At 40.6% G+C, this 115343-nt stretch carries 113 protein-coding genes and 3 pseudogenes (2 of these 116 only partly in view); 28 read left to right on the top strand and 88 right to left on the bottom strand.

What is annotated here, in order from left to right:
* Window positions 1–770: the 3' portion of a replication-associated recombination protein A gene (locus G4D54_22275; protein ID QJA04968.1), read on the top strand. Its footprint begins 496 nt before the window's first position; the window shows 770 of its 1266 coding nt (coding positions 497–1266); its start codon lies off the left edge, out of view; the stop codon is at window positions 768–770.
* A gap of 325 nt (window positions 771–1095) precedes the next feature.
* Here G4D54_22275 and G4D54_22280 read toward each other — a convergent pair whose 3' ends face one another.
* Complete coding sequence (locus G4D54_22280) at window positions 1096–1524, bottom strand: GNAT family N-acetyltransferase (GenBank protein ID QJA04969.1); 429 nt, start codon at window positions 1522–1524, stop codon at window positions 1096–1098.
* Window positions 1525–1729: 205 nt separating this feature from the next.
* On the opposite strand from G4D54_22280, the gene msrB reads away from it, so the two are divergent.
* Complete coding sequence (gene msrB / locus G4D54_22285; GenBank protein QJA04970.1) at window positions 1730–2815, top strand: peptide-methionine (R)-S-oxide reductase MsrB; 1086 nt, start codon at window positions 1730–1732, stop codon at window positions 2813–2815.
* 346 nt (window positions 2816–3161) lie between these two features.
* Here msrB and G4D54_22290 read toward each other — a convergent pair whose 3' ends face one another.
* The 3 genes from G4D54_22290 to G4D54_22300 are packed head-to-tail and all read right to left on the bottom strand — an operon-like array spanning window position 3162 to window position 5263.
* Complete coding sequence (locus tag G4D54_22290; protein ID QJA04971.1) at window positions 3162–3965, bottom strand: PTS system mannose/fructose/sorbose family transporter subunit IID; 804 nt, start codon at window positions 3963–3965, stop codon at window positions 3162–3164.
* Window positions 3965–4759: a PTS sugar transporter subunit IIC gene (locus G4D54_22295; GenBank protein QJA04972.1), complete on the bottom strand. Its 795-nt coding sequence runs from the start codon at window positions 4757–4759 to the stop codon at window positions 3965–3967. Before G4D54_22295 ends, G4D54_22290 begins: the two co-directional genes overlap by 1 nt.
* Before the next feature lie 24 nt (window positions 4760–4783).
* Window positions 4784–5263, bottom strand: a complete 480-nt coding sequence (locus tag G4D54_22300) for a PTS sugar transporter subunit IIB (GenBank protein QJA04973.1) — start codon at window positions 5261–5263, stop codon at window positions 4784–4786.
* A gap of 337 nt (window positions 5264–5600) precedes the next feature.
* Here G4D54_22300 and G4D54_22305 point away from each other — a divergent pair, with 337 nt between their 5' ends.
* The gene (locus G4D54_22305) at window positions 5601–6353 is read left to right on the top strand and encodes a glucose-6-phosphate isomerase (GenBank protein QJA04974.1); all 753 of its coding nucleotides are present in this window, start codon (window positions 5601–5603) and stop codon (window positions 6351–6353) included.
* A 188-nt stretch (window positions 6354–6541) separates the two neighbouring features.
* On the opposite strand, the gene G4D54_22310 is transcribed toward G4D54_22305, so the two are convergent.
* Together G4D54_22310 and G4D54_22315 are read right to left on the bottom strand one after the other, a co-directional pair.
* Window positions 6542–7456, bottom strand: coding sequence for a PHP domain-containing protein (locus G4D54_22310; protein QJA04975.1), 915 nt, complete (start codon window positions 7454–7456; stop codon window positions 6542–6544).
* Window positions 7437–7865: a PTS sugar transporter subunit IIA gene (locus G4D54_22315; protein QJA04976.1), complete on the bottom strand. Its 429-nt coding sequence runs from the start codon at window positions 7863–7865 to the stop codon at window positions 7437–7439. Before G4D54_22315 ends, G4D54_22310 begins: the two co-directional genes overlap by 20 nt.
* A 186-nt stretch (window positions 7866–8051) precedes the next feature.
* Here G4D54_22315 and G4D54_22320 point away from each other — a divergent pair, with 186 nt between their 5' ends.
* Window positions 8052–9815, top strand: coding sequence for a mannose-6-phosphate isomerase (locus G4D54_22320; GenBank protein QJA04977.1), 1764 nt, complete (start codon window positions 8052–8054; stop codon window positions 9813–9815).
* A gap of 1 nt (window position 9816) precedes the next feature.
* Window positions 9817–10746, top strand: coding sequence for a mannose-6-phosphate isomerase (locus G4D54_22325; GenBank protein ID QJA04978.1), 930 nt, complete (start codon window positions 9817–9819; stop codon window positions 10744–10746).
* Window positions 10747–10970: 224 nt separating this feature from the next.
* Here the strand turns inward: G4D54_22325 and G4D54_22330 are convergent, their stop codons facing one another.
* The 9 genes from G4D54_22330 to G4D54_22370 all read right to left on the bottom strand — a co-directional run bounded on the left by G4D54_22330 (window position 10971) and on the right by G4D54_22370 (window position 20535).
* Window positions 10971–11684, bottom strand: a complete 714-nt coding sequence (locus tag G4D54_22330; protein QJA04979.1) for a glucosamine-6-phosphate deaminase — start codon at window positions 11682–11684, stop codon at window positions 10971–10973.
* A gap of 13 nt (window positions 11685–11697) precedes the next feature.
* Window positions 11698–13578, bottom strand: a complete 1881-nt coding sequence (locus G4D54_22335) for a PTS transporter subunit EIIC (GenBank protein QJA04980.1) — start codon at window positions 13576–13578, stop codon at window positions 11698–11700.
* Between the two features lie 94 nt (window positions 13579–13672).
* Window positions 13673–14506: a PRD domain-containing protein gene (locus G4D54_22340; protein ID QJA04981.1), complete on the bottom strand. Its 834-nt coding sequence runs from the start codon at window positions 14504–14506 to the stop codon at window positions 13673–13675.
* A 474-nt stretch (window positions 14507–14980) separates the two neighbouring features.
* A complete protein-coding gene (locus G4D54_22345; protein QJA04982.1) occupies window positions 14981–15733 on the bottom strand; it encodes a class I SAM-dependent methyltransferase in 753 nt (250 codons plus the stop codon).
* Window positions 15730–16446, bottom strand: a complete 717-nt coding sequence (locus G4D54_22350; protein QJA04983.1) for a hypothetical protein — start codon at window positions 16444–16446, stop codon at window positions 15730–15732. The genes G4D54_22345 and G4D54_22350 overlap by 4 nt, the downstream gene beginning before the upstream one ends.
* A 46-nt stretch (window positions 16447–16492) precedes the next feature.
* A complete protein-coding gene (locus G4D54_22355) occupies window positions 16493–17230 on the bottom strand; it encodes a GntR family transcriptional regulator (protein ID QJA04984.1) in 738 nt (245 codons plus the stop codon).
* Window positions 17231–17444: 214 nt separating this feature from the next.
* Window positions 17445–18446, bottom strand: coding sequence for a 3-dehydro-L-gulonate 2-dehydrogenase (gene yiaK / locus G4D54_22360; protein ID QJA04985.1), 1002 nt, complete (start codon window positions 18444–18446; stop codon window positions 17445–17447).
* Window positions 18447–18556: 110 nt separating this feature from the next.
* Window positions 18557–19339 (bottom strand): 2,4-dihydroxyhept-2-ene-1,7-dioic acid aldolase, encoded by a 783-nt coding sequence (locus G4D54_22365; GenBank protein ID QJA04986.1) that lies wholly within the window; start codon window positions 19337–19339, stop codon window positions 18557–18559.
* Entirely contained in the window at window positions 19336–20535 is a 1200-nt protein-coding gene (locus tag G4D54_22370) for a glycerate kinase (GenBank protein QJA04987.1), read from the bottom strand. Before G4D54_22370 ends, G4D54_22365 begins: the two co-directional genes overlap by 4 nt.
* A 122-nt stretch (window positions 20536–20657) precedes the next feature.
* Here G4D54_22370 and G4D54_22375 point away from each other — a divergent pair, with 122 nt between their 5' ends.
* Complete coding sequence (locus G4D54_22375; protein ID QJA04988.1) at window positions 20658–21764, top strand: sugar diacid recognition; 1107 nt, start codon at window positions 20658–20660, stop codon at window positions 21762–21764.
* A 169-nt stretch (window positions 21765–21933) separates the two neighbouring features.
* On the opposite strand, the gene G4D54_22380 is transcribed toward G4D54_22375, so the two are convergent.
* The 10 genes from G4D54_22380 to G4D54_22425 form a co-directional block, all read right to left on the bottom strand.
* Window positions 21934–22770, bottom strand: a complete 837-nt coding sequence (locus tag G4D54_22380; protein QJA04989.1) for a DUF4143 domain-containing protein — start codon at window positions 22768–22770, stop codon at window positions 21934–21936.
* Window positions 22771–22926: 156 nt separating this feature from the next.
* Complete coding sequence (locus G4D54_22385; protein QJA04990.1) at window positions 22927–23793, bottom strand: ketose-bisphosphate aldolase; 867 nt, start codon at window positions 23791–23793, stop codon at window positions 22927–22929.
* Between the two features lie 20 nt (window positions 23794–23813).
* Window positions 23814–24668: a class II fructose-bisphosphate aldolase gene (locus G4D54_22390; GenBank protein QJA04991.1), complete on the bottom strand. Its 855-nt coding sequence runs from the start codon at window positions 24666–24668 to the stop codon at window positions 23814–23816.
* A gap of 18 nt (window positions 24669–24686) precedes the next feature.
* A complete protein-coding gene (locus tag G4D54_22395) occupies window positions 24687–25775 on the bottom strand; it encodes a PTS fructose transporter subunit IIC (GenBank protein ID QJA04992.1) in 1089 nt (362 codons plus the stop codon).
* Window positions 25776–25796: 21 nt separating this feature from the next.
* Complete coding sequence (locus G4D54_22400; protein ID QJA04993.1) at window positions 25797–26108, bottom strand: PTS fructose transporter subunit IIB; 312 nt, start codon at window positions 26106–26108, stop codon at window positions 25797–25799.
* A gap of 134 nt (window positions 26109–26242) precedes the next feature.
* Window positions 26243–26698 (bottom strand): PTS transporter subunit EIIA, encoded by a 456-nt coding sequence (locus G4D54_22405; GenBank protein ID QJA04994.1) that lies wholly within the window; start codon window positions 26696–26698, stop codon window positions 26243–26245.
* Window positions 26699–26772: 74 nt separating this feature from the next.
* Window positions 26773–28737, bottom strand: coding sequence for a transcription antiterminator (locus tag G4D54_22410; protein ID QJA04995.1), 1965 nt, complete (start codon window positions 28735–28737; stop codon window positions 26773–26775).
* Between the two features lie 24 nt (window positions 28738–28761).
* Complete coding sequence (locus tag G4D54_22415; protein QJA04996.1) at window positions 28762–29652, bottom strand: ROK family protein; 891 nt, start codon at window positions 29650–29652, stop codon at window positions 28762–28764.
* A gap of 218 nt (window positions 29653–29870) precedes the next feature.
* Window positions 29871–31448, bottom strand: coding sequence for a 2,3-bisphosphoglycerate-independent phosphoglycerate mutase (locus tag G4D54_22420; GenBank protein QJA04997.1), 1578 nt, complete (start codon window positions 31446–31448; stop codon window positions 29871–29873).
* Window positions 31449–31550: 102 nt separating this feature from the next.
* Complete coding sequence (locus G4D54_22425) at window positions 31551–32492, bottom strand: alpha/beta hydrolase (GenBank protein ID QJA04998.1); 942 nt, start codon at window positions 32490–32492, stop codon at window positions 31551–31553.
* 338 nt (window positions 32493–32830) lie between these two features.
* Between G4D54_22425 and G4D54_22430 the strand changes: the two genes are divergently transcribed.
* The gene (locus G4D54_22430; protein QJA04999.1) at window positions 32831–33757 is read left to right on the top strand and encodes an Rpn family recombination-promoting nuclease/putative transposase; all 927 of its coding nucleotides are present in this window, start codon (window positions 32831–32833) and stop codon (window positions 33755–33757) included.
* Between the two features lie 460 nt (window positions 33758–34217).
* Here G4D54_22430 and G4D54_22435 read toward each other — a convergent pair whose 3' ends face one another.
* The 3 genes from G4D54_22435 to G4D54_22445 all read right to left on the bottom strand — a co-directional run bounded on the left by G4D54_22435 (window position 34218) and on the right by G4D54_22445 (window position 36412).
* Window positions 34218–34835 (bottom strand): sporulation protein, encoded by a 618-nt coding sequence (locus G4D54_22435; protein ID QJA05000.1) that lies wholly within the window; start codon window positions 34833–34835, stop codon window positions 34218–34220.
* A gap of 68 nt (window positions 34836–34903) precedes the next feature.
* Entirely contained in the window at window positions 34904–35470 is a 567-nt protein-coding gene (locus G4D54_22440) for a DUF3795 domain-containing protein (protein ID QJA05001.1), read from the bottom strand.
* Window positions 35471–35725: 255 nt separating this feature from the next.
* Window positions 35726–36412: an AT hook domain-containing protein gene (locus G4D54_22445; protein ID QJA05002.1), complete on the bottom strand. Its 687-nt coding sequence runs from the start codon at window positions 36410–36412 to the stop codon at window positions 35726–35728.
* Window positions 36413–36540: 128 nt separating this feature from the next.
* On the opposite strand from G4D54_22445, the gene G4D54_22450 reads away from it, so the two are divergent.
* The 7 genes from G4D54_22450 to G4D54_22480 all read left to right on the top strand — a co-directional run bounded on the left by G4D54_22450 (window position 36541) and on the right by G4D54_22480 (window position 42307).
* Complete coding sequence (locus G4D54_22450; protein QJA05003.1) at window positions 36541–37587, top strand: HNH endonuclease; 1047 nt, start codon at window positions 36541–36543, stop codon at window positions 37585–37587.
* 255 nt (window positions 37588–37842) lie between these two features.
* Window positions 37843–38265: a rhodanese-like domain-containing protein gene (locus G4D54_22455; protein QJA05004.1), complete on the top strand. Its 423-nt coding sequence runs from the start codon at window positions 37843–37845 to the stop codon at window positions 38263–38265.
* Window positions 38266–38269: 4 nt separating this feature from the next.
* Window positions 38270–38707: an Rrf2 family transcriptional regulator gene (locus tag G4D54_22460; protein ID QJA05005.1), complete on the top strand. Its 438-nt coding sequence runs from the start codon at window positions 38270–38272 to the stop codon at window positions 38705–38707.
* Window positions 38708–38710: 3 nt separating this feature from the next.
* Window positions 38711–39037 (top strand): thioredoxin family protein, encoded by a 327-nt coding sequence (locus tag G4D54_22465; protein QJA05006.1) that lies wholly within the window; start codon window positions 38711–38713, stop codon window positions 39035–39037.
* A gap of 16 nt (window positions 39038–39053) precedes the next feature.
* Window positions 39054–39980: a thioredoxin-disulfide reductase gene (gene trxB / locus G4D54_22470; protein QJA05007.1), complete on the top strand. Its 927-nt coding sequence runs from the start codon at window positions 39054–39056 to the stop codon at window positions 39978–39980.
* 54 nt (window positions 39981–40034) lie between these two features.
* Window positions 40035–41582 carry an ABC transporter permease subunit gene (locus G4D54_22475; GenBank protein ID QJA05008.1) on the top strand — a complete coding sequence of 516 codons (1548 nt, stop codon included), beginning with the start codon at window positions 40035–40037 and terminating at the stop codon, window positions 41580–41582.
* Entirely contained in the window at window positions 41579–42307 is a 729-nt protein-coding gene (locus tag G4D54_22480) for an ABC transporter ATP-binding protein (protein QJA05009.1), read from the top strand. The genes G4D54_22475 and G4D54_22480 overlap by 4 nt, the downstream gene beginning before the upstream one ends.
* Window positions 42308–42844: 537 nt before the next feature.
* Here the strand turns inward: G4D54_22480 and G4D54_22485 are convergent.
* The 21 genes from G4D54_22485 to G4D54_22585 form a co-directional block, all read right to left on the bottom strand.
* On the bottom strand, window positions 42845–44233 hold the full coding sequence (locus G4D54_22485; protein ID QJA05010.1) for a M24 family metallopeptidase: 1389 nt from the start codon (window positions 44231–44233) through the stop codon (window positions 42845–42847).
* A 130-nt stretch (window positions 44234–44363) separates the two neighbouring features.
* Window positions 44364–45014 carry an HAD family phosphatase gene (locus G4D54_22490; GenBank protein ID QJA05011.1) on the bottom strand — a complete coding sequence of 217 codons (651 nt, stop codon included), beginning with the start codon at window positions 45012–45014 and terminating at the stop codon, window positions 44364–44366.
* 40 nt (window positions 45015–45054) lie between these two features.
* Complete coding sequence (locus tag G4D54_22495; GenBank protein QJA05012.1) at window positions 45055–45756, bottom strand: MBL fold metallo-hydrolase; 702 nt, start codon at window positions 45754–45756, stop codon at window positions 45055–45057.
* A gap of 8 nt (window positions 45757–45764) precedes the next feature.
* The gene (locus tag G4D54_22500) at window positions 45765–47168 is read right to left on the bottom strand and encodes a PTS transporter subunit EIIC (protein ID QJA05013.1); all 1404 of its coding nucleotides are present in this window, start codon (window positions 47166–47168) and stop codon (window positions 45765–45767) included.
* 251 nt (window positions 47169–47419) lie between these two features.
* Window positions 47420–48256 carry a PRD domain-containing protein gene (locus tag G4D54_22505; protein ID QJA05014.1) on the bottom strand — a complete coding sequence of 279 codons (837 nt, stop codon included), beginning with the start codon at window positions 48254–48256 and terminating at the stop codon, window positions 47420–47422.
* A gap of 6 nt (window positions 48257–48262) precedes the next feature.
* Window positions 48263–48739: a PTS glucose transporter subunit IIA gene (locus G4D54_22510; protein QJA05015.1), complete on the bottom strand. Its 477-nt coding sequence runs from the start codon at window positions 48737–48739 to the stop codon at window positions 48263–48265.
* A 337-nt stretch (window positions 48740–49076) separates the two neighbouring features.
* The gene (locus G4D54_22515) at window positions 49077–49859 is read right to left on the bottom strand and encodes a nucleotidyl transferase AbiEii/AbiGii toxin family protein (GenBank protein QJA05016.1); all 783 of its coding nucleotides are present in this window, start codon (window positions 49857–49859) and stop codon (window positions 49077–49079) included.
* A gap of 82 nt (window positions 49860–49941) precedes the next feature.
* Window positions 49942–50418 carry an abortive phage infection protein gene (locus G4D54_22520; protein ID QJA05270.1) on the bottom strand — a complete coding sequence of 159 codons (477 nt, stop codon included), beginning with the start codon at window positions 50416–50418 and terminating at the stop codon, window positions 49942–49944.
* A gap of 984 nt (window positions 50419–51402) precedes the next feature.
* On the bottom strand, window positions 51403–52458 hold the full coding sequence (locus G4D54_22525) for a CHAT domain-containing protein (protein QJA05017.1): 1056 nt from the start codon (window positions 52456–52458) through the stop codon (window positions 51403–51405).
* Window positions 52459–52675: 217 nt separating this feature from the next.
* Window positions 52676–53515, bottom strand: a complete 840-nt coding sequence (locus G4D54_22530) for a GIY-YIG nuclease family protein (GenBank protein QJA05018.1) — start codon at window positions 53513–53515, stop codon at window positions 52676–52678.
* A gap of 20 nt (window positions 53516–53535) precedes the next feature.
* Window positions 53536–56592 (bottom strand): type I restriction endonuclease subunit R, encoded by a 3057-nt coding sequence (locus G4D54_22535; protein QJA05019.1) that lies wholly within the window; start codon window positions 56590–56592, stop codon window positions 53536–53538.
* A gap of 34 nt (window positions 56593–56626) precedes the next feature.
* A complete protein-coding gene (locus G4D54_22540) occupies window positions 56627–57208 on the bottom strand; it encodes a restriction endonuclease subunit S (GenBank protein ID QJA05020.1) in 582 nt (193 codons plus the stop codon).
* Window positions 57198–58700: a type I restriction-modification system subunit M gene (locus G4D54_22545; GenBank protein QJA05021.1), complete on the bottom strand. Its 1503-nt coding sequence runs from the start codon at window positions 58698–58700 to the stop codon at window positions 57198–57200. Before G4D54_22545 ends, G4D54_22540 begins: the two co-directional genes overlap by 11 nt.
* Window positions 58701–58702: 2 nt before the next feature.
* Window positions 58703–58918: a helix-turn-helix transcriptional regulator gene (locus tag G4D54_22550; GenBank protein ID QJA05022.1), complete on the bottom strand. Its 216-nt coding sequence runs from the start codon at window positions 58916–58918 to the stop codon at window positions 58703–58705.
* Window positions 58919–59113: 195 nt separating this feature from the next.
* Window positions 59114–59458: a TnpV protein gene (locus G4D54_22555; protein QJA05023.1), complete on the bottom strand. Its 345-nt coding sequence runs from the start codon at window positions 59456–59458 to the stop codon at window positions 59114–59116.
* 12 nt (window positions 59459–59470) lie between these two features.
* On the bottom strand, window positions 59471–60700 hold the full coding sequence (locus G4D54_22560) for a relaxase/mobilization nuclease domain-containing protein (GenBank protein QJA05024.1): 1230 nt from the start codon (window positions 60698–60700) through the stop codon (window positions 59471–59473).
* Window positions 60701–60738: 38 nt separating this feature from the next.
* Window positions 60739–61050, bottom strand: coding sequence for a MobC family plasmid mobilization relaxosome protein (locus G4D54_22565; protein QJA05025.1), 312 nt, complete (start codon window positions 61048–61050; stop codon window positions 60739–60741).
* Window positions 61051–61439: 389 nt separating this feature from the next.
* Window positions 61440–63188 (bottom strand): AAA family ATPase, encoded by a 1749-nt coding sequence (locus G4D54_22570; protein QJA05026.1) that lies wholly within the window; start codon window positions 63186–63188, stop codon window positions 61440–61442.
* 11 nt (window positions 63189–63199) lie between these two features.
* Window positions 63200–63577 carry a hypothetical protein gene (locus tag G4D54_22575; protein ID QJA05027.1) on the bottom strand — a complete coding sequence of 126 codons (378 nt, stop codon included), beginning with the start codon at window positions 63575–63577 and terminating at the stop codon, window positions 63200–63202.
* Window position 63578: 1 nt separating this feature from the next.
* Window positions 63579–64646, bottom strand: a complete 1068-nt coding sequence (locus tag G4D54_22580; GenBank protein ID QJA05028.1) for a site-specific integrase — start codon at window positions 64644–64646, stop codon at window positions 63579–63581.
* A gap of 1 nt (window position 64647) precedes the next feature.
* Complete coding sequence (locus G4D54_22585) at window positions 64648–64851, bottom strand: hypothetical protein (GenBank protein ID QJA05029.1); 204 nt, start codon at window positions 64849–64851, stop codon at window positions 64648–64650.
* 233 nt (window positions 64852–65084) lie between these two features.
* Here G4D54_22585 and G4D54_22590 point away from each other — a divergent pair, with 233 nt between their 5' ends.
* The 6 genes and pseudogenes from G4D54_22590 (at window position 65085) to G4D54_22615 (ending at window position 69728) form a co-directional block, all read left to right on the top strand.
* Window positions 65085–65717, top strand: a complete 633-nt coding sequence (locus G4D54_22590) for a helix-turn-helix transcriptional regulator (GenBank protein QJA05030.1) — start codon at window positions 65085–65087, stop codon at window positions 65715–65717.
* Window positions 65718–65737: 20 nt separating this feature from the next.
* Window positions 65738–66700: an EcsC family protein gene (locus tag G4D54_22595; protein QJA05031.1), complete on the top strand. Its 963-nt coding sequence runs from the start codon at window positions 65738–65740 to the stop codon at window positions 66698–66700.
* 163 nt (window positions 66701–66863) lie between these two features.
* Window positions 66864–67154, top strand: a pseudogene (locus G4D54_22600) (transposase).
* 368 nt (window positions 67155–67522) lie between these two features.
* Window positions 67523–67993, top strand: coding sequence for a flavodoxin (locus tag G4D54_22605; GenBank protein QJA05032.1), 471 nt, complete (start codon window positions 67523–67525; stop codon window positions 67991–67993).
* Between the two features lie 17 nt (window positions 67994–68010).
* On the top strand, window positions 68011–68781 hold the full coding sequence (locus G4D54_22610; GenBank protein ID QJA05033.1) for a cupin domain-containing protein: 771 nt from the start codon (window positions 68011–68013) through the stop codon (window positions 68779–68781).
* A gap of 359 nt (window positions 68782–69140) precedes the next feature.
* Window positions 69141–69728 carry a flavodoxin gene (locus G4D54_22615; GenBank protein ID QJA05034.1) on the top strand — a complete coding sequence of 196 codons (588 nt, stop codon included), beginning with the start codon at window positions 69141–69143 and terminating at the stop codon, window positions 69726–69728.
* A 528-nt stretch (window positions 69729–70256) separates the two neighbouring features.
* On the opposite strand, the gene G4D54_22620 is transcribed toward G4D54_22615, so the two are convergent.
* Genes G4D54_22620 through G4D54_22655 form a run of 8 tightly spaced genes read right to left on the bottom strand, consistent with a single transcriptional unit; the run spans window position 70257 to window position 76896 of the window.
* Window positions 70257–70868: an ATP-binding protein gene (locus G4D54_22620; GenBank protein QJA05035.1), complete on the bottom strand. Its 612-nt coding sequence runs from the start codon at window positions 70866–70868 to the stop codon at window positions 70257–70259.
* A gap of 14 nt (window positions 70869–70882) precedes the next feature.
* Window positions 70883–71614 (bottom strand): GntR family transcriptional regulator, encoded by a 732-nt coding sequence (locus G4D54_22625; GenBank protein ID QJA05036.1) that lies wholly within the window; start codon window positions 71612–71614, stop codon window positions 70883–70885.
* Window positions 71615–71642: 28 nt separating this feature from the next.
* Window positions 71643–72428, bottom strand: a complete 786-nt coding sequence (locus G4D54_22630; GenBank protein ID QJA05037.1) for an SDR family oxidoreductase — start codon at window positions 72426–72428, stop codon at window positions 71643–71645.
* Window positions 72429–72454: 26 nt separating this feature from the next.
* Complete coding sequence (locus G4D54_22635) at window positions 72455–72928, bottom strand: PTS sugar transporter subunit IIB (protein QJA05038.1); 474 nt, start codon at window positions 72926–72928, stop codon at window positions 72455–72457.
* Window positions 72897–73343 carry a PTS sugar transporter subunit IIA gene (locus tag G4D54_22640; GenBank protein QJA05039.1) on the bottom strand — a complete coding sequence of 149 codons (447 nt, stop codon included), beginning with the start codon at window positions 73341–73343 and terminating at the stop codon, window positions 72897–72899. Before G4D54_22640 ends, G4D54_22635 begins: the two co-directional genes overlap by 32 nt.
* Window positions 73344–73362: 19 nt before the next feature.
* Window positions 73363–75021: a PTS mannose transporter subunit IICD gene (locus tag G4D54_22645; protein ID QJA05040.1), complete on the bottom strand. Its 1659-nt coding sequence runs from the start codon at window positions 75019–75021 to the stop codon at window positions 73363–73365.
* A 15-nt stretch (window positions 75022–75036) separates the two neighbouring features.
* On the bottom strand, window positions 75037–76041 hold the full coding sequence (locus tag G4D54_22650) for a zinc-dependent alcohol dehydrogenase family protein (protein ID QJA05041.1): 1005 nt from the start codon (window positions 76039–76041) through the stop codon (window positions 75037–75039).
* Window positions 76042–76044: 3 nt separating this feature from the next.
* Complete coding sequence (locus G4D54_22655) at window positions 76045–76896, bottom strand: class II fructose-bisphosphate aldolase (protein ID QJA05042.1); 852 nt, start codon at window positions 76894–76896, stop codon at window positions 76045–76047.
* Window positions 76897–77168: 272 nt separating this feature from the next.
* On the opposite strand from G4D54_22655, the gene G4D54_22660 reads away from it, so the two are divergent.
* Window positions 77169–77915, top strand: coding sequence for a MurR/RpiR family transcriptional regulator (locus G4D54_22660; protein QJA05043.1), 747 nt, complete (start codon window positions 77169–77171; stop codon window positions 77913–77915).
* A 594-nt stretch (window positions 77916–78509) separates the two neighbouring features.
* On the opposite strand, the pseudogene G4D54_22665 reads toward G4D54_22660, so the two are convergent.
* The 7 genes and pseudogenes from G4D54_22665 to G4D54_22695 form a co-directional block, all read right to left on the bottom strand.
* Window positions 78510–79967: pseudogene (locus G4D54_22665) on the bottom strand (leucine-rich repeat protein).
* A 77-nt stretch (window positions 79968–80044) separates the two neighbouring features.
* Complete coding sequence (locus G4D54_22670) at window positions 80045–81556, bottom strand: recombinase family protein (GenBank protein QJA05044.1); 1512 nt, start codon at window positions 81554–81556, stop codon at window positions 80045–80047.
* 94 nt (window positions 81557–81650) lie between these two features.
* Window positions 81651–81863 carry a hypothetical protein gene (locus G4D54_22675; protein QJA05045.1) on the bottom strand — a complete coding sequence of 71 codons (213 nt, stop codon included), beginning with the start codon at window positions 81861–81863 and terminating at the stop codon, window positions 81651–81653.
* Complete coding sequence (locus G4D54_22680; GenBank protein ID QJA05046.1) at window positions 81847–82791, bottom strand: plasmid recombination protein; 945 nt, start codon at window positions 82789–82791, stop codon at window positions 81847–81849. Before G4D54_22680 ends, G4D54_22675 begins: the two co-directional genes overlap by 17 nt.
* 183 nt (window positions 82792–82974) lie before the next feature.
* Window positions 82975–83370, bottom strand: coding sequence for a replication initiator protein A (locus G4D54_22685; protein ID QJA05047.1), 396 nt, complete (start codon window positions 83368–83370; stop codon window positions 82975–82977).
* A 110-nt stretch (window positions 83371–83480) separates the two neighbouring features.
* The gene (locus G4D54_22690; protein ID QJA05048.1) at window positions 83481–83894 is read right to left on the bottom strand and encodes a conjugal transfer protein; all 414 of its coding nucleotides are present in this window, start codon (window positions 83892–83894) and stop codon (window positions 83481–83483) included.
* The gene (locus tag G4D54_22695) at window positions 83891–84091 is read right to left on the bottom strand and encodes a hypothetical protein (protein QJA05049.1); all 201 of its coding nucleotides are present in this window, start codon (window positions 84089–84091) and stop codon (window positions 83891–83893) included. The genes G4D54_22690 and G4D54_22695 overlap by 4 nt, the downstream gene beginning before the upstream one ends.
* Window positions 84092–84288: 197 nt before the next feature.
* Between G4D54_22695 and G4D54_22700 the strand changes: the two genes are divergently transcribed.
* The 3 genes from G4D54_22700 to G4D54_22710 are packed head-to-tail and all read left to right on the top strand — an operon-like array spanning window position 84289 to window position 85829.
* On the top strand, window positions 84289–84627 hold the full coding sequence (locus G4D54_22700) for a hypothetical protein (GenBank protein QJA05050.1): 339 nt from the start codon (window positions 84289–84291) through the stop codon (window positions 84625–84627).
* A 42-nt stretch (window positions 84628–84669) separates the two neighbouring features.
* The gene (locus G4D54_22705; GenBank protein QJA05051.1) at window positions 84670–85470 is read left to right on the top strand and encodes a helix-turn-helix transcriptional regulator; all 801 of its coding nucleotides are present in this window, start codon (window positions 84670–84672) and stop codon (window positions 85468–85470) included.
* Between the two features lie 26 nt (window positions 85471–85496).
* Window positions 85497–85829: a hypothetical protein gene (locus tag G4D54_22710; GenBank protein QJA05271.1), complete on the top strand. Its 333-nt coding sequence runs from the start codon at window positions 85497–85499 to the stop codon at window positions 85827–85829.
* A gap of 122 nt (window positions 85830–85951) precedes the next feature.
* On the opposite strand, the gene G4D54_22715 is transcribed toward G4D54_22710, so the two are convergent.
* The 13 genes from G4D54_22715 to G4D54_22775 form a co-directional block, all read right to left on the bottom strand.
* Window positions 85952–86161, bottom strand: a complete 210-nt coding sequence (locus G4D54_22715; GenBank protein ID QJA00898.1) for a gluconolactonase — start codon at window positions 86159–86161, stop codon at window positions 85952–85954.
* Between the two features lie 166 nt (window positions 86162–86327).
* Window positions 86328–88382 (bottom strand): leucine-rich repeat domain-containing protein, encoded by a 2055-nt coding sequence (locus tag G4D54_22720; protein ID QJA05052.1) that lies wholly within the window; start codon window positions 88380–88382, stop codon window positions 86328–86330.
* A 334-nt stretch (window positions 88383–88716) separates the two neighbouring features.
* The gene (locus tag G4D54_22725; protein ID QJA05053.1) at window positions 88717–89469 is read right to left on the bottom strand and encodes a GNAT family N-acetyltransferase; all 753 of its coding nucleotides are present in this window, start codon (window positions 89467–89469) and stop codon (window positions 88717–88719) included.
* A gap of 70 nt (window positions 89470–89539) precedes the next feature.
* Window positions 89540–89887: a TIGR04076 family protein gene (locus G4D54_22730; protein ID QJA05054.1), complete on the bottom strand. Its 348-nt coding sequence runs from the start codon at window positions 89885–89887 to the stop codon at window positions 89540–89542.
* A 661-nt stretch (window positions 89888–90548) separates the two neighbouring features.
* The gene (locus G4D54_22735) at window positions 90549–91613 is read right to left on the bottom strand and encodes a galactitol-1-phosphate 5-dehydrogenase (protein ID QJA05055.1); all 1065 of its coding nucleotides are present in this window, start codon (window positions 91611–91613) and stop codon (window positions 90549–90551) included.
* Between the two features lie 12 nt (window positions 91614–91625).
* Window positions 91626–92186, bottom strand: coding sequence for an SIS domain-containing protein (locus tag G4D54_22740; GenBank protein QJA05056.1), 561 nt, complete (start codon window positions 92184–92186; stop codon window positions 91626–91628).
* Window positions 92183–92488, bottom strand: a complete 306-nt coding sequence (locus G4D54_22745) for a hypothetical protein (GenBank protein QJA05057.1) — start codon at window positions 92486–92488, stop codon at window positions 92183–92185. The genes G4D54_22740 and G4D54_22745 overlap by 4 nt, the downstream gene beginning before the upstream one ends.
* Window positions 92485–93540, bottom strand: a complete 1056-nt coding sequence (locus G4D54_22750; protein ID QJA05058.1) for a galactitol-1-phosphate 5-dehydrogenase — start codon at window positions 93538–93540, stop codon at window positions 92485–92487. Before G4D54_22750 ends, G4D54_22745 begins: the two co-directional genes overlap by 4 nt.
* Before the next feature lie 35 nt (window positions 93541–93575).
* A complete protein-coding gene (locus tag G4D54_22755) occupies window positions 93576–94052 on the bottom strand; it encodes a PTS sugar transporter subunit IIB (protein ID QJA05059.1) in 477 nt (158 codons plus the stop codon).
* 15 nt (window positions 94053–94067) lie between these two features.
* Window positions 94068–94466 (bottom strand): PTS sugar transporter subunit IIA, encoded by a 399-nt coding sequence (locus G4D54_22760; protein ID QJA05060.1) that lies wholly within the window; start codon window positions 94464–94466, stop codon window positions 94068–94070.
* Window positions 94467–94480: 14 nt separating this feature from the next.
* The gene (locus G4D54_22765; protein QJA05061.1) at window positions 94481–95146 is read right to left on the bottom strand and encodes a ribulose-phosphate 3-epimerase; all 666 of its coding nucleotides are present in this window, start codon (window positions 95144–95146) and stop codon (window positions 94481–94483) included.
* An 88-nt stretch (window positions 95147–95234) separates the two neighbouring features.
* Window positions 95235–96071, bottom strand: a complete 837-nt coding sequence (locus tag G4D54_22770; protein ID QJA05062.1) for a PTS system mannose/fructose/sorbose family transporter subunit IID — start codon at window positions 96069–96071, stop codon at window positions 95235–95237.
* Between the two features lie 2 nt (window positions 96072–96073).
* Window positions 96074–96820 (bottom strand): PTS sugar transporter subunit IIC, encoded by a 747-nt coding sequence (locus G4D54_22775; protein QJA05063.1) that lies wholly within the window; start codon window positions 96818–96820, stop codon window positions 96074–96076.
* Between the two features lie 394 nt (window positions 96821–97214).
* Here G4D54_22775 and G4D54_22780 point away from each other — a divergent pair, with 394 nt between their 5' ends.
* The 4 genes from G4D54_22780 to G4D54_22795 all read left to right on the top strand — a co-directional run bounded on the left by G4D54_22780 (window position 97215) and on the right by G4D54_22795 (window position 101054).
* Window positions 97215–97952, top strand: coding sequence for a MurR/RpiR family transcriptional regulator (locus G4D54_22780; GenBank protein ID QJA05064.1), 738 nt, complete (start codon window positions 97215–97217; stop codon window positions 97950–97952).
* Window positions 97953–98094: 142 nt separating this feature from the next.
* A complete protein-coding gene (locus G4D54_22785) occupies window positions 98095–99150 on the top strand; it encodes an alcohol dehydrogenase catalytic domain-containing protein (protein QJA05065.1) in 1056 nt (351 codons plus the stop codon).
* A gap of 10 nt (window positions 99151–99160) precedes the next feature.
* Window positions 99161–100030 (top strand): class II fructose-bisphosphate aldolase, encoded by an 870-nt coding sequence (locus G4D54_22790; protein ID QJA05066.1) that lies wholly within the window; start codon window positions 99161–99163, stop codon window positions 100028–100030.
* A gap of 1 nt (window position 100031) precedes the next feature.
* Window positions 100032–101054, top strand: a complete 1023-nt coding sequence (locus G4D54_22795; GenBank protein QJA05067.1) for a zinc-dependent alcohol dehydrogenase family protein — start codon at window positions 100032–100034, stop codon at window positions 101052–101054.
* A gap of 475 nt (window positions 101055–101529) precedes the next feature.
* Here the strand turns inward: G4D54_22795 and G4D54_22800 are convergent, their stop codons facing one another.
* The 11 genes and pseudogenes from G4D54_22800 to G4D54_22850 form a co-directional block, all read right to left on the bottom strand.
* The gene (locus G4D54_22800; GenBank protein ID QJA05068.1) at window positions 101530–101982 is read right to left on the bottom strand and encodes a PTS sugar transporter subunit IIA; all 453 of its coding nucleotides are present in this window, start codon (window positions 101980–101982) and stop codon (window positions 101530–101532) included.
* Window positions 101983–101995: 13 nt separating this feature from the next.
* Window positions 101996–103153 carry a hypothetical protein gene (locus G4D54_22805; GenBank protein QJA05069.1) on the bottom strand — a complete coding sequence of 386 codons (1158 nt, stop codon included), beginning with the start codon at window positions 103151–103153 and terminating at the stop codon, window positions 101996–101998.
* Between the two features lie 8 nt (window positions 103154–103161).
* On the bottom strand, window positions 103162–104922 hold the full coding sequence (locus tag G4D54_22810; GenBank protein QJA05070.1) for a hypothetical protein: 1761 nt from the start codon (window positions 104920–104922) through the stop codon (window positions 103162–103164).
* Between the two features lie 91 nt (window positions 104923–105013).
* The gene (locus G4D54_22815; GenBank protein QJA05071.1) at window positions 105014–106294 is read right to left on the bottom strand and encodes a hypothetical protein; all 1281 of its coding nucleotides are present in this window, start codon (window positions 106292–106294) and stop codon (window positions 105014–105016) included.
* 51 nt (window positions 106295–106345) lie between these two features.
* Window positions 106346–106672, bottom strand: coding sequence for a hypothetical protein (locus tag G4D54_22820; GenBank protein QJA05072.1), 327 nt, complete (start codon window positions 106670–106672; stop codon window positions 106346–106348).
* A 161-nt stretch (window positions 106673–106833) separates the two neighbouring features.
* Window positions 106834–108750, bottom strand: a complete 1917-nt coding sequence (locus tag G4D54_22825) for a PRD domain-containing protein (protein QJA05073.1) — start codon at window positions 108748–108750, stop codon at window positions 106834–106836.
* Window positions 108751–109429: 679 nt separating this feature from the next.
* A complete protein-coding gene (locus tag G4D54_22830) occupies window positions 109430–110383 on the bottom strand; it encodes a mannose-6-phosphate isomerase (protein QJA05074.1) in 954 nt (317 codons plus the stop codon).
* A gap of 94 nt (window positions 110384–110477) precedes the next feature.
* Window positions 110478–110843 (bottom strand): GNAT family N-acetyltransferase, encoded by a 366-nt coding sequence (locus tag G4D54_22835; protein QJA05075.1) that lies wholly within the window; start codon window positions 110841–110843, stop codon window positions 110478–110480.
* A 715-nt stretch (window positions 110844–111558) separates the two neighbouring features.
* Window positions 111559–113004 (bottom strand): annotated as a pseudogene (locus G4D54_22840) (glycoside hydrolase family 1 protein).
* 13 nt (window positions 113005–113017) lie between these two features.
* Window positions 113018–114859, bottom strand: coding sequence for a transcription antiterminator (locus G4D54_22845; GenBank protein QJA05076.1), 1842 nt, complete (start codon window positions 114857–114859; stop codon window positions 113018–113020).
* Between the two features lie 20 nt (window positions 114860–114879).
* Window positions 114880–115343, bottom strand: the 3' portion of a protein-coding gene (locus G4D54_22850) for an amidohydrolase family protein (GenBank protein ID QJA05077.1). The gene runs 2698 nt beyond the window's last position; only the last 464 of its 3162 coding nucleotides appear in the window; its start codon lies off the right edge, out of view; it ends in the stop codon at window positions 114880–114882.

Genomic DNA, 115343 nt, shown 5'->3' on the forward strand with positions numbered 1-115343 from the left:
AGGACGGCCTCAATGACAGTGTTCAGATTGAGGAGGAAGCACTGCATATCATAGCGCGTCACAGCAATGGAGATATACGATATTCACTCAACATTCTTGAAATCTGTGCACTTGCAAGTGACGGTGTCATCACACAGGAGCTTGTTTCTCAATATTCCCAGTTTCCGAATATGAGCATGGACAGCGATGGAGACGGTTATTATGATGTATTAAGCGGATTCCAGAAATCCATTCGGGGAAGTGATGTAGATGCTGCCCTGTATTATCTGGGTATCATGATCGAGGCGAATGATATGGACAGTATCGAGCGTAGACTGCTCGTTACCGCATATGAAGATATCGGTCTGGGAAATCCTGCAGCAGTGGCACGGTGTGCAACGGCAATTGATGCCGCAAAACGAGTAGGCTTTCCGGAGGCCCGTATTATCCTGGCCGCAGCCGTGATAGATCTGACTCTATCACCAAAGTCAAAGAGTGCAGAGCATGCAATCGATACAGCAATGAGTACACTGCGCCATACCTCCTACAGTGTCCCGGATTATCTTCGATTTACACCGGTCAATATGGATGATGATGAAAAATATGATTATGAACGTAGTGATCTATGGAATCGTATCCAGTATCTGCCGGACAGATTGAAAAACAAGCATTTCTATGAACCGGAGCTGACATCCTCCTACGAAAAAATACTGGCGCAGAATCTGGAAAAACTGCGCAAGGTACCACGTACGAGCAATCTGAAAGCATTGAAAAAGCAAAGCAGTCGATAATGGCAATAGTATTGTTATCCTCACGAAGCTGTTCTGCATAGTTCTTACTTTCTTCTGCAGAATGCAACATCTAATACTTAAAGCAATCCTCCTGCATTCCCATATGTAATACGCTAGCCAGCTGCCGCAATGAGATCATCAGATTTATATGTCATTTTGAAAAAGGGTGAAATTCATCCTTTTTTGATATCCCATCAGCAAGAAGCAGGCAGCCGCCAATGATTTAAAAGGTAGAGGGCAGGCTGTCAGAATATACTTCAGCATAAAAAAACGATATAATCCCTGTTATATCGCAGTACGCATTCTTTCCCTCAATAATCTAATACTAGTCAAAATATTTCAGATAGTGTTTCAGGTCGCTGTGACTCTTGAATCCATGCTGACTCAGCAGCTTGAAAAGATTTTTTCTTCTGACATTCGCAGTCATACGAAGACCGCAATATCCGTTTTTTCGTACTCTGGCCTCAAATACATCATAAATCTGACGCACCTCTTCATTGTCCGCGTAATCATCACTGACTACCAAAGCCACAATATTGACCAGCTTATCTGAATACAGTGTTTCATAAGGCGATCCGTGAATATAACCAACAACTCTGCCTTCATCCTCCGCAACGGTGATAAAGTCACTTCCCGTTTCCAGTATGGAAATGATACGCTCATACACCTTATCCCCATCATAGGAATACCCCAGCTTTTCATTCAGTGCATGGATGTCCTTATAATCTTCCGGTTTGATTCTTCTAAACTCCATAGCAATGCTCCTTTCCATTTCAGCTTTAGTCTATCATAGAATTGCCGTGATTGTAACAGTTTCTAATACAATTCTTGCCACATTTCTCACCTTTATACCGCATGTATAAATATTTGTTCTCTGGGGATGCTGTAAGTGTTGAAGCTGCCGCATGCAGTTTACGATGACAACAGCTACTATATGAAAGAAAGGCAGATGATATGACATGGTACTTTTAATATTCGCCGCCGCAGGGATACTTTTACTGTTTTATTTGTTTACAAGAAAAAGCGAACAGCCGGTTCAGAAGGTAAATATTCAGGCAGATATACAGCATGATGAAGAAGCAGAGATATTTCTGGCCGGCGGTTGCTTCTGGGGTGTACAGAAATTCTTATCCTCCCTTGAAGGCGTCCGCTTCACGGAGTGCGGATATGCGAACGGAACGAGTGATAATCCAAGCTATGAGGATGTCTGTACAAAGGATACGGGCTTTGCAGAGTGTGTACATGTCCTGTATGATAAAAACGTGCTTACGCTGGAGGAGCTTTTGAATCAGTTTTACACTATCATCGACCCGGTATCCGTAAATCGTCAGGGAAATGATATCGGCTCTCAGTATCGCACCGGTATTTATTATACCAATCCAAAGGATGCCGATGTTATACAGCAGTCTTTGGACAAGCTTCAGAAATCCTATGATCAGCCGCTTGCTGTTGAATATCAGTCTCTTGAAAATTTCTATTCCGCAGAGACCTGTCATCAGGATTATCTGGATAAGCATCCGGATGGTTACTGTCATATACCCGCCTGGAAATTTGAAAGGAAGGAAGCGGCAGAGCCCCACCGTTTCCCGTTGCCGGAGAAGCAGGAGCTAAAGCAGAGACTGAGTGCAGAGCAATTTGCAGTAACACAGGAAAACGCGACAGAGCGACCTTATCGAAATGCTTACTGGGACACCTTTGAAAAAGGAATCTATGTCGATATTGTCAGTGGAGAACCACTATTTCTTTCTACGGATAAGTTTGTTTCCGGTTGCGGATGGCCGAGCTTTACCAGACCGATTCAGAAAGACCTGATAAAAGAAAAAAGTGATATAAGTGGAGGTATGCGTCGAACAGAGGTACGCAGTGCACATTCCGACGCGCATTTGGGACATGTGTTTGATGACGGTCCGCAGCATTGCGGTGGGATGCGTTACTGTATCAACAGTGCAGCATTGAAGTTTATTCCCATCTCTGAGATGGAGGAAAAGGGATATGGTGATTATCTGGCGCTTATACAGCAGGAAAACCAGCAGTCTACTGAATGAGGTATGCGTTTTTCGCACGATACAAAAAAGAACAGGAGAGTATGCTTACGTTCAAAATCGGAATAAGGTAATTCTAGGCTATCAGTCACTATTAGAATTACCTTTTTTATAATATCCGAGAGTGAATCAGAGCCTGCTTCATGTTCTTTTTCTAAATGTATGTTCACATACCTGTTCGTTTTTTCGCTGTTTCTTTTCTACAGTGTTGTTCCTTATCCCTTTTCGGTACTCAGGGAAGGAGTAGTATGGAAGTAAAAGCTCCCTTTACTCGTATAAAAATGAAAAGCTTACATGTATTTATCATGGATGCTTTGTCCAATACCAAGTCTTCAGCAGCACCTGTGATTTATATAATACCTGTAAATGCACCAATGAAAGCAAGTATAATATAGATAATAATCAGATGTGTTGCTTTCGCATGTTTCTTTACCATCAAAATCCATGTCACAACGAGCAGAAGCAAAGGCAGTACAGATGGGAATACACCATCCAGAAAGCCCTGAACCGTAACATCCTTTACGATTGTAATATTCACGCTTAATGCCACAAAGCTGGCACCGATCGCACCCGTTACGATCAGACCCAGAATAGAGAACGCCTCCTGAATACGCTTTGCATTTTTACCAAGAAACATATTGACGGATTCAATTCCTAATCTGTACCCTCTAAAATATACAATATAAGAGAAAGCAACAATCAGAGGAAACATGGTAAATATGTAAAACAGAGGACCTACGATACTTCCATCAGCTGCAAGAGAGATGCCAATACTCAAGAAAATCGGACACATCAATCCCTGGAAAAAGCTATCTCCAATTCCTGACAGCGGTCCCATAAGACCAACCTTCACGCCATTGATCATACCGTCATCAATCTCTGCACCGTTCGCCCGATTTTCTTCAAGAGCTGCGACAATACCGGGTACCACACTGCCTAGAATGGGCTCAACATTATAAAATACACTATGACGTTTTAATGCCTTTATCTCTTCTTCCTTATCGTCTCCATACAATTCCTTAATGATTGGCAGCATACTATGCAGGAAACCAAATGCCTCCATTCGTTCAAAGCCAAGAGATGTAAGATGGAAAAATGACCAGTTTAAATAACTCTTCATCAATGTTGATTTCTTTAATTTCTTCTGTTCCATTAGAATTCAACCTCCATATCGTCTTCCTCCTGATCAGCAGGAGTGCTTCTGCCAAGAAGCTTGTATGCGATTACTGCAAAAATTACAGCAATTACAGCAACAGCTACCATACTCAGTTCAAAGTAGGTTATGAGAATAAAGCCTGTCAGGAAATATACCCAGTATGTTCCATCCTTAATTAACAAGCTGGTAATCATCGTGATACCAACAGCTGGTAATACGCCGCCTACAATTTCCAGTGCATGAATGGTCCAAGCCGGTGCAGCATTTGTCAGACTGATTACATAGTCTGCACCAAAGTACAAAACGAGAAATCCCGGAACAAAACGAAGCAGGAAGGTAGTTAATTGGGCACCAAAGACATGATATTTAATAACACCCTTATAATCACCTTTTTCTGCAGCTTTCACAGCCATATTACCCCAGAATACATTGCAGAATTCCATACCATTCCAGATTAGAATACCAACGATTCCTAAGGTTGTGGCAAGTGCTATAGAAACATTGGCATCTCCACCAGATACTACTCCGAGTGCTACAGCAGGATAAGCAACAACAGCGATATCTGTTTGAATGGAACCACCAACAGACATTGTGGCAAGATATACTGTTTGAACAGCTGCTCCCACTGTGACACCTGTTGAAACATCCCCAAGAATAATTCCAACGATCAATCCGGAAGCCAGCGGCTTACTTAAAACATAATATCCTCCAAAATCCCCCATAAGAACTGGTACACACTCTGCTGCTAAATAGCTGAACAGAGCAATCAGTACTGCCTGTAATATACTCACACGACTCACTCCTCTCCTATGTTTTTATTTATGATGTACGGATTTCCAATCAACTGCCTGTGTAGAAGGAATATTCTGGAATACGATTTCTTTACCCTTTTCAGAAAGATATTCGCACGCCTGTATTTCTTCATCATTTAATGCTGTAAATTGAGCAAGAAGGGTTCTGCCTTCTTCCTGTGATACCGGTCCGAGAGTGATTTTATTACCTACATTTACACCGCCTTTCTCCAGTTTCTCGAACACAATAGGTGATCTGGCTATCAGAATATAATTTCGTTCACTCTCTGATGCCTGCTTCGCCTTGATCAATGCCTGCTCAACGGTATAAATAAAAACTTTCATTCCCACTGCAGCATTTTTGTAAATCTGACGCATTGTTGGATCATTCGATATTTCATCATCCACCAGCAGAATACCGTTGTTCTGGAAAATCTTGCTCCACATGGTAACTGTTTGTCCATGAATTGCCCGATCATCCACTCTTGTAAAAACAAATGACATATGTCCAGCCTCCTTTTTGTACTAATCTTAATCAAATTATTACATACAATTATTTTATTGTCTATACAAAAATTAAAATTTATTAAATTTGTTATGCTATAAAAAAAGGTACTATCAATTTTAAAATTTTTTATTTTGCTGATTTTTAGACATTCTTCTTTATTGTCCTGGAAAGTAAAGAAAATAAAATATTATAAAACTAGGTTTTTTCGTAAATCTATAAAGAAAAAGCATACAATTCTCTGCTTTGTACATATAAAAGTAATAAAAATACTCAGGTTGACAATAGAATCCGAGCATGATAATAATGAAATTAGAAATGATTGGAGGTCATATTATGGACTATGATTTTGGAAAAGCATCTACCATCCCATCTGTATTTAACGACGAAACAAGAGAATTGCAGGTACCACCGGATACTGTGATTGAGGAAATCGCAATCCGCAGAATGAAGGATATGCGTGAATTATTCCGTAATTCTGTAGATTATGAGGATGATTATCCTCTGTATTACATGTATAACGGTATCTACCGCAGCGCCCACAAAGAGATCTTTAAGAGTCAGCATATCCGTTATGAATATACCATCCTAATGCCACAGACGATTCATAAGGAAATGATGAAAGCTCACGGTCATATTCATGGCGTACATCCGATTAAGAAAACAAGGCACATTGAAGCATATGAGGTTCTTCAGGGTACAGGATTTTTTGAATTATTTGCCTATGAAGAAAACAGTATTCAGGTGATTATGTTAAATGTGAAGCCTGGGGATTATTTAATCATTCCTAGCGGTTATTACCATTTATCCATCAATACGGGAAAAGATCCGTTTATATTTGGTGATCTGATTATTGAAGATGCCAATAGTGAATATGGACATCTGAAAGAAATGAAAGGTGCTCCAGTCTTTGTTATGGAAGGTTCCTCAGGTTCGCCGGAATTCGTATTGAATAAACAGTATCATGAACATGAAATCAGAATTACGCAATTGAATGCGGAAGAGGTCCCTTGGGAAAATCCAGTTGATCCAATCCCTTTATATGCACATTTCATTGCAGATCCGGATGCATTCAGCTTTCTAAAATAACATAATGCAGGAAACCTGCAGTAAAAGAAAAGAGAAATTCTATCACTGTTTCTTTCTTACTTTAGGGTATATGAAAAAGGGAGACTTCAACTTCTATTGATAAAACCAATCATGTTGAATCTCCCTGTTTTATGTTTACCCACAATCGGGAAAGAGCCCTGTCACTGATTTCTCTTTTTTCGTTCCTATTATATTTTACACTTCAGCTTCTCCAGTAACGGACCAAGCAAATGTTCATCTTCTTTCCGCATTCCGTACTCTCCTATCCGGATATGCGGTTTATAGCTGCCGTGAAAATCACTGCCGCCACTGATCAGCAAATGCTTTTGTAATGCATATTCCTTAAAATAGTTCTGCTGATCCATGGTGTGATAGGTTGTAAATACTTCGATGCCATCCAGCCCCATGGAACAAATTTCATTCAGTAAAGCATCCTTCTTGAAAAAAGCAACACCGGGATGGGCAAGGACCGCGATCCCATTATACTCATGTATCAGTTGTATTACATCCTCTGCCTGAGGATATGGTACAGGAACAAACGCCTCTTTACCATAAGAACAAGAATCCCAATAGAAATTGACGACTGCATTACCCGCCCTCTTTCCACCTTCATAATAGTCCTGCAGCTGCTGCAGATGCTCTCTTTGCGCATGAGCTAAAAACGTTCCGTAAATCACCTGAAAAGGATTTTCCTTTCTGCACCGTTCCATAAGCGTATCAACCTGCAAATCAACATGGTACAGCTCTTCAAGACGCTGTGCCTTGCTTTTGAAAGCCGCAAATTCCAGTTCATTTATTCTTTCATGAAGATGTTCGAATACCGGGGCATGATATTGCAGCTGAAAACCGATGATATGTGTTTCATATCCATGAAACAGAGAATCAAATTCAATTGCAGGTAATACAGCAATTCCCTGTTTCTTTCCTTCCCGATACATTTCATCAATTCCCTGCATACAATTATGATCACAAAGAGCAACCGTATGCAGTCCTGCTTTCTTTGCAAGTTCAATTAATGCAGAGCATTCATACTCTCCATCGATACTCCAGATAGAATGCATATGAAGATCCTTGCTTACACGATTAGAATTCCGCATCTTCATCAGCTTCCTCTACATTTGATAGCTGCAATTCCATAATGCTTTCTCTTCCCTTCGCGATACAGTGCTTACACAATGCATCCAGATCCATAAAATTTCTGGATATATAAGCTTCCAGTACCATGATGAGATTACAGCCGGAAATAATATGAAGATCATGTTTTCTCTGCGCTTGTAGTATCTGAGCCTGATTTGCGGGAGATCCCCCCGGTATGTCACAAAATATCAAAATACCGTCACCTTGGTCCAGTTCATCACATTTTAAGGATAATTTTTCATGAAAATCTGCCGGATCATCCTTCTCCTGTAAACATAAAACATCCAGAAGATCACTTTCATCATTGAAAAAACAATACGTTTCTTTCAGTCCCTGAGCCAGAGGTCCATGTGAAATCAAAAGTATTCCTATCATTATAATTTCCTCCTTTTCTACATCATACCTTGATTTTTTTCTTCAGTCAATAATTTGTTTATACATATGACAAATGATGTATACATATATATTTTTGTATAGACAATTTATTTTTTCAATGCTATAATGCAATCGTAAAGATCCCATGATATAAGCAATATTGGATCGGAAAGGATAGGATACCATATGAAGTATTTAACATCAGCATCTAATTACGAAAAGCACCCCACCACTGTCATACAGGGACATGACAATCAAGCCGTACGAGGTTATGAGGACATATGCAAATGGATCAAAACCAAAATGACCAAAGAGCGCAATATCGTTTGTGTCGACTGCTACATTGGCGTAGATCAGGAGGAACTGCTGGAAGGTTTATGTAAATATCTGACTTTTGATAAAATTATTTGCAGTGATACGATTTTTTATGATAATGATAAGATCTATGAGCTTTTAAAGCGTAACATTACCGATGACCGTGTATATGGAATTGCTTATTACGGAAAGTGGATGGATTTAGTAGATCCGCAAAGACTGGCAAATGCCCGTGAAGAAGCAGATACAGCCACTGGTAATATTTTGATTCTTGGTACTGCTGCAGACTACATCACAAAGAGTGATATTCTTGTTCTTGCGGATATGACAATCTGGGAAATTCAGATGCGCTACCGTCATGAGCATCTGCCGAACTTCCATACAGATAATGCAGATGAAGACATGATACGAAAGTTCAAAAGGGGATATTTCATTGACTGGAGAATAGGTAATGTACATAAGCAAAGCCTATATGATAAATTTGACTTCTATCTGGATACTGTAAAGCACAATGATCCCCGCATGATTGACAGAGAAGCATTTGAGGATGGTCTAACACAGCTTTTACAGCAGCCGTTTCGAACAGTACCGTTCTTCGATGAAGGACTCTGGGGCGGTCAGTGGATGAAGGAGGTTTGTGATGTAGAGGATAAAGACAGAATCAATTATGCATGGAGTTATAATCTTCTGTTCCAGGAAAATGAGGTAAACATCACATTTAAAGATATTTCAGTAAATATTCCAGGCTATACTTTGATGCAGCGTTTTCCAAAGCAATTGATCGGCGAAAAAGGCTTTGCCAGATTTGGTGCAGAGTATCCGATTCGTTATGATTTCCTAGATACGATGGAAGGTGGAAACTTATCCCTGCAGGTACATCCAAACCAGCAATATATGGTACAAAATTTTGCGATGCCTTTTACACAGGATGAAAGCTATTACTATCTTGACTGTGCAAGTGATGAAGAAACTTACATATATCTCGGTTTAACTGATGAGGCTAACCGTGAAGAGATGGAACGTGATCTCAGACTGGCATCTGAAGGAAAAATTGATTTTCCTGCTGAAAAGTATGCAAATAAGCTGCCAGCTAAAAAACATGATCACTTCAGCATACCGGCAGGTACAGTACATTGTTCCGGAGCTAATACAATGGTCTTAGAAATTTCCTCTTCACCTTGTATTTTCACTTTCAAATTATGGGATTGGGGAAGAATTGGTTTAGACGGACTTCCAAGACCTGTTCATATTGATCATGGTATGAAGAACATTCAATGGGATAAGCATACCAGCTGGATTAAAGAAAAATGTGCTTTTGATCCGGTATTGATAGAAGAAGACAGTGTACATAAAGAAGAACGTACGGGATTGTGTGAACTTCAATTTCTGGAATGCAGAAGAATCTGGATGACTGGAAAAACAACGCATTGCACAGATGGAGAAACCAATGCTCTGAATTTAATCAGCGGTAAGGAAGCTCTCATTGAAAGTCCGGAAGGACAATTTGCGCCATTCGTCATTCATTTTGCTGAAAGCGTATGTATCCCTGCAACCATAAGGTCTTATACGATTACACCATATGGAGAAAGTGAAGGAAAAGAAGTCGCTATCATGAAAACATTTGTCCGTTTCTAATATGAAACGACTATATCGTATTAAGCCGATTGGTCATTACCGGATATGGGGAAGTGATACACTGGGAGACCAATTCCATCTCACAAATCCCAGATCCATAGGTGAAATCAGCTGTGCCAGTGCGAATTCCTCATGTGATTGCGAGATATATGAGGAAGCGTATACCTTATCTGATTTTTATAAGAATCATCCTGAATATTTTCATCTGTCATGTAAACAATTTCCCCTGCGTATAAATATAATGGCAGCAAATGAGGATTTATCTATTCAGGTACATCCTGATAAAACATCCACAACAGACGCTCAGCCGGAAGCCTGGTATGTCATTCACAGTGATGGCTCCCGGTTATGTCTGGGGCACAACTGGCAAAAGAAACAGGATTTTCTGGATGCGGTTGCTCATCACAAGCTTCTTAATGGAATTCGCTATCTTCCCTGTGCCAGCAATGACTATTTCTATTTACAGCCGGGAACCGTACATGCGGTAGGTAAGGGATCTCTGATATACGAACTCACATGTCAATCTGATATCACATATCGGCTTTATGATTATGAACGAACAGATGAATCAGGACATAAGCGACCCCTGCATATAGAACAGGCTGCAAAGTATATATACTATCCGCAAGTATTGAAACAGCGCACACCGATACAATTGATACAAAGCAGAGATTGTATACAGACAGTATACCAAAATGATCCCGGCATCTTTACGTTAAAGAAAATAGAGCTGCATGGAGATACCACGATACACCATAAGGATTTCCACCTCCTAACGGTAATTGAAGGAAACGGCACGATCAACGACGAACATATAAACAAATGGGATACACTTCTTCAAATTTGTGATACAAAACTTCATCTATGTGGTGATATGACAATCATGGCAGCGAGCTTTAAAGAAGCAAAGACTTCCTGCATAGCCACATAACCCTATGTATGACATAACGATAGCGAAACACAACTCTATAGCATCTGCAAACAGTAAATGCGTTATCCAAACTATCCGTTTAATACTAAGCTGTATTTGCAGTTTTCCTATCAATAGTGCATGTATATAATGGGCAAAGTCTTTTGGAACTTACCTTACAAAATAAAACCCTGAAGTTATAGAGGACATAATATCCATAACTTACAGGGTTTTTATCTTATTCTTTACAGCAGAGATGCCGCTTCTTCGTCCACAATCAGAGTGAAATGAGGATGCAATGTCAGAATGGAGGCTGGCACATCCTGATCAACCACCTGTTCCAGCAGTGTTTTGATAATGCCTGCTTTTTTTACTCCGCTGGCAATCATGACGATATGTCTGGCACGCATAATACTGCGTGGACCCATTGTAATATAATACTCAGGAACATCTTCCTCAACATTATGAAACTCCGGCAAGATGCGTGCTTTTAAACGCTGATCATTTTCCACACGGGTTGTCAGATCACCAAATTTTGTCGTCTGTGGCAGATTACCGCAAAAGTGACCGTCTGCCCCTACTCCCAAAATCACCATATCAAGCCCACCGTCTTTTTCAATGCGCTCGTCCTGTGTCTGATAATTAAACTGATCGAGCTTATGAATCTGTTCTTCTTTTATGTGTGCAGGTGTAAAGAATGCATCCCGCAGACCGGATATCGTAACACCCTCACGGTCCTCTTTTCGATAGGGTATTTCATCAAAGTTATAGAAATGCACATGCTGAAACTGTTTTTTATCTTTTACCATAGGTACCAAAATTTCATACATACGCTGCGGTGTCGTCCCACCTGTTATCGAAAGATTTACTCGTTCCCTATCCTGATACATATAACTCATCACATAGCCTGCGGCTACCTGACTCATCTCTTCAACGTCTTTACCGATTATCATTTTCATTTTTATATTCTCCTTAACATATAATATTCATAATTTCCTGACCAGCAGATACTGCATGCTCTTTATCTTTCACAAACAGGTCGAGATACTGGTTGGCGTTCGTGATGATCATAATGACATCACTATTGTAGTTTTCTTCTTTTATTTTCGCCTGATCAAATCGTATTAAGGCAGTTCCCTTAGTAACCGTGTCTCCCAGCTGTACTTCAGAAGTGAAAAAGGCACCGTTTAAATTCACCGTATCAATTCCGATATGAAGAAGGATATCCACACCCTCACTGCTTCGGATACCGATTGCATGCAGTGTAGGGAACAGGGCGGTTACCTCACCATCCACCGGAGCATATATAACATCCTCCTCTGAATGGAAGGCAATGGTTTTTCCCATTTTCTCCTGTGCAAAGGTATCATCCGGCAGCTCCTTCACATCTGTAAAGCTGCCATTTACCGGACTGTACACGGATATGACCTTATCATCCATTGATGCTGTTATTGTAGGTTTTACGATTGCCTGTACTTCCTTGATATTTACGCTTCCATCCTCTTCGATCAGCTTATTTTTCAATAGAAAGATAATGGCCATTGTTACAGCAATGGAAACAGGCAGACCAATGGCAATTCCCATAAAGCCTTCTCCAAATGTTGCAGGGATGGTAATCAAAGAGGACATGACCATGGCATACTCCGCACCATTGAATGCCGCACAGATAGCAGCACCAATTCCTCCACCAATCATCGTTGCTATCATAGCAACCTTATATTTTACAATGATGCCATATAAACCTGGCTCTGTAACTCCCAGAAATCCTGAAATTGCTGCGGATAGAGATATATTCTTCATTTTTTCATTCCGCTTACGCAATATCAGATAGATAGCTAATGGCGCAGCAGCCTGTGCCATAGTACTCATATAATTCATAGCTCCAATTGTTGTGAATCCATAGGTAGCAAGCTGCTGAGATACGATTGCACGTACTGCATGATGCGTTCCTGTAAGAACGGTCAGCGGACGCAAGAAGCCAATCACAAATCCGGCGATAATCGGTGAGAAGCTGATTAGTGCCTGTACTCCCTCGGCAAGGTACTCACCGATATAAAATCCAAGTGGACAAATCATAACCAGAGAGACAGGTATGATGATAACCAGTGACAGCATCGGTGTAAAGATAACACTGATAATATCCGGGATATGCTTCTCAAAAAAGCGGTATACATAGCTTAATATCCAAACGGATAAAATGATCGGTATGACAGAGGCATTATAATCTAAATATGGCACACTGATAAAGCCGAAAACCTGAAAGCTTTCCAAGCCTGCATTGATGCCCTCATACATAGTCGGATGCATCATACTGCCGGCAACCGCCAACGCCATATATGGGTTTGTCTTAAACCGCTTTGCGGCAGATACGGCTAATAGAAACGGATAGAAATAAAACATACCATCCGATACGATATTCAATAGATTAAAGAGATTGCTTCCCCATTCAATCCATCCAAACTCCCAGAACATAAAGAGAAAGCCTTTGATCATACCTCCACCGATAATCGGAGGCAGACTTGGAATTAAAATGGAGGATATTGTCTCCAACAGATTTGATAGGAAGGATTTCTTCTCCTTTGGCCCTGTCTCCTTTTCTTCATCATTGAAAGCTGTTAATGCGGTAAGTGCCTGATAGACCTTTGTCACCTTACTGCCTACAATAACCTGAAACTGCCCGTTTTGTTCCTGTACCCCCAATACTCCCTCCAACTGCTCAATATACTTGACATCTGCTTTTTTTCTATCTTTTAAGGTGAATCGCAATCTGGTAACACAATGGGTCAGATTTTTAATATTTTCCTCTTTCCCTATATGATCCAGGATTGCTTTTGCTAAATCCTGATTTTTCATAAATGACTCCATTCCCCCGCACTTTGCGTGCGGACACAAATATTACACGAAGGTTGCTTCATACTACAAACTGGATTTTCTCTTTCACTATCTCCTATTGCATTTTCAGTAAACGGTTAATATGTAAGGTAAGATATAATTTTTCACTATCTGCTGATGTATTTTGATAAAGTACATCCATTTTGTCTGCAATACTTTGTGCACAGGCATATGCCTTTGGATATTTTTCCTGTACAATCTCCAGCAGTTCATCATTGATGGATTCCTCTATTTCAAAATTCAGCTGACGGATCAGATAATATCTTAAATGTGTTATGAAACGGGAGAACGATGTACTGTTCTGATCAATCGTACAATCAAAATATGTTTCTATATAGGAAACAATTTCTGCCATAACATCTGTCTGCTGTGAAACATCATATGCTTCGCTCAGTCCACCTAATGCATTTACGACATGCATTGTCAGAAATACGGCTTCTCCCTGTGGAAGGTCTACATGCAAACGTTCCTTAATCAGACGCAGTGCGTAGTAGCCAACTTCCATTTCTTTAGGATAAAACTGCTTGATTTCGTTTGCGAGAGGATGATCTATCAGCATATGCTTCTGCATGCGTTCCATTGTAAATTTTAGATGATCCGCAAGTGCAAACATCAGGTTTCCGGAAACCGGTTTACCCAGCATTTCATTTGCCTTAACAATGATTTCCTCACAGACATTCAGTGTTTCCATTGGAAGACTTTTTAACAATTTTATATAATAGACATCATCCGTATGCTCCTGTAATATAAAACGTTGTTCAATCAGCTGTTCATTCACATCATTTCCGGGATATACCTGAAATCCCAGACCTTTTCCGGTTACGATCATCTTTTGTGTTCCATCCTTGATGAGTACGACATTGTTGTTTATACGATTGATAACCTTCATAATGACACCTCTTTTTTTATGTGATCACATAGGAATTAAATAAATGGAATAAAAAAGACCCAAATGATTTATACTAAAAATCACTTAGGTCATGCCGGCATATTCCGTAACAAATCCTGGTTACTATTTAATTCATTTACATTCTAACAGACGCAATTTCTCTTGTCAACCACTTTCATCAGAAAAATGAAACCGCTTATATTTATAAATTACGGTTTTCGCAATCAACTGTAAGAAAGTTTATTCGTAGAAATTACTTTGATAACCATAGCTGGAAACATACCATTTCATACAACAGCAACTAGAAATCATATATAATATAAAATAATTTTATGCAGTCCGTCTCCGCTTATATTTCCTATGCGCGTTCCTTTATTATAATTTTTTATCACTGCAATTCATCGCAGTCATGCCCAGCTCAAGTCATTTTATCAGGCGTCATAAGCAATCATTTCTTTATCCTCACATCGCCTTTCACATTTCTCTTGTCATTTTTCTCGCCCGAACAATCAGAAAGCTTGGTTTGATAAACTCTTTTATCATACCCGGACATTCCTGCAGCGCATGTTCATCCGGCAGCGTTTCCACCATATCTTCTACAAAAAAACCAGTGTGTGCAAGCGTGGTGATGATGGTTCCCATCATGCGATGACAGTTTTCCACATTGTCGACATACCAGAAGCCGCTCCTCTTTCCTTCCCTTCCATAATCAGAAAAGGTATAGGAAATACAATCTCCATGCTCATCGTGATTATAGTGACCCTTTCCATCATAGGTCGCAGTTATAATTGGATGCTCCTGTGAAAACAGAAGGATGCCACCCGGTCGTAACAGCTTATAAATATCATGTACCAGGGCAGGGAAATCTTCAGCATAATGAAAGGCTAGAGAGCTGTACACAAGATCATAGCTATTGTTTAAGGTGCCAAGCTCCGCCATATCCATTCGCATATATGTAATTACAGGATGTGCATAGTTTCTTCTTGCTTCTTTCAGCATTTTTTCTGAGATATCGATCCCGGTTACATGTGCAGCGCCGTTTTCTGCAAAATGAAGACAGTTATGCCCATAACCACATCCGATATCCAATATCGCCTTACCTTTACTATCCGGCATCAGCTTCTGCATCTTTGGCTGCTCCATAAAATCATTATAGTTTTTCCTATGCAGACGTAAATCCATATACGCAGAAAAAAATTCATCATTATCGAAAATATTTTGCGTCATTTCACATTCCTCCTTCTTTCCTCTATGATTTTTCGTGACCGCTCCGCCTGTATTTTCAAAATGCCGTTTTTTTCTGCATATGCCTGAACAAACGCTTCACTTTTTTCACAGGTAAAGGCAGACATGCAAAGAAGCAGCTTCCACAGAATCAAAGAGTCTTTCTTCCATTTTTCAGCCAGCTGCAAAAGTGAATCACAGATTTGTGGTGAAGCGATATCCGGGTGATAAAAGGCCATAAACCCTATAGCGTCCAAAGCCTCACTTACTTTTGCTTTATCGTCACCTTCTGTAACAGCTACTAAAACAGAGGCTGTACATGGATTCATTTTTCCCATACAGCGCGCTATAATATCCCGCGGAAGTGGATAGGATTTTTTTGCGGATACTGTCTCGGGAACTGTTTTATACTGGTTTGTCCCTATCCTTCCCAGATACAGAGCCATTTTTTCAGCTGTTCTTTGATCACCTGCCTCAAGCGTTTCACAAATTGCTATCCGCGTGTATAAGCACTTCTCCTTTTCCAGCTGCTGAAGAAGCTCATCAGCAGCCTGCTCCACATCTTTTTTCAGGCTGATTGCTGCAGCACTTCTTATCCATGCCGTTTCATGTGATAGCAGAAGTATACGCTTCTTCACTTCCAAGGATGACAGCTCTTCTATATCATCCAATGATGCCTTTCCCCGCTTTCGCAATTGCTCCTCTGTACTTTTCATACACATACCCCCTTCGATAAAAAGACACCGTACAGTGTCTTTCAGCCTATTTGTTTTTATATTTTTTTGAAGTTTCCGTACTTACAACCGTATAAGTAAACATCTTATAGTTGTAAATGGTTTTTGTATATTCGATTGGATTATTATTCAAATCATACGCCGTATTATAAACAATCAGAGCAGGACCTGACTTTGCCTGCAACAGAATATGTGCGTCTTCACCGCGAATGCTGTCTGCCCGAATGTCATCTCTTGCCCATGATAAATCCAGGTGATAATGCTCATAGAAAACATCATATAAAGAAAAGCTTTCAAAGTTGAACATTTCAAGACCCGGACAGTATAATGCATTGATATGCGCATATTCTACAGCGATTGCTTCATCATTCGCATAACGGATCCTATGCAGAAAATAGACTTCATCCGTTTCCTTCAGATTCATTGCCTCACGTATATGCTCATCCGGTTTTATCCTTTCCAGATGCAGCACCTTACTATGGCATTTCAATCCTTTTCGCTCCATGAGTTCTGTAACGCCCAGTATTTCCTTGCTTCTTTGAATCATCAAATCCATTACAAACGCACCACGGCCACGATCAATGCGTACCACTCCCTGCTGCTCCAGCTTTTGCAGGGCATGTCGGATGGTCATTCTGCTTGCGCCAAAGCGCTCCTGCAGCTCCCGCTCAACAGGAAGCTTATCTCCCTGTTTATATATTTCCTGTCGTATTTCCTGATGAATCGCATCTGCAATTTCCAAATATTTAGGCTTACTCTCTTTCATTTACCTCACCTCATTGTATGTTAATCCTATTATAACAAATAAATCAGTATTTGTATGTACCTTACAGGATAATATATCTTGAGTAGCAATTGTCTATACAAAACATCCTTCATAGTGTATATTTATTTCCTATCAGCAAAGATATCATACTCACTTTACAGTATGGAAAAAGGCCCATCACACAACGATTGGACCTAAAGAAGCTTCTCTCACATCACATTGCAAGAACCTTATTCCATTTTTCTTCAATAACAGGAATCCCGTTTTTCCTATGCTCCTCCATCGTTTGCCACTCCGGTTCACCCGGAAATAAAACAGGCCTTGCTTCATCAATCGGCTTGGATGCCTTGATATAAGCGAGGATACCATCCACAATGGCATCGGTCTGCTCTTCAGTATTTGCCTTCGATGGGTCTATGGCAATCATCATCTGAGATAGTCCTATCTCATCTTCAAAGGTCCCGATTGTATGCACCGCATTCCCGGCTGTCAGCACACTTGCGATCATATCCAGTGCAATCGAAATCCCGCTCCCCTTCCAGAAGCCCATAGGCAGCACTCTTTTTGTTTTGTATATTTCACCGGGATCCCTTGTAATCTGTCCGCCGGTATCATATCCGCCAGGCACCGGAAGCTGCAGGCCCTTCAGCCTGTAATCCTCTATCTTTCCATAGGAGAACTGAGACATTGCACAGTCGATTACAACATGCTGCCCATTGCTGCGCGGAATTGCAAATGCCAGTGGATTATTTCCAATTCTCTGATCCTCACCACCCCATGCAGGCATATTCGGCTTTGTATTTGACCAGCAGATACCGATGCACCCGGCATCCGCTGCCTGAAACCCATAGCTCCCACCACGCATCCAGTGATTGTTATTGGCCAGTGCTACCATACCAATGCCATACTGCTTTGACAGCTCACAGGCTCTTTCCATAGCCTGTCTGGCATTCAGGGGACCAAAACCGCGATGTCCGTTCCAGCGTTCATACGCTCCAAGCTGTAGCTCACAGGTTGCCTTGATATCAGGATCTATTCCTCCCTTCTCCAAATACTCCACAACCTTTGGAAAACGATTCAGTCCATGCGAATAGACCCCTGCCAGACTATTCTGTGCAAAGATTGCCGCAGCAGCCTCTGCTCTGTCCTCCTGAAACCCCTTCTTCGTTAAAACACGTTTGAATTCCTGCAGCATTGTATCATAGCTTACACGCATAATAAGTTCATTCCTCCTCACGGTACTTTGATAGTTGCGTTTCCTGGTTTCCATATATGGTTCTATGTACTCGCTCTATGTTCTTAGTTGCTCTTAAACAAGCACGGTTGTCAGCCCATGATGATTTCCTTTAGCTGATCTCCTTCATTTTTATAGAAATCCTTAAGGATACGCAAATCTGTTCCCAGTGCAAAATCACGAACGCCAAGCTCATAATAATAGGCCGCATCCGCCGCATTCCGTATTTCTACACGGATGCGTTTTCCATATCGAAGTGCTGTTTCGATTACATATTTTTCAACCTCTTTGACCTCATCCGGATGTGCGCTTTTATCAAACCCGGAATTCATGGAGAAATCAGCAGGACCGAACTGCAGGAAATCGACCTCCTCCACCTGACAAATCTCTTCCAAATTGTGTACTGCCTCAACCTTTTCTATCATAAAGCCCTTAACGATATCACAAACATCCCGTGCGTAATCCATCTGACTGGACAGATTGGCATTGCGTATCCAGCGTCTGTTCACAAAGCCAAGAGCGCCTCCATCCGGTGTAGCCGGTGTAATTTGCCGGATGGTCTCTCTCACCTCTGCCGCTGTTGTATGATCGGTGAACAGGATTCCCTCAAAACCGGATGCCATAGCCTTTTGCGCCACATATATACGATTGTGATAGTCCGGCTTTATAATCATGGAAATATTGTGCAGCTCTGCTGCGCGTGCCATGTTCTCCAGGTCGTAATGGTCAAATGGGGCATATTCCGCCAGGAATTCCACATAATCATACAGCTCGTTGCTGCCGATGATTTCAATAAGCTGCGGCCATGTAAAATCGATACGGGTTGCGATGATTACTTCTTTTTCCTTTAATTTCTTTCTTAACTGATTTATCATATTGTTTTACCTTTCCTGCAGAGCTCTTCTGCTATCGTTACTTTTTGATTCTTTAACACTGTGTGCGATATCCCTGCTGCCATGGTAATCAGACGCATCAGCTGGTAACCGGTTTCCTCCAGATATTCCTCTGTATGTGCCAGTGCCTCATGGAGTGGATAGATTCCCTGCTGTATGGTGAAAATGCCTTGAAAATATGCAGTAAGTGCTGCACAATCCACTTCCCTCTGCCCGCATACGGCAAGCACAGGAATGCCTTCCTTCTTCGCTGCCTGCGCAATACGTATCGGAAGCTTTCCCTGCAGGGTCTGATGATTCATCTGTCCCTCTCCCGTAATCACCAGATCTGCTGTATGCAGTCTTTGCTCCAGACGGACATAACGGTTGATCAGCTCATAGCCAAAGGTTAATTCCGCACCGAGTATGTGCAGTCCTGCAGCACAGCCGCCACCTGCACCGCAGCCTTCCTGCATAAGATTTCTTGCACTTCGCTGCTCCAGTAGATGAAGCTGCTGTTCCAGCTTGTGCATCTGCATGGCATTTGCCCCCTTCTGTGCAGAATAGGTAAGCACACAGCCCTCTTTTCCATACAGTGGTGCACAAACATCACAGCCTATGAGAAGTTTCATATCACCGAGCTTCTTTCTTACGGTATGAAAGGCTTCTTCATCCCAGTGATCAAAAGCAAACAGTGGATTGCAATCGTCAGGCAGCACATTTCCCATTTGGTCATACAGCCTGATGCCCAGTCCCTGTAGGACACCAAGACCACCATCGGTTGTGATTGTTCCGCCGAGAAACAGCAGTACCTTGTGAATGGCATGGCCGTGCAGCTGATTAAGAAGCTCACCGAGTCCATAGGTTGATGCAGTGGCAGCAGTGGCACTGGAAACCTCGCAGTTATGCAGCCCGAAGATATCCGCAGCCTCCACAGCACAGCACAGGCTTTCCTCCTCTTCAAATAGCAGTGTGCGCACGGTTATTCGTTGATGAAAGGCATCCCGGCATTGCCAAGTCCTGTATTCCCCCTTTACACAGGCTGCCAGTGCATGGACGCTGCCCTCTCCTCCATCCGCTACACTGCAAACCGTCGTCTGATGTCCGCTTGTCCGCAAGATTCCTCTTTCCAGAGCCTTTCCTGCTCGTTCAGAGGACAGCGCGCCTTTGAATGAATCCATCGCTATTAGAACGTTCATGTTCATCTCCTTTCCCCTTACAATATAATTCTAATATGCAGATAGGAATAATCATATGTGTTATAATACAAATATAACCATGATTTTATTACATATTTTTGTGTTATAGAACAGGAGAACTTATGAAAATTTCTGAAGAGCTAGCAAAGATTATCGTTGATAATATCCATGAAGTCATCCCTGAGGAAATCAATTTCATAAATGCGGACGGTCTGATTATCGCCAGCACAGATCCAAAGCGTATGCATCGTCTGCATACCGGCGCGCTCAGTGTTATTCGAAACCGCGAGCAGCTGAGCGTGCAAAACGATACACAATATTACGGTGCACGTAAGGGAATCAATATGCCGGTATTCTTTGATGATGAAATTATCGGTGTGATTGGCATTACAGGTGAGGAACAGGATGTTATCGGCTATGCGAAAATCCTGCAGAAGATGACACAGATTCTTGTCAAGGATGCATATTATCGTGACATCCGTCATCAGAAGCGTTCCAGTGACAGGATTCTGATTGAGCGGGTGCTGAGCGGGAATTTTGAGAATGAATCCTTATTTCAAAATGACAATCTGACACAAAGGAGTCCAAGACTGATTGTATGTGCAAGGATTGACGGACAGCTGAAGGATGAGCAGATCGACCGTATACACCGTCTGCTGGAGGCTGTTCCCTTTTCCACCTATATTGAGAAAAAGGCGTTATATGTGCAGGAGCTGATTTTCATTATCCCTGCACAGAACAGGATGTATATCCAGCAGTGGATTGGCAGTATCCGGGAGATATGTCCGCATGCGATTTTCTGGGGAATCGGCACTGTGACTGAGAAAATCAGCGATTTGCCGCTTTCGTATAGCAGAGCAAAAACAGCTGCCCTCTGGGGCAGCCGGATCAGCGGACACAGGGTTTCCTGTTATGAGGATATCGGGGTCGGTATGCTGCTGCCGCATATCAATGAGCTGGAGAGAGCATATTACCTGAAGCATCTATTCAAGGATTGCAGTGCTGAGCGAATTGCGGAAATCATGATGGTTTTATCCCTGTATGAGGAGCATAACGGCAGCATTCTTCATTGTGCAAAAGCCTGCAATATGCATCGGAACTCCTTTCAGTATAAGCTTCTGCAAATACGCAAGCAGACCGGTCTGGATCCGAGAAGCCTTCATGATTATGTGCTGCTGAAGCTTGCTGTTGTGCTGTACCAATTTCAGCAAAATACACCGCATTCCTAAACGAAAACCTGTTCATGCAAATGATATTTATGAGAAAAGCACGCCTTGACTCTTTGGAGTTCCTGCGTGCTTTTATTCTTGTGGGTAATCTGTTCATATCTTTATATTCACTTCTGGTTCGATTATCACAGGTGAAAGTCTTATCATACTTAATCTATAATCAACAGGCTTATATGCTGTTTAAAGCTACCGCTTGAACATCCCTATTGATTGGATAATTCTCCAGAGTATTACACAGAATAATACGATTTTCAATCTGATATAGCGACGATTTCAACTGATCAAATCCCTTTACATCACTTGCTTGAAAAGAAACACCCTGTTTTATTTCTATGAGTGAAAGCCTTCCTTTATAAAGAAGGACAAGGTCAATTTCATTTTGTTTACTATCCCGATAATAATATGCATGAAACGGCTCCTTATTATTTAAAAAGGTTTTTCTTATTTCATTCACTACAAATGTTTCAAAAAAAGCATCGGATAAATTGGAAATACGCAGAGTTTCGGGATAATTCATCTTTATCAAGTAAGCTGCAAGACCTGTGTCACTGAAATACACCTTACTTGATTTTACAACACGCTTCATTATGGATATATCATTATACGGTTGTAGAAAATATATCAAACCGGTAGATTCCAATATAGAAAGCCAATGCTGTATCGTGTTACTGCTTACTTGCAGTTTTCTGCTCAGGTCAGAAGAATTGATCTGCTGACCTGTAAGAGCAGCAAGATATTGAAGGAAATCATGAAATTTCAGCTTATCCTTTAGGTGTATCAGTTCACTGATATCTCTGTCAATGTACGTATTCACATAATTCTCATAATAGTCAGGCACCGCTTGATATGTCCGATATAATTCCGGATACATACCCTTTGTAATCAGTTCAAATACATCTTTTGCACTTATTTTTATACTATTCTGATACATTGCTATGCGATTTTTTGAAGGTACAAACGGTATGGTTTCTCTACCCAGAATTTCATCCAGCCCCAGAGGCCTCAAATATAACGTATACGTATGAAAAGCTCCTTTTCAAGTATACCCATAAAAGAGTCCTGTCATCACCATTCTCTTTCCTGTTGCTTTATTATATGAAAAGGACTGGTTCCATCGCTTGAACCAATCCCTTTTCACCTTTATAAGAAATTATCTTTGTTCTTAGTAGTAATATTTCACTTTGTCATTCGATTTGAACAGACGAATCTTTTCCTCAACGACTTTTCCACATGCTTCCATTGCTTCCGGATAGATTTCCAGAGGTTCACGATAACCTGGATTTTCATTCAGAGTCTTGCGGCACTGTGTATAGAATGCAACCTTGATATCACTGGAGATATTGATTTTACAAATGCCATTATCAACTGCTGCTGCAATCTCTTCGTCTTTATTGCTGGATCCGCCGTGCAGTACCAGTGGTACATCCACCTTGCTGGTAATGTCTTTCAGAATATCAATACGCAGCTCCGGTTTCATATCCTTTGGATAAATTCCGTGAGCTGTACCGATAGCTACGGCAAAGGTATCAATTCCTGTGTCCTCAATGAACTGCTTTGCTTCTTCAGGAACCGTATAGATAACCCCCTGTGTTCCGCCCTCAATTGAATTACCGGTTGTACCGATGGTTCCTAATTCTGACTCAACGGATACATTGGCGATATGTGCGGTTTCCACTACTTTTTTTGTGACAGCCACGTTTTCCTCATAAGGCAGTGTGGATGCATCAATCATAACAGATGTCATACCTGCACGGATGGCGCGTACTGCTGTTTCATAAGAATCCCCGTGATCCAGATGGATACATACAGGCACATCGGTCTGTGCTGCTTCATAAATCATAGCCTGAATCTGTGCATCTCCTACAAAGTTAAATTCATCCGGACTCATTTCCAGAATAACCGGTGAATTTAATTCCTTTACTTTTTTCATAACAACCTTTAACAGCTGATCGCTTCCGATGTTGAATGCAGGTATTGCAAAATGATTTTTCTGTGCAACTGCAAGTAAATCCTTCATATTCATTAACATAAGTTTAGCTCCTTCTTCCCTTACAGGGATTTTCCTTCCGATTTTGATAATCTGATGTAATGCCTGATAATCTCGCGACTATCAATTTCAACCTGATGCATCATGACCCAGTAATTGATGTTCGGGTCTTTTTCCAGATGCTTTTTAATACTGTCAACGTTGGCATTCATGAAATCACAGCCGACATTGATTTTGTTAATACCGTATTTTACACAATTTTCTATGTTTTTATCCCCGGAGCCGGAACCGCCATGCAGTACCAGCGGCATTTTGGTAAGCTCCTTGATTTCCTTCAGGCGTTCAAAGTCAAATTCAGGAACATATCCCTTTGGATAGTTTCCATGAGAGGAGCCAAAGGAGATAGCCAGTGCATCAATACCGGTTTCCTTTGCGAAGCGCAATGCCTGCTGCGGATCTGTCTTCATCGCATCATTTGTATAATTGCCGCCTTCACTTCCACCCATGCATCCGATTTCCCCTTCTACGGATGCGTCGAATTGCTTAGCAAATTCAACAATTTCCTTCGTCATTTTAATATTGCCTTCCAAATCGTAGCGGGAGGCATCCACCATAACACTGGAATATCCGTCATGCAGGGCTTTTTTCAAATATCCGATTTCTTCCCCATGATCAAAATTTAATGCAACCTCTATACTCGAGCGCTGCGCCAGCAGCTTTACGATCGGCGCAATCAGCTCGCTGTCACAGTGATTCACCATATGCTCCTGAACGATATTCACAATGATGGGAGCTCTTAAATCCTGCGCTGCACTTATGACAGCTCTTGCTGTTTCTATATTAAAGCAGTTGATTGCCATGACTGCATAATTTCCTTCGTTGGCTCTTTGCAGCATGCCTTTCATTGATACATACATTGCGATCCCTCTTTCTTTTTATGAGAATGTGATGCCGGAAAGATCCATTTCCTCTTCGACCTCTTCCACCTGAACTTCATCAGCGTCTGTTCTCTTCTTTTTGATAAGTACCAGCAGAACAGCTGTCACACACGTACCGGCCAGCAGTGCGAGCAGGGCTGCGAATGGATTGGTCATGGCCGGGATAACGAAGACACCGCCGGATGGCACGGCACTTCCCACACCCAGAGTAAAGCTGATAGCGCCTGTCACACCACAGCCGATGGAGGTACAGATAACCGTACGAATCAGGTCATTCATAGCAATCGGGATAACACCCTCGGAAATCATGCACAGTCCCATCGGGAAGGCAACCTTGATGTTTTCAACCTCAGTCGATGTATAGATGCGTTTTTTGATGAATTTAGAGATAACAAGGGATAAGGTGATTCCAAGTGGCGGAACCATGGCGGCAAGCACCTTGATTGCTTCCGGCTCCAGAATTCCTTCCAGCAGTAACCCGTCGCAAATAAGATTTGGAACCTTGCTGATCGGACCACCGAAGTCCAGACAGCCAAGGGCACCGATGATAAAGCCGTACAGAACCTTAGAGCTCTGATCCAAGCCTGTGATGAAGTTTGTCAGACCTTCTGTTAACCATACGATTGGTGTACCGATTACAAAGTACATCAGTAATCCTGCAATGATGGAAGATAATGTCGGAATGATCATCATCGGCATCAGTGCCTCTGCCCAGTGTGGAACCTTCAAATGCTTTCTGATGAACAATGCGATATAACCGACAATGTAACCTCCGACCATACCACCCAGGAATCCAGCTCCCAGGAAGGAAGCAATCTGCCCCATCAGGAAACCTGGAGCAATACCCGGACGATCTGCGATTGAATAAGAAATATAACCTGCGATAAATGATGGAAGAAGACCCATTCCCAATACACCGAGTGATGTCAATGCACTAGGAATCGTCATCTTGCTTAAATCTGTAACTACCTCTCCACCCATCAGATTTCCGATAGCGATCAGCAGACCGGAAGCAACTACCAGCGGCAGCATATAGGAGATGGCGGTAAGAGCATGGCGTTTCAGCTCAGCACCAAATTTTTTCATAATCCTTTTTCCTCTCTTTCTTTATTTGTTTAATTCTGCTTCAATTTTTTGAATCAGCTGCTTCGGTGCCTTCACACACACATTGGTAGGAACCTTTACTGTCTTTTTCCCCTCAAAGCGCTCCGTACCTGTAATGGCGATGTCAATGGCAAGAATGACAACATCTGCGGCTTTGATCTGTTCCGCTGTTAATTCATCCTCAGTACCGATCGTTCCCTGTGTTTCCACATGGATTGTGTGTCCCATACCTTCCGCAGCTCGAATGAGCTTTTCTTTTGCGATATACGTATGAGCGATTCCGGATGTACAAGCTGCAACTGCAACGATATTCATTTGTACGTCCTCCTTTCTTTAACTGTCTATATTATAAAATGTTTCCGACATTCCTTCCGATTCATTGTGGTATTTTTAATACTGCCCTTTTTTTCTTTTCTTTGAAACAGATGGGAAGATAAATGTGGTACTTTTTATTTTCCCGCAAATATCTCCTTTAATTCTTCTACATTTTCTACCTGCAGCAGACGTTCGACAGCCTCATCATTTCCCAGCTTTCTGGCGATATCCGCCAGTAACAGCATGTGGTTGCGCGCATACTCATGATCATTGCTTACCGCAAACAGGAAAACCAGACGAACCCCCTTATCATCCAGTGTCTCCCATTCAATCTCATGCTTCAGCTTTGCGATTGCAATCCCGACCTGTGTAACGGAATCACTTTTTCCATGGGGAATAGCGATATAGTTACCGATTCCTGTCGTACCTTCACTCTCGCGCAGATAGATATCCTTTTTAAAAGCCTCCACATCTGCGATATATCCTGCATCCTTCAGCTTACCTGCAAGTAAAGTCAGTACCTCTTCCTTATTTGCTGCCTCTGCGTTTAAGTCGATAATTCTCTCATCCAATACATCTATTAGTTGCATATCATGTTCCTCCTCGTTTATTTTTTATGATATTACATGGTAAAGCTATATTTTATAATGTATACTTCTGTCAGCTACTGTATCAAATAGCGGTACAGCTCCAGATTTGATTTTTTACTGCGTATGATTTTTACCTTTTCATCCGTTTCTATCAGCGATATATATTGTTTATAGAACGACTGTATTCTTCGGATCTCCTCATGTGTGGACATTTTAAAGCCCAATAGGAAGATGACATCCACACGATCATCATCCCAGACGATCGGCTCCGGTAATACCGCAATCGCGACATGGGATTCATTTACTTCACTCATTGCCCCATGGGGAAGTGCCACACGGTTTCCGATACTCGTCGTTGTCGCTTTTTCCCGCTCCATGACGGAATCATAAAACTTTCCGGTCACATAGCCCTTCAGCTCCATGCGCTCACACATGTACTTCAACAGCTCTTCCTTCGTATCAAAGGGCGTATTGATAAACATGAGCTCGGGAGAAAACAGCTGAAAGCAGATCGGCTCAAAGGGATTGATTTCTTCTGACACTCGAAGATTCAGATTATCCATGAAATTCCGAAGCATACCGATCCCCGTATCACTTAACAGATTCGGTATAACGATGACACGCTTGTCCGTTTCCTTTAACAGCTTGGAGCTTATGATAATATCCTCATCCGGATGCTCATACAGCTTGAAATCATGATGACTGATGACCTTCAGATTGCTGATTTCCGGCACGGTTTTGCGAATCCGCTCGCTTAACAGCTGTGCATGTCCCAGATTGCCTTCCGCAAGGAGAATAGCACTGTAACGCTGGTTTCTTCTTTCCAAAGCTGACTGAATATAGAGTACGATATATCCCAGCTCATCCTCTGTAATCTGCAGACCGAACGAATTTTCAAACATCATGGAAATCGACCATGCCGCACGGAAGACCGTCTTGTATTCGGTCTTTATAAAATTCACAAGCGAATTGCTCTGTGGAGAGCCGTAACGCAGGCGGAAGATGGTTGGGCGCATATGGAAGATGAGACTTTCCCGCAGCTTGCTGTCATTTGTCAGATCCACTTCCAGAATATTTCCGATTGTAACCAGCATTTCGTCGATAAAATTCAATATCTTCTGATCATATTTTGAGATATTGGAAATCATATCCACCGCATTGTTAATGCCGATGAATTTCGAGCATAAAATCTGTGTTGCCAGAAACATGACATCCTCATTGGAGAAGATTACATGCATCTTCTCATGCAGCTTTTTGAAAATAGCGATTGTAAACGGATATTCGTTATAGCGCTCCAGAATTTCCTGATCCTCCTGTGCAATGCGAAGCGGTGTACTGAAATCCTTACGCTGATATGCCAGACAGCAGTAAATGAGTATTTCGTAAAAGGAAGTATCTGTGAAACGATAATTCCATTCATTTTCCGTTTCGATAATCGCTTTTTTTATTAAATCAATATCAATATTGGAGAAAAACTCCTGTGTCTGTCTGCGTGTTTCATCCAGATCATGATCGAGCATAATATAGTCCTTCAATGCGATTCGATAGCTTGTTTCATCATATTTCAGCGAACATCCGCGGCTTCGTTCGTTATTGATTTCAATACCGTACGGCGCAAGCCATTTTTCGCAGTCCTTAATCACCTTCAATACGGTTGGCGGGCTGAGATACAGCTCCTCTGCCAGCTTCTGTGTCGTGATGGTTTCTCTGGGCATCATACGAAAGAATATCTGCAGTGTTTCTCTGACTCGCTGTGTAGCGTCATAGCCTACACTGAAATGTTCCGCACCATCCAGCAATCGCAGCATTTTTTCCTTCTGCTGTTCATCCATATTCAGCCAGATACCGACACGCGGCTTCTTTTCAATCGTACCAAGCTGGTTTTCCTGTAGATAATTTTGTAAATGCTCCAGTTTATTTCTGGTTGCTTTTTCTGAAAGAGCAATCATGGAAGCAATTTTACCTGTTGCGACAATGTCACCCTGTACCAGTATTTTCAATATTTCCTTTATATAATAATTTTCTTTTTCAGACTTCATAGACACCTCCTTTGTCTGCAGCTTCTACACTTGTAGAAATGCAAGACAGGCTGCTCCGAGCAATCCGCTGTCTTCACTCAGGTTTGTTTTCACTACCTTTACCAGTGGCCGGACATTCGGATACACCTTTGTTTTCACCCTCTGTTCCACATCCTCAACAAATCCCGGTATCTTGATTGCGACACTGCCTCCCAGAATGACAATTTCGGGATCGACAAACGCATAGATTATGGCGATTGTATTCGCAAGATATTCCTTAGCATCCTCCATGATATCAATGGCTGTCTGATTCTGTGAGCATGCGAGCGTATACACATCTCCGGCATGCTCAACATCCAAGCCGGCTTCTCTTGCGCGTGTTGTAATCGCCGTTCCGCTGCAGATGGCTTCCACACCACCGGGATAGATGGAGCCATGATGGGGACCGTTTCTCCACAAGGGAATGTTTGCGATTTCATGCGCAAAGCCATGCGCTCCCTGATAGATTTTTTTATCAATGACAAGACCTGAGCCAAGACCCGTGGAAATGGTCAGAAACTGCACATAGGAATATTCCTTTCCCTGCCCCAGCACAGCTTCTGCAAGACATGCGAGATTCGCATCGTTTTCCAGAAAGACAGGCACCTGTAAACGTGCACCCAGCTCTCTGCTTACCGCAAGGCCATGCCATCCCCCTTTTAAATTGGGAGTGTCCAGAATAATTCCCTGTTTCAAATCCAATGGACCCGGGCAGGATAAACCGGCTCCTGCAATAGCCACGGAAAAGCCCTGCACCGTGTCCTGAATTTTTTGAAGTGTTGCCTGTGGGTTGTTTACATCTGTAGGAAACTGTAATCTTTCCACAATCTCATATAAGTCATTGATCAGTGCGATTCTTGTATTTGTACCTCCGATATCAATTCCTGCTGTATACAATCGTATCCCTCCTTCATTTATTTACACGTTAAGAATATCACGAACTCTTTATTCCCTCAAAAAAATATGGGGAATATAAATGAGGTAGTTTTTCCTTTTTGTCATTTTTCAAAAGATACATAAAAAAGACCCGTTTCTACAAAAAAGCCAGTCCGCTATGATAGCTAAGGGACTGGCTACTATATTATATATACCTAGGCAGATTTTATATAATATGATTATTTTTTAATGATACTTTCATTCCAGTGTTCGTTTGGTGCTACTTCCAGCAAATCAGCTACCGTAGCCGCCACATTGGATAAACCAAGCTGCTCATCCTGCTTCAACTCTACATCAGCACCATAGATGATAAAAGGCACTTTGTTCAGTGTGTGTGATGTCTTCGCCTTTACAGGGGCATCTTCCTTTTTCTTCTTTTCATACATTTCATCGGCATTTCCATGATCAGCGGTCACAATAAGTATACCGTTAACTGCATCAACAGCCTTCTTTACACGAGCCAGCTGTAAATCTACAGATTCCACACCGATCACGGTAGCTTCAAAGTTTCCTGTATGTCCAACCATATCACCATTTGGATAGTTTGTACGCAGGAAATCATAGTTTCCGGATTCTATTGCAGCACACAGAACATCTGTGATTTCTGCAGATTTCATCCATGGACGCTGTTCAAACGGAATTACATCGGATTTGATTTCAACATAATCTTCCAGCTTTTCATCCAGCTTTTCAGAACGGTTACCATTCCAGAAGTACGTCACATGTCCGAATTTCTGTGTTTCACTGATTGCATATTCACGGATACCGTGCTTGCACAGCTCTTCCGTCAATGTATACTTGATTTTTGGAGGATATGTCAGGAAATTATGAGGGATGTTCAGATCAGCATCATACTGCAGCATTCCGGCAAACATCACCTTCGGCATTCTGACACGGTCGAACTTGTCAAAGCTTTCATCTCCGTCAAACGCCAGAGAGATTTCCTGTGCGCGGTCACCACGGAAGTTGAACAGTATAACGCTATCTCCATCCTCAATCGTACCGACCGGCGTTCCATCCTTCGCGATAACGAATCCAGGCAGATCCTGATCTACTACACCGGATTCTGCACGATAGGTTTCAATTGCTTCCTTAGCAGACGTAAATTCTCTTCCTTCTCCAAGAACGTGCACATGCCATCCCTGTTCAACCATTGCCCAGTTCGCTTCGTAACGGTCCATGGTAATGGTCATACGGCCGCCACCACTTGCAATGCAGGCATGGAAGCTGTCATCGTTCAGCTCAGCCATGTAAGCTTCTATATCATCTACATAGGTCAATGCGCTTGTTTCCGGAACATCACGTCCATCCAGTAATGCATGAACACGTACTTCCTTAACACCATCTTCCTTTGACTTTTTGATTAAAGCCTTCAGATGGTTGATGTGAGAGTGCACGTTTCCATCAGAAAGCAATCCGAGAAAATGCATCTTTCCATCCTTACAGTTATTTACAAGTCCGCTCCAGGTTTCTGTTTTAAAAATTTCGCCTGTTTCAATATTTTCATTTACCAGCTTTGCTCCCTGAGAATAAATCTGTCCGCAGCCAAGTGCATTGTGCCCTACCTCGCTGTTTCCCATATCATCGTCTGTAGGAAGTCCAACTGCAAGACCATGTGCCTTGATTTCTGTATGCGGGCTGTTTTCCCACAGGTTGTCTAATGTTGGTTTATACGCTTTTTTTACGGCATTTCCAAACTCGGAATCACTGATTCCCACACCGTCCATAACCACTAATACTACTGGTCTTTTACTCATTTTCAATACCTCCTGTATTCCCTAATAATATAACACTTTTTGCTGATTTTAGGAATCCTTTTATCTCAATTTCAAACGTTTATATGAAATTGTCACATGCATCTACAGGTATTTCCCAAGATAGGAATCCACCTTTCTCCAATAGGCCAACGGATCGATTTCTCTGCTCTTTCCGTGTCCGGCACCCTTTACAATCATAAGCTCTTTCTCACCGGCAGCTGCCTTATATAGAGGATACACCATATCTGTCGGAACGAAATCATCCGCATCCCCGTGAATGAACAGCATAGGGATCTTTTTCTTTTTTACTGCGGCTAGCGCATCCGCATCCTTTAAATCATAGCCTGCACGAAGCTTAGTCACAAAATTTGCGGCATCCAGTGCAGGAAAAGACGGCAATCCAAACAGATCATCCAGCTGGAAGCTGAATTCATCCCAGGCGCTTGTATAGCCGCAGTCTTCCACTGCGACCTTTACAGCTTTGGGAAGCTGTTCATTTCCACTCGCCATCATGACCGTGCTGGCTCCCATAGATACTCCATACAAGGCAATACTTGCTGCACTGTCCTGCTTCAGAATATACTTCGACCATTCAACAATATCCTCACTGTCCCATGCACCCATACCGATGGAATCACCTTCACTTTGTCCGTGTGAGCGAAGATCAGGCACCAGAACGCGATAGCCCTGTTCCGCAAAATGGTTTGCAACCTCTGCCATGTTTTTTGCTTCGCTGATGTAGCCGTGAACGACAATGATCCATTTATTCCCGGTTTGATTGATTTCATAAGCATGCAGCCTATAGCCGTCTTTATTTTTCATCCAGACATCCTTTGTATCACGCGCCATCATTTCATTATAGGAATCCTTTGATGCCTGTGCTGCTTTGGGATCCTCCTCTTCATTTCCAAAAACAACGCTTTTATCACTATGTGCATCAATCGCCAGTGTATAGAAATAATTACCGGCAAATCCAAGACCGCCCAATACCAGAATCAGCAGACTCAGGCCGATTCCAATAATTACTTTAGTTCTCTTTTTCATATCATCACCCCATTTACTTTTATAATCAAACTTTATTATTATAGCAGACATTATCTGAAAAGCAAGCAAATGAAGTATGAATTGTTACGAAACACCGGAAAGCCGGAAAAAGCTTATGATGTGGTACAGAATGGAGTTAGCTGCTTTCTTGCATGGCACGAATATATCATACAGAAGATTCTCATATCACATGAAAAAGCTCTTTGCGAATTTATTTTCTCTTTTGACACATATAAATTTCGATAATATATACACGAATAGTGGATTATTTAGGAATTCAGTATCTTCCATACGTATATAGGTGTGTAAGGCGCCCTTACAGAATGGAGGACATAAAAATGTCAAACACAATAAATCAACTCAGCTACAGCAATGATCTATTTTTTAAGTACACCCTTTCCCGTGAGGATGAAGGCTCTGTGTACGCCCGCAACACCATTATTGAACGTGTTACCGGAATCCGGGTAAAGGAAAGCACCGTACTCAATCCCAACCTGGATCCGGGCATCATTGGAAAAAAGCGCATCATTCTGGATGTTCATGTGAAGGATGAACAAAACCGACATTTCAATATCGAGATGCAGACGACCTATAAGGGAATAGCGGAAATGATGCGCTTTGAATTTTACGGTGCCAGAGCATTGAACAATCAGCTGAACAGCGGTAAGAAGTACAAGGATTTAAAGCCGGTATATCAGATTATTTTCATTGACGAGTATGCATGGAACAACAGAAATCTGATCAATCAGTATCAGATGCGCAATGAGCAGGGAGAGAATGAAAGCTACTATCCGCTCATCCTTCGCACCTATATTCATATGCCGGCAATCAATGATATCGTGAAGGAAAAGGAATTACAGAGGCTGAATGACTTTGAACAGCTGGTATACCTGTTTGAAAATAATGAAAAAAATGATATACTGAAGTCAAAGGAAAGGCTGGTGAAGGTATTCGTGGATAAGTACGAGGAAATGCAGAAGGATGATGAGCTGTGGTCAACCGCAATGGCCATTCAGATGGGAGAAGCACGTTATCGCTATGGCTTGGAGGACAGCTTTGAAGAAGGAAAAATCGAAGGGGAGAAGATTGGTATACAGAAAGGGAGGATATCGCTGTTACGCAAGCTGCTAAAAAGTAAATATCACGAGGATTGCTCAGCCTGGCTGCTCTCTTTGAATGATGAACAGATTGAAGCCGTATCCAGCCTGATACTGGTCTGTAATTCTTTTCAAGAGCTGAAGAATCAGGTTATGATAATAAAGTAATACATACAATCCCAAACAAGAAACTGTTTTATGAGCATTTTCTTCTGATAAAACAGTTTTTTTCTCTTTCACTCTCAAATATATAAAGCTATAATAAAACCCTGTTCATACACTTGAACCTGTCCGCTTCCCTTCAGTATGCTCTTTATCTTGAGCTATACACGTATATCGCGTAGGAAGAAAAAAGCAACATTATCCGGCTTCCCAATTCCTGAAGCAGCACAGGCCTTTTCCAGGACTGCAGGGAGGATAGCCTATTTCTTAATTCATCAGCCTATGTTGGTATACAGGAGTTAATAATCAATAACTTCATTGCTTAAAAGCCGGTTTCCCAGCAGGTGCCCGACACGAAAACCTATCGTACATGCAATAAAAATGGAGGCTGGAGTAAGCCAGATACAGAAGTAATCCTTATAAAACAGCACGAACCAAAAAATACATATCCAAAGCAGATATGTATTCAGAGTATTCTTGAAAATGCCAGAATCAGAAACAGAACTCCACTGACCCAGGACAGCCTGCATTCTTTCAGCGACAGTACTTTGCCGCCTAAAAAGGATCCCCCCAGAATAGCCAGTATACCGACGCAGAAGCTGATGACCAGTACCGGCAGAGGCTGTACAATACTGATTCCCAGTGCAAAGCCGCTTGCCAGCGAATCAATCGACAGAGCCACCGCCAGATACAGTGCCTCCTTCAGGGAAAGCAGCTTGCTGTTATCCGCATCTGCCTTGGTTTCATCCAGATAGATGTCCAGAACAAACGATATTCCACTGTATTCAAAGCTCAGCTTTTTCCGTTTATAGGTACCGAGAAACGACTTGATGGTTCCCTGAAACAAGGAGCTAAGACCAATCATAAAGAAAATCGCGAAGGATATCATGCGGCAGATATACGGCGGTATGAACTGTTGTATAAATGCTGCTGTATACAGGGAAAACGACAGAAACAGCACACCGATAGAGGAAATCAGAACCGCTGATTTCCAGGGTATGCGTATATGCTCGCCACCATAGGCAAGAGAGGCCAGAAAGCTGTCCAGACTCAGGGCAATGACAAGTAAAAAGGCATTCCACATGCTTATCAGACTCCTCTTTACTATCATATTGAATCTGAAAATTTATGTGACGAACGTTTTACGGAGCCTTATCCGGCGGATTTCTGTTTCGGTTTCTTTCGAAGCTTTAATTCAACAGGTATTTTAGCAGCGGTCTCCTGCAGCAGGGACGCAGCAAGATCCGCTTTTTCCTTTCTTGTGTACGTATCCGTTTTTACTTCTGATAAACGTTGCATGACACCTCTCAGCTCCTTCAGCTCCAGCAGATTTACAGCAAGTGTAAACAGCGTTTTCCTTCTGCCATCATTATAATCTGATAAAAGCTCCTTTAGAATCTCAATTTTTTCCAGCTGTTCCTTGTGATATGCAGCGGCACCTATCGTATGCATGCGCATGAAATCCTGCATGCGGTTGCGGTGCGTGATAAAGGAATCATACGCATCCGGTTCTGCATACCGCTCACAAGGAAATTCAGAGCATGCAGAGCAATACAGCGGTGTATCCTCCTTCTGCATAGCACACCGTGCAATCGCACACGCCTGATTTCCGGCACCTCCCCCGCACCCGGGACAATACCCGCCCAGATGCATACTGCAAAGTCCGCAGTTCAAGCCACATAGTGAAAACAGCTGATCCTCTCTTTCAAACCCCTTCATGCACACACCTCCGTTTTGATACAAATCTGCTTCTCTGTCTTCATTCTACCATCTCTATTTCAGAAAGTCATGACTTTTATCGGCATGTGTATATCAGAGCCGGCTTGCAGGCAGGAGGCGGTTAGATTATACAGCTGGCGATTACGAAAAAAACAGGAAGCGAGCCATGTCGAAATTGCTCAATCCTCCTGTTCTATATATCAGGTGCTATGTCGAAGCATGTATGCCGGATAGCGTATGCATGCCGGCAGAAGATTACAGCTCTGTAATATTACCTTTCTTATCAGCCAGAATCACACTCATATTCAGACTGTTTTTTACTGCTTTCGGAATTTCATTCCACTGCCTGCGATAGGAAACAGAGTCGTTAAATGCAATACTGTAATGTGTATTTGTATCCTCAATATGCTTTAAAACCTCGCTCAGCTTCACCGGCAGTGTCTGTTTTCTTCCCCGTTTGATCCCCTGTACATTGATCACCCAGCGCTGGCTCTCGTTGTGTGCTTCAATGAAATCCTTATTTTCGATGTATTCCCAGCCATGCTCACCCAGCCAGGATTTGATAAGATTGCATAAATCCTCTGTATTTCTCTTCATTTTTGCTTTTCTTGCGGCCAGCTTTTCTTCTTCACTCTTTGCCGGTCTTCCGCGTTTCTTATTTGGGAACATACGCTCTCTTTCCTCCAGCTGCTCTACATAAAAGCGTACCGTCAGATGAGAACCAAAGCCGGTATTTCCCTTTGGTCTTCTGAGAATCTCATCACCTTCCAGCATCAGCTTGTAGATTGCCTGGCAGCAGGTTGGCATCGTTGCATGGTTTGGGCTCACGTTCGCATGCAGCTCCTTGGAGTTTACTTCTATAAATGCCTTGCCTTCTTTTTGTGCAGTCACCTTCATGTTTTCAATAACTTCCAAGTAATCTTTAATTCCTGGACCTTTCATTCTTTAACACTCTCCTTTTATTGCTTACATTGTAAATGTTTTGATTTGTCGAATACTATCACAATTTGACCAGTTAGAAAATTTTTTTAAAAAATATGTGTATAATAGAGTTAGGAAGTGGTGAAGACATGAGAAAAATGCTATTTAAGAAAATTTTGAGCATCCTGGATGCCATCGAGCTGCAGGGTGTTAGCTTACATGATGCCCCGTTGCGTGTATATGAGGAGATTGCAGGCGAGTATTATGCCATGAAGCTCAGTGAAATTCGGGATTTGATCGGCTTTCTGAATGAAAAGAAAATGCTGAAGACAACGCCGCGTGGAATTGATTTAACGCCTGCGGCAACAATCTATGCCAAAAGCAATCAGAATTCCGGTGTGGAGGCTCTGTCTATATTTGAAAGCTTTATCAAGGATCCTTTAATTTTCAGATACTATCATGAACAGATGCGGACAAATCCGTTTCGTGATAAACAGCTTGTCCTGGAATATGTCGACAGAGAAAGCCTTCAGCTCATGCTGCAGACAACTCTGTTTGAGGTCGTGGAGGAAAAGCTGCGCTTCCATCCGCGGCTGCTGAAGGGAATATCGGATATCCTGCAGGAATACAGTGATGAAAAAGTACCGCTGGTATCCATCACACTGACTGCGCTGTACACCTCCAGTATCGTTGCTCACGAGGATATGCGTATTGATTATAAGAATACCAGCTACAGTATGATCGATTATAAATATAAGAATATCATACATGGCATCATTCCAAGAAAAGGGATCCCCCATGACCGGGATGAAACCAAGGCGCTGCAGGTATTTTATAAGGATACGCTGTTTCATGAGTTTGACCATAGCTGTCCAATCTGCGGTATCAATATACCACATATGCTGATTGCATCACACATCAAGCCGTTTCGTGACTGTGCGCATATTTATGAGGCAATCGACCACGACAATGGTTTGCTCTTATGCCGCAATCATGATTATCTCTTTGATCAGGGCTATTTTACATTTGATGAAAATGGCTATATCATCTTCAGTGAAGAGCTGCTGGAAAAAGATAATCTGGACAGTGCCTACAGTCTTCGTAAGAACTACAGGCTTGCAGAATGCTATCTGAGCGAAAACCGGATGAAGTTTATGGCATATCATCGGGAATTTATTTTTCGCAGGAACAGGTAAGATATCCATTCCTTATTATAGAGATAAAATATAAAGTAAATATTAACAGAACATAAAATAGTATGTGAAATTGTCGAAGAAATGATACCTGCAGATCCTAGGAATCATACCATGAAGGAAGCTCACTGCTTCCTTTTTATATGGCAGGTTACAATACGTGGCAGCTTAAGATAAAAAAGATGTTCGAAAATCTAGGGCAGGATGATTGACTATTCTAACTGTAACTTTTATAATTACAGTAAAAGGAGGTATTGTATGAAAAAAATAGCTTTGTTTACCGTATTTGCCTGTATCATGGTCATACTACAGGGCTGCGCAAAGGATATGCCGACGGAGGAGAATAAGGAAGCTGTACAGGAAAACAGCAATGCCTATCACAAAATTGACGCGAAGAAAGCAAAAGAAATGATGGATGCCGGAAAGGTCACGATCGTTGATGTAAGAACACAGCAGGAGTATAGGGAAAAACATATACCGGATGCCGTCCTTGTACCGAATGAAACGATTGAGGAGGAAGCGAAGGACAAGCTTACGGATACGGATGCTGTTTTGCTTGTACATTGCCGAACGGGAGTCCGCAGTAAACAGGCAAGCGACAAGCTGGTACAGATGGGTTATAAGAATGTGTATGATTTTGGTGGTATCAATGACTGGCCGTATGATACGGTAAGCGAATAAGCCTATGAATAGCGAGTTTATTATTGCACTGCATGCACTTGCCTATCTAAGGCATCGCAATACAAAGGTTTCCAGTGAGGAGCTGGCGAAAAGTATCTGTACAAATCCGGCGCGCATTCGCAAGGTGATGGCCAAGCTGAAAAAAGCCGGATTGCTGGAAACAAGAGAGGGTAACAGCGGCGGCTATGAGCTGCAAGGTGATGCATCCACGATCAAGCTGTCCGATCTTGCACAGGCGTTACAGCAGCCATTGACGAAATCCGGCTGGAGAAGCGGTGCACTGAATACCTATTGTATGGTAGCTACCGGTATGGGTACTGTTGTAGACACGCTGGAGGCTTCCCTGAATGCGGTGTGTATGCAATACCTTTCTCAAATTACAATTGAAGATATCAGCCAACAGCTGATTGCTATTGAAAACCATAAAAATAAGGAGGAATGAAGTATGGCACTCGTAACAGCAAACAATGAGAATTTTTATGAACTGATTGAAAAAGAAGGAACCGTTGTGGAATTCTGGGCTCCGTGGTGCGGATACTGCAAGCGCCTGGCACCGGTTTTGAAACAGATTGCAGGAGAGTATCCAGACCTGACACTGGTACAGGTGAACATTGATGATAATGAAGAGCTTACTGAGCGCTATGGTGTGGAAACAATTCCAAGCCTGATGGTATTCCATGATAAAAAGCCATCCACTCTTTTGATTGCACCACAGGCAAAAGCGCAGGTAATCACATGGATGAAGGAACAAAAAGCTGCAGGAATCGAATAGAAGGTGAGGTGTTCTTATGAACAAGCAACTGTATGATGTGGTGATTATCGGTGGCGGTCCTGCTGGCTATAGTGCAGCTTTGTACTGTGCGAGAAGCGCGTTATCGGTTCTCGTGCTGGAAAAGCTATCAGCGGGAGGCCAGATGGCAACCACTGGAATCGTAGAGAATTATCCAGGCTTTGAGGAAGGAATCGACGGCTTTGATCTTGGAGAAAAGATGCAGCAGCAGGCAGAACGCTTTGGCGCCAAAACCGCTTATGCCGGCGTTGAAGGTGCGGATTTAACAGCACAGCCAAAGCTTTTGCATACGGACGAAGGTGATATTGAAGCAAAGACGGTAATCATCGCCACCGGAGCCTATCCAAGAGAGCTTGGTCTGCCAAACGAATCCAGCCTGCGAGGGCGCGGTGTCGCTTACTGTGCAGCCTGTGACGGCATGATGTACAAAAGAAAGGACGTCATTATCGTCGGTGGTGGAAACAGTGCCATTGCGGACGCCCTATATCTGGAAAAGATATGCAAAAGCGTTACCCTGATTCATCGTCGCGAGGAGCTCAGAGCAAGCAAGGTGTATGCAGGTCAGCTGGAAAACAGCACCATCCGCTTTGTCTGGAACAGCCGTGTAAAAGAAATTCTCGCAGATAACAAGGTCAGTGGAGCCGTTATTGAAAACTTAAAAACAAAGGAAACACAGGTCATAGCTGCACAGGGGCTGTTTGTCGCTATCGGACGCATCCCGGATACCGCAGTCTTTCAGGGACAGCTGGAAGTGAACAAGGCAGGCTATATCGTAGCGGACGAAACAACACGGACCAGTATTCCCGGTGTATTCGCCATCGGAGATGTTCGTGATAAGCCTCTGCGTCAGATCGTCACTGCAGTGAGTGATGGAGCTGTCGCTTCTAAGTTTGTAGACGAATTCCTTGCAGGATTACCGCAATAAAGTTACAATAAAACAAACATAGCAGGATGTGACGGCATTCGGGGAGGAAAGCGTATGATACAGGAATTGTTTACTTTTATTACACAGCGTTGGGATTTTCTGTTGCCGCTTATTTATGAGCATTTACAGATATCCGCAATCGCTATTGTCTTTGCCACCATAGTAGGTGTCAGTGTCGGTATTCTCATTGCGGAGAAACGAAAGGCTTCTTCTCTGACACTTGGAGTCATCAGCTTTCTGTATACGATTCCTTCCATTTCCATGCTTGGCTTTCTGATTCCGGTAACCGGGATCGGTAATACGAGCGCCATCATCGCATTAAGCATCTATGCACTGCTTCCTATTATTCGCGCTACCTATACCGGTATCACAGGTGTGGAAGAGGATATTCTGGAGGCTGCCCGCGGTATGGGAAGTACTGCTTCACAGATTCTCTGGCGCATTAAGCTCCCGCTTGCCATGCCGGTTATTTTATCCGGATTTAAAAACATGGTGGTGATGACGATTGCCCTGGCGGGTATTGCTTCCTTTATCGGAGCAGGCGGTCTGGGTGTTGCCATTTACCGCGGTATCACAACCAATAATTTAACGATGACGCTGGCAGGAAGTCTGGCAGTTGCCGTACTTGCCTTTCTCTTTGATATTCTGATGAATATTCTGGAATCCTTTTTCACAAAACGGAAGCATTCCAGAAAACAGAAGCGCACTGTGGCCGTAGTGCTTCTCTGTATTCTGCTTGCGGGATGCACAACCATGCTTGCGATTCCTTCCAAAAAGGATACCATTCATATCGCCACAAAACCAATGACAGAGGAATTTATTATCGGAGAAATGTTGAAGCAGCTGATCGAAGACCGTACAGACCTTTCCGTTGAAATAACCAAGGGAGTCGGCGGAGGTACGAGCAATATTCATCCGGCAATGGTTAAGGGTGATTTTGACATGTATCCGGAATATACCGGCACCTCATGGAGCTTTGTGTTAAAGAAAAAAGAAATACCTGAGCACGATATCCTGTACAAGGAGCTTATCAGGGAATATAAGCAGCAGTATCATCTGGAATGGACAGGCTTATACGGCTTCAATAACACCTATGGTATCGCGGTCACAAAAGAAACAGCACAGCGCTATCACTTAAAGACCTATGCTGATTTGGCCAGCGTATCCAGCCGGATGTCCTTTGGCGCAGAATATGACTATTATGAACGTGATGACGGATATGATGCTATGGTAAAAGCAAATGATTTTCATTTCAAAAAGAGTGTGGACCTGGATATCGGTCTGAAATATGATGCCCTGTTGAAGGGGGAGGTGGATGCCATTCTGGTTTTCACAACGGATGGAAGAATCAGTGATCCCGCTATCGTTGTACTGCAGGATGAAAGCAATTATTTTGAAAAATATTATGCAGGAACTGTAGTCCGCGAGGAGACACTTGCCGCATATCCCCAGCTGCGCAGTGTTCTGGAGCTGTTAAATGGACAGATCAGTGAAAAAGAAATGGCGGAGATGAACAATGATGTTGAAACCAATGGCAGAAACGAGACAGATGTCGCAAGAGATTTCCTTGTGAAGAAGCAGCTTCTGGAGGTGACAAAATGAGCAGCATAAGAATGGAGCATATCTTCCACTCCTATGGAGAGCATACTGTCCTGAAGGATTTCTGTATGGATATTCAGGACGGAGAGTTTATCAGTGTTATCGGTGGAAGCGGAAGCGGTAAAACAACTGTTCTGAAGCTGATCAACGGCCTTCTGATTCCGGATCAAGGTGAAATCCATGTGCAGAATAAGGATATTCGCAAGGTGGATCAGAATGAGCTGCGCCGTAATATCGGCTATGTCATCCAAAGCATCGGTCTGTTTCCGCATATGACGATTGAGGAAAACATCGGTTATGTACTGTCCCTGACGAAACAGGATTCCTCTTTGATTCAGAAACGTGTGAAGGAAATGATGGATATCATGAAGCTGGAGGAGCAGCTGCTGAACCGTTATCCCGACGAGCTGAGCGGAGGGCAGAAGCAGCGTGTCGGTATTGCCCGTGCACTTGCTTCTCATCCGAAAATTCTGTTAATGGATGAGCCGTTCGGTGCCGTGGATGAAATCACCCGCCACTCCCTTCAGGATGAAATTCTCAGGATTTACCATGAATTGCACATCACAATTTTCTTCATCACACATGATATTCGTGAAGCACTTCGTCTTGGAACACGCGTCATGATTATGAAGGATGGCAATATTGAACAGTTCGATACACCGGATATAGTGAAAAAACAGCCGCAGACAGAATTTGTCCGACAGCTGTTATCCTACCTGAATGAGTAAACCTAGGTATATGGAACTGTATCAAATACCTTATACATATCATAATGAAAACGGAGAGATGATGCCTGAATTAAAACAGCATACATACTCTCCATTTTTTATCTAACAAGCAGGCAGAATACCCCACCTCGATTTTGTATACTTTTAAATCCATACAACATATACATTATATGGTCATTTACACAATTACTTCCTGTATTATTTTATATTCCAAACCTTTTCCGTATATTTTGTACTCATTTTGGAGTCACTGTGAGTACATATTGAGTTCAAGCTATTCCCAAACACTTAAGATTTTGCTTCACTCAATCGCTAGAATTTGACTCATCAATTGTTTTATTATTTCTAAATTTGTAGAAAACTCAATATGACTCGCATATTTTTATTAAAATTCTGTTTTATCAATCAAATACAAATTTTAACCATTTTATAAACATATATTAAATAAGCAGTAAATTGAAATGCTATATTGTGATATAACATCTTATATTTACTGCTTTTGCATCATCAATTTGTAATTTTTCTTGTTTAAAGTTCTTATTTAATTACTTTTAAAGCTTTATCATGGGCTAGTAAGAATGGTCTTAAATAAGCAACTGTAGAGCACATAGGCATCACATCTTCAGATAGATTAATACCTAAAACATTAATTAAGTAATTTCTTCTTTCAATCATTCTGTTATACATATCTGGATATTCTTTTTTGATTTGATTACGTAAAGATCCATTTGCTAAAAGAATTGTACTTTCAGCAGAAGAACCTGTATAACCAGAAACAGATGGAATAATGTCGATTTGTAATAACATTCCAGATTGTAATACTTCAGTTGAGTTTTCATAAATAGGAGAAGACATCCATTCTTCTTCAGCCGTTAAATGACCTGGACATAATGACCAACCATATTTTTCTCGTGGTAATTCACTTTCAATTAAATCAAATATTTCATGACCTTGTAATCCACATTTAATGTTTTCAAGCCATGCAACATAGGCGTTGAAGTATGGAATTGCTACTCTTTCTAAATAATCTTTTTGACCTTCAGGAAGTTGTGTTTCATTTTCGACAGCAAATCCGCATCTTGAACTTAAGCCACCACGGTATCCTACCGTTAAAGAAATAGGATCACCTAATTTAACAGTATTATCACGTGGAAACATATTTGCTTTAATAAATCTAGGACCACTAGAAGCTATTGTAACAATAGAAGTATGTTGTCCATTTCTAACAAGTTTATCACCTAGTTCTAGTTCATTTATGCCAAGATTTAAATCATTCATGGCATCTAAAATACAATCACTAGCTAATGCTGCACCATATTCATAATGAGCTATTTCATTTGGATTATTTGTACATCTGACGCCATTTTCACCAATAAATATTGAACATTCATTACTTAATAAGTATTCATCGCCAATAATATCAATAATATTTTTAACAATATAATATGGAACATCATATGTGTGTTTGTTATCCTCTAAAATAGAAGTGAAGTTTTTCCAGCCTACTAAACCAATTCTTTGTCCTTTATCTAAACCGGCAGAAATAAGTAAATCTTTAAATGATATATCTGTACGATTTGGCTGATTAGGAAGTGAAAATAAAGACACATGTATAGTTTTACTGATTTTTACTCTAGATTTTCCAGCTTTACCTAAATTTTCATTACCTAGAACAATATTTATTTCACCGCTTTTATCTATAATTAATAATGCTTCCTCAAAACGAGTAAAAAATCCAACTAAATATTCAAAATTAGAACCATGCTCAACATCACCATAAATAACTAATTTATCAAGATGAAGTTTACGCATTCTGGTAAGTATTTTTTGTTTTCTTTCTTCAATTGTTTCATCTGTTAAAAATACAGGACTGCCATTACAATCTTTTTTTGGTTCAGAAACTGTTGTTAAAATGATATTTTTCATTATTTCTCCTCATAGATATACAAAATTTGATAAATTTTTTAAATTGTCAGCAATTATTGATTACAAATATAACTGACCATGCAACTTATGTTTATTTGCTAATTCATATTTGATGATCAGTTATAATTTTTTATTCGAGTATTTTTATCGCATTTTTATAATCAGAAATGATATTATCTGCTTTTTCGCAAGGTAGCATTTTATTTTTATTTATTGCTACTACTTTATAAACTCCAGCATCCTTTGCTGCAATAATCCCTGATATAGAATCTTCGAATACTATACATTCATCTTTTTTTAAATTAAGATTTTGAATACATTTCTCATAAATTTCAGGTGAAGGTTTTCCTTTGAAACTATAGTCGTTATAAATAATATTATTCCAATCAAACCATTTATATAATTTTAAATTTTCATAATGAAACCTAATATTATCTAGTCCCGATGCTGTTGCAATAGCACATACATAATTTTTCATTTTTAAATCATCTAAAAATTCTGGCAAGCCGTCAACCAACTTATAATTTTCTTTGTCTGCCTTGCAAAAATCTCTGTATATTTTTTCTTTCTCTAGCTTTAATGTATTGATATTTTCTACATCATCACCTAAAAAATAATGTATACTCTCTTCTATATTTCTTCCATGAATGTAGTTGGAGAATTCTTCATCAGTTGGTTTTCTATGTATTAAATTTTTTAAAAATAATGTCCATGATTTTTCTAAAATTTCTTGATCAAAAATCATAGTACCATTAAAATCAAATATAATTGCTTTTATCATAATATCTTTTAAATTTAAATCAAGCACTCCATTATAAATTCTATCTATCAAATTTCAAATAGTATTTATAAGCTAAACGAATCACTTCTGCCTCTTTACCAAATCGAGGAATTCCGTGGCCAGCCAATGCAAGATCCGGTTCTTCTTTTAATTTATATAATTTTTCAAAGGATTCGCCTAATTTTTTAGAGTTATAAGACAAGTCTCCTTTCCATCCAGTTCTTGTTTCTTCTCCCCATTTTCCATCTGTATAAAACATATCTCCACTAAACATAACATTTTCATTATCAATTCGAACAAAATATAATAATGTTCCATCTGTATGTCCTGGCAAGCATAATATCTCAAATTCTAAGTCACCAATCTGTAATATTTCATCTTTATCAATCAAAATATCAGCTTTACAAGCTGGCATAACATGATTTGTACAAGGACTATATTCTCCTAAATGACCATCTTCTAGCATTTTAGCATCTTCTTTTCCCATTACAATTTTTGCACCACATTTCTGAAAATAATGTGCACATCCAGTATGATCGTCGTGGGCATGAGTTATTAATACATGTGTAATTTTGTTCTCATCAATATTCCAATATTTTAAATTTTTAACAATTACATCTAGTGCTTCTGGGCTTCCTGTATCAACTAACACATAACCATTTGAATGTTTAATAGCGTATGCATTACCTAAATATCCCCAAGGTCCTCCAGAAATCCAATAAATTCTATCATTAATTTTCATATAATCACCTATTTGCCTAAATCTTTCTTATCATCAAAACCAAAAAACCAAGTTAATACAAACGTTACAGTAAATACTAATACTATTCCAATTATAGCAAGCATAAAGTTGTTTCCACCTGCTGGATCCAAGAACTGAGGCAAACTTAAAAGAGAAACATTAATCATTTGGAATACTTTAACTTTAAAGATTCCAAAGAATAATCCGCCTACAGCGCATCCAATAAAAGAAGGAATAATTGGTCTTTTGTATTTTAATGTTAAACCATATGCACAAGGTTCAGAAATACCTGCGGTTGCAATAGAAAATGCAGCAGAACCAGCGATTTGTTTTAAATCTTTATCTTTTGTTTTCAACATAATTACAGTTGATACAGCTAACTGTGAAAAGTTCCATCCAGTAAATCCAAGCCATAAGAATGGATCAAATCCTAAATTTGTCATATTTGATAATGCTACTGGCATAAAAACCCAATGACTTCCTGTCCAAATAAATAATGGCATCAAGAAACAAATTGCAAATACACCCAATACTGCATATTTGTTATAAATTACTAACATTGCATTTGCAATCAATTCTCCGACAATTGAACCAAATGGACCTGTTACAACCAGTGTTAGTGGAGCCATAATTAAAAACGTTGGGAATAAGGATAGCATTCCTAGTTTAGTAAAAAATGTCTTACTTACTAATTTTTCAAGTTTTGATTGAGCCCAAACTGTAAACAATACAGGTAATAATGAAGCATTATAAGAAATAGCATGAACAGGTAACCCAAACAAACTAATACTTTCTCCACTATTTACTAAATCTATGAAATTCGGATGAAGCAAAATACCAGCTAACATTAAACTTAATACCGTATTACACTTAAAATATTTTGAAGCACTATAAGCAACTAATACAGGCATAAAATAGAAGAAAGAATCACCCATTAAATTTAATAAAATATAAGTTTGACTATCTGTACTTACAATTTTTGTCAAAGTCAAAATGGTTAATATTGCTTTAAATAATCCAGCAACTACCATCCCCATTAAAATTGGACTGATAGTTTGTGAAATTGCATTTAAAATTTGACCACCATAATATTTAATTCCTTTAGGTGTTTTTTCTTTTTTTGTTTCTACTGGTTCTTCTAATTTGGAAAGATCTATACTCGTTCCTTCCAAACATTTTTCTACAGCTTTATAAACTTCATCTATTTCATTTCCTACAACAACTTGAATCTGACCCATTGTTTTCATAACTCGAACTATGCAAGGTATTTTTTCTAGCATTTCCACATTTACTTTCGAGTTATCTTTCACTTTAAATCTCAATCTAGTAAAACAATGCTTAACTTCTTCAATATTTTTACTGCCACCTAAATATGTAATAATATCTTCTGCATTTTTAGAATAATTTGACATTTATTTTTCTCCCTTCACAATTTAAAAATTCATTAATGTCGTATACTTTACAATTTTCAATTAATATGTGCTTTTAGCTAAAGTATTAAATTTGATTCATAAAATAAGTTATCAACAATATCTTTTTTCTGATACCAACCTCCTATAAATATGTGTTAAATGCCATTAAAAGGCGCCTATTTTAATTTCATTTAACAAAAAAAACCTAAAACATAATCAAAAATAATTTGATTTGTGTTCTAGGTTAAGCCCTACTGGTAACAATCCTCTCGTGAACATAATCGATTTATATGTATAATCAAGTATAGTTTTTCTTCAATTGACAATTCCCATTTGAAAAGTTGCAATAAATACTCAGATATTGAATCTACGCAATCTGAAGTATCTGGAAATGATTTTTTCATTGTTATATACAACTCTTTATTTTCACTTTTTATTTCCTCTTTACTTTCAATGCGTCTTAATAAGTATTGAATATGTGAAACAAATCTTGAATAATTCGCTCCATCTTTGTTAATACTTATATTGAATTTATTTTCTATCAGTTTTGTAATTTTATTAATAATCACTTTATTTTCTGCATAGCCATCTATTTCACCTGCTTTTCTAGCTTCTGCATTTATAATGTGTAAACTAATAAAACTAGCCTCTTCTAACGGTAATTTTATATTTAATTTTTTTTCTATCAAAAATAACGCATATGTACCTATAGCATGTTCCTTTTCATACAAGAATTTTATATCTTGAACAATAGGAAGGGTTATATTTAATTTTTCTTTGCACCTTACTATAGAAAAATTGATATGATCAGCTAATGTAAAGATAATATTAGGACTAAAGATATAATCCAGTTCATATTCTGCGTATTTTATAATTTCTTCAGAAAGTAACAAAATTTCTTCAGGAATTTCATTTATCATATGAACATAATTTTCATCAATACCATAATATGTCTTTTGAATAACTGCTACATCAATTTCGAAAGGCGGCTTTTTAAACCCTATTCCTTTTCCGAAAGCAACCAATTCATTATTATCATCATCAAGGCATATAGCTACGTTATTATTAATGCATTTGACAACTTTCATCTTTTATCACCTATTTATCATCATTACAACATCTTTTATAGTTACTTCCTCTTTATTTGTAAATTCTATATTCAATCCTTTACTTGTCACAACAACAGGTGTTATCAAATCGGTATGATGTGTTTCAAAAAAATCTCTATCAATTTTTAATAATGGCTGCCCTATTGTTACTTTATCATTTTGATTAACTAACAATTCAAATCCATTACCATTAAACTCAGCAGTTTCTAATCCAACATGTATCAAGATTTCAATACCATCTTCTGTTTCTATACCTAATGCGTGCTTCGTACTTGCCACTGCAACAATTTTACCCTTACACGGAGAATATATAGTATTTCCATTGTATTTGAATGCAACTCCTTCTCCCATAATTTTATCGGCAAACATTTGATCATTTACATCTTTTAAATCTACACACTTCCCATTAACTGGAGAATATATTTGAAAAATTTTTTTCATTTTGAATATATTTTTTAACATACCATCAACTCCTTATATATACAAAAAACTCTTCGAAACTTCACAAACATGCAATCTAAAACACATGCAGGTAAAGCCTCAAAGAGTAACAATCCTGTATTCGCTTATATTATAATCCTGATAATAAATAATGTCAATCCCGTCTTTAGAATATTTCTATAGTATAAAAATCGGGGGCCGACTTTTATATTCGCTACTTTTACTCTTTATATAAAGGCAAGATTGAATACACACGCTGGAAATGTTTTGTGGTTTAATTATTTATAAAGCCCCTATATATAAAGCATTTTTACGAGATTCAAAGCAGATATAGTTCCTTTAGCACCCGTTTTTTAGACTATAGAGTTAGAATATAGCACCATGAATTTTTAGGGTTAAGCAAGAAAAAAACTTGATTATTTTCGAAACTTTTCATAATTTTTGCAAAGAAAAGAAGTAGCCTATATTTACGACAATTATTCTTCCATAAATTCTGCAATGTTGAATCTTCTCTTATTGAGCATAATATTTCTTCATAATGCTCTAATACAGAAAGTGTCTCTCTTTTTCTACATGTTTTATCAAATGCCAATGATAAATCATTATAGTTTATTGAATCGTTATAACGATCAAATAAAGTCGTTACATCATAAAAATCACGCATACGTGTATTCAACAATCCTCTAGAAAGAATTGTTTGAATTTTTTCTGCAAGTATTGTCTCTAAATTATATGACCAGAGTTGTATTGATTTGTCTTCTAACAACAACGGATATTCATATCTTATTTCTCTAGGTGTAATCACATCACCTGTTGATATATCTATTTTGATTGGCACTATTAAATTTTCTAATTCTGCATCCATATGAATTCTTATTCCTGGATACTCCATATTGTCCATGATATCAGATACATCATTTAAGATAAATTCAATGTGATCATCAAGAGAAATATCTTTAATTTCATTTACAATCCTTTTGGTTTCTTCTTTAGTTAAATCAAAATTACGTATTGTTGTATCAATATCCATAGTCGATCGCATCGATATACCAATCATAGAAGTAACCAAGATTCCACCCTTAACAATGAAATCGTCTTTATATTTAGAATACGTTATTCTTTCAAGAAAACGCTCCATCATATAAACAAAGTTATAGGATCCGATCCATTTTGTTTGGCGACATTTTTAATTCTACCTTTTATTTGTGCTGGAGTTAGATACATTACAATAAAACCTCCATATATTGTCTAATTATCTTTTCAATTCGAAATGCTTTTGCATACACCATTAAACAATTCAGATCTTTATCACTTCTTTGTAAATAAGTTTTAATCGCCATATTAAAATCCTGAATTTCTAAATTACGTCCACTTCTCACTAAATCACAAATTGTTCTTTCCAAATCATACATTGGGATTTCATGACCAAATTGATTTGTGATTGTAGTCTTTCCTAGATCCAAAAGCTCCTTTTTTACAGTATAAACCTTGTAACCTGAGTTTGTTAAAGCAGAAGGATTATATCCACTATAAATTGTAATACAATGCACAAAAGGTTCTCGATCAACCAGACCATAATAATATAAGGCATCATCATGAGAAATAACTCCTTTTGGACAACGCTGTGACAAAACATAAGCTTCATCTTCCAACACATCTTTTGAAATATAAATACCTGGGCCAACTTTTTTCCATACAATTCCTTTTTATAAAATTATAAATAGACTGTCTCGATACATTCACATTCTTTAATTTTTTAACATTCAAAACCTCAATTTTTTTTTAGAATCCATTACTCCTTCCACACTCTCACCGCCTTTTACATTCTTGCTAATATTATGCTTTATATTAGTAAGAATGTAAATCGACTTCAATTTATTTAATTATTCATATTCAATAATTTATGTACTCATTTTGTACTCACGGACAAAATTGGCATATAAAAAAGGCCTTATATAAAGGCCTTTTGATGTTTATTGAATTATTCAAATTCCGAAATAAAATGATTATAGTGAACATATTTGTTAACGTTTTGTTGCAAATATTATTATTTTGTCTATCGATTACTTCAAATATAGAAGTTTTATCATATGTTGGTAGCATAACGGTATCATCGAATATTAGACTTATAAAATATTTTAATACTGCATATCATTGACTAGCAAAGCAATGGTAATGCAATATTCATTTAGAAATAAGTATATCTTTTTTATCTACATACTCAAATACGTGTATTACTTCTTTATTCAAATATTATTATAGGTCTAAATCTTAGATTTCCCCTTCTTTTGCAATGCTGATAGAATAATCATTAAAATCTACATATATAAAAATCTTAGTTTGATCAAATTGCATTCTTACATGATCTGCTATTTTTTTATCATGGCCCCATTTCAAGAATTATTGTTATTATATAGCAATTAATTCGTTATCATTTATAATCTCTTTGAACATAATAAAATATTACAGACAATTATTATGCATACACAACTAAACATAACCTCTACATAAGTATTTCAAAACCCAATGCTGCATTAGTCGTTTTTGTGTTTAACAATTAAGTCTATCCTATCCAATTCATTGATTACAAGATATTATAATGATTTTTTATAAAATAAAAATCATCTATTTTTTAGAGTGATTATTGTGTAAGAAAATAAACTCTGTTATGTAATAAATTTTAATTAATTATTAGGACACACAAGGTATAAAGTATCTACATCTATGTCATCTTTGTTATACAATCTAGGTATATTTGCTTCTGTTGGTGATTCAAGCATCATTACTCCTTTAGCCTGTTCAAATGCTTTTTTTACAGAGTGGCCGAACCCTAACGATGAATAAAACTGTGCAGCAAAGGCACTAGCAGCTTTGTCACTAATGGAATCTGTCATACCAATAGCTGCATCTACATAGCTAACCACCTCACACGCCTGTTCATAAGAAAAACAAGCATTAAAAAATATTAAATGTATTTTGTCAGAAGCTGACATTATTGTTTGAGTTATAGCTTCTTTAGTAACAAGCTTTGCAGAACCATCGGTATTTTCTAATACAAGTTCACCATTTTCAGATCCGTGTCCACTAAAATGTATAACATCTGGATTAATTTCATTAATTGCTTGGAGAATATCTAAAGGGCGTACAGCCCATCTAGTCTCAAACAAGATTGAGTCTCTGTGTTCAGATTTTCTAATCATTTCCTGGATTGAACGCGCTTCTTCATCTAAACGCAACTGAGAAGTCCCTTTCGGATTTGTAGCAAAAAATAGAACAATTATTCTCTCTGGAACTGCTTTTAACTGTTCAATATCTCTCTGCATATCTGCTTGTTGCCTTTGTTGTATTGAAATAGCTTGATGTATCTTTTTTAAGGTTCGTTCATTTTGTTGTTGTCGTTTTTTTTCTTCTTGTTCTTGTTTTTTACGTAATTTTTCTTCTTCACCACGTAACTTCTTTTCTTCAGATGCAATTTCCTTATCTTTCTGAGCTATTTTTTTATCTAATTCAGCTATCTTCTTATCAATCTTGGCAATTTCTTTTTCTGCCCTTTCGATCTCAGATGTTTTTAATCGAATAGTTGACTGTGAGGATAAGCGTTTTAAAGAATTTGTTGCAGAAATAATTTTTTGTTTCTGTCGAGCCTTTTTATCGCTTTCCTTTGCCTTATCAGAAGATAACTTTGAAAACTCAGAGCGTTTTCTGGAAATATTATTTCTATATGTATCAATCAGCGACATTTTTAACCTCCAATTTTTTAATATTATTTAATTTTTATGATTTATTAATTATCTTATACTTAATAGGTATAACATATATCTTTTTGAATAGTTTTATAAATATTCAATTCAATATTCTTTATTATTCAAAGCTTTTCTATAATATAGTGTATGATCAATAAAAATATAAAAATTATGAAAAACTTATTAATTTATAAAACTATTTCTAATAATCTAATTACTCATTTATATCTTTTAAGGATATACCAAAGGCATTTTTCCAATCTACATTTCCATTACTTGTACGACCAAGAATTACTGCTGAAGCAGCCGAAGGAGCATTAAATTCATAATCTTTTTCAAAAATATCATTCACAATAATTCCATCATCTACCAGTTTATTCCTTAAATTAAAGTAGGATCTTCCTCTTAATTCAAATGAAGAAACCGTATGATCTGAAACTTTCGATCCTTTTAAAACTGTAAATCCACCTGAACTAACAAATCCTTTAGCATTTGCTCCACTTCCTTTGCAATACAAATACACTGTTTTTTCGTCTGCATGTGGAACTGGTTCAAGAACTTTATATCCTAATGTATTTATAATTATCTTTACATTATCAATGAACTCTTCCATAGAAGCAATTTGAGATTCTTTCATCACTGTATTTTTATATGTATTTTTAGTTAATATTTGATAACGGCCACATTCTCTTGCTATGTCGACAAATCTATTTTCTAAATAACGTATCAATGCTTTATTTAAATCTCTACCAGTAAAAACAACAGCTGAATTCCAATAATATTTTTCTTTATCTGCATTATAATCTCTTAAATGTTGATTTAGCCTATCCAACACATTTTCAGCTTCTCCTATGTAAACAGAATCTATATCAGAATCTTCTTTGCAAAATAAGAAATATACTCCCGCATTTCTTAAATCATCACGATTACATTGTTGAACTTCTGTTCTTGGAATTTTAATTGCTTTACCATTCCAATTTGATAATTCAGCAGTTACTAAACTCTCTGCTGTTCCATTTACTAAAAATAACTCTATTGCTTTTCCATAAGCCATAATATTACACTCCTATTCAATCATTGATTGTCAGCCCACATTTCACATTGCGTCATGACAGTTTGAACCGCATCATCCATACCTTCAGGTGGATAACGATGTTTTTTCAATAATTTTTTAATTAACATTCGCATTTTAGCTCTTGCGGATTCTTTTTTCTGCCAATCAATTGTCCTATTTTTGCGTAGAGTATCTGCTAACTCCTTAGTTATTGCAATCAATTCTTCATTTTCATAAAAATCTTTAATTGCTTGCGGTCTAGTCAATGCATCATAGAAAGCAAGTTCGTCGGCAGTCAATCCTAATTGATCTCCCTCTTTTTGTGCGGTAGCGATTTGCTTAGCAAGCTTCAACATTTCTTCAATAACTTCTTCATTGGTCAACATACCATTGAGATAAGCATTGAGAGAACGCTGCATAATTTCACTGAACTTTTCAGATTTAACTACATTGGTTCTTCGATAAACAGATACCTGGTCTGCAATCAGCTTTTTTAGAAGTTCCACAGCAAGGTTCTTTTCCTTCATATTGGCAACTTCTTCAAGAAATTTAGGGTCGAATAACGAAAATTCTTCTTTAATATCTGAAAAAAGGTTAATGACACCATCGCTTTTGATACTATGCTTCAAAAGTTCATTGATTCTTGCATTCATTTCCGGCAATGAAATTTTCTTTCCAACACCTGTATTGGCGAGTCTCAAAACAAGTACACGTATAGATTCAAAGAAAGCAGCTTCGAATCTATCATCCTCATCAACAAGCGAAGAACAAAGAGACAATGCCTGGTGTAACATAAGAGCTTCTTTTACGAAAGAGTCTTTCTCATCGATCTTTTCTCTGTCCATAATAAAGTTGACAGCTCCACTGATGGTTTTAGCTCTTTCAAGGTCTGTTCCACTTTTAAATTTTGAATAGTCATATCCGTAGAATTTATCACGACATACCGATAACTTCTCCAAAAATTTTGGATATGCCACTTTAGCAACATCGGTGTCTCCATAATTCTTTTTATCACGAGATGTATAATCATTCATTGCCTGCTTTAATGCGGTAGCAATACCAACATAATCAACTACAAGGCCCCCTTCTTTATCCCGGAATACACGATTTACACGGGCAATAGCCTGCATTAGATTATGACCAGACATAGGCTTATAAACATACATAGTAGCAAGAGAAGGTACGTCAAAGCCAGTCAACCACATATCAACAACTATCGCAATTTTCAGTGGACTATTATTGTCTTTGAATTTTTTCGCAAGCTCATCTTTATGGTGTTTGTTACCGATAATCTGTCTCCATTCTTCCGGATCATTATTTCCAGAAGTCATAACAACAGCAACTTTTTCTGTCCAAGCAGGACGCAGTTCTAAGATACGCTTATAAATTTTCATAGCGATAGGACGAGAATAGGCAACAATCATAGCCTTACCAGTAAGCAAATTCTCTCGGTTATTTTCATAATGATCTAGAATATCTCCTACAAGGGAATTGATAGTATTGTCGTTTCCGAGTACTGCTTCCATCTGTCCAAGCTCACGCTTGCTCTTTTCGATAACTTCATCATCAGCATTTGCTGCCATTATGTCGTACTCAGTGTCAATCAATTTTAGAGTAGCTTCATCAAGCTTTAACTTAATTACACGACTTTCATAATACACAGGTCGTGTTGCTCCATCCTCAACAGCCTGCGTCATATCGTATATATCAATATAATCACCAAACACTTCACGTGTGCTCCGATCTTTTGAAGATATTGGTGTGCCAGTAAAACCTATATATGTAGCGTTAGGTAAGGAATTACGAATAATGCGAGCAGTTCCTACTACTCGTTTTGCAACATCCTCACCATCCTCATTTTTGGTAATCTTAATTTTTTCTGCAAGGCCATACTGTCCTCTATGAGCTTCATCTGCCATAACAATAATATTCTGACGTTCTGAAAGAGGTTCATGAGACTCCTCGAATTTCTGCATTGTTGTAAAAATGATACCATTTGCCTGTCTTCCAGCAAGAAGTGTTTTTAGATTTTCTCTGCTTTTTGCCTGCACCGGTTCTTGTCTTAAGAAATCTTTGCACTTTGCAAACTGTCCGTATAGTTGGTCATCAAGGTCATTTCTATCGGTAAGAACAACGATAGTAGGGCTATCCAAAGCTTCTTGAAGCAAGTGAGCGTAGAAAACCATTGAAAGGGATTTTCCACTTCCTTGAGTATGCCAGAATACACCGCCTTTACCATCTGTAACAGTTGCATGCTTTGTTGATTCAATCGCTTTTCTTACCGCAAAATATTGATGGTATCCAGCAAGTATTTTAAACGAATTTATCCCTTCATTTGAAAAACATATGAAGTTCTTTATAATATCGAGTAATCTTTCTTTTTGGAACATTCCTTCAAAGAAAGTGTCAAATTGTGCGTATTGTGTATTTTCATAGTTACCATCTTTAGTTTTCCATTCCATAAAACGATCTTCACCAGAGGTGATCGTACCAGCTTTTGAAGTCAGTTGGTCGCTCATTACACAAATAGCATTGTAAATGAACATTGACGGTATTTCCTGCATATAGTTTCTAAGCTGCCTGTATGCTTCGGAAGCATCTGTTTCTTCACGAGAAGGAGATTTCAGTTCGACCAGAACAACCGGCAGACCATTTAAAAATAGAATTATATCTGGACGTTTGTTACTATTCTCAATATAAGTCCATTGATTTGCCACAATAAAGGAGTTATTATCGGGGTTTTTGTAATCAACAAGATAGACGATAGAGGAACGCTCCTCACCGCCAACAAAATATCTTACCGGTATACCGTTTTGAAGAAAGTCCATAAAGACTGTGTTTTTCTGTACAAGTTCACCGTTTTCAAAGTTCTTCAGTTTAAAAACAGCGTCCTGAATAGCATCATCAGACACCCCTCTGTTCAAACGATAAAGAGACTCAACTAAAACATCTTCATATAATGGACTATAAAAATCTCTTTCAATATCGGGACCATATGCGTATTCATATCCTAAATCATTTCTGAATAGCTCGATTACAGAGTTTTCATAATCGGCTTCGGTATATATTCCCTGCATAATATCTCTCCTTTACTAATTTATTTTACTTGTTTTAATTTCTTAAAGTGGTCTTCTGGTCATATTCTAAACAATAATTTAGTGGCTTATAGGTTGATGTTAGATACATCAACCTATAAGCCACTAAATTATTGTTTATCGTGGAGTTTAATTCAATCTTGTCATCTATCATTTCCAAAAATCGAGCAATATTTTTTTGTATATCTTCGTTTGAGGGAATGTCAACTTCCAAATTGTTAATATCATTTTTGTTTACAGAACCAAACACTGTTCCGCTTTCTTTTCTAATTAAATACGGAACATAATATTTCATCATATAAAACAAGAAACTCTGATTTCCATTTTTCATTCTCAGTGAGCAAACGCCACGCCCTAAGCACATATCAATTGGCGTAATGTTGAGCTCACCAACTGGCGCTCTTACACTCATTATTACATCTCCGGCTTTAGCCTGTTTTGTCATTACAGTTGTATATGTGTCAAAAGCTGGATATTTAAAGCCAAAGGTTCTATTTCCTTGTAAAAAGGGAAAGCCAACTCCTTCGTTGTTATAGTACTCTGATTTAGGGGATTGTCCCATTGTTACTTCAACAATTTCTCCCAATTTATATTTCATATCCAATCGCCCCCAACTTCTTACGAATTTCATCTTCTAACTCGTGGGACTTAGCAAACATATCTGATAATTCAGATGTAAGGCGAGCCATCTTTTCTTCAAATGGTTCTCCGTCGTCCTCGACTTCTTCAATTCCAACATATCTTCCCGGAGTAAGGATAAAATCTTGTTTTTCAATTTCCTGAAGGTCTGCAACTGCGCAAAACCCTTTTACATCTTCAAGCGTACCTTCTTGGAACGCTGTAAAAGTATCTGCCAGCTTTTTAATATCCTCCTCAGTAAAATCTCTGTGTTTTCGGTCAACCATATAACCCATTTTGCGGGCATCAATAAACAGTGTTTTTCCTTTCTGTTTTTTGTTTTTGCTGATAAACCAAAGGGTAACGGGAATGGTTACGCTATAAAAAAGCTGTGTTGGCATTGCAACAATACCTTCAATAAGATCAGCTTGGATGATTTTCTTCCTGATTTCTCCTTCTCCACTCGACTGAGAGGATAATGCACCATTCGCAAGCACAAGCCCAATTTTTCCGTTAGGTGCTAAGTGATGTATCATATGTTGAATCCAAGCATAGTTAGCATTTCCGGCAGGTGGTGTACCATATTTCCAACGAACATCATCTTTCAGCTTATCTTGTCCCCAATTTGAAAGGTTAAATGGAGGATTTGCCATAATAAAGTCTGCTTTAAGTGTTTTATGCAAATCATTAAAGAATGTATCCGCCTGATATGGTCCGAAATCTGCCTCAATACCACGGATTGCCATATTCATTTTAGCCATTTTCCAAGTATCTGCATTTGATTCCTGACCATAAACAGCAATTTCTCCACGATTACCACTATGTGCCTCAATAAATTTAGCACTCTGTACAAACATACCACCACTTCCACAACAAGGGTCATAAACTCGGCAATTCTTGAATGGTTTAAGTATTTCAACAATCGTTTTTACAATACTTGAAGGAGTATAGAATTCTCCTCCTTTTACCCCTTCATAAGCGGCAAATTGAGCAATACAGTATTCATAGGTTCTACCAAGAAGATCTTTACTTTCTTCAATATCACCCATATCCATATTTGTAAATAAATCAACAACATCACCTAATACACGCTTGTCTAAGTCAGGACTGGCATAATTTTTTGGCAACACATTTTTAAGTGTTGTGTTTTCTTTTTCAATCGATCTCATTGCATCGTCAATAACGGTTCCAATTTCTGGTGTATGTGCTACAGAAGCGATTTTTTTCCAACGCGCTTCGACAGGTACGAAAAAAATATTTTCCTCTGTGTAAGCATCCTTATCATCTTCAAACCCATCTCCTTCATCTATGAGCTGTTGATAACGCCTCTCAAAAGCACTAGAAATATAACGTAGGAAAATAAGACCTACAATGACTTTTCTATATTCAGCAGCAGGAATATGCCCCCATAGAACACAAGCTGCGTCCCATATTTGTTTTTCAAATCCAATTTTTGTATTATCTTTTGCCATTACTATTTCTCCTTATCTTCTGATATAAATTCAAGAATATCATCTATCTTACAATCCAAAGTACAACATATTTTTCCTAGTACATCTAATGAAACATTCTGATTTCGAGAAAGTCTCGCCATCGTATTTTGACTAATACCTGCCATCTTAGCAAATTCCATTTTTCTAATTCCTCTATCAATCAATAATTTAAAAAATTTGTTGTAACATACCTTCATAGATTATCCTCCATACTATTTATAATTATATATTTTATTTGTAATCATTTATATAGTTTTCTTGCACTTTTAAAAGTTTTTTATTAATTTCGATAATATAATTGCTATTACTACACTTTAATTTAGTCAATTTTGAGGAAAATGACTAAATTGAATTTTAAAATGATTAAATTAAAAGAAGTAGGTTACCCTACTTCAATCTACTTCATTCCAAATAATTTCTTCTACACAACTCTTAATATTATTCATCTCTTGAACCCATCTCATTTGGTCTTGTTCCTTTAATTCTTCTGTTATGTTTCTAGATAATTTATATCGTTCAACAAGAGTTTCATATCGCTGGTTTAACTCTTTATCCATACGAATCAATTCTTCATTCAGTTCGTCTTTTGCTCGTAAGGCTAAGTAATGAGCCGGATGTTTTTCTTTTAATATTCTTAGATATTCTCTTCCAAATCTTGATAAAGTTGGTAAAGGTCTTTCTTGTTTTAATGATGGAATTTCATAATCTCCTACTCTGTTATACTTGATTTCTTTCATGATTTTTCCCTCCTATCTTGCATTTCTTTGTTTGATTTTCTTCTGTGCTATTCTTTCAATGTCTTTATCAAAGCTTCGATTTCTAATGTTCTCACATGCTTTGATTTGAAGTCTTAGCTTTTTGATTTCTGGTGTAAATAACTTAGCTCTTGCTGACCACTCTTCTTTTTCATCCATCCTGCTTGCTCGTTGTCGTTGATAGTAACACCCTTGTCTTTGCTTTAATAAGTCATTGAGTTCACCTTGTTTTTGTTTTTGATAGCTATTTAATTGATCGATATCTTCTATTTTGTTCTTGGCAAGAATTTCGATTTCTCTAGAATATTGATCCATTTTCTTGAGCGCTTGTCTTGCTTCTTTAGATATATGCTGCTTTCTTGTAGGTAAGATATTGATCGAAATAAGATAAGCAACATGAATTCCGGCAAGTTTTGGTAACTGTTTTCTTTTATAAAGTTGATAATATTCTTTGCATTGATAATAACTTTGTGTGTGTGCAACATTTTGTGGTAGGATCCATTTATCGGTTAATCTTTCTTCAATTTCATCAAGATGATATCTTTCTCCTAATGACTTTAGATATATCGATTCATTACAATAAGGATGATAAACGACATCTTCTCCATCGATTCTATCGAACTCATATCCTTTCTTTTTCATATTATCCTTCAAATCCCTAATACAATTACTTTCCTTTACAAGAGCATTGATATCTTTTTTAATGTCATTCATATAGGTTTTCATGATATGATAATTCAACTTTTTTGAATCATAAGATGGACCTTCAATGATGGATAATCCATATTCTTTGCATAGTTCATCGGATATATTCCTCATGTTCCAGTAATCTTTTTTGGTATTACAGAATCGTTTTCCATCAACGAATGAAGTTGAATTTAATAAGATATGATTATGGATGTGGTCTTTATCTAGATGTGTGGTAATGACAACTTCGAAACGATTTCCAAACACTTTTTGTGCAAGCTTTACTCCAATTTCATGTGCAACATTTGCATCAACCTCATCTATTTTAAATGACTGATAACCATGAAACGCTACAATTCTTTTATGATCATGGAATAATTTTTTGGTCATCTGCATCGATTTTAATGGATCAAATGCATCACAATTAAGACAAGTTACATACTGTTTTTGTTTAACTTTATTATCTTGGCTGATGTAATCCAAGAGCGTTTGCATCGTCTTTTTTTCATCTTCGACATACTTGATAACGTTATCCAAACGATCTCGGATAGCCCAAATTGACGTTACTGCTTTGATCAGCCCCTTACTTTTTCATCAAGATTTTTGATCATTTGTCGTAATTCTTTAATGGTTTCCATGATGGTTTTTAGCGATATGTCTTGCCTATTGTTCAATGCTCTAGCTATCTGATTTAAGTTATTACCAATATGATTGAACTCATTTTTTAACTTATAATATTCTAGATCAGGCGGTACTTTTATCTCTTTTCCTAATATACAAGCCCTAGAAAATGATTCTCTACTTAAGCTCGTTCTTTCTAATTTATTGTTTAAGATTTTAAATTCATCGTCATTAAATCGTATCTTTATTTCATGATTTCTTTTCATATGAACCTCCAATCTTGCTGGTCGTACCAGCTTTTGATGTTGTATTTTGGGGACAAAATACGTTGCTTGCTAACACATAAAATCTAAAATTTAACTTATTTAAGAAGTGACGGTGTGACGGTCAAAAGATATTGTCCGACAATCGTCATATCGTCATGTTTTTTAAATCAAACTAGCAAAGCACCTTAGCAAAACTCTAAAATGCGTTCTGTTATTCTACTTAATTTATCGAATTATATTTAGCAAATCAGCAAAGCACCTTTAATATGCTAGTTCCTCTTTCAAAACAAAATTTTGTTAGTGTACTGCGGATTGCTGTTTTGCTCACTTAATATCGATAATACATATCATTTTACAAAGCACGATACTAGTGCCTTGCTGCGTTTTGCTTATAGTAAAAAATATATTGTATCTTGCTTATTACCTTCTCGATTGGAACCATCCTTTCTAAAGTCTATTAATTTTTCTTTTCTTAATTCTGTTTTGGCTCTATCTATCACGCTTGGGCTATACCCAACAGCCCTTAATATTTCTTCGATTTCTCGGCTAGTCTTTTCTCCTCCTTTTAAAACATTTAGAATATCTTCCTTAGCTAATGATTGTGATGTCGCATTCCTTTGATTTCTTAATTTATCATTCTGAAAATCAATATCCTTTTTATCACTTACTCCTACAAATTCAATTGCTCCATTTCCTACTTTAAACAGATATGTCTTTTGCAAAGGAGCATAATTATTTTTTTCATTTGATAAATATCTCACGTTATCATTTAATGTTCCTACAAAAAGGAAACTTCTTGAGATATCCCATATATCTGCACTATCAGCTGCTCTTTCACGACCCGAAGCATTTGATTTTTTATTTGTATGCACCATGACAAGAAATGTTACTTCATATTTTCTAGCTAAGAATAATAGATGATTCATTGCTTCTCTCATTTGGTTTCTTGCAGACATATTCGTATGCTCTGGTAAAAAGCTTTGTAGAGGATCAAAGATAACGATATCCGGACGATTATCCACAATTACATTTTTCAAATATCTAGTATCAAAACGAACGTGTTGAAGCCTTTCATCATCAACATCGATTGTTCTTATCATTTTTATATCACCGTGATTGTCCAATAACTTTTTCTTCAACACTGCATCAGTAGGATCTTCTCCAGAAAAATAGATAACTTTCATAGGTCTCCTTGATGTCTCGGTTTCAAAAAACAATGGGTCTCCTTTACTTAACTTGGCTGCAATATGAGCCCAAACAGAAGTCTTCCCAACTCCACCATCTCCTGCAAATATCGTTACTTGGTTTTTTGGTATCAAGTCATCGACCAACCATTCTAATTTTTTGATTTGTATCTCATCTACTGTTTTTAATCGTGTGCTAATTTCATCATCAGGATGATAATCTTCACTCTTATCTCTCTTACTAAATTGTTTTTCAACGCTATTACATATGGTTTCAATTTCTTTGTCATCAAGGGGTGGAAAACATTTCGAAAGATTTTCAGCCCTAATAGCAGATTCGATAGCAGCATGGGACAATCCCTTACCTTTTAATGAAGTTGCCAATTTAAAAAGAGTGTCATTCCTAGTTCCTTCAACAATCTTATCTTTTTCATAAATGTAAACTGTTCTCATTTTTGGCTTTTCATTTTCTATAAACTGATATACTGCTTCATTTGCCATAGCAATTGGGATGTCTTTTAATATCTCGTATTTCTTAACACCAAGATTGCTCCCAGCCCCCACAACATATCCATGTTCACCTCGGATATCAATTCCGCTATATAAACCAACCTTACATCCTACTTCCTTATCTACTCGATAATATAAATGGAATCCTTTATTTGGCGTTTTAACAGTAAATGTTTGTGGAAAATTATTTATATATGATTTGATTGCTTCTTCGCCGTTCTTATCGTTTTTATTATCTACATCGATTACAATCAATCCATTCCCTGTCCTTACTCCAATATTAAAGTCTTTATTACGATTCCACCAACTATGGATTTTCTTTTCATCTTTACTAGCTTCTATCAACCAAGAGGTTACAACCTGTCCACTTTTAGTATTTTCTTGTAATGGAAATACTAATAAGCCTAAACTAAGATATTTCTTTGCATAATCTAATTTATCCACTCATGTCACCTCTAAAAGATTTCGACATCTATAAATGGATCATCCAATTCCGGGAAATCGTCTTCATCTTTGTGACCTTCTACTACAGGAAAATATGGTTTTAGCTCTTTCATCAAAGCAATACATTCTTCTAAAACATCATTAATCTCTTCATCACGTTTCAATGAACATATTTTTTCATACAATCTTTTAAATTCTAAACTTAGACGATCACTTTCAAATTTTCCACCCTTCATCGTTATTTCTTGTCCAAGAAAGGTCTTGATAAAGTATTTCCCTCTTGGTAATCCACTTATAGCAATTCTTTCATTTATTTGTTTAGCCTCATTTGAACTAACTCGAAACACCAATGTTATTGGTCTTTTTCTGTTTTTGTTTAATCCTGGCATTCTATTGCTCCTTTCCAAATCGTTCATTAAGCTTATCAGCAATCATTTGTTGTTTATTAGGATATAAATGTCCATACACCTGTAATGTTGTCTGTATCTTTTCATGACCTAGTCGATTTGATACCGCTAAAATCGGAAATCCCATCTCAATTAATAAGGCTGCATGAGAATGACGAAGATCATGAATCCTAATTCTTTCTAAACCTGCTTCTTTAGCTCCTCTTCTCATTTCCTTTTCTAAGAAAGACTTAGTCACACGAAATACACGTTCGTTAGGATCTGGGGAATATAATATATCTAAATATTCTCTTAGATCTTCAACCAAAAAGTCAGGAATTGTTATATTTCTCTTGCTTTTAGGTGTTTTAGGATCAGTAATGACATCTCTACCACCTATTCGCTGATAAGATTTATTTATAGAAATATACTTTTGATTCAAATGAAGATCAGAGGGAGTTAAAGCTAATAACTCCCCTAATCTCATACCGGTCCAATAAAAAACTTTAAAGATGATGTAAGATGTTGGCTTATTCATAATTTTTTCTAAGAATCGAACAAACTCATCTTTCGTCCAAAACTTCATCTCTTCAGAGTAACTTTTTCCCATTCCTCCAGCTTTTTTAACTGGATTTTCACTTATTCCATATAGCTGAACTGCAAAATTGAAGATAGCACTTAATTGGTTATTGATAGTTTTCAAATACGTATCCTTATATCCTTTTGCTATCATGTCGTTTTGCCAAGATCTAACTTTTGCCGGAGTAATTTCACTCACTTTAAATTTCGCAAAATAAGGAAGGATTTTTAGATTAATAATATAATTTTTTGTACGGACCGTATTTTCCTTTAGTCGACCTTTCATGTCGTCCATATAAATGTCGATGAAGTCAGAAAATAACATATTAAAATCTTTTTCTTGTTTCTTAATAAAATCATAAGCTGCTCTTTCTGCTTCTTTTTTTGTATCAAATCCTCTACGTGTGGTTTTCTTATTGTTTCCAAAAGAATCTTTGTATCGAATTTGAATATCCCATTTGTTAGTTATTGGATTTTTCTTCGCTGTTGCCATTTCACTCATCCTCCTTATTCACTTTCGACTCACTGAAATAAAGAATATCATTTAAATATTCATAAGGAATTCTTCCTCTAATAGTAAGCTTGTTCATTTTTTCTAGTTTTTCATTCGCTTCATGAATGATTTTGTATGCCTTACTAATAGATACATCTAACATCTCAGCTACATCACTTGCTCTTAATAAAATTTTCTTTGCCATTAATAATCACCTCGCTTTCTTATGTATTGATTCATATTTGGGTCATGTATAAGATTATCTTTTTATATATTTATATGAAAATCTTATATTTTAGATTGTAAAGAGTTCTATCGGAATTGTCAATAATTATTTATTATATTTATATGATTTGATTATATTTTATATATGCGTTCTTATTTTTATATGAAATTATGATATAATATTAAAAAATACTTAATAAGGTGGAAGACAATATGAGTTTTGGAAATAGATTACAGCAACTAAGAAAAGATATGAATATGACACAAAAGGAGTTTGCGGATTTATTAGATATACCTCAGCCTTCAGTATCAGCCTATGAAAACAACAAAAATACGCCTAACCAAGATATCCTTGTTACCATTGCAAAAAGATGCAATGTTTCTTTAGATTGGTTATGCGAAATATCAAACAATAAAAAATCAATCACATCCATGGATGATGTAATCGACTTTATATTTGAATTACTAGAAGCTAATGAACTTGGAATTGAAATTGAAGTAAATAGACGCCCATACAATGATATAGAGACCGAAGATGATCGTTACTGCGCACAGTTAACAGTTTACGGGAATGATTCTCATTCCGAAAACGCCACACTAGTTGAAGCCATTAACGAAATCAATCAAGCCTACAACAAGCATAAAAACTATTTAATGGATGATTTGTACTATCAAAAACAAAAAGAGCTTATTAAAGAAAAATATCAAGCTATTTTAACGAAAGAAAAGCTTCCTGAATTATCTTTAGAAGAACAATCCAAGAAGCAATTGGAATATTTGCAAAATGTCATGAAACATAATCAAGAAAAAATTGAATCATCAAGAAAAAAACGAGAAGAAAAATAACAAAATATAGGAGAAATACAATGGCTGACCTTAACAAACTTTTTAAAGATTCTTTATCGAAAGTAGGCGAATTAACAAAAAACGTCGATCTAAATGAATTAGCTTCCAAATCAAACGAATTAGTTAAAAATACAACAAAAGCTATTGCAGATACCACGGGAAGTGTAATAAATACTTCTGTATCAAAAACACAAGAGCTAGCAAGCTTAGCTTCAGATAAAGTTTCAGAAATCGAGATTACTCCACAAGATATATTGGTACGTGCTTTACATGTTCCAGGAGTCAAAATTGAAAGAAGCGAATTTTTATTTAAGGAGTTAATCAAATATTATCCAGAAGAACAAGTTTTAAAAGCTATTTCTTCAAATCCTGCATCCATGGGCATACCAAGAGAAAAAATTAACGAAATAGCTGATCAAGTTATAGAGTACGAAACAAATAAAGTTTCTGCTATCTCTTTTGCAGCAGGAATGCCTGGTGGATTTGCAATGGCTGCAACAATACCTGCAGATGTCGCTCAATACTTTGGATTTCTTTTACGCGTAATGCAAAAATTAGCTTATTTATATGGATTTCAAGAATTTGAATTGAGCGAAAATAGCATCAGTGACGAAACAATGAATCAATTACTAATTTTTCTAGGAGTTATGTTTGGTGTTAATGGAGCAAATCAAGGTGTCAAAATCATTGCTGAAACTGCAGGAAATAAAATGTCAAAAACTTTAGCACAAAAAGCTTTGACTAAGACAACTTTGTATCCGATTGTAAAAAAAGTAGCGACAACACTTGGATTTAAAATGACAAAAGATGTATTTGCTAAGAGTGTATCCAAAGTAGTTCCTGTTGTGGGTGGTGCGGTTAGTGGAGGATTAACATATCTTACCTTCAAACCTTGCGCAATTAAGTTAAAAGATAATTTCAAATCATTAAATCTATCAGATCCTGAATTTTATAATTCTCTAACATTAAAGTTAGAAAATTAAAGCTAAAATAAATTATAAAAGTATAAAAAAACATATCCTACATTACTCTTTACAGTAGTACACACAGATAAGTTGTACTCAAAATGTACCCAATGGTATCAACAAACACAAAAAAAGCCTTTATTTAAAGGCTTTTTTGCTATTTGTATACTATTCACTCTCAGTGGTATACAAAGGAGAAGTGGCAGGGATCAGAGTCGTAATCTGTGAAGAAGCAATACAATCGAAGGCTAGTTCCATTGACGAGGATTAAATACCAGTCTATGGAAACGATGTAGCGCATACCTTCACAGGGAAAAGAATCAAGCGAGGATTGTATAGAAGCAAAAATGGCATTCTAATGAATGCCGATATCAATGGAGCAAGCAATATCATACGAAAAGTATATCCATGTATGCCAAAGCGAGAGCGATGGAGTAGAGGTACAGTGAACGTACCAGTTACGTGTATTTGAACACGAACAAAACGTTTTGATGAATGTGCAGGCATTCATTGGAAGCCGCCTGCTCTTTAGCTGGCGGTAGTTCACAGCAATCTTGGTACAAGCGCTCATGTGATGGCAGCTAGTGTTGAGGGCTTTGCTAAGGAAGATATTCTAGTACAAAGAAATATATCCTGAGATTATTGCAGCTACTGTAATTGCATGGAGATGAAATATCTCCTACTCACAGCCTGAACATAAGGTGATAAAGGAAATGAATGCCTTTTAGGCATGCATATATATGCAGTATAGGTATTGGACATGATATAGTAATAAATTATAGAATAAATGTGTAAGTTAAGCTTATGCATTTATTTTTTTACGCTGAGGAGGATGATAGTATGAAAAAAAGACTAGTGGCATATTTCAGTGCAGGCGGAACAACAAAAAAAGTCGCAGAAATGATTGCCAATTGTGCGAAAGCAGACTTAATTGAGATTACTCCAAAGACACCATACACAGAACGTGACCTTAACTGGATGGATAAAAAATCCAGAAGCAGTATAGAAATGAGTGATAAGACATACAGACCTGAATTACTTGATATAGATATAGACATGAATACCTATCATGAGATAATATTAGGATTTCCCATCTGGTGGTATGTTGCACCGACAATCGTACATACATTCTTGGAAAAATATAATTTCTCAGATAAAAAAATAATTTTATTTGCTACCTCCGGTGGAAGTGGATTTGGAAATACGATGAGAGAATTGCAGCCTTCTGTACCAAACAGTGTTATAGAAGAAGGAAGGATATTTAACTACACAACCAGACAGCAAATAATTAAATGGGTAGAAACATTATAAAAATGGAGAGATATAACATGAAGAAGATAATACAAACAGCAGGAAGAAACGCATTAGAAGAATTTGCACCACAATTTGCCCATTTTAATGACGATGTGCTTTTTGGAGAAAACTGGAACAATCATGATATCGATGTGAAAACCAGAAGTATTATAACCGTTGTCGCTCTTATGGCATCCGGTATTACAGATACATCATTAAAATTTCATTTACAAAATGCAAAAAGGCATGGTGTTACGCAGAAGGAAATTGCTGCCATTATCACACATGTTGCATTTTATGCAGGATGGCCGAAGGGATGGGCTGTATTTACTTTGGCAAAAGAAGTATGGAATGTGAATGAAGGTGATTTACCTTATGAAGATGCAGCAATGCGGGCACATGCAAAAGACATGATATTTCCAATCGGAGATCCAAACGATGATTTTGCAAAGTATTTTTCAGGAAGAAGCTTTCTTGCACCTGTTTCAACTTCCCAAGTGGCAATTTACAATGTGACATTTGAACCGGGTTGTCGCAACAACTGGCACATCCATCATGCGAAGAGCGGTGGTGGACAGATTTTAATCTGTGTTGCAGGACGCGGGTTTTATCAGGAAGAAGGAAAAAGTGTAATAGAAATGAAAGCAGGTGATTGCATCAGTATTCTGGAAGGAGTAAAACATTGGCATGGAGCAGCATCAAATGAATGGTTCTCTCATCTGGCGATAGAAGTACCGGGAATTGAAGTATCAAATGAATGGTGTGAACCTGTTACGGATGAGCAATATTTGCAATTTGAATATTAGGCACAAAGTATCACTAACAACAAATACTGCGGCTCGGACTTGGAACAGCTATTATTTGCAGCTGTAAGAGCTTTTATTATGTTTGCACTTGAAAAGACAGCACTTTAAATATGTTTCCATGAGGATTGCATATCAAAGCCTTGTGTTTGATTGTCTCCTATCCGTACTTCAAATCTGTACCTTGTAAAGTATTATCAGAAGCATATGCTTTCATCACTTGTATTTAAGCAGCTTAGCATTTCAGCTATCGCTGGTATGTATGAAATACAAGTATCAAATAGCCACATCCGATTGCAGGCGCAATCGGTCACAACCCGGAACAGGGGGTATTGTTCAATGAGAAAAGGAAGGTGTCAAATATGAAAAGAATTTTGACTACAATTATATACATTATATGTTTAACAGTACTTGTTGCATGTAGTCATAATACAACAGGTATACCAGCATCTGAGAAAAACACAGCGCAGGAGAATGATCTCAAAATAGCGGTTGTATATTTTTCAGCAACAGGTAATACGAAAGCTGTAGCAGAATTGATTGCTGATGAAGCTAAAGCGGATATCTATGAAATTATCCCAGATAAAAAGTATACTGAAGATGACCTTAATTATAATAACGATAATTGTAGAGCTAATCGTGAAATGAAGGATGATGCTTCAAGGCCTTCCATTAAGAATGATTTGAGTGCTATAACAGAGTATGATGTGATTTATCTTGGATATCCTGTATGGTGGGGAACAAATCCGAGAATTATTCAAACAGTTTTAGATAAATACGATATTAGTAACTCAAAAATATATACCTTCTGTACATCCGGAGGCAGTGGTATAGAAAGCAGTATTTCAGATTTGCAAACTATGTATTCAAACTTGAATATTGTTGCAGGCAAAAGATTCGATAATCCTACAGAAGAAGATGTTAAAGCCTGGCTGGAAAGTATAGGATAAAAATCTTATATTCAGGTTCAGTTTAAAAAGTGGGAATTATATATATGCAGTTTGAGTTATAGTATATTTCATATCCGCTTTATATAGAAGAATTAAATAATATGCTTAATTATAAGGGCTGAGCCTTATATCAAGGGAGGATACTACATTAACATTAAAGAATACTTATCTGACAGGCACAGATGTGGTGATAGAAGGTCTTACATCATTCTTGTATCATGCAGTCTTGCAGACATAAGGACAAAGATAATATTATAGGATAAGTAATAGAAGATCGTGTTAATGCCGCCATTCCATATGGGAATGACGGCATTTTTGTCTGTTTAAAAAGTCCAATTAAATCAGGTGCTTCTTTAAAATACAAGCAGCGCTTATTTAATAAGAATCTAATGATCTGAGCCCTTTGTATGCTTGAAGGCGCATCGAGGTACGCATGAAATAGTCCTCTTCATAAGAGTTTGAGCATTTCTGCGAAGTAGTCTCCGCCTTACTTTAGACCAATGTTTTTTTATTTTGACGATGAAAATGTTATTGAAATTCCAAAAGCTCGTTTATTCTTATCATCAGCTCATCATATGGAGCTGTCGCAAAATCTGTCACATCCAGCTGCAGGGTCGTACCCAGTGCAAAGGTTCCATATCCCCGGCAGGTACAGCGCTGTATGAATTCATCATGATCCAGCAGATTGTCCGCTTCCTCATGACATTTCAGACAGATACCCTTATGATATTTCTTTAGGATATGCCCGAGGTGACGGGAGGTGTCCAAATCCCGTTTTTTCTGCCTTTCAAATAGAACATCCAGATCGGCAATCATGCGAATCGTAATAATCTGTACATGATGCTTATCACAGACCTCCTGCAGCTGATCATGCTGCTTATAGCTGAACGGATAATCGCTGAGAAGACTGATTCCCCGTGTGAATTTCCACTCCATTCTATGATAGTATTCTACCCAGCTTTTCTGAATCAGCTCTTCCTTTTCCTGTTCATTGCGGAAACCGTAGGCATCCCAGAACTCTTCCTTGATCTCATCCGGTGATAAAATTTCAAAACCGGTAAACTGCTTCATTAACAGCTCTGCCAGATAGCTTTTACCCGTACCGGGATAGCCGGCAAGCAAAATCAGTGTCTGCTTCATGAACGAACCTCCTGTTATATGGCAAGCTCAATCTCCAGATGGTAGGTATCTGCACGATAATAGGTACAGACACATTCCCTTGGATGATTATCCTTATCAAAGGATATGCGGCGTATATAAAGCAGCGGACTGCCGACAGCAATGTGCAGCAGCTCTGCCATTTCTTTGTCTGCCAGAATGGAATAGATTTTCTGCTTGGCAAAGGACCATTGAATCTGATAGGCATTGGAAAGAAAGACACGCAGAGATTCTTTCGAAAAATCATGCTCCATGACTTCCGGTACAAAGGACTGCTCGAAATAATTGATTTCCAGATAGAACGGCTCCTCCCCCGCATAGCGTACACGCTTTATGCGAATGATATCACAATCATCAGATAGCTGAAGACACTCCGCGATATCCTTGGGCGCTTTCATTACTTTTTGATTGATCATTCGTTTTACGGCGATAACTTGATCCACTCTGTTTTTCCTTGTATAGCGGACTACGCGCTGTGGTGATGTATTGGGCTGTGCCGATATGACAAAGGTTCCGTACCCGCGCTTCTTACTGACAAGCCCGTCATTGGCAAGCATCTCCATCGCTTTCCGTGCGGTTGCCCGAGATACATGATAGGTATTCATCAGCTCGCTCTCCGCCGGTATGATGCAGCCTACAGGATATTTACCGCTGATGATGTCCTGAAACAGAAGATTATACAGCTGATAATACAGCTGTTGTCTTCCACTGAAATCCAATGCACCCATGATGATCCCTCCTCATTCTACTGCCTTTTTAATCCATCCATTCTCCGCCTGTCAGATTGATGGACTGCCCTGTCAGATAAGCGGAATTATCTGTCAGCAGAAATACTGCCGCATTGATAACGTCCTGAAGATCAACCAGACGATGCATCGGGATATTCTTTTTGAAATACGGCATGACCTCTTCCGGATCAATGCTCTTCTTCTGTGCATATTCATATTTCAGCTTTTCCCACATTTCCGTGTATACAATTCCCGGACATATGGAATTTACACGTATATTGCGATCCGCAAATTCCTTTGCAATGGACTGTGTCAGTCCCTGCACACCAAACTTGCTTGCACAGTATACGGTCTGCCATGCGCTTGCCTTCTTACCGGACAGGGAGGACATGTTCAATATGGTTCCCCCACCATGCTTCAGCATTTTTTCAATCGCAACCTGACAGCACAGGAAGGTAGCCTTCAGGTTGACATTGATTGTCAAATCCCACAGTTCCTCACTGCTTTTCAGAAACGGTACCATTTTGCTTACACCGGCGGAATTGATCCAGGATGTGATAGCTCCCAGCTCCTGCTCTACTTCATCGGCAGCAGTCAGAACCACCTGCTTGTCTGTAACATCAACTTTTTTATAAACTGCTTTTCCATTTGCGTCCGTGATACTGTCCGCAACAGCCGATCCTCTTGCTTCATCCAGATCAAGGATTGCGATACCGGCACCTCTTTCCGCAAAATCCTTCGCCATGGCAGCGCCCATACCACTGCCGCCTCCCGTAATTACGATTACGCTTCCTTCCATACCTTCATGATTCATATCTATCCACCATCACTCTCTATTTTCTACTTCAGATATTCCTTAACACTTACCGGTTTATCCTGCGGCATCACCTGTATGAAGACATTTACATTCTTCTCCAATAATTCAGAGAACGCCTTATTTTCCTCAGGACTTGTTGAGATATTCTTATACAGCACACTTCGATCAGCTCGGGCACCCATGCCTCCGACATCCACTTCCTCAATGGTAATGCCGTGATCTACCAGATAGTTTAATGCTTCCGGCCCCTTGACCAGCAGAATCGTCGGTGCGTCCAGTCCCTGCTCAAAGAACTGCACACCTTCTTCCTTGGTGAAGATTCCTATTGCGATTTCTTCCGGTATTGCCATCTCCAGCACCTCGATCATATACTCATCATTCGCTGTTCCGTCATCCACGATTACCACCTGATCCGCTTTTCTGTTCTTGATCCAGGCAGTCATCACCTGTCCGTGAATCAGACGGTCATCGATTCTTGTTAATACTAAGTTTTGCACGTTGTTTTTTCTCTCCTTTCTTGAATACCGTTGTCTTTACGCCAACTGTACTCGATATGCCTGCTTTATCCGCAAGCTCCTCCAGCGTTGTTTCTTCGCTGCGCTCCAATGCAAGCGTCAGCAGCATCGGCATATTCATACCGGAAACAAGCCCGAGTTTGAAATCCTTTGAAAGATATGCGGCACTCTGGAAAGGTGTACCACCTGCAATATCAGACAAAACGATGGTTCCTGAACCGCTGCCGTCATCGGCTTCCCTCATGACAGTTTCAAGCTTTTCACGATAGGCTTCCGGAGACTCACCCGGAATGAGAGGCACCGCCCTCACTCCGTAATCTCCGCCTGCAATCATCTGCAGGCTGGCAAGCAGACCTTCACAGAATGCGCCGTGACTGATCAAAATGATATTTACCATAGCTGTCCTCTTTCGCCTTCTATCCTACATAACCCAGAATACCGCTGTAATAGCCTGCGATACCTACCAGAAAGATTGCGATAATGATCCATACAGTATTGATTTTCTTCTTCAGCATCCACCATACAAGCAATGTGATTCCCAGCGGAATCAGACCCGGAGCAAGAGAATCCAGTACACTCTGAATTGTGGTTGTTCCTTCCCCTACCTTGATTGCGAGCGGAGTATTTACCGTGACTCTGGTTGCGGCCATGGATCCGACAACCATCAGACCTACAATACTGAAGGAGTTGATGATACGGTCAATCGTACCGTTTTTAAGAATTTTCAGCAGTGATGTTTTTCCCTGCTTATATCCGGTCATAAACATGAAGTATCCGCAGCCGAAGATTAAAATTTCAAAGATTGCAAAGGACAGGATCGGTCCTAAATAGCTTCCATCCAGCGCCATGGAGCACCCGATACCAAACAGAATCGGGAACAGGATTCCCTGCATGACCGTATCACCGATACCGGCAACCGGCCCCATCAGACCGGTACGTACAGCATTGATATCCTTCTCTGTAACGTTTTCACCATTCGCATGTGCCTCCTCCATGGAACAGGCGATACCGTTGATGATCGGTCCTACGGTGAATACTTCAGAATTGTAGAATACCATATATTTTTTCAGTTCTTTTACACGTTCTTCGTTCGTGTCATACAGCTCACGAATCGGTGTCAGCATCAGGTTGGCAGCACCCAGAGCCTGTAAACGCTCATAGTTGTAGCAGGCCTCGGTACTCGTTGTCCATAACCATGTTTTAACAAGTGTTTTCTTGGAAAGCTTTTTTGTATACTCCGGCAGTTCAGCTGCTGCAGCCTGTTCAGCCGGCTGTGAAACCTCGATTGTTTCTGTTTTTTTATTTAACGAGAGACGTTTTACCTTCTTCGTTTCCGTCTGCTTCTGTGCAGTATTGCTGTTCAGATACATAACAAGTGCAATGATTGCAGAGAAAATGGAGATTGCAGTAAGTCCCAGACCGGAATATACGGTCAGGAAGAAGCCGCCGAAGAACCACGGAACCAGCTTTTTCTTACCAAGATAGCTCAACAGCATTGCAATACCCAAGGCCGGCATGATACCGCCGACAACCTGGAGTGCACTGATGACACTTTCCGGAACGGCATTGATCAGATCGCTTGCCCAGCCGCTACCGGATACAACCAGAAGGAAGGCAGGAATTCCATACAGGACAAGTGCCATACAGAAGGAAGGCACGAAGTTCATAAAACGCACACCGCGCAGATTGCCCTTTTCCAGCAGCTTATCCGCCTGATGAATCCATGCGGCGTTGACTGTCATATATACCTGATTCAGCAACAGTCCAAACATACTGAACGGAATCGCAAAGGTTACGGCCATCGTCGGATTGGCGCCGGATAAAATCGTCATCGCCGTACCGAAGATACCTGCGACGATGGTATTACTCGGCATGGTTCCACCTGCGGAAATCCATCCCAGATAAATCAACTGAATGTTGGCCCCCGCCAGCATACCGGTCATCGGGTCCCCCATGAACAGACCAACCAGCGTACCTGTGGTCAATGGATAAACAAGACATTTCGTGACAGGGCCGAAGAACCACCACTGCCCCAGTGTAGCTAATAATGCAACTAAGATTGCTGATAACACCATAACTATTTCCTCCTGTTAGTGCTCGCCGCTTACGGAAACCAAGACCTTCCCTTTTCTTGCATAACGCAGGGTCTTTAGTTCCTCTCCCATTTCCTCCAAGGTAAGCTTTGCACTTATTATTTTCTTTGTATTGATCTGTCCGCTTTCCAGCAGGTGCACGGCACGCTCGCTGCATAACGGATTCAGAAATGACATATAAATACTGAGTTCTTTTGTATAAGCCTCAAACTGATTGAAGCTGATTGGCTGCTCTGGGTCACCGAGACCGAAAAGCAGTACCTTCGCATATTTCCCCGCAATGCGAATTGCCTGTTCCATGGTGGATTTTAAGCCGATGCATTCAATGACATAATCAATGTTTTCCTGCTTAGCGACTTCCTCGATTTCCTGATCGCTGATGGCCATGGTTGCGCCCAGCTCGAGAGCGAGTCTGCGTTTTTCCTCTTCCCGCTCAATCACAATGATTTTGGCAGCACCTGTTAATCGAATAAGCTGCAGCATCAGGGAACCGATGGCCCCCATACCATACATGGCAACCGTTTTACCGCTTTGTATCCCGATCAGATCCATACCGTGGACCGCACAGGATAACGGCTCCGTAAAGGCCGCAGCCTCCAGATCCAGTGTATCCGCTATATGATATACATTCTTTTCCGGCGGATAAACATATTCCGCAAAGCCCTTGGCTACGCCATGACGCTCCAGACAGAAGTTTGGCAGTCCCTGCTGGCACCAGATACATTTTCCGCATCCCCAGCTGGGATCACAGGCAACACGATCCCCAACCTTAAAGTATTTGCACTCAGGCCCTACCTCTGTAACGATACCGGAACACTCATGTCCCAAAATAATGGGTGGTATGACAACACTTGCGCCGTTTTTCCCCTGAAACTTATGAATATCGGTTCCGCACAGTCCGCACCAGGCAACGCGAATTTTCACTTCATCCGCTTCCGGCTTACGATCTGGAATATCACGTACTTCATATCCATAGTCGCCAATATAGAATCCTGCTTTCATATGCTATTCACCATCCATATTTTTAAACAAATGAATTTTTCGCTCTACGATTTCCGTAATAGTATCCAGACATGGTACGACATTATCACGATTGGATATATTCTCACGATGTTCTTCATAACATTCTCTGGATTTACGATTCCAGCCGACCAGCAGCTCGGTTCCAACATTGAACTTGCGGATGCCCAGATCAATGACACGTTTTACATCCTCTTCCTTAACACCGGTTCCTCCATGAATGACCAGAGGGATATCAACTGCCTTCTGCAGCTCCCTCAGGCGTTCAAAATTTATATTCGTTTTTGATTTGTACTGGCCGTGGTTCGTCCCGATTGCCACTGCCAGAGCATCAATTCCCGTCTGCTTCACAAACTCGACAGCATCCTCAGGATCCGTGTAACAGGCATCCTCCTGGCTCACGGCGATACCGTCCTCCGTTCCTCCGACAGTCCCAAGCTCTGCCTCCACACTTACATGATGGATTCTGGCGTAATCGACAACCCGCTTTGTCCCCAGAATGTTTTCCTTTAAGGGAAGGGAAGACCCGTCAAACATAACAGAGCTGTAGCCTGCGTCAATCGCCTTGCGAATCTCATCATAATCCTTAGCATGATCCAGGTGAAGAACGACATTGACTCCGTATTCCTCTGCCATAGAGCGGCAGACTGCGACAAGATTTTTGTGACCGACATAATTCGCGGTTCCGCAGCTTGTCTGAATAATAACCGGTGTTTTCTGATGAACCGCTGCTTTGATGATAGCAGGCAGCATCTCCAGGTTATGCGTATTGAACGCCCCAATCGCCATATGCAGCGACTCTGCCTCCTTCAGCACTTCCTTTAATGTTGTATACATAATTTCCTCCTTTAATAACCTGTATGCAATGGAGAATCTGGATCCTCCTTTTGTGGTAATCCTGTACATCTCAGCGTTAACTTTCTGAAATATACGAATATCATAATATCAAAATATACGTACGTTTTTGATTTACAAGCACATTATACTTGATTATATAAAAAATACAGCGCTTTCACGCTGAAAACACATTCTGAAATTTTGATAAATCGTAAAATTCATGAATGGCCATTCATGGTACAATGATAGAGAAAACACAGGGAGGTAAGCATATGTTTATACAAATTGATAAAGGTATATATGAAAAGCTGTCTGAGGCGGAAAAGGGCGTCATACAGTTCTTGAACCAGAATGAAGAAAAGATTCCATATATGAGTATTACCAATATTGCTGAGAAAACCTTCACTTCACACTCAACCGTATCCAGGGCGATTCAGAAGTGCGGTTATCAGGGAATATCCCAGCTGCGCTATGCCATTTCTCAGCAGGAGAAGATGAAGGAGCATCATGAGTCCAGCTACGGAGTCAATAATATCCTTGCGAAATCCTATCGTGAAAGCACCAAAACGATTGATAATATCAGTCCGGTCGCTATGCTGCAGACGATTGAATACATTAAGCAGGCAAAGCGCATTTTCATCTTTGCCAGAGGCTTTACAGCCCTGATTGCGGAGGAATTTCAGATGTATCTGCAGCTGCTGGGATATAATGCAATCATCGTCAAGGATGTAAAATGGATGGAGAATACCGAACGGATCGTCACAAAGGATGATGTGGCCTTTATCCTATCTCTGCGTAATTCGACACCGGAGCTTGCCAGATCAGCCAGAGCTGCCAGAATGAGAGGTGCCAGAGTGATTACCTGCTGCTGCAAATCGCCCTGTGAGCTGGAGAAGTTTTCAGATATTTTTATCTGCGGGCATTCCGAACAGATTATGAAGGCAAGCGGTATGACGGTGTATTCCAGAATCCCGCTGCTGATCATTACCAGAACAATCATTGAATACATCGGACAGTAAGTCCTTGTGATTACGTTTTGGAATAGGTTCCCGTCATTCGATGATACTCCTGCCGGAACACTGATGTAGTTTTCTGAATTGCATACGATGTTTTAAGAATTTAACTCTTTGTATATTGCCTTTATTGTACTATTATCTTCAAAATCAAAGATGCGATGATGATTGTCTGTCCGCTCGTTCTGACTTGACTTTTAAATAGCCTATGGGTTCTGACTAATAAAGAATACGAGGGGTTCTAAAAAAGCTGCAGTATTATTACAGAATATCTGCAGCTTATGATATTCATAGATTTCAAGCAGTCTTTTAAGCACCGTCTCTATTGTTGTAGCATAGCAATCTATCGGTTTTCACCGCCATGTCAGTACGTGTTCCTGCTTTCATAATTCTTTTTCCCACCACGAGATTTCAAGTGTCCTTTCAATACTGCAAATAGAAAAAATTCTCCCTTTTCAACATCAGGAGAAACTTTTTCCATTTCCGATACTCTGGTATATATCCTTGTACAGCATCCTAAAAAGACTTTGAGCCTTATGAACATATGTCAGGCTCATTATTGTATTTCCGTCGTTTATAGAAATCAGCTGTGTGATTCCTTTACTTGCCCCGTTTTCTATATAGAATCATACCGGCCGAGCAAATGCATAGGAATAAGAAGCTTCCTGTGCTTGTAGCATCTGATGTCTTAGGGCGCAGGGGAGTCGTTTTCTGGTGGCTGTCCTTATGTGTCGGATTGTTTGCCGGATGGTTTCCTGCAAAGGACGGTTGCTCGGATGAAGCACTGCACTTTTTTCATATTGCATACAGTGTTGTTTGTTTCTCCACAGGCTTTGTGAAATCATACGACTGCTTTCCCTGTGCATCCTCTGCCCAGTATGCGAATACAAACCCATCCCTTTCAGGCACAGCCGGCTTTGACGCACACTTACCTTTTCTCACGATTTCCTCATTCCATATATGAGAGGAGGCCGTATCCCTTACTGTAACCGTATAATACTCTATGTCAACGGTTTTGTCTGTACCATAAATACTGATTGTTGCCCCGGTGTTATGTATACCCTGCTCTGTTTTTTCACAAATCGTATAATCGCCATTTTTTACCGCATCAATATCTACATACGCTCCGGCATTGTCTTTTAAAATATACTGTTTGCCGCAATCCTTCCATACTGCACCATCTTTGTATGACCGAATTTTCACCTTGAAAACGGTTTTCCAATCCGCATATAGGCTCATTGCTTCGTTAACCGGCTGCTGGAAGTCATAGGCTTCCCTGTCCGTCTGCTTTGCCTTCCAGCAGGTAAAAACTGCTCCCGGCTCTTTTGGGTCCGATGGAATTTCTGCCATTGTCCCTTTCAGCACAATCTGTTCCATTTCCTTCAACAGCTGTGTCTTATTAAAAAACGAAATTGTATAATAGTCAACAGCCGCTGTCGTATCCTGCTCATCTACCTTGACAGTAATACCTGTAGCTAGATCAGAGCCTGTCATCGTTTCATACAGCTGAAAGCTACCGTTAGGCAGCCGCTCTGTCGAAGAGAATGTTCCTGTATCCCCTCTCCACGCAAAGGTTTTCCCGGAATCCTCCCATGGTTTATGATCTTTTTGAATGCTCAATGCAACGCTAAACATCCCGGTATACAGATTACAGCCATACCATACCGTATCCTTTTGAAGATAGCTTTGCAGGTATTGCTGAATTTCTACACCGTTTAATACGGTTCCTGTTTCATCACATATGCGTACCTCCCGCTGATCAGAGGCTCCTATGAATATATTCTCTCCCATAACCGGTGGCTGCGGAGGTAAGAGCAAGCGGGATAAAGACTGACAAAACCAAAAGGCATTATCATCTATAGAATCCACTGCAGGAAGAATAATGCTTTTTAATCCGGTACAGCCATAATATGCACTGCTTTCCACTGCTCTTACGTTAGGGAAACTGACCTCTTGCAAGGAGGAACAACCGAAAAAGGCTCTGCTGCCGATGCGCACGGCTGATGGAAACTGTAATTCTTCTAAAGCTATACAATCTTTAAAAGCGCTGTCCCCAATACCGTATACGTTGGGAAACTGAACTCACTATTATAGACAAGAGCACAAAAAGGATAGGTACGGTGGGGATTAACCCGTCAGATTTTCCATTCAATTTCTACCTTTTCATTTGTTGCCCGGATGACCGTTATCAGTGCGTCCACCACCTGCCTCTTGTCCTCAAAGCTGACATTCTCCCAGTCATCCAGATACCCGGAAATGCTTTCCATCTTCTCCATCGGCACAGCGTCCGCAGAGAGTTTTGCAATCTCATTGGCAATGGACTGCCGCCTTGCGTCCAGCTCCTCAATTTTGCTGTTGGCATAGGAGAGCAAAACAGGGCTTGCGCCCGTCAGCGTGTCAAGCAGCTTTTCAATCTCGCTTTCTACCTGTGCCAGTTCCAGCCGCTTTGCAGTCAGTTTCGGGGAGATTTTTGCAGCCTTGTTCCGACCTGTCAGCGTCTTAAAATCTTTCAGCTTTTTAACCATCGCCCCATAGACTACCGCTTCCAGTTCGTGCAGCTTCACGCACCCGCAGCCGGGACACGCCTTGCTGTCCGCATGGACGGTGCAGCGCAGGTAAAGAATACCGTTGGAGTGCGCTGACATGAGCGCATAGCCGCATTTCCCGCATTTGATTTTTCCCGCCATCCATGTGTTCCGGGCTTTCCTTGCGGGCTGGTAAGTGTGGCTGGCAAGCAGCTTCTTCCGGCATTTCAGCCACAGCTCCGATGGGATAAACCCCTCATGTGGAGCCAGTACCAGCGTCTGTCCTTGCAGGTGCTTGTGCTTGTCCTCTGTATTCCCCTTGCCCTGATAGTAATAGCAGCCGTTTGTCCCGGCAAAGTCGGCGGCATCATTGTAAATATCCGTTCCCTGGCTTTTGTAAAACTCGTATATGTCGAGGTCAGCCATGACATAAATCGGGTTGCGGAGAATAACGCTCAAAGTAGCCCTTGACAGCGGCCTGCCATGATAAGTACGCATACCGTCCACCGTCAGCTTCTTTGTAATGTCATGCAGCGATACCTGCGGGTCAGCGTACATCTCATACATCTGCCGGACAAAGGCCGCTTCGGTTGGCTCTATTACCAGCTTCTTTGTGCGCACCCCGTCCATCACATAAGGCTCTGTCCGAAATCCGTAGGGCGTTTTGCCGCCCATTTTGAAGCCCCGCTGACAGCGGGAGTACCATGCGTCCTGCACCCGCTTCTGTATCGTTTCCCTTTCAAGCTGGGCGAACACGATACAGATATTTAACATCGCCCGCCCCATCGGGGTGGAGGTATCAAACTTTTCCGTAGAGGACACAAACTCCACATTGTACTGCTGGAACAGCTCCATCATGTTGGCAAAGTCCAGAATGGAACGGCTGATGCGGTCGAGCTTGTAAACCACCACTTTCCGCACAAGGCCGCTTTCAATATCCCGCATAAGCTGTTGGAATTGTGGACGCTCCGTATTTTTCCCGGAATACCCTTTGTCCTTGTACTCTTTGCAGTTCCCGCCTTTCAATTCGTATTTGCAAAACTCAATCTGGCTTTCAATGGAAATGCTGTCCTTTTTGTCTACCGATTGTCTTGCATAGATCGCGTCTATCCTGTTGTTCATATTGTCGCTCCTTTTCTTAAAAAAGAAACGGAGCTGCTGACAGTTTTATTATACCGCCAGCAGCCCCGCAAATCAACGATGGCTTTGGAAAACCTTATGCTCCGGCTTCCTCACTCTGCCGTTTGTCGGCATACTTGCGGAATACCTCATAAAGCTGCTGTTCCAGCTCCCGGCGTTTTGCCGCTTCCTGCTCCGGCGTGAATACCGGGGAGAGATTTTCCAGCGTGATTTCCTTTCCCTGAAAAGTCACGATTTCTGTTTCCTTTTTGTATCTGATATTGCTTATAAAATCACCTTTCCTTTCCATGCTGCCGCTGCTGCCGTTTCAGTTCCGCCAGTATATCCGGCGGGATACGGTCTACCAGCCGCTGAATGTCGTGCAGCTCGCTTTCCAGCTTTGCCCGTTCCATCGTATCTTTCATCTTGCCTTTTTCACTGGCTTTTGCCCTTGCTTCCAGCTTTTCATTTTCCGCTAACAGGTCATTGATTGTGACCTTGTATTTTTTCAGTTGCCCGGAGAAATTCCCCATCTGTGGGAACCACTTTTTCAGCATGGAGAGGGCTTCCTCTTTTTTCTTTCCGGCATTCAGCGGGTTAATGCCGTCCAGCGTGGCTTCAATGGCTCTTGCCTGTTTGGAGAGATTGACCGCCTGCTTGAACAGACGGGTGGGGATATGCTTCCTGCCTGTCTTGCTGGCGCTTTCCCCACGCTCCAAGTCGGGATATTTCTCCACCATGTAGGCGTGAAAATCGTCCTGCCACTTTGTAAGGTTGGCTCTGTTCCCGATAATCTCCTTTGCACACAGGCGGTTGTCCTCTGTCAGCGGGACAAAGACCAAATGCAGGTGGGGTGTTTTCTCGTCCATGTGTACCACCGCCGACACGATATTTTCTTTCCCTACCCGCCCGATTAAGAAATCAGCCGCCCTATGGAAAAATTCCTGTATCTCCTTTGGGGGCTTCTTCTTGAAAAACTCCGGGCTGGCGGTAATCAGCGTATCGACAAACCGGGTACTATCCTTACGGGTGCGGCAGCCAGCCTGTTCAATGCGGTTTTGAATGAAATGGTAATAGCGGCTCTCCGGCTTGACGATATGGAAATTGTACTTGCTCCGGCTGGTGTCAATGTCGGGATTGCTGGCGTACTGTTCCTTTTGCCGTTCGTGATGGGCTTCCAGCGGCCTTGCCGGATTGCCCTTGTGCTTTTCAAACCGCAAAATTGCGTGTTGTGCCATAAACTCCTTTCCCCATTCCTTTCTCTTCCGGGGTTTTCCACAGGAAAATCCCGCAAATAATATCTCGGATAGGAAGGGAATGGATAGAATATAAATAAAATCGTTTTAATCTTTGTATTTCTATCTTTCGTCCGGTTTTCGTACTCCAAGAGGGTTGATTTTCGTACTTGTCAAGTGCGGTTTTCAGTCCTCCGGCATACCAGAACGGGATTTCTTGAAGTCGGTGTTTGGAACCGCTTCATAGGATTTTGGGTAAATCCGGTTGGGTTTTCCACAGCCCTGCTTCTGGATTTCCACCAGTCCGGCGTATTGCAGCTCCCGCAGGGTGTTGACGGCTTTCTGCCGCCCACAGTGGAGCAGGGCGACTACCTCACAGATTGGGTAATACAGGTAAATCCGCCCGTACTCGTCCGCCCAGCCGTTCTTACGGGACAACTCCGTCCGGCGCAGGATAAAGGCGTACAGTATCTTCGCTTCATTGGACAGGGGTGTGAATGTGGGGGCTTCAAAAAGGAAATTGGGCAGCCGGGTAAAGCTGACCGCTTTCTCCGGCTGATGGATATAAATGGTGTTTGTCATATCGTGTTTGTGGACGGTTAGAAGCCTGTTTCCGGGGGCAGACGGTAGTTTCTATTGCCTGCCCCTGTTCTGTGCTTGCAAAGCCTTGAAAATCAAGGACTTTTCAGCCCCTAACTGTCCACACAAGACCTCCTTTTCCGTTCACTTTCTGTTTTCTGCCGCCTGTGAACTCTGGCGGCACAGCCGGGGCAGTATTTTGCCCGGTTGGATTTAGGGACGAACACACCGCCGCAGACCGCACAGCGTTTCAAGTCCTTATCCCGGAAAATCTCCGCTTCCAGCGTCCCGTCCAGCGGCAAAACCGCCCAGCGGAACCACTTACAGCAGACCGAGAAAGAAACCGTCTGCGGGCAGGTGCAGGTGTCCCCATCGTCAAGGACAATGCAGTTGCCGTCCTCACAGCAACAGCACTCCCGGCGGATCAGGGCGTTTGCCTGTTTCCTCTGTGCCGGTGTCATGCGGTAAAGGGAACTGTCCTGCTTGCGCTCTATGGGCGGCAGTCGTTTATATGGGTTCTCTCTCATGTGTTTCCTCCATTTTGCTTTCCGTTGCCGCTCTCCCCGAAAAGGCTTCCTGCCCCATTTCTGCGGCGTGTTCCGGCGTTGGCACGCTCCCCGCAGCTTCTGGACACTTGTCCCGAAGTGACCTCTGGACAAAGTGTCCAGAAGTCCGGCTCCTTGCGATGCTTCCCCTGCCGGGGTATTCCTTTTCGGACGGTCATTCGGTTTTCAAGGTGCTGTCCATCGATGAACTATCTCAAGTCTACACTTTTTTGACCGTCTGTGCCGTATATCCGAAAGGTAGGAAATCCGCCAAAAAAACTGCCTATTTCCACGCTCTCGGAATTGTGGTAAAATGATAAGTACAAAGAGACAAATCGAAATCTATGAAAATAGTACAGCGAGAAGGAGTATGCGAATGCAGGATACAATCATTCAATTAAAAGCTCTTGGGCAAATGCCTGACTCATTAACAGGTAATCCAGCAGGAGAGCTTGTCAGCAAGTATGACGAACTACTTATAAAAGTGAAAACACCGCTTACAGAGGAAGAAGTTGAGGCATTAATTGGTATTTTTCCCGAAAGTACGATGTATGAAGTTGAATGGACATTGTTACATTTAGTTGAAACATATATGAAACCAGAATTGCTTTCAAAATATAGAAATTTAATTTCAAAATGCCCCAGTGAAGAGTGGAGAGACACTATGAAAGTACGCTTGGATAATTGGGAAAAGAAAAATGGTAGACTTATTTAATACGACACCTTCCCATTTATCGGGCAGACAAGGAGGGGGAGCATGGAACTATCCATACAGGAACGATTGAAAGACCTGCGTGTGGAACGAGGGCTGACGCTGGAACAGCTTGCGGAGGAAACTCATCTTTCCAAATCTGCTTTAGGCAGTTATGAGGGAGACAATCTCAAAGACATCAGCCACCATGCCCTTATCCAGCTGGCAAAGGTTTATGAAGTGACCGTTGATTACCTGCTGGGACGCTCTAAAACAAAAAATCACCCAAACGCCGATCTTGCAGACCTGCGCTTGAGTGATGATATGATTGAACTATTGAAAAGTGGGCGGGTGGATACTTCCCTCTTGTGTGAGCTGGCGGTACACCCGGATTTCCCCCGACTGATGGCTGACCTTGAAATCTATGTGAACGGAACGGCAGTCAAGCAGGTACAGAGCGCAAATGCCATTGTGGATATTATGAGCGCAACCATTATGAAGCAGCACAATCCCGGCTTGTCCGACCCGCAGTTAAGGCAGCTTGTCGCCGCCCATATTGACGATGACAGCTTTTGCCGCTATGTGATACAGCAGGACATAAACAAGATAGCCCTTGACCTGCGGGAAGCCCATAAGGACGATTTTTTCAGCGTTCCGGAGGACAATCCGCTGGAAGATTTCTTGCAGACCGCCGAGGAAACTGCCAGTCCAGACAGCGACCCGGAGCAAGCGGCTTTGGCGTTTATCTGTAAGCGGCTCAAGCTGAATTTGAAAAAGCTGTCCGAGGAAGAAAAGAAGTGGCTGAAAAAGATTGCACAGAAGTCGGACTTGCTGAAAAATCCAAACCCACAGCGGGGGAGAAAATAGAGAACGAGAAATTGGAGGGAGTAAAGGTGCAGGAGGCAATTATAAAATTGAAACTTCTCGGTCAAATGCCAGACGCAGTGAAAGATGACCCTACAGTAGAAACCATCAACATGTATGACGAATTGCTCTCCAATGTAAAAACGCCATTGACAAGAGAAGAAGTAGGCGTATTGATTGACATTTTCCCCGAAGGTGGAATGTATGGAGTAGAGTGGGATTTGCTAAAATTGGTAGAGTCTTATTTGATAGAAGCACCATCAAGTGAAGAGTATCGAAAATTGATTACTGCTTGTCCAAGTGAAGAATGGCGAGAAACTATGCAAGCCCGTTTAGATAATTGGGAAAACAACAAACAATAACTTGTTGGGGAGATAGCAAAGCCAGTCGAGCCAGTCAACGGTCAAGATGAACGGCGCATTTCATGCGCCGCCGTTGACAGCCCCGCCCGTCTTTGCTAATGGGCAATCAAGGCGGGAAAGCCCTAAAATGGCTTCCCGCCCATTTCAATTTTGAGAGAAAAATCCGTCTGCTTTTTCGTAAGTGTGGCTATCCGTCTGGGACACTTTGTCCCATAGTCCAGCGTAAGACGAGGGACGGGGGCATTCATATACGCCCTGTCTGCTGATGAAACCAGTCCTGCGCTTGCGGCTCCACGCCACGCAATCACAGCCCTGCTTTCCTGCCGCTTCAAATGCCCTTGCCCTCTCCGGCGGCAACGGCATTTTCACGGCAACGCCGACAGAGCGTATAACACACTACACTTTGCGAGCAAAGTCGTGTGCCAAGGGGGGAACCCCTTTGGAAACCCCAGACAACAAAACAGGCTGAATATACCGCACTTTCCCGGTGCTTGATACTCAGCCTTTATTTGTTGTCAGCAGCCCGTTTCTCGGTCTGCCTTTTGTGCCCTTATCCATAATGTTTCTCTGAAGTGCCCTGCAATCTGTGAACGCACTGCTACCGATGCTCTCTGCCTTAGGAAAATGCAGGTTCTGAAGCTGCCCGCATAATTGGAAGGCATATTCATCCACAAAGTCAGCTTCAGGAAAAGAAGCGGTCTTTAAGGAAGAACACTTCGCAAATGCATGCTTACCAATGCGATATGCTTCTGGTGCCTCTATTTCTGTTAGGGCCGCACATCGTTCAAAGGCGTAATCACCTATGATAACCGATTGTGGTATGGTTACCTTTTCAATACAATCGGGAAAGATTGCAGTGTAATCGTTTGCCGAGGGAAGATCGGCTATCTCATACAAATTCCTTTGTATCTCAAATTCCTTTAGATTTTGCAGTGTATCATGCTGTGACCTCATCCATTCCCAGTCCGCTGTCGAGATTCTTCCATCCATTACAATAAGCCTGCTTATCTCTGTCAGGCTGACTGTCTGAAGTGCTGCCTGAAGAGTATCTCCCTGCAAAGCTTCCCTCGTACCGTCTGTCATATCAATTGTCAGCGTGATGGAATCCGCCGCCGGAGTCAGACCGTCAGGAAGAAGAAGAGTATCCAGCTTCAAACAATTCCGAAAGGCGAATTCACCTATCCTATCTGCCTGTGGAAATTCTGCCGTTTTCAGATTTGTACAATTTTCAAATGCACGACTTCCGATACGTTCGGCACGCTCCAGCTTGATTTCAGTTAGGGAATTGCAATCGGAAAAGACCTGATTATCAATATATACAGCGCCTGGTAAAACGATATCCGTTAATGACGAGCAGCTCATGAAAGCAGCATCACGAATACGCTCTGCCAGCGGTGCATGGATGGAGGTCAAAGCCGTACAGCCCATGAAGCCTTCCTCGCTGATTACTGTAACAGAGGGAAGCTTCGCATATGAAAGTGCTGTACAGTTTTTGAAAGCCTGTTTTGAAATTACCGAAGCTCTTGGCAAATCTATTGCACGTAGAGAACTGCAGTTTGAAAAAGCCTTTTCTTTTATTGCAACTGCCGAAGGAAATGAGATTGCCGTAAGAGCAGAAGCACCATAAAAAGCCGATGCCATGATATCTTCAGCCTTAGGGGCATGGACTGTCTGTAAGGAAATACAGTCCATAAATGTTTTTTCCGGGATTTGTATGACCTCCGGAATATTCACCTTCTTCAATGATTTACAGTTACGAAATACAGAGGATCCAAGACTTGTAACGTTTGGAATCTCGATTTCTGTTAATGCTGTACAGGATTCAAATGCTGCAGTGTTTACTCTTACGAGCTGAGAAAATTCCAGAGTTTTTAGCTGTTTACAGGAATAAAATGCCTGATCACCTATCGTACATAAGGAAGGCAGACTTGCATAGGTAAGACCGTCACAGCCGGAAAATGCCGCATTTTCTATTGAGGTTACCTTTGGAAATGCAACAGACTGCAAAGCATGGCACTGTGAAAATGCACTTTCTCCGATTTCATATGCGTTCGTAATGTCGACAATCCTTAATTCGTTACAGCCATCAAAAGCATTGCTGCCGATTCGTACAGATTGAGGTATTACTACCTTCTGAAGCTGATATGGAAAAATGGATGGATACGCAGGACTTCCCACGGGTGCATCGGGCAAATCTGCGGTTTGTACCCGATCAGATATTTCAAATTCTGTGAGGGCCGCAAAAGCGGCACGGTTGTTTCTCAGCCATTCCCAGTCTTTCGATGTTATGCTGCCATCCGACACCAGCAGGCGGTCGATACCGGTCAGCCCGGCTCCATGCAGTGCCGCTGATAAAGAATTTCCGGCCAATTCCTCTGTTTGTCCATCCGATGTCATAATGCGAACAGCTATGGATGATGCAGCATTTATCACAGTGGTTCCAATGAGCCGTACACCCATGATCATACATACCAGCAGAATAGAAAAAAAACGACGCCCTACACCTTTTAAATACCTGTTTCTACATATTATATCCCTACCTCTTATAATCATAAAGATTACTTACATCATTCTTTACGATACCTGACCTCATTATAACAAACATTGCTTTCATATAAGGTAACAGCCTGCCATCTTGAATATTTCTTGAACATTTCAGTATGCTTCTATCTTACAGAGCAAACCTGCTGTCTGCAGCAATAAGAGAAACAGTATGTTCGCCGTTATTTTCAATCAGTGGATAGGATATACAACGAAATCAAAAAGGTATTTTATTTGCATTCGCATTTCAGATTTTACTGTATAAGGCATAATTACCGGTTCATTTCCTCTGTATCTGTACGTATATCAGACACGGCAAACCACTCCTTTAGCTGCCCGTGTATCCTTATTTCTTTACTATACGCTTTAGTCCGGCGATATCCAGCAGTAAATTGACCGTTTGAAAAGTACCTTTATAAAATACCGCCCAGTTATTGAACACGCAGGGCAGAGCCTTTGCCTTTTCCAAGGTATCAATCAGATGGAATGTCACCGGAACATCCTGTGTATCACAATACTGCTTCACGATTTCTATGTTCTTTAGAATATAAGGACATTGCATATCATAGTAGATGGTCAGTTCCTTATCCTTAATCTGCGAGTTCTTCGCCTGTTCCGTAAAGGAAGGCAGTGTTCCATCAAAAGAGTATGCCAGCAATTCATAACCGCTTTCTGTCGTATCTGCGACCTCAAATCCGAATTTCTTTGCGAAGGCTTGATCCGTAAGCCATGCCTTTTGTTTTTTTGCCCCCAGCATGCATACACCGGATTTTCCCTTTGCTCTGGCATCTGCCAGACAGTATTCCATCAGCTCTCTGCCATATCCTTTTCCCTTATACTCGCCGGTTGCCCAAAGACAGTAAATGTAATAATAATCAGCACCAATGATTGGCACCCACGCGGTTTCCAGCGGTGCATATTCAATGAATACCGTCCCTTTCACATCTAATTTCCGAAATACATGACCTTCCTTCAGCCGGTCAAACAGCCATTCCCTTTTCGCCGTTATGCCGGGATGCGGCTTTCTGCTGCGAATAATACAGCAGAGATGCTCATTGTAGAGGTTTTCCTCTGTAAGATTTATAAATTCATTTGTCATAGCACCTACCTCCTGTTTTAATTTTACAGCGTTTCTCTCTTACACTCAATACAGCACTCCCATTGACCTCTTAATCATAGAATTTTCCTTTATAAAAATTATTCTCATGTACTTTCTTTGCCGTCATACAAAACATAACACAGCCGTCCGGACATACAAGCTCCTTGCTGTAAGTGCTGTTTCCTCCGATATTGGTTAAATCACCGCCGCTACGTACAGCCTCCATAACTGGAAACATCACGGTCATCGTTTTGGAACAGATGCCCTGTCCCGATAGGTTTACCGGACAGCCATAGGTACATGTATAGCGATCCCCGATTTCCTCCCCGTTTCTGCAATAACGTTCTGTGTGATCACTGCGCAGAAAGCCTGTAACCTCTATTTCCCATGTGTATTCCTCATCATACCATTTTTTCATATCTATCTTTCCTCCCTTGTTCTGTTCACTGAAAACCATCTTATTTCTGTTGGACTATCGTCCCGTAAAAAAAACATATTCCTTCTTATGAATCACGGAACATTACCATAATTATAAGCGACAGTATGGCACAATACTTGATTTTGCTTGCTGTTTACCATTGGTTTTCATTTCCTGCAGCTTACAATTTCCAGCCTTCCAGAACAATCTGCCCTGCATTCTGTTGTCTGCTCATTCCACATGTGAGCATATTTGTATCCGATGTTTCATCCGCAAAGAATCACTTATGTGTATGTGCAGCTACGCTTTCCGCCAGATTTTCATGATATCGTTTATAATATTACATAAGACAAATTTCTTTGCTAAACAGGTTCCCATATCATTCCTGGATGTACTATTACTGTCTATACCAACGTAATAAGAGTTTGAAACACAAAGCCTTATCTCTGTATTTTCTATTATTCATAGGTGAATCAAAGTATTTCCCATACAAAAAGCCAGCGATTCTGCTTCTTCACTGGCAATATTTTATAATTTGATTATGCGATCATGCTCAGGGTTTTCATGTCTGTATTTTTGTTCTATTTTAAAAAGGCACGGCTATGTATGTTGGATTTTGGATGAATGTAAGGCAAGGATGATACAGAGCCGTGCATAAACATCAGTTGTCCATTTCCGGTTCAATTAATATTTTATAGAAAAATTCCTTCTTCTTGTCCATGATTTCCACGGCCTCTCTGGTTTTTGATAGCGGAAGGCGATGTGATATGATTGCATCCGTCTGAATAATACCTTTGTTTAAAGCATCCAGTGCGATATCCCATGCATTGTGCGGGAAGCGTTTAAATTCAAAGCTCCACGTACCCTTGATCGTCAGCTGCTTACGCAGAATCATTTCATAGGTGTCAACTGCAACGTTCAAATCCTTAACCGGTCTTCCAACAGGTCCGAAGCGTCCGTTCTGCTTCAGTAATGACATGGCCTGATTAAATACCACAGGTGCTCCGCTTGCTTCAAACACGACATCACATCCTGCTCCCTTGGTTGCTTCCTCCACTGCTTTACGAACCTCATCCATCGACGCGCAGAGTGCATCCTTTAAACCAAGCTGTTTCGCTATTTCCACCTTTTTCGGATCGAGGTCAACTGCAAATACATGGGCAGCGCCGAATGCCTTCGCCCACTGTGCTACGAAAATCCCTATCGCGCCAAGACCGAACACAACCACATCGTCACCGAAGCTTACCCCGGTATTCGATACCACATGCAGTGCCACGCTGATCGGTTCCAGAAATGCCGTTGCTTCCGGTTTCACATGCTCGGGAACGATGACCAGATTTTCCTTTGGCACCCTGACATATTCCGCAAAGCCTCCATCACTTCTGGAACCGAGAAAATCATAGTCCTCACACTGTGCAAAATCCCCAACCTCACAGGATTTACAGCCTCTGCATGGAATCAGAGGAATGACGGCAACCTGCTTATGCAAATAGGCAGGCTCCACCTCGCTTCCGATTTCAACAACCTCTCCGCCAAATTCATGTCCCGGAATGGTTGGAAAATGATAGGTCCCCTGTGTCAGGATACGCGGTATATCAGACCCGCAGACACCACACGCAGCAACCTTGACAAGCACATCGTGATCTCCGATTTCCGGTATCAATACATCTTCCACGCGAAGATCATTTACACCGTGAAGAACTGCCGCTTTCATATATCCTTTCATAACTGCCCCTTTCTATTCGAGATTTGCATGCTTTTTCCATAAGGCATGCAAATCCGTTATCTGTTTCTTATCGACAATCAGCAATGCCACCATATCTGCCAATAGCAGCAGACTCTGTTCAAATAGGCTGCTCATGACCTGCTGCGATTTAATTTCATCCTGCAGATTCAGCTTGGTGCTGCATGGGATACGGATGAAAAGATCCTCATACGGTGTCATGGAGCTGGATGCATTGCTACCGATATGTGCAATTCGTGCATGGTGGGTTCTTGCGATTTTAACGATTGCCAGCGGTACTGCACTTTCTCCGGAGCCGCTGCCGACAATCAGCAGATCGTTTTCAGTGATCGCCGGCTCATCGACCGCACCGACATAGGTTGCTTCAATTCCCAGATGATTCAACCGCTTGACAAACGCCTGCAGCATAAGCAGCACACGGCCGACACCGACTACAAACACGGATTCAGCTTCACATATCGCTGCGGTAAGTGCTAAAACCTCTTCTTCCTTTACATTGGCGAAAACCGTCTGCAGCTCCTGCAGTACCGTATCTTTAGCTTCTGTATACTTCATCCTTCTTCACCTTCTTCAAATAATGCATAAAAGTCAGCGGCATATCGGTTAACATCTGTCTTGATCTGTACAGAGAACTGTGATATGGAAAAGGCAAACAGTCCCAGCAGAAAGGTAAGATCCCCGGCTCTGGGATCTTCCTTGCTGAGAAACTCATTCATTTTCATATCCAGCGCCGCAATCTGTTTCCGATAGGCAGTACAATAGCTCTGCCCTGTCAGCTTGCGTTTCTTTCCGAAAACAGCCTCCTCATGACTCCGTATAAAGGCCGTAAAATCAACAGGTCCTGCCGGTTTCATCATACATCCAGAGCAGCACTGTACATTGCCTTGCAAATCGTGACATTGTGTTCATGAATATCATCGAACAGCTGCTTCAAATCCTTCAGACCTGCACGATGCGTAATCAGATCGGATACCTCCAGCTGTCCTTCCTCAATCATACGTGCCGTATATTCCCATTCATTGATCGGTGTCTGTGCATAGTAGGAGTTCCATACCCCGTGCATTTCCAGCTCCTTACGCAGAAGCAGAGAATGAACGTTCAGCTGTATCGTTGTATCCGCATGCGGATTCCCCAGCCAGACAATCGTGCCGCCGACTCTGACAATTTCTATGGCATCATTGATACCTGCCGAGCAGCCGGTTCCTTCAATAACGACATCCACACCGCGTCCGTCTGTCATCGCATCTATGCGCTCCTTTAGATTTTCTTTTCCTGAATTGATAACCGTAAAGCCGCGCTCCTGTGCAAATCTCTGCTTTGTTTCGTCGATATCTGTAAGAATGACCTGCTTTGCGCCAAACAGCTTTGCCCAGCGGGCAGTCATAATGCCAATCGGACCTGCGCCCAGAATCGCCACTGTCTGCCCCGCCGTGACATTTCCTCTGCGCAGAGCATGCTGGGCAACGCATGCCGGCTCGCACATACTCAAAGCTTCCAAATCAATATCATCCTTCTGTGATAGCACCAGATGCCAGCGGGACGGCAGTAAACAATATTCCGCAAACCCGCCGTTGCTGCGTGAACCAAGATAGTCGTAGTTTTCACACTGACAGAACTGTCCTATTTCACAGGGTTCACACTCCCGGCATGGAATTAATGGAAATATTGCAGCCTTTCGTCCTATCAGCTCTTCATCCTTCGGATTCCCTACAGCACACACTGTTCCGCTGAATTCATGACCGATTACGACCGGATATACTCTGGTACCAAGCTGATATACTCTGGGTATATCAGAACCGCAGATTCCGCATGCCCCTATTTTAACGAGGATTTCATCCCCCTTGGGAGATGGCGTTTCAATCTCTTCCAGACGGAAGTCGTTAATGGCATGCAATCTCATTACTTTCATTCGATATTCCTCTTTTCCTTATCTATCTTCCCTTATTATTTTGCAAGTATATTGTTCAATTCAAAACGCTTTTCACTCGGAATGATCTGAATCGCCACATCAATCCCACGATCCAGAAAATCCTTGATGCATTGGCGTTCCTCATCCGTTGCGGATACATTTTTATAAACTGTCGTTCTTCCTGCCTTCATTCCCATACCGCCGATATTCACAGCCCTGATATCTATGCCGTTTTCAACCAGCTTTTTCAGACTCAGCGGTGATTTTGCCAGAACAAAGCTCGGCACATCCAGACCACCCTGCAGCTTGATCAGCGCTTCATCCTCTGTAAGAGCAATGACCTTTAAACCGCTTGGAGCTGCATTCTGCAATACAAACAGCATGAAGTCATCCTTAGCAACCTTATCATCAATGACGATGATCTGCTTTGCCGGCAGTGTCTTCATCCATGCTGTCATGACCTGACCGTGAATCAGTCGGTCGTCAATACGAACCAGTAATAAATTTTCCATATGAATCGCTCCTTTTTATCCTTTGTTATAGCGAATAGTACCAATGCTTTCCTTTGCCTCAGACTCCGCCATGGCCGCAAGATCATCCAATGTGGATTCCTCATTTCTACCCAGCGTCAATGTCAGCAGCATTGGCAGATTCGCACCGACAACGATGATGATATGCTGTTCTCTGGAAAGCATCAGAGAACGGTTAAACGGTGTACCGCCACGAAGATCATTCAGCACAAGAACACCATCCCCGCTGTCTGTATCCTCAATCGCCTTTTTCAGCCGTTCCCCGTATGCATCCGGGTCCTCCCCCGGCTGCAGCGCAACAGCAGCACATTGTGCAATGGTACCGCCAATCATTTCCGTGCTGCTTTTTAATCCTTCACAGAATACTCCGTGGCTTGCGATTACAAAACCAACCATAACTATACCTCGCTTTATTCTTCCAGCGCCTGTACATACGCCTTGTACATATCCTCAAACGTATCCAGTCCCCGGATAATACTGGATGTTCCCACGACGAATGCATTGGCTCCTGCATCCCTCATGATTTTGCTGTTTTCCATGGTTGTATTTCCATCCACAACGATATCAATATCTTTTCCATATGCATCCAGAAGCTTACGCACTCTGTGAATCTTCTGCGGTGCATCCGGCACCATTTTCTGACCGGCAAAGCCCGGATTCACAGTCATTAGCGTGACATAGTCGATCAAATCGATGCATTCCTCCAGATACGCGATAGGCGTTCCCGGATTTAATACCAGTCCGGCTTTACAGCCCTTCTCCCGTATGGTCTGCAGCAGCTTATATGGCTGTGCCGTTGTTTCCGGATGAAAGCTGATACGATCTCCCGGCTGGATATCATAATACTCCATATACTCCTCCGGGCGAAAGGACATAATATGCACATCAACCGGCAAACTGCATAAACGCTTGATATCCTTGTATACCGGTGTTCCCAGCATAACGTTTTTCACATAGGTTCCATCCATGATATCAAAATGCACAGAATCCAGCTGCACGTTTTCAAACAGCTTTAAATACGGTTTATATTCCTCTATCCTGCAGCACATGATAGACGGTGATACTTTTATATTCATAAACATTTTCCTTTCTGACAGCACCTGCAGAATCGTGCAATACGTAAGGTTTTTACTCCCGCTGTATTGCACGTATCTATTGTTCTGCTTAGGCTCCTACACTCAGCAGTCCCAGCAGGGATGCCGCAATACCGATGACGAAGATAACTGCGATAATCAAGGTTGGATTCATTTTCTTCTTTACCATCCACCATACAAACAATGCTATGACAAGAGGGATGGCCCCCGGCAGCAGCTGGTTGAAGATATCCTGTACGACAATTTTTACCTCACCCACTTTGAATTTCGCCGGGCAGATAACATTGATTCTGGAATATGCCATGTTACCGACAACCGTAAGACCGATGATAGAGAATGCCTCTGTAATCTTATTCAGCGTACCGCTTTGCAGAAGCTTGAAAATTGCCTGTTTCCCCTGTTTGTAGCCCAGCATGAAGCAGGTGTAGCCACAGCCGATCATCAGCACCTTATAAACGATTTCAAACAGGATCGGTCCTGCGAAATTTCCATCCAGTGCCAGACTACAGCAGATACCGGCCAAAATCGGATATACAACCGCCTGTGATACCGTATCACCGATACCGGCCATCGGTCCCATCAGACCGGTACGCAGCGCATTGATGTCTTCACCGCTGATATCCGCACCGTTTGCCTTCTGTTCCTCCATAGATACGGTAATACCGTGAATAACCGTACCAATCCAGGATGGCTCAGTATTGAAGAATTCCATATAGGTTTTCAGAGCTTCCACCTGTTCTTCCTTTGTATCATACAGCTTCTTCACCACAGTAATCATCATATTTGTATTACCCAGTGCCTGCAGACGCTCATAGTTGTAGCAGGTTTCACTGGAATAGACCAATGCCCATGCTTTGACAAGATCTTTTTTGCTCAGTTCTTTTTTATTCATAACGGCGTTGCTCATGATTATGCTCCTCCTTCTTCCCGATCTCTGCTAAAGAAGTACATCACTGCTGCAATGACGGCAGAGAATATAAACAGTGACATGGTGTCCAGCTTCAGATATACCGTTGCGAAGAAACCGAAGAAGAAGAATGCAATCAGCTTTTTCTTTCCCAGATAATTCAACAGCATTGCAATACCAAGCGCCGGCATGATCGCACCAACCAGATTCAATGCATCAACGAGCCACTGCGGAATCATGGCAAGTGTATCCTGTGCCCACTGTGCCCCGTACAGAATCATCATCATTACCGGAATACCGTATAATACAAAGGACAGAATACCGGAAGGTACATAGTTCATCAGACGCACACCCTTCAGGTTGCCGTCTTCCAGATATTTATCGGCACGGTGTACCCAGACAGAATTCAGCGTCATATACGCCTGATTGATCAGAATACCAAGCAATGACAATGTTACAGCAAAGCTGACAGCCAGCTTCGGATCAGCTCCGGACAGAATCGTCAGAGCAGTACCGTAAATACCTGCGACCATCAGGTTTCCAGGCATAGAGCCTCCGGCTGTGATCCAGCCAAGATAGGTCAGCTGAATATAGGCAGCTGCCTGCATACCGAGAACAGGCTCTCCCATAATGACACCTGTAAGGAATCCGGACCAGATCGGATATAACCATGTTCTTGTGATAAGGTGTGAAAACCACCACTGACTGCCTGTAGCAAGCAGCGCTACTAAGATAGCTTGAATTAGCATTTGTAATGCCTCCCTTTCTCAAAATGAGTGATAAACAGTAATTGACGGATGTCGCTTCCATCCGTTGTCCATATATCCCCCGTCAGTAACTCATATTCACCCGCCTTTCTCTTTCTGACGCATATGGTCGGAAACGAAAACGTTTACATCACGTTTACGATTCTGATTGTATCCTCGCAAGTCTATCATGGCAATGGATTTGGATTGGAAAGCTTTACCGATTTTTCGACATAGATGTAAATTTAATTTTTGTGTTTATAAAATACATGATAAATAAAGGGGCAGAGCATTCTGCAAAGATTTTCAGTGATAATGCAGCTTTGTATTATCTAAAATTAACTGGAAACGGTGAAACGTAGTTGTTATAATGGTAAAAAGAAAGAAAGGGATATGAATGATAATACAAATAAGCAAAGAGGTCTATGATAATCTTTCTGATTCGGAACAACAGGTAATCAACTATCTGAACGAAAACGAAGCCAGCATTCCGCTGATGTCTATCACGACGATTGCGGAGAAAACGTTTACCTCTCCAGCAACTGTTTCACGTACCATACAGAAATGCGGCTTTCGCGGGATTTCCGAGCTGCGCTATAAAATCAGCAAGCGTGCTGAGCATACCGATGATTCCTATGTCGTTAATAAAGTTTTGAACAAGTCCTACAAGGAATGTGTAAAGACGATTGACAATATCTGCGTGACCAATATACTCAAAATTATCGAGTACGTTAAAGCTGCGGAGAAAATTTTCATTTATGCTCGGGGATTCACTGCACTGGTTGCGGATGAGCTTTGCATGCAGCTGCAGCTGCTCGGCTACAATGCGCTTGTGGTAAAGGATGTAACATGGATGGTGAAAACCGATAAGCTGGTGAATGCAAATGATCTTGTCATCATTCTCTCTGTCATGAACACCACGCCGGAGCTTGCGAGCAGTGCACGGATGGCGAAACGGACAGGCGCAAAGGTTGTGACCTGCTGCTGTAAGGAAGGCACTCCGCTGGAGCGCTATTCGGATGTAAGCATCATCGGTTATGCGGAAACCATCACCAGCAATAAAACGATTACCGTGATTTCCAGGATACCGCTGTATATCATCACACGAACGATTGTCGAATATCTGACTCTGTAAGACCGCTGCCAGCCGCAGCGCTTTTTTTATATCGCAGCAACAGCAGGAAAAGCTTTTCAAGACCACTTTAAATCAGCTGTTATCTGAAAACAATTTCAAGCAGTCAGGTACTATACTGAAAGTATACATGAGGAGGTAGTCTATGGAAAAAGAAATGCGGTGTGCCGTATTTACAAAGCAGAGAACAGTGGAGCTTCAGCACTTTCCGATTCCGGAGGTGGAGGATGATAAAATACTGGTCAGAATTGAAGCCTGCGGTATCTGTACATGGGAGCAAAGGGTGTTTACAGGGAGAATTCCTGCAAAGTATCCGCTGATCGGCGGGCATGAAGCAGCAGGAAGAATTGCCGCGGTGGGAAAGGCGGTTCGCGGTGACTGGAGCATCGGACAGAGGGTGATTGTCGGTGTCACACTTCCCTGCCGTTCCTGCTATTACTGTAAACAGCATGAGGAGCAGAGCTGTTTGAACTTCAATACCGATCAGATACTCAGCGGACAGCCCTACCCCGGTACCGGCGGGTTCAGTGAATATATGATGGCGGTACCCTACAGCATATTTCCCTACGAACATATAACACCGCAGGAGGCCTGCATCTGTGAACCGGTTTCCTGTGTTCTTCACAGTGTAGAAACTGTCGATCCGCAGTTCGGAGATACCTGCGTTATCATCGGAGCCGGTATCATGGGACTTCTGCATGTCCAGCTGTGCGTGAAAAAGGGATGTCTTGTAATTGTTACCGATATGGACGAGGAACGTCTAAAGCTTGCGAAAACCATGGGGGCGCAGTATACGATCAATCCACACAGGGAGCATGCGGAGAAACGCATTCTGGAGCTGACACACAGCAGAAAAGCACAGGTGGTATTCGACACAACACCTGCCGCAGCTGTTGTGGAAGAGGCCTGCCGTTATGTCGGCAATACCGGCAAGCTGATGATTTACAGCGGTATCTACCCAAACAAACCCGTACAGCTGGATGCCCACTGGATTCATAAGGGCAGTATTCAGATTCTGGGAACTGCAAATTCCAACGACCGCGACTTTATGCGTGCTGCAGTCATGATTTCAGAAGGTATTCTGGATGTAAAGCCCTTTATCAGCAATGTCTTTGCTGTGGAAAACGCACAGCAGGCGCTGGAGTCATCCTGCCAGGGAAACACGTTTCGTAATATTATCACATTCGACGAACAGTCATAAGGAGGAAAAAATGCTGGTTACTACAAAAGAACTGCTCTGTGTCGCAAATGCAGAGAATAAGGCGATTGGAGCCTTTAACATCACCGGTCTGGAAACGCTGCAGGCTGTATTGCAGGCAGCTGAAAGCAGAAAAGAACCTGTGATTCTGCAATTTGCACAGGTTCATGAGGAGGAACAAATTATTAGTCTGAATATCATCGGCCCTATTATGGTCATGATGGCTGATCAGGCAACGATTCCGGTTGCCGTACATCTCGACCATGGTGTAGATCTTCATATTCTGAAAAAAGCACTGGACATGGGATTTACCTCAATCATGTTCGACGGTTCCTCGCTGCCCTATGGAGAAAATATCGCATATACAAGGATGGCTGTCAGTATGGCGCAGGAATACGGAGCCAGTGTGGAGGCGGAAATCGGTCAGATGGCTGGGATTACCCTCAACGATCGGAAAATAACAGAAAACCGCAAGGTGGATCGAAGGATGTTTACCGATCCTCTGATTGCACAGGATTTTGTAGAAAAGACCGGTGTTGACTGCCTGGCATGTGCATTTGGCACCGTGCACGGACTATACACGACGAAGCCCTGTCTGGACTATGATCTGGTAAAGGAGCTGGATGCGGCAATCGGTGTCCCCATTGTTATGCATGGCGGCAGCGGTGTCAGCGAGGCAGATTATGATATCGTGATTGAAAACGGTGTACGCAAGGTCAACTACTATACCTATATGGCGAAAAGCGGAGGGGAAGCAGCGAGAGCATATGCATCTGCTTCTGATATTGTTTACTTCCATGATATAGCAAATACGGCAATAGCGGCAATGCGCAGTAATGTGGAGGAAGCACTCCGCATCTTTGCGCACCACAGGGAGGACTGATATGAAAGCAGCTGTATATTTTGGACGCCATGATGTCCGAATCACTGATTTCAAAGAACCGCCTTTAACTGATACAGGCGTTAAGATTGCTGTTTCCTACTGCGGGCTGTGCGGTACCGATTTACACAAATATGATGGAAAGGGTGGGTCACGTCCTGTGATTCCTCCTGTTGTACTTGGTCATGAGGCGAGCGGTGTGATTGTGGAAACAGGAAAAAGTGTGAGTAAATTTCAGGTTGGTGAGCGCGTCTGCGTTGACCCTAACTGGAGCTGTGGCCATTGTGCCTGCTGTCAGGAGGGAATGACACACATGTGTGAGAATAGTCGTGGAGTTGTGAAAGGCTTTGCACAGTACATCTGTCCTCCGCAGGAAAATGTATATCCGATTCCGGATTCGCTGTCTCTTAAGCATGCAGCGCTCGCTGAACCGCTATCATGCTGTCTGCACGGCATGGATTTGCTGGATGTACATCTTGGAGATCATGTTCTCATCGTGGGTATGGGGGCAATCGGTTCCATGATGGTACAGCTGTGCCGTCTTGCAGGAGCTGCCCATATCGTTGTAGTAGAGCCACAGCGTGAAAAAAAAGAGCTGGCGGTAAAGCTTGGCGCAACCATGTTTTTATCACCCGATGATGATGTTATCGGTATCCTGCAGCAGGAACAGCTTCATATAAGCAGGGTCATGGAATGTGTGGGATTAAAAGCAACCATCGAAGATGCCTTCCGATATGCAGGAAAATGTGCAACTGTCGTGCTGTTTGGTTTAGGTGATCCACAGCATCCGGCTGTTTTTGATCAGTACAGTGCGTTCCAAAAGGAGCTTACCATTAAAACAAGCTTTGTCAATCCGCATACAACTCAGCGTGCAATCAATCTGTTGTCCACAAAAGCCATAGACTGTGATGCCATCATAAGCCGAATTATGCCGCTAGAGGATGTTGTGGAGGAGCTGCGGACACAGGAGTGGTTCCGCAAGGGAAAGGTCATTGTAAAAATCGGCGGGGATATGGAAGAACGCTGACAAGACCTCGTTTAGCAATGTTTCTATCTTTTTGAGGTGACAGCTGAGAATTTCCATTGTAATCTAACGCATAAAAACATGGCTTCTTAAAGGGGCCATGTTTTTTTCTATGCTATTCTCCATTAGTCGAAGGGCTATACTCTGTAAAAATTATCCGGTTAAGCTGTGATACACTTTTCTGACACCTCTGCGGCTTATTCCGGTAAACGAACCCTTACTGAATTATCACAGGAACCGCTTTCTCATTGTTAATAACCGCATAGTGAAATCCATAATGCTTGCATAGCCCGTTCCTGCAGCATGAAATTGTGCAGCGTGAGTAGCTTTCCTCAGCTGAATCCTATACTTTTTCAGACATGTGCGATATATAGCATGCGCTTCAGCTTTCATCAGTTATGCTTCGATTTCATGAAAGATATCCGGGAACGAAGCCAAGCAGTAAGCTATTGCCTTTTTACGATACAGTATGCTTTCATCAGCTCTCCGGTTTCCATTTATCTACAAACACTTTTTTTAATTGCTGCAGCTTTAGTTTTCTGATATCCGACTGAAATTCTTTATCCTGAAACAGATTTATCGTATTTTGCAAAGCACGAAGCTGAACTGCACCGTCCATCACCGCCAAATTCAAAACAAAATCTACCGGAAGCTCTTCCTGTGTATTATCCATTCGATGAAAGGATACCGGTGTTGCCAATCTTAATAAACAAATACCATTCTTATGTATGCTGCAGCAGGACTCCGCATGGGGTATTGCCACCGGCACCAGTGTTGCTAATCCGGTAGGATACATTTGCTCCCTTTTAATACAATTCTGATAAAAGTCAGCTTCCACACACCCGTTCTTATATAACTCATCAGCAGTCATCTGAATAGCCTCTTTCCATGAAACAGGATTCCCTTCTATTACATAAATGTTGTCTACCATACCCGTCTTCCCTTCATATAATCAGCTTTGAAACCTTCTGATATACATATATCCCTGCTTCATCCTTATACCACATTTCATGCAGCTTTTGCAATAATTCCTCTTTTGAAATCTTTCTCATTTCTTTTTCATACTGGGCTATCTTAGCGATAAAGGCAATACCTATATCCAAATTCGCAGCAGGATCGCTTTTCCATAACAGAATGATCGGTTTCACAAAGCGCTCATTTAATTCCAGCTTGCGCAGCATATTTCTCGCTATATTTGATAGGTCACGGCTTTGCTCGGCCAGCTCATTATGTGGAAAATGTTTACAGACAGGTCGGTTTAAACCCAGTCTTTTTTCATATATGTCCGACCATTTCCGAACATAACCTTCCGATAAACCATATCCGACTACCAGACTTCGTCTGACAAGATCCATATACGGGAGAACAGCATCCCGTACATCAGAATTCAACGTAGCTTCTTCAAAGCTTCTGCATTGATACAGAATTCCTGTAAATGCGATAGCATCGGACAATGTATTTAACAGGAATCTCTTGCGGGCAAAAATAGAATCTATATGATCGACTGCCGGAATAAATTCGATACCGGTATCCTCTACCACCCTCTTATCAACTGCGATTTCCTTAAATTCCGTAGTTACAACCTCCAGAATATCTTTTGGATTTTTTCCGCATCCCCGATCAACCATCGTATCCGGTATTCGGATTTTCATCAGATTATCACGTTGTTCCTTGCTATGCGCACATTTCATTAACAGACCTTGAAAATATGCAGAGGCCGATGCAATATTCTCACATAGTAAAATCATATTGTTATCCGCATCTGCTGTATTCCAGACATCCGCAATTATCTCGGCTACATGAATTAAATTTTCCTGTATGACAGAGGTTGTCACAGTGTCGATTTCTTCACGAAGCAATCTCTTTATCTCGTCCATTTCGTTATTCATGGATAAAACCCTGTGGACAGTGATTTCCTGATGCTGATCATTCGCTTCTGCATCAACACAATGCAGTCTATACGTATTATTATTTTTCTTTATCGCATCCATCAAGGCTTCATTCGTATCTGCAATATAAACCTCGCAGCCGCTATGAACCAAACTGTATATCGTCAGTCCCCTTCCCAGAGCACCGACTCCAAAATGAAGTACTTTTTTCATAATGCCTCCTATGCCATATGCGGATAAGATACCTTTATTACCGCCAGCTTATCATGCAATGATGCTCCATATGGCCGAAGTATGAATTGGCCTACTGCCGCAGGGATAAAGGTTGCTTCCGCATAATGGATGACAAACGGTTCAAAGGTGCCGTCCAAACTTTCAATCAAAGCTTCTTCTCCTTCCACCAGGATCAGAATCTGAATTGCATCCTCACACTCCAGATGCAGAGCCTTCGTAAACCAGTACCGCTTGATATCCATCGGCTCATAATCAATCGGAGATGTATCATCACACTCCCAGCCATCTCCATGTGCAATCTGCGGCTGCTTTGCTATGAGATGATCATATACGAAATCACCTTGAAAATCTTCCTGAATACAATGCTGTCCGTGATCAATATTCACCGGACGCGGACGTCCGTCATAGTCCACTCTTCCCCAGTCGAATAATTTAAAGGTTGCATATGTATACTGATCGATTTCCAATACGCAGGTGCCTTCTGCGGAGCTATGAACAGTTCCACTCGGAATAAAAACATGCTGATGTTTCTTTACAGGGATACGATTCACATATTTCGCAGCATCGAATTCTCCGCTTTCTTCAGCTTTCTTCAAATCGCTGACCATATCCGCCACCTTCGTACCTTCCTTTAATCCGAGATAAACCGCAGAACGCTCTGTTGTATCCATTATATAATAACTCTCATGATGTCCTGCTCGAGCATTGAAAACAGGAATACCATAGGAAGCAGTCGGATGTACTTGCAATGACAGATTACCGCCTTCCCATGTATCCAGATAATTGATGGTTAAAGGACAGCGATATCCCCATTTATAATAGATACTCGCACCGAGAATACGCTTTGGTTCATAATACAGCATATCCTGAGCATCAATAGAGAAGATGCCGTTTTTTAATTTATAGGTGACCTTCTGCATACTCATATGACCTGTCAGCACCCAGCCGACATTGGGCCAATCCTTACACACACCGAGAACCTTCTGTGCCCATTTGCCTCCCCATATGGCTTTAGTAAATTGTGGCACCAGCTGAAACGGTCGGGATGAAGCGTGCTTTATCAGCGTTTTTACATCACTATTACGCAGCATGACGGGGTGATCTGCATCATCTAAGTTCAAAACGTAATCGGCTTTCTGCAAGCAGGCCGTTTTATGCGGGGCAAGAATCGTGTGATCCAAGAATATATAGCGCTTCTGCTTTTTCAAAAACTCTTCATCCGCATTCTCTGCTCCCCAGTTATCCCCTCCTGCCGCAAACCGTGTCATAACTGCTTCAAATGTGAAATTAGCATACAGTAATACATCCGGATGTTCGCATACGATTCCTGCAGCAACACCATAGATAATAATTAATCCGTCCTGTTTTCTGATTCTGTTTTTCAAATCCTCCAGTTTTTCTTTTGAAAAATATTCTTCTGCAGTACCGACAGCAAATGCTCCATACGAACGATCCTGCGGAACAATGAATTTTTCAAATTTTGTGAACAGCTCTGCTGCGGATAATAAAGCATCCTCGGTATGAATTATTTCATCCGGCTGCAGATCGGTGATGAGATTATCCAATAGGGCACTCTGATTCACGCCATGATAACAGTCTATCACGATAGTCTTCTTCTGCTGCTCCATCTGATTCAACTTTTGTTTTATCTCGTATCCTATTTCATCATAGCTGCTGAAACAATCAAACTGATTTGCTTCAATATAAGGATGTTGATTAAAGTTTGGCTCTCTTGTATCGTTATACATATCATTTTCCTCTTTTCCTCAAGTCTATAAAATCCTCCTCCATAACCTCCTTACAAAGCTCACGGGTGAAGGAGGATTCTTGATCCCAGTCTTAAATTTGTGCGATTCCAAACAGCTGAAGAAGCATACGGACAAAGCCTGCAAGAATAGAACCACCCTCATCCCAGCATGTCAGTAAAGCTCCGTTGCCTACCGTATCAGCCATAAGTCCTGACTTTTCAATTCCCATAGTGATCGCCGGCGCCATCCATGTAGCTATATAACTGATTAAAACAAGATACAGCGTAGTACAAATGACACAATGAACCATATTTCCCCTGGCATAAGGTGCAACTCCTCCCACGATATAAGGCAGGGCTGCCAGTGATGCAATCGGGATGAATCCTACTCCCGGAAGAAGCAGACACAGAACGATCATAATCGGAACCTCAATCACAAAGGTTGCCATAACGGAAGGATCTCCAAGAAGGGTCGCTGGATCTACTGCAATATATAAATCCCTTCTGCCTTTGAACTTCTTTTTCATCCATGTCATGATACAGGTCGTTACCGGTACAATACCCTCACATACAAATGCCGCCATTTTAGGAAATAAAGCTAGTGTGGCTGCCAGAGTTACAGAGCATTCCAATATTCCTGTAATATCAAAGCCGGCGCACAAGCCCAGTACAAGACCAATGATTGCCCCAAGCACGATCTGTTCACCGAAAATACCAAACCGGTCCTGAATATCCTCGGCAGAGAACTTAATCGAATTCAAACCGGGTATTTTATCAATTACCTTCATGACGATACAGGTAAACAGTCCGGCCATAGTTGCGGAAGAAGCAATACAGCAGACGCCCGGTGTATTGTTGAACTCCTGAAAACGCGGAGCAACAAAGTCGGCCAGCTTCAACAAGATGATCAAAACGATAACCGTTATAATCAGTGACAGAACATAATCATCCGTGATAGCATAAGCTATCAGTCCGACAAACAAACCGTGCCATGTATTGTGAATATCCACCCATAGAACCTTTGTCCATCCGAGTCCGATCATAATAATATCCAGAACAATGATGCAGGCCAAGGCAGGGAACAGCAGCTCTACATAACCGTAATAAGGGATAGCTCCATATCCGCCATCAATAACATTCAGCGTGATTCCCAATGTTGAGGCAATTCCTTCAGCGACACCCTGCATTTCCGTAACACAATAATTGATCAATAACGTGATTCCCGCAATACCCACCATAAAGCAGCAGCATGCTCTTACTGCATTTTTCATACCTCCCCGAAATACCACACACATAAGGCCCATAACAATTCCTGTAAACGCAGCCGTCGGAAGTGATGTGATAAACGTAACAATCGTTGTGAATATTTCCATAAACTTCTCCTCTCGATTTCTAGTTTTTGGTATTTTGTTTTATGATGTATATCAGCTGTTTTCTTTTTCGATGATTTCCTTCAGGTATGCTTCCACCTCATCAATGCATTTGATTTCATCCTCTTCATTCTGCATAACGAATGCGATTCCATTTACAACCGGAAACGCATGCTTCCTTGTATAATTCGTTGAAGATACCAGAATATCAATTTTATCGCTATAACGAGGTACATCATTTATAAGCCCATGCTCTATTTTAATTTGTTTTTTCACATCCCATCCCCGTTCCTTTAATCCCGATTTCAATCCCTCTGCTGCCATATAAGATGTTAATTTCCCCGCTCCGCAGCATACGAAGATAAAGTATTGCTTTTTCACTGTTCGCCAGCTCCTTTCTCTGTAATCATCCGCAACAAAATATCCAAAACATAAGATTCTTCGGCTGTTGAAGCAGTAGCCGTCCTGATCTTATAATTTCATTTTACATTCTACGTGATGATCTGCCGCCTTAACTTTTGCCCTAACATTGTGGCATATTCCTAACCGATAAGCTGTTCTATTACTGTTTCATAAACAGGATTCTCTAAAATCCTTTTTACTGCCTCTCTATTCGAAAATAAACGAAATGTCAGTGTATTCAGATTTTTTATTTTCTCTTCCTCCACATAGCCTTTTCCATAGGAAATCACAAATACGATGCGCACTCTTTTTTCGCTCCACTTCACGGCATCCTTCAATACGGATACAGAAATAAAGGTTTCCTCTGTACATGCTTCCATCGGATGTGGAAATGCAATGAAATTCCCATAATCTGTCGGATATAGATTTTCCCTCTCCAATATTTTTTCCTCAAGCATACCGATTGGTTTATCATAATGCTTCTGCATACGGCAACAAATGTTATGAATTACCTCCTGCCTTGTCTTTCCTTCCACACAATTAAAAAACAGCTCCTTCTTATAAAACTCCAGAAGGGAGGAATCATAATCGTTATGGATTAGGATATCCTTTACCTTATACAGGTCATTCTTGGTAAGATAAGGATTGATATAATATATATGCTTTCCTTTCACATCAATTGGGATGGTTGAAAATATAAAATCATAAGAATCCAGATTTTCCTGAGTAAAATTGTGCATATTTCTCATTTCTATGCTACTGATAAAAGGCTCGAATTCTCTCATAAACTTAAATGCGAGCAGCTGTGAGCTTGCCCTTCCTGCAGAGCAAATAATGAGGATGCGTTTCTTGTGTTTAAACTTCTCTTCTTCTCCGGTAAAAAGCTCGATGAACGGGGTGATATAGGCGATTTCATCCTCGGTGATCAATTTGGCGTACTGATCCTGTATGGCAGCAAAAGCATACGATGCCATCGCATAGCTTAACGGATACTTTTCCTTTATATCCAATTTTTGTGGATTTGTAATCGGGATATTGTATTTCATTCGTATATCGAAGGGAATCAAATGTGTGTAAAGTGACATACGAAGCTCCAGATTGCTTCTGAGATCTACGCCGAATTCTTTATAAATGCCCTCCAGCATTGTACTGACCTTTTCCTGTATGTGAACCGGTATAATCATCGTTCCGGAAAACTGATTTTTCGTAATCATCGTTTGCTGACTCTGAAATAAAATGGCAAGAAAAGAAAACTCCGCACTGTATTTTTCTTCTGCTATCGTGATTCCCATAGCTTCCAGAGCCTTTAAAATCTGATCCGTCACAACAAGTGTATTATCATCAATATGATCTACTTCCTCACGGTCATAATCCGTATCTATATAGAAACCGGAGAGAATCCGCTGTGTAAATACGAATACAGAAACAACCAGCTTATCGAAGGCTGCGGAGTAAATTGTAATTTCGGTATTTCTCTGAATTATCTTTTTTAACATATCCTGAATCACCTTGATTGTAATCGGATTTTGCGACTCATAAAAGTAGACATCCTTTTCAATCAGGGAATTCATAAGGCTTCTTTTATCCTGTTCCTTTCCCGCAATCATGATTCCATTGTGGGATTTCCTCACCAATGTCAGATTATACTCCTCCAGCATACCTTCGATCTCACGCATCGTATTACTGATAGAAGTCCGGGAGATATACAGCCTTGCTGCGATTGTTTCCATCACAATACAGTCCCTTTGATTCAGCAGGATACTTAACACCCCAAATGCACGCTCCTGTGGATTTTCCGGAACTGCCTGCTTAGCTTCCGTAAAATTTTCTAAGAACTCCTTGAATTTCACATTGTTATGTACACGTAATTTATATCCGTAATGCGGTCGTGATTCAATACATCCGACCTTCTGATATACAAGCATTTTATTGATATCGGTAATACGATTACGAATTGTCTTTATACTTATTTCACAGCTTTCAGAAATATCCCTTGCTGTCACATATTCTTTTTCATTCAGTGATTTTAATATCTCATATGCTTTGCTCCTATCCATGATAAACCTCCCTGAACATAAAATAGATGTTTCTATTTTGCATAGTGTTTATGAAAAAGAGAATTCAATTTCTATTGATGAACACATTAGTTATGAATTCCCTATTTCAGTTTGTACCCACAAATGAGTAAGAACCTAAAACCGTATGACATCCTATCTTTTTTTATTTATATATTTCCGATAAGTTTTTAAAGCTATCGCCCATATATGAACTGCTATAAAACAAAATATCAAACTTATGCTGATATATATGAGGAATACAGATACACCAGTCACTCTGTCCAGATATAAATAAAGCAGAATCAACAATAGGACAGAGAGTATTACACATTTGATAGACTGAATACAGGAAGAGTCATAGATAAGCTTCATAAAATTATTTTTTTTCGGAGTCCAGCTTGAAACCGGCATCTTCTTTAAGAAGAGGATCCGAAAAGAAATATCATACGTAATATAGAAACCGGCTGCTACCATAACAGAAAGGACAGCTGTGATATCCAGACAGGTATACAATACAAGGAATACGGCAAATGTAATAATAAATCGCAACAGAAAGAAGCTGAGCTTTATGCGATATTTTCCATCAATTTCATATGTTTTCCTTGTTATAAAGTCATAATATATAAATATCTTTACATCTGCTTTATCAAATTCCGTAGTTTTTCGCTTTCCGATATTCCTAGCCATGACAACAAATGATTTCCATATCCCCCTGTAATACAAATTCTTTACAAGCGTTTGTCAGCATGAAGCTTTGTCCCTCTCTCACCTCAATGTCATTTATGGTTCCCTTCCCATAAATCACAAAGCATCCGGCAAAAGGTTTCTTTAAAGGGATACAGCCGGTACCCTTTACCTTATACAGCCATGCAGAGTAATTACCGTTATCGGCCATAAACCGTTCTGTTACACTGCCATATTCGCTGATAACCTCATTGTATACAACTGGTTGATCCGGTACCAAAAGATTTTCTTTTGCTTTCTCCATATCCAGCTTACGCGGCTTTCCATTGCTATCCAGCCGATCGTAGTCATAAAACCGATAGGTAACAGGACTCGGATTGCATATTTCTATAAAATAGCTTCCCTTTTGCACGGCATGAAGTGTTCCTGCATTGATAGCATAAAATGAGCCAGGCTTAACAGGATGTCTAACCATTAGCTCCTCCCAGGCTCCCCTTCTGATATACTCGTCAAATTCTTCCATCGTTTTCGCTCTGCTTCCGAATACAACCGTGTTATTTTCAACAGTTTCCGGAAAGTACCAGCATTCAGATTTTCCATGAGCATGCAGATGCTCCATAGCCCAGTCCTCTCTCGGATGAACCTGTACGCTTAAATCCTCCGATGCCCAGCACGCTCCCATAGAAATCGCCATCATATCCTTCCATTTCCGCTGATCGGCAGAACCGAAGTAATCAGGATGATGTTTATAAAGCCATTTTAAGCTTCGTCCTTTATACTCACCATTTTGTATCGTGCACTCTTCAGAGAAGCCTCCGCCAAACGGACACCGATCAATATCATACCCATCCGCCATTTCCAAATGATATCTTCTGGTCAATGTACCATCTCCCCAGATTGCTTCCATGGAGATAGGCGGAAGCTTCAGCAGTAAAATATGTTCCATCATATTTTACACCTCCTTCTATTTTATTTTAACAGCTTCACCTCCTGATAGAATCCAAAGAAAGGGAACAATATTCCGACATATTCCTTACATAGAATCATAGCTCGAGTTGATATTTATATTTATGAGAACATCCGTCTTTTATCTCGGAAACAAGCATACCGCCGATCCTTTTACATAGTTTGTTTGAATATACATTATCCTTGTCAACCATGATATATATTTTGTTCAGATGCTTAGATTGCAATATGGCTATCAGCTTATGACAGGCAGTCGTTGCATATCCGCGATGTTGATATTCCTCCAGAATATGATAACCCAGATTACCGAATCGGTTGATTTCCTTTGTGCCGATATATACGTACCCATCGCCACACAAAAGATCATCGAGATAAAATTCATATCCTATATACTCTTCCTCACAAATATAACGGTGCCATTTTTCTTTTAAAGTCAATGTCATAGCTTCAGCTCCTTTTCAATATAGTAACATATACAAATTCAAAATAGAGGAAATTTATCCGATATGACACGTTCAATGAAATTATTATTTGTCTGGCTGCTGTTTTTTTACATTTTATGGAAGTATATCCAGTAAATAAATTCTTATCGTTCATTCAAACATATGAAATTATATTTTTTATTTTACAAGCAGCCTTTTTCCATATTAGAAATTCCATAAAAGATAATAACGTCATTTTATATATGGGAGAGACTAAATGTTTTTATCAGTGATTATGATAATTTTTTTCTTATTTGAAAAGCATTAAAAGATTTTGGCCTATTCAAGAGCTTATCGAGACAGCCTTGGTTTTGTTAAAGGTATAACAGCTGATCGAACGTTGTCTGTAAGTAAAATGAAAATAACCTGTCCTTTCGCAGATATCTTCTATTGTTTATGATAGATAAGGTAATCGTCTAACTGCAAATATTATAATAAAGTAAGAACTACTGAAAAGGGCTGGTCGTTTTTGTGTGTGCCTGCATGCACACAACATAATGGATAGATTCAGCATTATATTGCTCTGCTATATCACTCATATATATTGGATTTTACATACTGTAAAAGCATTATTCTTCTTTGTAAACTATCGTGTAACACACAAAAACATGACTTTACGAAAAGTCATGTTTTTTCCAATGCTATATCCTTTCATAAGATCGGCAGCTTAAATGGATTAAATAGACTGAGAGTCATTTTCCAGTCCCTCTTCCCCATTGGATTCCATTACACGCTTATACCATGCAAAGGAATCTTTTTTATAGCGTTTTTTGCTGCCGCTTCCATCATCATTGATATCCACATAAATAAAGCCATAGCGCTTGCTCATCTGACCGGTGCTGGCGGCTGTAATATCAATACAGCCCCAGGATGTGTAACCCATAACATCCACACCGTCTTTGATTGCTTCTCGCACCTGAATCAAATGATTTTTAAAGTATTCTATACGGTAATCATCATGTATCTTTCCATCAACCAGCTCATCATGCGCACCAAGACCGTTTTCTACAATCATCAGTGGAATCTGATAGCGCTCATAAAGCTGATTCAGAATAATACGCAGGCCAACCGGATCAATCACCCAGCCCCAGTCGCTGGCTTTCAGATAAGGGTTACGGAGAACTCCCAGCATGCGCTCATCCTCTGTCAGATCACTGACCTTTTCCGGATTTAACGGAGTCACTCTTGAATAATAGTAGCTGAAGGAGCAGAAATCAACGCATCCCTGTGCAAGGATTTCAGCATCACCGTCCTCCATAACTATTTTAACTCCCTTTTCTTCAAAGAAACGATTTGCATAGGATGGGTACGCTCCACGTACACATACATCGGTATAAAGGAAAATCTCATGGTTCGCTTCAATGCTTTCCATAACATCCTCTGGTTTGCATGTATTGGCATAGCTTGGAATCGCATTGATCATACAACCGATTTTCATTTCCGGATCGATGCTGCGTGCCAGCTTTACTGTCAGTGCGCTTGCAACCATCTGATGATGTGCTGCCTGAAACATGATCTGTTCCTTATGCTCCCCTTCTTCAAATTCAAGACCTGCCGCATACCATGGAATAACACTGCAGAAATTGATTTCATTAAACGTGATCCAGTATTTTACTTTTCCTTTATAGCGTTCAAACAGTGTTTTCGCATACTTTACATAAAGATCAATCAGAATACGATTTCTCCATCCGCCATATGCCTCTACCAGATGCAGTGGAAATTCGTCATGTGAAATGGTAATCAGCGGCTCGATATCGTTTTTCAGAAGCTCATCAATCACATTGTCATAAAACTGCAGACCCTTTTCATTGGGCTCCTCCTCCACTCCGGTTGGATAAATTCTTGTCTATGCAATCGACATGCGGAAGCACTTCATACCCATCTCCTTAAACAGTCTGATATCCTCCTTATAGGTGTGATAGAAATCAATACCGCCATGGGAAGGATAAAATACATCCGGCAGAATCTTATGATCCTTTGGTACCGCCTCTCTGCTGCCATGTGGAAGAATATCCACAATGTTTACACCCTTGCCATCCTCATTCCATGCCCCCTCAAACTGATAGGCACTGGTTGCGCCACCCCATAAAAACCCTTCCGGAAATTGTTTATCTTTTTTCATTATATCTCTCCTCTCATGTACTATGTATTTTCTTCATAAATGCTGCATAGCTGTCACATTCCAATACCTGTGCAAATCGAACAGGATCATCAAATACATTCAGTATCAGATCATACAGCTTTGGAACCTGATCAAAGCTCTTGTGCAAAGCAAACATCAGTACAATGTTCACTTCAAAGCCATCCCATATAACGGGCTTCCTCAGCAGTGCGACAGCGATGCCGTTTTTCTTTGCTGTTTTTTTCGTTGTATGCGGAATTGCATATCTTGCACCAAAGCAGGTAGGTGCAATTGCTTCTCTTTCATAAATCTGTTCCTGAAAATCGGCGTCCACATACCCCTGTTCGTCGAGTAAGCTGCAAAGATAGGTAATCACCTCGTCCTTGGTAGTAAGCTGTGAGGGAATACAAAACAGATCCTCCATGAAATAATTATGGATCATGATATTTTCATAAGACTTTTTAACGCGGACACTCTTTACAATACGCTCAATTTTCTCATATTCATCATCCTGAAGATAATTATCAAGCTGAAAGACAGGTACTCCCATTTGCTCACTGGTTGAGACCATTGTCACAATAATATCCGGCTTCTCGGTATAAAGCGTTTTAAAATCAAACATGGAGAAGCAGCCGATCATCTCGACATCTGTTAAAGCCTGTAATCTCTGCTGTATGATATGTGTTACAGAATTTCCATACGGATTGATCAATGCAATACGGACAATGGAGGTCTTTATACTTTTGATACCGTTCATAATATGCAAGGCGATAAAGCTGATTTCGTTTTCATCCAGAACATAGCCTGTTTGTTCCTGAAAGCGTATCGCTATATATGCTGCGATATCATATATAAGAACAAAGCTCTGCTTCAGCTCTGACAATAATGGATTTTTTATCAGCATACCATGCTTACAGCGGTTTCTCAAATTTTGAAGATGCAATGCCAGATTATCTATAAGATCCTGATTTTCAGTAAAATTGATACTGTAAATATCATAAATTTCCCTCAATACTTCATGCAGAAACTGCATAACTCTCACATCATCCTGTCCTGCATTTCGTTTTTTGAACAATGCGCAAATCTGCTGTGTACCCTCTGCAGTGAATTGAATACGCATTCTTTCCCTTATCGCTTCAAGTAACGGCCTACAGTCCTGATCACATATCGAAGCACGCTCCTCTTCCATGCATATATAAGAGGTATTACTGATATACATCAGCATATGCAGCAGGATGGAAAACAGATTAAAATCAGAAACAGCAAGCTGCTGCCTGTGGATAAACTCCATCAGTATCTCAGAAAGCCGATAGACATCCACATTTTCAAAATAACGATCCAATATTCCAACATCAAAGCGCTGATCCTCACTTTCCTCCAATAGGAAATAAGTCAAAACCCTTCGTTTTTCTATATCATCACAATTCAGAAAGAGATGATTTTGTTTTCTTGTAATCCTCAGTGTCCGAAATTCCTTCTGTATGCGTTCATTCAATATCCGTATATCCTTATTCAGTGTAGAGGGGCTGATATAAAATCTATCCGCAAGCTCATAGTAATCCACATGCTCATTGAATAGAATTTCCTTCAGTATTTTTATATCTCTTCTCCCCTCATCACCAACAATATACTTCTGCCTGATCCAGGCATCCTTATCACGCACTACATACCCTTTTCCTTTCAGAGAAGATATCATGCAGGCTTTTGATTTCCTATTGATTTCTGCTATTTCTCCGTGTATTGTTTTCTCACTGACCTTTAAAAGATTGGCAAGTGTCGCTGCAGTACAATATTCGGATTCCTTCAGTAGTATATCAACCATCTTCATTTGTCGTTTCGACAGACTGATCTCCATGATATCTCTCCCTTTCCATGTTATCGTTTCCAGGTAAATGCGTAATCGTGATTCATCAGATATGGTGTATAATAGGCAACCATACTGGATAACGGCAGGATATCCTCATGCAACTGAATACCGAGAACATCCTGTATATATGTTCTTCTTTTCAACATGCGCTCCCAGCTGTTTGGATACTGCTTTTTGATTTCCTCTTTCAATACCGCATCCGCAAGAACAACGCCGTTTTCACAGCAGCAGCCCGGATATCCTTCTACAGATGGAATGATATCAATCTGTAAAAGCATACCGCTTTTCAGCTTCAGCCTTGAACCTTCGTAAATCGGGCTACTTAGCCATTCCTCATCCGCAGTGAGGTGTCCGGGATTCAACTTCCAGCGGAAAATATCCTTTGGCAGAATATCATCAACCAACTCATATACCTCTTTCCCCTCCATACCGATATGGAGATGCTCAAGCCATGTGCAGACAGCTGCGAAAT

Source organism: [Clostridium] innocuum (genome assembly GCA_012317185.1).
GTDB classification, from domain to species: Bacteria; Bacillota_I; Bacilli_A; order Erysipelotrichales; family Erysipelotrichaceae; genus Clostridium_AQ; species Clostridium_AQ innocuum.

What these genes read in the sequence shown, in the direction of transcription:
- G4D54_22280 (QJA04969.1), bottom strand. Translation starts at nt 1,524, where the DNA reads ATGGAGTTTAGAAGAATCAAACCGGAAGATTATAAGGACATCCATGCA.
- msrB (QJA04970.1), top strand. Translation starts at nt 1,730, where the DNA reads ATGGTACTTTTAATATTCGCCGCCGCAGGGATACTTTTACTGTTTTAT.
- G4D54_22290 (QJA04971.1), bottom strand. Translation starts at nt 3,965, where the DNA reads ATGGAACAGAAGAAATTAAAGAAATCAACATTGATGAAGAGTTATTTA.
- G4D54_22300 (QJA04973.1), bottom strand. Translation starts at nt 5,263, where the DNA reads ATGTCATTTGTTTTTACAAGAGTGGATGATCGGGCAATTCATGGACAA.
- G4D54_22305 (QJA04974.1), top strand. Translation starts at nt 5,601, where the DNA reads ATGGACTATGATTTTGGAAAAGCATCTACCATCCCATCTGTATTTAAC.
- G4D54_22310 (QJA04975.1), bottom strand. Translation starts at nt 7,456, where the DNA reads ATGAAGATGCGGAATTCTAATCGTGTAAGCAAGGATCTTCATATGCAT.
- G4D54_22315 (QJA04976.1), bottom strand. Translation starts at nt 7,865, where the DNA reads ATGATAGGAATACTTTTGATTTCACATGGACCTCTGGCTCAGGGACTG.
- G4D54_22320 (QJA04977.1), top strand. Translation starts at nt 8,052, where the DNA reads ATGAAGTATTTAACATCAGCATCTAATTACGAAAAGCACCCCACCACT.
- G4D54_22325 (QJA04978.1), top strand. Translation starts at nt 9,817, where the DNA reads ATGAAACGACTATATCGTATTAAGCCGATTGGTCATTACCGGATATGG.
- G4D54_22330 (QJA04979.1), bottom strand. Translation starts at nt 11,684, where the DNA reads ATGAAAATGATAATCGGTAAAGACGTTGAAGAGATGAGTCAGGTAGCC.
- G4D54_22335 (QJA04980.1), bottom strand. Translation starts at nt 13,578, where the DNA reads ATGAAAAATCAGGATTTAGCAAAAGCAATCCTGGATCATATAGGGAAA.
- G4D54_22340 (QJA04981.1), bottom strand. Translation starts at nt 14,506, where the DNA reads ATGAAGGTTATCAATCGTATAAACAACAATGTCGTACTCATCAAGGAT.
- G4D54_22345 (QJA04982.1), bottom strand. Translation starts at nt 15,733, where the DNA reads ATGACGCAAAATATTTTCGATAATGATGAATTTTTTTCTGCGTATATG.
- G4D54_22350 (QJA04983.1), bottom strand. Translation starts at nt 16,446, where the DNA reads ATGAAAAGTACAGAGGAGCAATTGCGAAAGCGGGGAAAGGCATCATTG.
- G4D54_22355 (QJA04984.1), bottom strand. Translation starts at nt 17,230, where the DNA reads ATGAAAGAGAGTAAGCCTAAATATTTGGAAATTGCAGATGCGATTCAT.
- yiaK (QJA04985.1), bottom strand. Translation starts at nt 18,446, where the DNA reads ATGCGTGTAAGCTATGATACAATGCTGCAGGAATTCAAACGTGTTTTA.
- G4D54_22365 (QJA04986.1), bottom strand. Translation starts at nt 19,339, where the DNA reads ATGATAAATCAGTTAAGAAAGAAATTAAAGGAAAAAGAAGTAATCATC.
- G4D54_22370 (QJA04987.1), bottom strand. Translation starts at nt 20,535, where the DNA reads ATGAACGTTCTAATAGCGATGGATTCATTCAAAGGCGCGCTGTCCTCT.
- G4D54_22375 (QJA04988.1), top strand. Translation starts at nt 20,658, where the DNA reads ATGAAAATTTCTGAAGAGCTAGCAAAGATTATCGTTGATAATATCCAT.
- G4D54_22385 (QJA04990.1), bottom strand. Translation starts at nt 23,793, where the DNA reads ATGTTAATGAATATGAAGGATTTACTTGCAGTTGCACAGAAAAATCAT.
- G4D54_22390 (QJA04991.1), bottom strand. Translation starts at nt 24,668, where the DNA reads ATGTATGTATCAATGAAAGGCATGCTGCAAAGAGCCAACGAAGGAAAT.
- G4D54_22395 (QJA04992.1), bottom strand. Translation starts at nt 25,775, where the DNA reads ATGAAAAAATTTGGTGCTGAGCTGAAACGCCATGCTCTTACCGCCATC.
- G4D54_22400 (QJA04993.1), bottom strand. Translation starts at nt 26,108, where the DNA reads ATGAATATCGTTGCAGTTGCAGCTTGTACATCCGGAATCGCTCATACG.
- G4D54_22405 (QJA04994.1), bottom strand. Translation starts at nt 26,698, where the DNA reads ATGCAACTAATAGATGTATTGGATGAGAGAATTATCGACTTAAACGCA.
- G4D54_22410 (QJA04995.1), bottom strand. Translation starts at nt 28,737, where the DNA reads ATGAAGTCTGAAAAAGAAAATTATTATATAAAGGAAATATTGAAAATA.
- G4D54_22420 (QJA04997.1), bottom strand. Translation starts at nt 31,448, where the DNA reads ATGAGTAAAAGACCAGTAGTATTAGTGGTTATGGACGGTGTGGGAATC.
- G4D54_22425 (QJA04998.1), bottom strand. Translation starts at nt 32,492, where the DNA reads ATGAAAAAGAGAACTAAAGTAATTATTGGAATCGGCCTGAGTCTGCTG.
- G4D54_22430 (QJA04999.1), top strand. Translation starts at nt 32,831, where the DNA reads ATGTCAAACACAATAAATCAACTCAGCTACAGCAATGATCTATTTTTT.
- G4D54_22435 (QJA05000.1), bottom strand. Translation starts at nt 34,835, where the DNA reads ATGTGGAATGCCTTTTTACTTGTCATTGCCCTGAGTCTGGACAGCTTT.
- G4D54_22440 (QJA05001.1), bottom strand. Translation starts at nt 35,470, where the DNA reads ATGAAGGGGTTTGAAAGAGAGGATCAGCTGTTTTCACTATGTGGCTTG.
- G4D54_22445 (QJA05002.1), bottom strand. Translation starts at nt 36,412, where the DNA reads ATGAAAGGTCCAGGAATTAAAGATTACTTGGAAGTTATTGAAAACATG.
- G4D54_22450 (QJA05003.1), top strand. Translation starts at nt 36,541, where the DNA reads ATGAGAAAAATGCTATTTAAGAAAATTTTGAGCATCCTGGATGCCATC.
- G4D54_22455 (QJA05004.1), top strand. Translation starts at nt 37,843, where the DNA reads ATGAAAAAAATAGCTTTGTTTACCGTATTTGCCTGTATCATGGTCATA.
- G4D54_22460 (QJA05005.1), top strand. Translation starts at nt 38,270, where the DNA reads ATGAATAGCGAGTTTATTATTGCACTGCATGCACTTGCCTATCTAAGG.
- G4D54_22465 (QJA05006.1), top strand. Translation starts at nt 38,711, where the DNA reads ATGGCACTCGTAACAGCAAACAATGAGAATTTTTATGAACTGATTGAA.
- trxB (QJA05007.1), top strand. Translation starts at nt 39,054, where the DNA reads ATGAACAAGCAACTGTATGATGTGGTGATTATCGGTGGCGGTCCTGCT.
- G4D54_22475 (QJA05008.1), top strand. Translation starts at nt 40,035, where the DNA reads ATGATACAGGAATTGTTTACTTTTATTACACAGCGTTGGGATTTTCTG.
- G4D54_22480 (QJA05009.1), top strand. Translation starts at nt 41,579, where the DNA reads ATGAGCAGCATAAGAATGGAGCATATCTTCCACTCCTATGGAGAGCAT.
- G4D54_22485 (QJA05010.1), bottom strand. Translation starts at nt 44,233, where the DNA reads ATGAAAAATATCATTTTAACAACAGTTTCTGAACCAAAAAAAGATTGT.
- G4D54_22490 (QJA05011.1), bottom strand. Translation starts at nt 45,014, where the DNA reads ATGATAAAAGCAATTATATTTGATTTTAATGGTACTATGATTTTTGAT.
- G4D54_22495 (QJA05012.1), bottom strand. Translation starts at nt 45,756, where the DNA reads ATGAAAATTAATGATAGAATTTATTGGATTTCTGGAGGACCTTGGGGA.
- G4D54_22500 (QJA05013.1), bottom strand. Translation starts at nt 47,168, where the DNA reads ATGTCAAATTATTCTAAAAATGCAGAAGATATTATTACATATTTAGGT.
- G4D54_22505 (QJA05014.1), bottom strand. Translation starts at nt 48,256, where the DNA reads ATGAAAGTTGTCAAATGCATTAATAATAACGTAGCTATATGCCTTGAT.
- G4D54_22510 (QJA05015.1), bottom strand. Translation starts at nt 48,739, where the DNA reads ATGTTAAAAAATATATTCAAAATGAAAAAAATTTTTCAAATATATTCT.
- G4D54_22515 (QJA05016.1), bottom strand. Translation starts at nt 49,859, where the DNA reads ATGATGGAGCGTTTTCTTGAAAGAATAACGTATTCTAAATATAAAGAC.
- G4D54_22525 (QJA05017.1), bottom strand. Translation starts at nt 52,458, where the DNA reads ATGTCGCTGATTGATACATATAGAAATAATATTTCCAGAAAACGCTCT.
- G4D54_22530 (QJA05018.1), bottom strand. Translation starts at nt 53,515, where the DNA reads ATGGCTTATGGAAAAGCAATAGAGTTATTTTTAGTAAATGGAACAGCA.
- G4D54_22535 (QJA05019.1), bottom strand. Translation starts at nt 56,592, where the DNA reads ATGCAGGGAATATATACCGAAGCCGATTATGAAAACTCTGTAATCGAG.
- G4D54_22540 (QJA05020.1), bottom strand. Translation starts at nt 57,208, where the DNA reads ATGAAATATAAATTGGGAGAAATTGTTGAAGTAACAATGGGACAATCC.
- G4D54_22545 (QJA05021.1), bottom strand. Translation starts at nt 58,700, where the DNA reads ATGGCAAAAGATAATACAAAAATTGGATTTGAAAAACAAATATGGGAC.
- G4D54_22550 (QJA05022.1), bottom strand. Translation starts at nt 58,918, where the DNA reads ATGAAGGTATGTTACAACAAATTTTTTAAATTATTGATTGATAGAGGA.
- G4D54_22555 (QJA05023.1), bottom strand. Translation starts at nt 59,458, where the DNA reads ATGAAAGAAATCAAGTATAACAGAGTAGGAGATTATGAAATTCCATCA.
- G4D54_22565 (QJA05025.1), bottom strand. Translation starts at nt 61,050, where the DNA reads ATGAAAAGAAATCATGAAATAAAGATACGATTTAATGACGATGAATTT.
- G4D54_22575 (QJA05027.1), bottom strand. Translation starts at nt 63,577, where the DNA reads ATGCCAGGATTAAACAAAAACAGAAAAAGACCAATAACATTGGTGTTT.
- G4D54_22580 (QJA05028.1), bottom strand. Translation starts at nt 64,646, where the DNA reads ATGGCAACAGCGAAGAAAAATCCAATAACTAACAAATGGGATATTCAA.
- G4D54_22585 (QJA05029.1), bottom strand. Translation starts at nt 64,851, where the DNA reads ATGGCAAAGAAAATTTTATTAAGAGCAAGTGATGTAGCTGAGATGTTA.
- G4D54_22590 (QJA05030.1), top strand. Translation starts at nt 65,085, where the DNA reads ATGAGTTTTGGAAATAGATTACAGCAACTAAGAAAAGATATGAATATG.
- G4D54_22595 (QJA05031.1), top strand. Translation starts at nt 65,738, where the DNA reads ATGGCTGACCTTAACAAACTTTTTAAAGATTCTTTATCGAAAGTAGGC.
- G4D54_22605 (QJA05032.1), top strand. Translation starts at nt 67,523, where the DNA reads ATGAAAAAAAGACTAGTGGCATATTTCAGTGCAGGCGGAACAACAAAA.
- G4D54_22610 (QJA05033.1), top strand. Translation starts at nt 68,011, where the DNA reads ATGAAGAAGATAATACAAACAGCAGGAAGAAACGCATTAGAAGAATTT.
- G4D54_22615 (QJA05034.1), top strand. Translation starts at nt 69,141, where the DNA reads ATGAAAAGAATTTTGACTACAATTATATACATTATATGTTTAACAGTA.
- G4D54_22620 (QJA05035.1), bottom strand. Translation starts at nt 70,868, where the DNA reads ATGAAGCAGACACTGATTTTGCTTGCCGGCTATCCCGGTACGGGTAAA.
- G4D54_22625 (QJA05036.1), bottom strand. Translation starts at nt 71,614, where the DNA reads ATGGGTGCATTGGATTTCAGTGGAAGACAACAGCTGTATTATCAGCTG.
- G4D54_22630 (QJA05037.1), bottom strand. Translation starts at nt 72,428, where the DNA reads ATGAATCATGAAGGTATGGAAGGAAGCGTAATCGTAATTACGGGAGGC.
- G4D54_22640 (QJA05039.1), bottom strand. Translation starts at nt 73,343, where the DNA reads ATGGTAAATATCATTTTGATCAGTCACGGCGCATTCTGTGAAGGTCTG.
- G4D54_22645 (QJA05040.1), bottom strand. Translation starts at nt 75,021, where the DNA reads ATGGTGTTATCAGCAATCTTAGTTGCATTATTAGCTACACTGGGGCAG.
- G4D54_22650 (QJA05041.1), bottom strand. Translation starts at nt 76,041, where the DNA reads ATGAAAGCAGGATTCTATATTGGCGACTATGGATATGAAGTACGTGAT.
- G4D54_22655 (QJA05042.1), bottom strand. Translation starts at nt 76,896, where the DNA reads ATGTATACAACATTAAAGGAAGTGCTGAAGGAGGCAGAGTCGCTGCAT.
- G4D54_22660 (QJA05043.1), top strand. Translation starts at nt 77,169, where the DNA reads ATGTTTATACAAATTGATAAAGGTATATATGAAAAGCTGTCTGAGGCG.
- G4D54_22670 (QJA05044.1), bottom strand. Translation starts at nt 81,556, where the DNA reads ATGAACAACAGGATAGACGCGATCTATGCAAGACAATCGGTAGACAAA.
- G4D54_22675 (QJA05045.1), bottom strand. Translation starts at nt 81,863, where the DNA reads ATGGAAAGGAAAGGTGATTTTATAAGCAATATCAGATACAAAAAGGAA.
- G4D54_22680 (QJA05046.1), bottom strand. Translation starts at nt 82,791, where the DNA reads ATGGCACAACACGCAATTTTGCGGTTTGAAAAGCACAAGGGCAATCCG.
- G4D54_22685 (QJA05047.1), bottom strand. Translation starts at nt 83,370, where the DNA reads ATGACAAACACCATTTATATCCATCAGCCGGAGAAAGCGGTCAGCTTT.
- G4D54_22690 (QJA05048.1), bottom strand. Translation starts at nt 83,894, where the DNA reads ATGAGAGAGAACCCATATAAACGACTGCCGCCCATAGAGCGCAAGCAG.
- G4D54_22695 (QJA05049.1), bottom strand. Translation starts at nt 84,091, where the DNA reads ATGACCGTCCGAAAAGGAATACCCCGGCAGGGGAAGCATCGCAAGGAG.
- G4D54_22700 (QJA05050.1), top strand. Translation starts at nt 84,289, where the DNA reads ATGCAGGATACAATCATTCAATTAAAAGCTCTTGGGCAAATGCCTGAC.
- G4D54_22705 (QJA05051.1), top strand. Translation starts at nt 84,670, where the DNA reads ATGGAACTATCCATACAGGAACGATTGAAAGACCTGCGTGTGGAACGA.
- G4D54_22720 (QJA05052.1), bottom strand. Translation starts at nt 88,382, where the DNA reads ATGATTATAAGAGGTAGGGATATAATATGTAGAAACAGGTATTTAAAA.
- G4D54_22725 (QJA05053.1), bottom strand. Translation starts at nt 89,469, where the DNA reads ATGACAAATGAATTTATAAATCTTACAGAGGAAAACCTCTACAATGAG.
- G4D54_22730 (QJA05054.1), bottom strand. Translation starts at nt 89,887, where the DNA reads ATGAAAAAATGGTATGATGAGGAATACACATGGGAAATAGAGGTTACA.
- G4D54_22735 (QJA05055.1), bottom strand. Translation starts at nt 91,613, where the DNA reads ATGAAAGGATATATGAAAGCGGCAGTTCTTCACGGTGTAAATGATCTT.
- G4D54_22740 (QJA05056.1), bottom strand. Translation starts at nt 92,186, where the DNA reads ATGAAGTATACAGAAGCTAAAGATACGGTACTGCAGGAGCTGCAGACG.
- G4D54_22745 (QJA05057.1), bottom strand. Translation starts at nt 92,488, where the DNA reads ATGATGAAACCGGCAGGACCTGTTGATTTTACGGCCTTTATACGGAGT.
- G4D54_22750 (QJA05058.1), bottom strand. Translation starts at nt 93,540, where the DNA reads ATGAAAGTAATGAGATTGCATGCCATTAACGACTTCCGTCTGGAAGAG.
- G4D54_22755 (QJA05059.1), bottom strand. Translation starts at nt 94,052, where the DNA reads ATGGAAAATTTATTACTGGTTCGTATTGACGACCGACTGATTCACGGT.
- G4D54_22760 (QJA05060.1), bottom strand. Translation starts at nt 94,466, where the DNA reads ATGGTTGGTTTTGTAATCGCAAGCCACGGAGTATTCTGTGAAGGATTA.
- G4D54_22765 (QJA05061.1), bottom strand. Translation starts at nt 95,146, where the DNA reads ATGAATATAAAAGTATCACCGTCTATCATGTGCTGCAGGATAGAGGAA.
- G4D54_22770 (QJA05062.1), bottom strand. Translation starts at nt 96,071, where the DNA reads ATGAGCAACGCCGTTATGAATAAAAAAGAACTGAGCAAAAAAGATCTT.
- G4D54_22775 (QJA05063.1), bottom strand. Translation starts at nt 96,820, where the DNA reads ATGCTAATTCAAGCTATCTTAGTAGCGCTGCTTGCTACAGGCAGTCAG.
- G4D54_22780 (QJA05064.1), top strand. Translation starts at nt 97,215, where the DNA reads ATGATAATACAAATAAGCAAAGAGGTCTATGATAATCTTTCTGATTCG.
- G4D54_22785 (QJA05065.1), top strand. Translation starts at nt 98,095, where the DNA reads ATGGAAAAAGAAATGCGGTGTGCCGTATTTACAAAGCAGAGAACAGTG.
- G4D54_22790 (QJA05066.1), top strand. Translation starts at nt 99,161, where the DNA reads ATGCTGGTTACTACAAAAGAACTGCTCTGTGTCGCAAATGCAGAGAAT.
- G4D54_22795 (QJA05067.1), top strand. Translation starts at nt 100,032, where the DNA reads ATGAAAGCAGCTGTATATTTTGGACGCCATGATGTCCGAATCACTGAT.
- G4D54_22800 (QJA05068.1), bottom strand. Translation starts at nt 101,982, where the DNA reads ATGGTAGACAACATTTATGTAATAGAAGGGAATCCTGTTTCATGGAAA.
- G4D54_22805 (QJA05069.1), bottom strand. Translation starts at nt 103,153, where the DNA reads ATGAAAAAAGTACTTCATTTTGGAGTCGGTGCTCTGGGAAGGGGACTG.
- G4D54_22810 (QJA05070.1), bottom strand. Translation starts at nt 104,922, where the DNA reads ATGTATAACGATACAAGAGAGCCAAACTTTAATCAACATCCTTATATT.
- G4D54_22815 (QJA05071.1), bottom strand. Translation starts at nt 106,294, where the DNA reads ATGGAAATATTCACAACGATTGTTACGTTTATCACATCACTTCCGACG.
- G4D54_22825 (QJA05073.1), bottom strand. Translation starts at nt 108,750, where the DNA reads ATGGATAGGAGCAAAGCATATGAGATATTAAAATCACTGAATGAAAAA.
- G4D54_22830 (QJA05074.1), bottom strand. Translation starts at nt 110,383, where the DNA reads ATGATGGAACATATTTTACTGCTGAAGCTTCCGCCTATCTCCATGGAA.
- G4D54_22835 (QJA05075.1), bottom strand. Translation starts at nt 110,843, where the DNA reads ATGACATTGACTTTAAAAGAAAAATGGCACCGTTATATTTGTGAGGAA.
- G4D54_22845 (QJA05076.1), bottom strand. Translation starts at nt 114,859, where the DNA reads ATGGAGATCAGTCTGTCGAAACGACAAATGAAGATGGTTGATATACTA.